The organism is Comamonas granuli NBRC 101663 (assembly GCF_000739995.1).
Classification (GTDB): Bacteria; Pseudomonadota; Gammaproteobacteria; order Burkholderiales; family Burkholderiaceae_C; genus Simplicispira; species Simplicispira granuli.
This window is the reverse complement of sequence record NZ_BBJX01000008.1, coordinates 112,177-195,781: the sequence shown is the minus strand read 5'-3', so window position 1 is coordinate 195,781 and position 83,605 is coordinate 112,177. Positions and strand designations below refer to the sequence as shown.

Annotated in this window: 69 protein-coding genes (1 of these 69 cut by a window edge); 22 read left to right on the top strand and 47 right to left on the bottom strand. The window is 70.3% G+C overall.

The window, feature by feature from the left end:
• Nucleotides 1-348: 348 nt before the first annotated feature.
• Nucleotides 349-909 carry a YceD family protein gene (locus tag CGR01S_RS10405; RefSeq protein ID WP_042426293.1) on the bottom strand — a complete coding sequence of 187 codons (561 nt, stop codon included), beginning with the start codon at nucleotides 907-909 and terminating at the stop codon, nucleotides 349-351.
• Nucleotides 910-934: 25 nt separating this feature from the next.
• Here CGR01S_RS10405 and CGR01S_RS10400 point away from each other — a divergent pair, with 25 nt between their 5' ends.
• Both CGR01S_RS10400 and CGR01S_RS10395 read left to right on the top strand, forming a co-directional pair.
• Nucleotides 935-1,534: a Maf family nucleotide pyrophosphatase gene (locus CGR01S_RS10400; protein WP_042426290.1), complete on the top strand. Its 600-nt coding sequence runs from the start codon at nucleotides 935-937 to the stop codon at nucleotides 1,532-1,534.
• Complete coding sequence (locus CGR01S_RS10395) at nucleotides 1,531-2,313, top strand: SAM-dependent methyltransferase (RefSeq protein ID WP_042426287.1); 783 nt, start codon at nucleotides 1,531-1,533, stop codon at nucleotides 2,311-2,313. The genes CGR01S_RS10400 and CGR01S_RS10395 overlap by 4 nt, the downstream gene beginning before the upstream one ends.
• A gap of 28 nt (nucleotides 2,314-2,341) precedes the next feature.
• Here CGR01S_RS10395 and CGR01S_RS10390 read toward each other — a convergent pair whose 3' ends face one another.
• The 3 genes from CGR01S_RS10390 to polA form a co-directional block, all read right to left on the bottom strand.
• Nucleotides 2,342-3,190, bottom strand: coding sequence for a ZIP family metal transporter (locus CGR01S_RS10390; RefSeq protein WP_042426284.1), 849 nt, complete (start codon nucleotides 3,188-3,190; stop codon nucleotides 2,342-2,344).
• A gap of 195 nt (nucleotides 3,191-3,385) precedes the next feature.
• Nucleotides 3,386-4,285: a dienelactone hydrolase family protein gene (locus CGR01S_RS10385; RefSeq protein ID WP_042426282.1), complete on the bottom strand. Its 900-nt coding sequence runs from the start codon at nucleotides 4,283-4,285 to the stop codon at nucleotides 3,386-3,388.
• Nucleotides 4,286-4,402: 117 nt separating this feature from the next.
• Nucleotides 4,403-7,192: a DNA polymerase I gene (gene polA / locus CGR01S_RS10380; protein ID WP_042426279.1), complete on the bottom strand. Its 2,790-nt coding sequence runs from the start codon at nucleotides 7,190-7,192 to the stop codon at nucleotides 4,403-4,405.
• A 104-nt stretch (nucleotides 7,193-7,296) separates the two neighbouring features.
• Here polA and CGR01S_RS10375 point away from each other — a divergent pair, with 104 nt between their 5' ends.
• Together CGR01S_RS10375 and CGR01S_RS10370 are read left to right on the top strand one after the other, a co-directional pair.
• A complete protein-coding gene (locus CGR01S_RS10375) occupies nucleotides 7,297-7,716 on the top strand; it encodes a hypothetical protein (RefSeq protein WP_042426351.1) in 420 nt (139 codons plus the stop codon).
• A gap of 12 nt (nucleotides 7,717-7,728) precedes the next feature.
• Nucleotides 7,729-8,925 carry a serine hydrolase domain-containing protein gene (locus CGR01S_RS10370; RefSeq protein ID WP_084690632.1) on the top strand — a complete coding sequence of 399 codons (1,197 nt, stop codon included), beginning with the start codon at nucleotides 7,729-7,731 and terminating at the stop codon, nucleotides 8,923-8,925.
• 111 nt (nucleotides 8,926-9,036) lie between these two features.
• Here the strand turns inward: CGR01S_RS10370 and CGR01S_RS10365 are convergent, their stop codons facing one another.
• The 3 genes from CGR01S_RS10365 to CGR01S_RS10355 form a co-directional block, all read right to left on the bottom strand.
• Complete coding sequence (locus CGR01S_RS10365; RefSeq protein ID WP_042426276.1) at nucleotides 9,037-11,970, bottom strand: aconitate hydratase; 2,934 nt, start codon at nucleotides 11,968-11,970, stop codon at nucleotides 9,037-9,039.
• A 181-nt stretch (nucleotides 11,971-12,151) separates the two neighbouring features.
• The gene (locus tag CGR01S_RS10360; protein WP_042426273.1) at nucleotides 12,152-12,439 is read right to left on the bottom strand and encodes an H-NS histone family protein; all 288 of its coding nucleotides are present in this window, start codon (nucleotides 12,437-12,439) and stop codon (nucleotides 12,152-12,154) included.
• 118 nt (nucleotides 12,440-12,557) lie between these two features.
• Nucleotides 12,558-13,847, bottom strand: a complete 1,290-nt coding sequence (locus tag CGR01S_RS10355) for a hemolysin family protein (RefSeq protein WP_042426270.1) — start codon at nucleotides 13,845-13,847, stop codon at nucleotides 12,558-12,560.
• 24 nt (nucleotides 13,848-13,871) lie between these two features.
• On the opposite strand from CGR01S_RS10355, the gene CGR01S_RS10350 reads away from it, so the two are divergent.
• Nucleotides 13,872-14,714 carry a symmetrical bis(5'-nucleosyl)-tetraphosphatase gene (locus CGR01S_RS10350; protein ID WP_042426267.1) on the top strand — a complete coding sequence of 281 codons (843 nt, stop codon included), beginning with the start codon at nucleotides 13,872-13,874 and terminating at the stop codon, nucleotides 14,712-14,714.
• Between the two features lie 86 nt (nucleotides 14,715-14,800).
• Here CGR01S_RS10350 and CGR01S_RS10345 read toward each other — a convergent pair whose 3' ends face one another.
• A complete protein-coding gene (locus CGR01S_RS10345) occupies nucleotides 14,801-16,231 on the bottom strand; it encodes a DEAD/DEAH box helicase (protein ID WP_042426264.1) in 1,431 nt (476 codons plus the stop codon).
• Between the two features lie 264 nt (nucleotides 16,232-16,495).
• Here CGR01S_RS10345 and CGR01S_RS10340 point away from each other — a divergent pair, with 264 nt between their 5' ends.
• Both CGR01S_RS10340 and CGR01S_RS10335 read left to right on the top strand, forming a co-directional pair.
• Nucleotides 16,496-17,191, top strand: a complete 696-nt coding sequence (locus tag CGR01S_RS10340; protein ID WP_052382541.1) for a hypothetical protein — start codon at nucleotides 16,496-16,498, stop codon at nucleotides 17,189-17,191.
• A complete protein-coding gene (locus CGR01S_RS10335; RefSeq protein WP_042426261.1) occupies nucleotides 17,188-17,730 on the top strand; it encodes a hypothetical protein in 543 nt (180 codons plus the stop codon). Before CGR01S_RS10340 ends, CGR01S_RS10335 begins: the two co-directional genes overlap by 4 nt.
• Nucleotides 17,731-17,742: 12 nt before the next feature.
• Here the strand turns inward: CGR01S_RS10335 and CGR01S_RS10330 are convergent, their stop codons facing one another.
• Together CGR01S_RS10330 and ypfJ are read right to left on the bottom strand one after the other, a co-directional pair.
• On the bottom strand, nucleotides 17,743-19,893 hold the full coding sequence (locus tag CGR01S_RS10330) for an SLC26A/SulP transporter family protein (RefSeq protein WP_245616787.1): 2,151 nt from the start codon (nucleotides 19,891-19,893) through the stop codon (nucleotides 17,743-17,745).
• Nucleotides 19,894-19,901: 8 nt separating this feature from the next.
• Complete coding sequence (gene ypfJ, locus CGR01S_RS10325) at nucleotides 19,902-20,771, bottom strand: KPN_02809 family neutral zinc metallopeptidase (protein WP_042426258.1); 870 nt, start codon at nucleotides 20,769-20,771, stop codon at nucleotides 19,902-19,904.
• Between the two features lie 87 nt (nucleotides 20,772-20,858).
• Between ypfJ and pcp the strand changes: the two genes are divergently transcribed.
• Complete coding sequence (pcp, locus tag CGR01S_RS10320; protein WP_042426341.1) at nucleotides 20,859-21,518, top strand: pyroglutamyl-peptidase I; 660 nt, start codon at nucleotides 20,859-20,861, stop codon at nucleotides 21,516-21,518.
• Nucleotides 21,519-21,527: 9 nt separating this feature from the next.
• Here the strand turns inward: pcp and dcd are convergent, their stop codons facing one another.
• The 6 genes from dcd to CGR01S_RS10290 form a co-directional block, all read right to left on the bottom strand.
• Nucleotides 21,528-22,100, bottom strand: coding sequence for a dCTP deaminase (gene dcd / locus CGR01S_RS10315; RefSeq protein WP_042426255.1), 573 nt, complete (start codon nucleotides 22,098-22,100; stop codon nucleotides 21,528-21,530).
• Between the two features lie 54 nt (nucleotides 22,101-22,154).
• Nucleotides 22,155-23,453, bottom strand: a complete 1,299-nt coding sequence (gene guaD / locus CGR01S_RS10310; RefSeq protein WP_042426253.1) for a guanine deaminase — start codon at nucleotides 23,451-23,453, stop codon at nucleotides 22,155-22,157.
• 156 nt (nucleotides 23,454-23,609) lie between these two features.
• Entirely contained in the window at nucleotides 23,610-25,004 is a 1,395-nt protein-coding gene (gene lpdA / locus CGR01S_RS10305; protein ID WP_042426250.1) for a dihydrolipoyl dehydrogenase, read from the bottom strand.
• 16 nt (nucleotides 25,005-25,020) lie between these two features.
• Entirely contained in the window at nucleotides 25,021-26,322 is a 1,302-nt protein-coding gene (locus CGR01S_RS10300) for a dihydrolipoamide acetyltransferase family protein (RefSeq protein ID WP_042426247.1), read from the bottom strand.
• A 1-nt stretch (nucleotide 26,323) separates the two neighbouring features.
• Nucleotides 26,324-27,328 carry an alpha-ketoacid dehydrogenase subunit beta gene (locus CGR01S_RS10295; protein WP_042426243.1) on the bottom strand — a complete coding sequence of 335 codons (1,005 nt, stop codon included), beginning with the start codon at nucleotides 27,326-27,328 and terminating at the stop codon, nucleotides 26,324-26,326.
• A 39-nt stretch (nucleotides 27,329-27,367) separates the two neighbouring features.
• Nucleotides 27,368-28,603 (bottom strand): 3-methyl-2-oxobutanoate dehydrogenase (2-methylpropanoyl-transferring) subunit alpha, encoded by a 1,236-nt coding sequence (locus CGR01S_RS10290; RefSeq protein WP_042426240.1) that lies wholly within the window; start codon nucleotides 28,601-28,603, stop codon nucleotides 27,368-27,370.
• A gap of 317 nt (nucleotides 28,604-28,920) precedes the next feature.
• On the opposite strand from CGR01S_RS10290, the gene CGR01S_RS10285 reads away from it, so the two are divergent.
• Nucleotides 28,921-29,370, top strand: coding sequence for an HIT family protein (locus tag CGR01S_RS10285; RefSeq protein WP_042426237.1), 450 nt, complete (start codon nucleotides 28,921-28,923; stop codon nucleotides 29,368-29,370).
• A gap of 44 nt (nucleotides 29,371-29,414) precedes the next feature.
• Here CGR01S_RS10285 and CGR01S_RS10280 read toward each other — a convergent pair whose 3' ends face one another.
• The 6 genes from CGR01S_RS10280 to CGR01S_RS10255 form a co-directional block, all read right to left on the bottom strand.
• Entirely contained in the window at nucleotides 29,415-30,464 is a 1,050-nt protein-coding gene (locus CGR01S_RS10280; RefSeq protein WP_042426234.1) for an adenosine deaminase, read from the bottom strand.
• Nucleotides 30,465-30,541: 77 nt separating this feature from the next.
• Nucleotides 30,542-31,711, bottom strand: coding sequence for a BMP family ABC transporter substrate-binding protein (locus CGR01S_RS10275; RefSeq protein WP_042426231.1), 1,170 nt, complete (start codon nucleotides 31,709-31,711; stop codon nucleotides 30,542-30,544).
• Between the two features lie 47 nt (nucleotides 31,712-31,758).
• Nucleotides 31,759-32,679, bottom strand: coding sequence for an ABC transporter permease (locus CGR01S_RS10270; RefSeq protein ID WP_042426228.1), 921 nt, complete (start codon nucleotides 32,677-32,679; stop codon nucleotides 31,759-31,761).
• A 1-nt stretch (nucleotide 32,680) separates the two neighbouring features.
• Nucleotides 32,681-33,760: an ABC transporter permease gene (locus CGR01S_RS10265; RefSeq protein ID WP_042426225.1), complete on the bottom strand. Its 1,080-nt coding sequence runs from the start codon at nucleotides 33,758-33,760 to the stop codon at nucleotides 32,681-32,683.
• A complete protein-coding gene (locus CGR01S_RS10260; protein WP_042426222.1) occupies nucleotides 33,747-35,342 on the bottom strand; it encodes an ABC transporter ATP-binding protein in 1,596 nt (531 codons plus the stop codon). Before CGR01S_RS10260 ends, CGR01S_RS10265 begins: the two co-directional genes overlap by 14 nt.
• A gap of 76 nt (nucleotides 35,343-35,418) precedes the next feature.
• Nucleotides 35,419-36,351: a LysR family transcriptional regulator gene (locus CGR01S_RS10255; protein ID WP_084690631.1), complete on the bottom strand. Its 933-nt coding sequence runs from the start codon at nucleotides 36,349-36,351 to the stop codon at nucleotides 35,419-35,421.
• Between the two features lie 142 nt (nucleotides 36,352-36,493).
• Here CGR01S_RS10255 and xdhA point away from each other — a divergent pair, with 142 nt between their 5' ends.
• Both xdhA and xdhB read left to right on the top strand, forming a co-directional pair.
• On the top strand, nucleotides 36,494-37,978 hold the full coding sequence (xdhA, locus tag CGR01S_RS10250; RefSeq protein WP_042426219.1) for a xanthine dehydrogenase small subunit: 1,485 nt from the start codon (nucleotides 36,494-36,496) through the stop codon (nucleotides 37,976-37,978).
• Nucleotides 37,975-40,284 (top strand): xanthine dehydrogenase molybdopterin binding subunit, encoded by a 2,310-nt coding sequence (gene xdhB / locus CGR01S_RS10245; protein WP_042426215.1) that lies wholly within the window; start codon nucleotides 37,975-37,977, stop codon nucleotides 40,282-40,284. The genes xdhA and xdhB overlap by 4 nt, the downstream gene beginning before the upstream one ends.
• A 1-nt stretch (nucleotide 40,285) precedes the next feature.
• Here xdhB and CGR01S_RS10240 read toward each other — a convergent pair whose 3' ends face one another.
• Complete coding sequence (locus tag CGR01S_RS10240; protein ID WP_245616786.1) at nucleotides 40,286-42,406, bottom strand: sensor domain-containing diguanylate cyclase; 2,121 nt, start codon at nucleotides 42,404-42,406, stop codon at nucleotides 40,286-40,288.
• 168 nt (nucleotides 42,407-42,574) lie between these two features.
• Nucleotides 42,575-43,198, bottom strand: coding sequence for a Crp/Fnr family transcriptional regulator (locus tag CGR01S_RS10235; RefSeq protein WP_042426207.1), 624 nt, complete (start codon nucleotides 43,196-43,198; stop codon nucleotides 42,575-42,577).
• Nucleotides 43,199-43,466: 268 nt separating this feature from the next.
• On the opposite strand from CGR01S_RS10235, the gene CGR01S_RS10230 reads away from it, so the two are divergent.
• Nucleotides 43,467-45,335, top strand: a complete 1,869-nt coding sequence (locus tag CGR01S_RS10230; RefSeq protein ID WP_042426204.1) for a GGDEF domain-containing protein — start codon at nucleotides 43,467-43,469, stop codon at nucleotides 45,333-45,335.
• Nucleotides 45,336-45,342: 7 nt separating this feature from the next.
• On the opposite strand, the gene CGR01S_RS10225 is transcribed toward CGR01S_RS10230, so the two are convergent.
• From CGR01S_RS10225 to CGR01S_RS10215, 3 genes are read right to left on the bottom strand one after another with little or no spacing between them, the layout of a single operon-like run.
• Nucleotides 45,343-46,767, bottom strand: coding sequence for an efflux transporter outer membrane subunit (locus tag CGR01S_RS10225; RefSeq protein WP_042426201.1), 1,425 nt, complete (start codon nucleotides 46,765-46,767; stop codon nucleotides 45,343-45,345).
• Complete coding sequence (locus tag CGR01S_RS10220; RefSeq protein WP_042426198.1) at nucleotides 46,760-49,918, bottom strand: efflux RND transporter permease subunit; 3,159 nt, start codon at nucleotides 49,916-49,918, stop codon at nucleotides 46,760-46,762. Before CGR01S_RS10220 ends, CGR01S_RS10225 begins: the two co-directional genes overlap by 8 nt.
• Before the next feature lie 12 nt (nucleotides 49,919-49,930).
• Nucleotides 49,931-51,241: an efflux RND transporter periplasmic adaptor subunit gene (locus tag CGR01S_RS10215; protein ID WP_042426195.1), complete on the bottom strand. Its 1,311-nt coding sequence runs from the start codon at nucleotides 51,239-51,241 to the stop codon at nucleotides 49,931-49,933.
• 162 nt (nucleotides 51,242-51,403) lie between these two features.
• Here CGR01S_RS10215 and CGR01S_RS10210 point away from each other — a divergent pair, with 162 nt between their 5' ends.
• Nucleotides 51,404-52,036, top strand: a complete 633-nt coding sequence (locus tag CGR01S_RS10210) for a TetR family transcriptional regulator (RefSeq protein WP_042426192.1) — start codon at nucleotides 51,404-51,406, stop codon at nucleotides 52,034-52,036.
• A gap of 19 nt (nucleotides 52,037-52,055) precedes the next feature.
• Here CGR01S_RS10210 and CGR01S_RS10205 read toward each other — a convergent pair whose 3' ends face one another.
• Together CGR01S_RS10205 and xdhC are read right to left on the bottom strand one after the other, a co-directional pair.
• Complete coding sequence (locus tag CGR01S_RS10205; protein ID WP_042426189.1) at nucleotides 52,056-53,291, bottom strand: urate hydroxylase PuuD; 1,236 nt, start codon at nucleotides 53,289-53,291, stop codon at nucleotides 52,056-52,058.
• 180 nt (nucleotides 53,292-53,471) lie between these two features.
• The gene (gene xdhC, locus CGR01S_RS10200) at nucleotides 53,472-54,287 is read right to left on the bottom strand and encodes a xanthine dehydrogenase accessory protein XdhC (protein WP_042426185.1); all 816 of its coding nucleotides are present in this window, start codon (nucleotides 54,285-54,287) and stop codon (nucleotides 53,472-53,474) included.
• Nucleotides 54,288-54,331: 44 nt separating this feature from the next.
• On the opposite strand from xdhC, the gene CGR01S_RS10195 reads away from it, so the two are divergent.
• On the top strand, nucleotides 54,332-54,862 hold the full coding sequence (locus CGR01S_RS10195) for a hypothetical protein (protein ID WP_042426182.1): 531 nt from the start codon (nucleotides 54,332-54,334) through the stop codon (nucleotides 54,860-54,862).
• Nucleotides 54,863-54,894: 32 nt separating this feature from the next.
• Here CGR01S_RS10195 and uraH read toward each other — a convergent pair whose 3' ends face one another.
• On the bottom strand, nucleotides 54,895-55,245 hold the full coding sequence (gene uraH, locus CGR01S_RS10190) for a hydroxyisourate hydrolase (RefSeq protein ID WP_042426179.1): 351 nt from the start codon (nucleotides 55,243-55,245) through the stop codon (nucleotides 54,895-54,897).
• 95 nt (nucleotides 55,246-55,340) lie between these two features.
• Here uraH and CGR01S_RS10185 point away from each other — a divergent pair, with 95 nt between their 5' ends.
• The 6 genes from CGR01S_RS10185 (at nucleotide 55,341) to CGR01S_RS10160 (ending at nucleotide 64,390) form a co-directional block, all read left to right on the top strand.
• A complete protein-coding gene (locus tag CGR01S_RS10185) occupies nucleotides 55,341-56,024 on the top strand; it encodes a GntR family transcriptional regulator (RefSeq protein ID WP_042426177.1) in 684 nt (227 codons plus the stop codon).
• A gap of 10 nt (nucleotides 56,025-56,034) precedes the next feature.
• Nucleotides 56,035-57,018 (top strand): allantoinase PuuE, encoded by a 984-nt coding sequence (gene puuE / locus CGR01S_RS10180; RefSeq protein WP_042426174.1) that lies wholly within the window; start codon nucleotides 56,035-56,037, stop codon nucleotides 57,016-57,018.
• Between the two features lie 66 nt (nucleotides 57,019-57,084).
• Nucleotides 57,085-58,857: a 2-oxo-4-hydroxy-4-carboxy-5-ureidoimidazoline decarboxylase gene (gene uraD / locus CGR01S_RS10175; RefSeq protein ID WP_042426171.1), complete on the top strand. Its 1,773-nt coding sequence runs from the start codon at nucleotides 57,085-57,087 to the stop codon at nucleotides 58,855-58,857.
• A gap of 6 nt (nucleotides 58,858-58,863) precedes the next feature.
• A complete protein-coding gene (locus tag CGR01S_RS10170; RefSeq protein ID WP_042426168.1) occupies nucleotides 58,864-60,117 on the top strand; it encodes a M20 family metallopeptidase in 1,254 nt (417 codons plus the stop codon).
• A gap of 306 nt (nucleotides 60,118-60,423) precedes the next feature.
• Nucleotides 60,424-61,911: a nucleobase:cation symporter-2 family protein gene (locus CGR01S_RS10165; RefSeq protein ID WP_042426166.1), complete on the top strand. Its 1,488-nt coding sequence runs from the start codon at nucleotides 60,424-60,426 to the stop codon at nucleotides 61,909-61,911.
• A gap of 172 nt (nucleotides 61,912-62,083) precedes the next feature.
• Entirely contained in the window at nucleotides 62,084-64,390 is a 2,307-nt protein-coding gene (locus CGR01S_RS10160; RefSeq protein ID WP_042426163.1) for an NADP-dependent malic enzyme, read from the top strand.
• A 122-nt stretch (nucleotides 64,391-64,512) separates the two neighbouring features.
• On the opposite strand, the gene CGR01S_RS10155 is transcribed toward CGR01S_RS10160, so the two are convergent.
• Nucleotides 64,513-65,577: an adenylate/guanylate cyclase domain-containing protein gene (locus tag CGR01S_RS10155; protein ID WP_042426160.1), complete on the bottom strand. Its 1,065-nt coding sequence runs from the start codon at nucleotides 65,575-65,577 to the stop codon at nucleotides 64,513-64,515.
• A 323-nt stretch (nucleotides 65,578-65,900) separates the two neighbouring features.
• Between CGR01S_RS10155 and rpmB the strand changes: the two genes are divergently transcribed.
• A complete protein-coding gene (rpmB, locus tag CGR01S_RS10150; protein ID WP_012207163.1) occupies nucleotides 65,901-66,134 on the top strand; it encodes a 50S ribosomal protein L28 in 234 nt (77 codons plus the stop codon).
• 11 nt (nucleotides 66,135-66,145) lie between these two features.
• On the top strand, nucleotides 66,146-66,316 hold the full coding sequence (gene rpmG / locus CGR01S_RS10145) for a 50S ribosomal protein L33 (RefSeq protein ID WP_019373340.1): 171 nt from the start codon (nucleotides 66,146-66,148) through the stop codon (nucleotides 66,314-66,316).
• 97 nt (nucleotides 66,317-66,413) lie between these two features.
• On the opposite strand, the gene CGR01S_RS16435 is transcribed toward rpmG, so the two are convergent.
• The 16 genes from CGR01S_RS16435 to CGR01S_RS10070 all read right to left on the bottom strand — a co-directional run.
• On the bottom strand, nucleotides 66,414-67,085 hold the full coding sequence (locus tag CGR01S_RS16435) for a prepilin-type N-terminal cleavage/methylation domain-containing protein (protein WP_245616785.1): 672 nt from the start codon (nucleotides 67,083-67,085) through the stop codon (nucleotides 66,414-66,416).
• A gap of 86 nt (nucleotides 67,086-67,171) precedes the next feature.
• Nucleotides 67,172-68,266 (bottom strand): histidine kinase, encoded by a 1,095-nt coding sequence (locus tag CGR01S_RS10140; RefSeq protein WP_156967543.1) that lies wholly within the window; start codon nucleotides 68,264-68,266, stop codon nucleotides 67,172-67,174.
• The gene (locus tag CGR01S_RS10135) at nucleotides 68,263-68,949 is read right to left on the bottom strand and encodes a response regulator (RefSeq protein WP_084690629.1); all 687 of its coding nucleotides are present in this window, start codon (nucleotides 68,947-68,949) and stop codon (nucleotides 68,263-68,265) included. Before CGR01S_RS10135 ends, CGR01S_RS10140 begins: the two co-directional genes overlap by 4 nt.
• Entirely contained in the window at nucleotides 68,942-69,202 is a 261-nt protein-coding gene (locus CGR01S_RS16850) for a hypothetical protein (protein ID WP_042426146.1), read from the bottom strand. Before CGR01S_RS16850 ends, CGR01S_RS10135 begins: the two co-directional genes overlap by 8 nt.
• A 22-nt stretch (nucleotides 69,203-69,224) precedes the next feature.
• Nucleotides 69,225-70,583 carry a hypothetical protein gene (locus CGR01S_RS16690; protein ID WP_156967541.1) on the bottom strand — a complete coding sequence of 453 codons (1,359 nt, stop codon included), beginning with the start codon at nucleotides 70,581-70,583 and terminating at the stop codon, nucleotides 69,225-69,227.
• A gap of 89 nt (nucleotides 70,584-70,672) precedes the next feature.
• Nucleotides 70,673-71,476, bottom strand: a complete 804-nt coding sequence (locus tag CGR01S_RS16180) for a hypothetical protein (RefSeq protein ID WP_052382539.1) — start codon at nucleotides 71,474-71,476, stop codon at nucleotides 70,673-70,675.
• Nucleotides 71,477-71,594: 118 nt separating this feature from the next.
• Nucleotides 71,595-72,077, bottom strand: a complete 483-nt coding sequence (locus CGR01S_RS10115; protein ID WP_042426139.1) for a hypothetical protein — start codon at nucleotides 72,075-72,077, stop codon at nucleotides 71,595-71,597.
• A 21-nt stretch (nucleotides 72,078-72,098) separates the two neighbouring features.
• Entirely contained in the window at nucleotides 72,099-72,704 is a 606-nt protein-coding gene (locus tag CGR01S_RS10110) for a hypothetical protein (protein WP_042426134.1), read from the bottom strand.
• A complete protein-coding gene (locus tag CGR01S_RS10105; RefSeq protein WP_042426130.1) occupies nucleotides 72,701-74,155 on the bottom strand; it encodes a hypothetical protein in 1,455 nt (484 codons plus the stop codon). Before CGR01S_RS10105 ends, CGR01S_RS10110 begins: the two co-directional genes overlap by 4 nt.
• Nucleotides 74,152-75,351, bottom strand: coding sequence for a type II secretion system F family protein (locus tag CGR01S_RS10100; protein ID WP_042426126.1), 1,200 nt, complete (start codon nucleotides 75,349-75,351; stop codon nucleotides 74,152-74,154). Before CGR01S_RS10100 ends, CGR01S_RS10105 begins: the two co-directional genes overlap by 4 nt.
• A 15-nt stretch (nucleotides 75,352-75,366) precedes the next feature.
• A complete protein-coding gene (locus CGR01S_RS10095; protein ID WP_042426123.1) occupies nucleotides 75,367-77,112 on the bottom strand; it encodes a GspE/PulE family protein in 1,746 nt (581 codons plus the stop codon).
• Nucleotides 77,109-78,641 (bottom strand): tetratricopeptide repeat protein, encoded by a 1,533-nt coding sequence (locus CGR01S_RS17230; RefSeq protein WP_084690628.1) that lies wholly within the window; start codon nucleotides 78,639-78,641, stop codon nucleotides 77,109-77,111. Before CGR01S_RS17230 ends, CGR01S_RS10095 begins: the two co-directional genes overlap by 4 nt.
• Complete coding sequence (locus tag CGR01S_RS10085) at nucleotides 78,638-80,476, bottom strand: type II secretion system protein GspD (RefSeq protein WP_042426115.1); 1,839 nt, start codon at nucleotides 80,474-80,476, stop codon at nucleotides 78,638-78,640. The genes CGR01S_RS17230 and CGR01S_RS10085 overlap by 4 nt, the downstream gene beginning before the upstream one ends.
• Nucleotides 80,473-81,993, bottom strand: coding sequence for an AAA family ATPase (locus CGR01S_RS16175; protein WP_052382538.1), 1,521 nt, complete (start codon nucleotides 81,991-81,993; stop codon nucleotides 80,473-80,475). The genes CGR01S_RS10085 and CGR01S_RS16175 overlap by 4 nt, the downstream gene beginning before the upstream one ends.
• A 125-nt stretch (nucleotides 81,994-82,118) precedes the next feature.
• Nucleotides 82,119-83,438 (bottom strand): RsmB/NOP family class I SAM-dependent RNA methyltransferase, encoded by a 1,320-nt coding sequence (locus tag CGR01S_RS10075; RefSeq protein WP_042426112.1) that lies wholly within the window; start codon nucleotides 83,436-83,438, stop codon nucleotides 82,119-82,121.
• 26 nt (nucleotides 83,439-83,464) lie between these two features.
• Nucleotides 83,465-83,605, bottom strand: partial view of a M48 family metallopeptidase gene (locus CGR01S_RS10070; RefSeq protein ID WP_042426110.1) — the 3' portion only. Its footprint extends 1,713 nt past the window's final position; the window shows 141 of its 1,854 coding nt (coding positions 1,714-1,854); the start codon falls outside the window, past its right edge — the gene reads right to left on this strand; the stop codon is at nucleotides 83,465-83,467.

The following is an 83,605-nucleotide window of genomic DNA, read 5'->3' as shown; positions in this document are numbered from 1 at the left end:
CGGGATGTTTGTTGCCGGAGGCACCGGCGGCGAGTGTAGCTATCCGGGGTGAGAGAGGGAGCTACAACACGAAGGTTGCTGCCTGCCTTCTATGCCGCGAGTGTAGCTATCCGGGGTGAGAGAGGGAGCTACAACAGGCTGGCAACGGTGTCTTTGCCAGCGCCGGAGTGTAGCTATCCGGGGTGAGAGAGGGAGCTACAACGGCGAAGCGTGCCACGTAGCCCACCTGGTGGAGTGTAGCTATCCGGGGTGAGAGAGGGAGCTATGGCCTTGGCTTGGTAGGACCTTGCCCCACCAAGCCAAGGCCAGCGCTTCGCGCATGTTTAACAAGCTTATGGCATGCAGATTTCACCCCTTGGGTTCATTCTTGCCCACGCGCAGGCTGGCCAGCGCAGCAAAGGGGTTGGAGCGCGCAGCGCTGGCGGCCTCGAAGTCCTCGTCGCCGGAGGCCATGCGCACGGCGGTGGGGCACTCGTCGTGGCGCGGCACCAGGGGCAGGGCCATGAGGAGTTCGTCCTCGATGAGCTCGTGCAGGTCGAACTCGCGGCTCAGCACGAGCAAGTCCTCCTCGGTCTGCTCGTCCAGCGCCTCGGCCGTGGCCTCGTCGGCGACGAAGCGGAACCACCGGTCCACCTCCAGGGGCACGTCCACGGGGCCCAGGCAGCGCTGGCAGATCATGGGAAAGCTCGCCTGCACCTGCAGGTGCAACCAGAGCTGGCCGGTCTCGTTGCCCGTTTCGCGGCGCCACTCGCCGTGCACCTGCCAATCGACGCGCAGGTCGGGGTGCAGGCCCTTGGCTTCCTGGGCCAGGCGCTCGAACTTCAGCAGGGATTCGTGGCCCTGCAGGCTGGCGCCCGCCAAGACGAATGCCTTGACGTCGAGCCGGTCGGGACGGAATTCCTTGGTCATGTGTGCAGTGTAAGAGAATCGACGCATGCTTCAATCCCCCCCCCTGCCCCGCACTCTGGTTTTGGGCTCGACCTCGCGCTACCGGCGCGAGCTGCTCGCGCGCCTGGGGCTGCCGTTCACGGTGGCCGCCCCCGATGTCGATGAAACCCCCCTGCCCGCCGAGGCCCCGCGCGCGCTGGCCCTGCGCCTGGCGCTGGCCAAGGCGCGGGCCGTGGCCGCGCAGCACCCCGAGGCCGTGGTCATAGGCTCCGACCAGGTGGCCGACCTGCACGGCCAGAGCCTGGGCAAGCCCGGCACGCACGAACGCGCCACCGCGCAATTGCAGCAGATGAGCGGGCAGACCGTGGTCTTCCAGACGGCCGTGGCCGTGGTCTGCGCGGCCACGGGCTTCGAGCAGGTGGACCTGGCCGCCGTGGAGGTGCGCTTTCGCACCCTGGGCGGCGCCGAGATCGAGCGCTACCTGCGCGCCGAGCAGCCCTACGACTGCGCGGGCAGCGCCAAGAGCGAGGGCCTGGGCATCAGCCTGCTCGACGCCATCCTGAGCGACGACCCCACGGCCCTGGTGGGCCTGCCGCTGATCCGCACCTGCAGCATGCTGCGCGCCGCGGGGCTGAGCCTGCCATGAGCGCCCCCGCCCCCGGCCGCCTGTACCTGGTGCCCGCGCCGCTGGACTTCGGCTGCGCCGCGCAGATGCCGCTGACCGATGTGCTGCCCGCGGCCACGCTGGCCACGGCGGCGCGGCTCACGCACTGGATCGGCGAGAACGCCAAGAGCACGCGCGCCTACCTCAAGCGCATTGACGCCCTGTACCCGCTGGCGGCGCCGCTGCAGCAGCAGCACATCGCCGAGCTGCCGCACGTAGTGCACAAGAAGGGCGACCACGGCGGCAGCCCGGGCGCTGCGGATTTTGACGCGCGCGCCCTGCTGCACAGCGCCCTGCAGGGGCACGACATGGGCCTGGTGAGCGAGGCGGGCATGCCCGCCGTGGCCGACCCGGGCAGCTCGGTGGTGCGCGCAGCGCACGCGCTGGGCATCACGGTCGTGCCGCTGGTGGGCCCGGTTTCGCTGCTGCTGGCGCTGGCGGCCAGCGGGCTCAACGGGCAGAACTTCGCCTTCGTGGGCTACCTGCCGCAGGACGCGGCCGAGCGCGCCGCGCGCATCCGCACGCTGGAGGCGCTGGCGCTGCAGGGCGGGCAGACGCAGCTCTTCATCGAGACGCCGTACCGCAATGCCGCGCTGCTGCAGGCGCTCCTGCAGCACCTGCGGCCGGACACGCGCCTGGCCGTCAGCAGCGGCCTGACGCTGGCGACCGCGCACACGCGCAGCCAGACGGTGCGCCAATGGCGCGCACAGCCCGAGGCCCCGGACAAGCACACGCCCGCGGTCTTTGCCCTCGGCCGGTGAACGCCGGCGGCGGCTTCAGTGGGCGTGGTCAGTGGGCGTGGCTGTGCGCCACGCTGCTCACCAGCATGACCATGCCCATGCCCAGCAGCAGCCAGACGATTTGCTGCACCGTCTCGCGCGCCGAGAGGTGGCGCTGCAGTTGCGGGATCAGGTCGGCCAGGGCCACGTAGATGAAGCTGCTGGCCGCCACGGTGAGGAAAAAGGGCAGGCCGTCGTGCAACTGACTCACCAGAAAATAACCGGCGATGCCGCCCAGCGCCGTGACCGCCCCGGCCAGCGAGACCTTGAGCAGGGCGATGCGGCGGCTGGCGCTGCTCTGGCGCAGCACCACCAGGTCGCCCATGTGGTGCGGTACCTCGTGCGCCAGCACCGACAGCGCCGCCACCAGGCCCAGGCGCAGGTCCGCCAGAAAGGCCGAGGCGATCATGATGCCGTCGCCAAAGCAGTGCAGGCTGTCGCCCGTGAGCACCGTCCAGCCGCCGCCGGCTGGCGGGTGCGCGTGGCCGTGGTGGTGCCCGTCACCGGCGTGTTCATGCGCGGCGTGGGCGTGGCCGGCGTGTGCTGCGGCCACGCTGGCGGCCTGGCTGTGCTCGTGCCCGTGGTGCCAGAGCTCGGCCTTGTCGAGCAGGAAGAAAAACACCAGCCCCACGAGCAGCGTGGCGAACAGGCTTTCGGCGCCCACATGGCCCTCGAAGGCCTCGGGCAGCAATTGCATGAATGCCGTGGCCAGCAGCGCCCCGGCGGCCATGCTGAGCAGGTGGCGGGCACTGGCGCCGCCGGGCCGGGCACCCAGGCGGGTGTGCATGAGCCAGGCGGCCAGCCACACGCTGCCGATACCGGCAGCCAGCGTGGCCGCGATGATTGCTATTAAAACCATAGCTGTAAGCGCTTTCCCTTGAAGCCCTGGAGGGCGTTTTGATTGCCGCGCAAGACGCACGACAACATGGCCGCTGCGGCAGGCCGCCCGCATTGCGCGGAGGCTCGTTCGATCTTAGCAAGCCTGTCAAGGGGTGCGCGGCCCGGGCCCGGGCGCACCCTGGTTCACACCCCAGGTGCCGGCGCGAACAGCGCCCTAGCTCACGCCATGCTGGCGCAACCAGTCGAGCGCGCGGCGCCAGCCGTCCTCGGCGGCGGCCTGGCGGTAGCTGGGGCGGTAGTCCGCATGAAAGGCGTGCGGTGCATCGGGGTAGACCACGATGCGCGAGGCCTGGGCCGCGGCCGAGCCCTGCGCCAGCGCGGCCTGCATGCGCTCGACGGTGGCCAGCGGGATGCCTTCGTCCTTGCCGCCATACAGCCCCAGCACCGGCGCCTTGAGCGCGTCCACCACGTCCACGGGGTGGCGCGGCGTGAGCGCGCTGCTCTGGCCCACGAGGCGCCCGTACCAGGCCACGGCCGCCTGCACGGGGCCGTGCGCCGCGTAGAGCCAGGTGATGCGCCCGCCCCAGCAGAAACCGGTGATGGCGACGCGGGCCGCGTCGCCGCCGTGGGCGGTCGCCCATTGCACGGCGCCGTCCAGGTCGGCCAGCACCTGCGCGTCCGGCACCTTGCCCACGACCTCGCGCATCAGGCTGGCGATGTCGCCATGGGCCCTGGGGTCGCCCTGGCGCTGGAACAGGTCGGGCGCCAGCGCCAGGTAACCGGCGTGCGCCAGACGGCGGCAGATGTCGGCGATATGGGCGTGCACGCCGAAGATTTCCGACACCACCAGCACCACGGGCAGCTTGCTGCGCCCGCGCGGCGCGGCGCGGTAGGCGCGCACCGCGCTGCCGCCGGCGGTGTAGGCCACCTCGCCGGCGTACAGGCCGTCGGCGGGCGTGGCGATGGCCGTCTGCGCCGCCACCGGCCCGGCAGCGGCGGCGTAGCCCGCACCCAGCATCCAGTGCAGCGCCGTGCGCCGGCTGGCGCCCGCCGCCCCGTCCAGGGGGGCGTCCAGCAGCGCCACGCCGTCCTGCAGATTGTCTTCACGCACCATGGTGTTTCTCCGATGCCGGCCCGCGCCCGCAGCCCTGGCACCTTACCAAAATCGTGCCCCGCATGCAGGCGCGCAGCGCCAAGCCTGACCGAGCGGCGGCCATGCGCGGCGCCGGGCTCAGTGCGCTTCTTCCCAGTTGCGCCCCACGCCCACCTCGGCCAGCAGCGGGACCTGCAGCTCGGCCACGCCAGCCATGATGGCGGGCACTTCGCGGCGCAGCCAGTCCACCTCGCCCTCGGGCAGCTCGAACACCAGTTCGTCGTGCACCTGCAGCACCATGAGGATGCCGGGCCTGTCCTGGTCCAGGCGCTTTTGCACGGCCACCATGGCCATTTTGATGAGGTCGGCCGCCGTGCCCTGCATGGGGGCGTTGATGGCGGCGCGCTCGGCCGCCGCGCGGCGCGGGCCGTTGGGCGAGTTGATCTCGGGCAGGTACAGGCGGCGGCCGAACACGGTCTCCACATAGCCCAGGGACTTGGCGCGCGCCTTGGTGCCGTCCATGTACTGGCGCACGCCGGGGTAGCGCTCGAAATAGCGCTCGATGTAGTTCTTGGCCGCCTGGTTGTCCAGGCCCAGGTTCTTGGCCAGGCCGTAGCTGCTCATGCCGTAGATGAGGCCGAAGTTGATCACCTTGGCATAGCGGCGCTGCTCGCTGGTGACCTGCTCCACGGGCACGCCGAACACCTCGGCCGCCGTGGCGCGGTGCACGTCCAGGCCCTGCTGGAAGGCGTGCAGCAGGGCCTGGTCGCCGCTCAGGTGGGCCATGATGCGCAGCTCGATCTGCGAGTAGTCGCAGCTGGCGATCAGGCGCCCCGGCGGGGCGACGAAGGCCTCGCGGATGCGCCGCCCTTCGGGCGTGCGCACGGGGATGTTCTGCAGATTGGGCTCGTTGCTCGACAGCCGCCCCGTGACGGCCACGGCCTGCGCGTAGTGCGTGTGCACGCGGCCCGTGCGCGGCAGGGCCAGTTGCCCGAGCTTGTCGGTATAGGTGCCCTTGAGCTTGGAGAGGCTGCGGTGCTCCAGGATCTTGGCCGGCAGGGGGTAGTCCTCGGCGAGTTTCTCCAGCACTTCCTCGTCGGTGCTGCGCGCGCCGGTGGCGGTCTTCTTGACCACGGGCAGGCCCAGCTTGTCGAAGAAGATCTCGCCCAGTTGCTTGGGGCTGGAGAGGTTGAAAGGCTGGCCGGCGATGGCGTAGGCCTCCTGCTCCAGTTGCACGATGCGCTGGCCCAGTTGGTGGCTTTGCTGCGCGAGCTGCTCGGCGTCGATGAGCACGCCATTGCGCTCCATGCGGTAGAGCACCTCGCTGCTCTCGATCTCCAGCGCGTAGATGGCGCGCAGCGGGTCGTGCGCCTGCAGGAGCGGCCACAGCGCGCGGTGCACGTCCAGGGTCTGGTCGGCGTCCTCGCAGGCGTAGGCCGCGGCCTTGTCCACCGGCACCTGCGTGAACGGAATCTGGTGCGCGCCCTTGCCGCACAGGTCCTCGTAGCTCAGGCCGGTGCGGCCGGTGTGGCGCTCGGCCAGGCTGGCGAGGTTGTGCGGCTTGTGCACCTCGAGCACGTAGCTCTGCAGCATGGTGTCGTGCACGTAGCCGCGCACCTCGATGCCGTGGTTGGCCAGCACGTGGCGGTCGTACTTGATGTGCTGGCCCAGCTTGGGCCGCCGCGGGTCTTCCAGCCAGGGCTTGAGGCGTGCCAGCACCTCGGCGCGCGGCAGTTGCGCGGGCGCGTCCGGCCCGTTGTGCGCCAGCGGGATGTAGGCCGCCTCGCCCGGCTGCACGCTGAAGGACAGGCCCACGATCTCGGCGCGCATGTCGTCCAGCGAGGTGGTCTCGGTGTCCAGCGCCACCAGCTCGGCCTGCTGCAGGCGCTGCAGCCAGCGGTCGAAGTCGGGCCAGTTCAGGATGGTGTCGTAGACCACCGTGCGGTGCTGCGCGGCCGCGGCCAGCACGCTGGCCGAGTGGTCGGCGAACAGGTCACCGCTCTCGCCGGGCCGGGCGGCCGCAGGCGCAGGCGCCGCGCTGGCCGGGGCCTGCAGCGCGCGCGCCAGGCCCTTGAAGCCGTATTTCTCATAAAAATCGCGCAAAGCGTCCGTCTGCGGTACGCCGATAGCTATCGAATCGAGAGCAGGCAGGCCGGCCACATGCTCCCCAAGATCGCAGTCGGTCTTGATGGTGAGCAGTTGCCGGCCCGTGGGCAGCCAATCCAGCGCCTTGCGCAGGTTCTCGCCCGCCACGCCCTTGATCTGGCCGGCATGCTGCACCACGCCGTCGAGCGAGCCGTATTCCTGCAGCCACTTGGCCGCCGTCTTGGGGCCGACCTTGTCCACCCCGGGCACGTTGTCGATGGCGTCGCCCACCAGGGTCTGGAAGTCCACCATCAGTTGCGCGGGCACGCCGAACTCGGCCTGCACGCCCGCCAGGTCGCGGCGCTTGCCGCTCATGGTGTCGATGATGGTGATGTGCTCGTTCACGAGCTGCGCCAGGTCCTTGTCGCCGCTGCTGACGATCACCTCCACGCCCTGGCGCGCGGCGGTCACGGCCAGGGTGCCGATCACGTCGTCGGCCTCCACGCCGGGCACGTCCAGCACCGTCCAGCCCAGCAGGCGCACGACCTCGTGGATGGGCGCGATCTGCGCGCGCAGGTCCTCGGGCATGGGCGCGCGGTGCGCCTTGTATTCGGGGTAGAGGGCGTCGCGGAAGGTGGGGCCGGAGGCATCGAACACGCAGGCGGCGTAGTCGGCCTGCACCTCCTTCCTCAGCGCCTGCATCATGTTGACCATGCCGCGGATGGCGCCCGTGGCCGGGCTGGCGGGGTCGCCCGGCACGGCGCGCAGGTCCGGCATGGCATGGAAGGCGCGGTACAGGTAGCTGGAGCCATCGACCAGCAGCAGGGTTTTTTTGTCGCTCATGCGCGCGATTGTGCACACGCGCGCCCCCGGGCAGTCCCGGGCACCGCAGCGGCGCGGAACTCGGCACAATGTCCGGCTTGCACTCGCAACCAAGGATGCCTGCCATGAAGACCCTCTCCGCCCTGCTGCTGGCGGCCGCCCCGGCCCTGGCGCTCGCGCAGCCGCAATTCACCAACGTGCCCGAGGGGCTGCACAAGCCGCTGCAGGGCAATGGCCTGAAGTCGGCCCAGATGCACCAGGGCGTGCTGCGCCTGCAGGTGGACAAGCCGCAGCTCAGCGAGCTGGTGTATTCGAGCTTCATCTTCCACAGCATTTGCGCCGGGCAGTGGCGCAACCCGCAGCAGTTCGCCAGCTACGGCCTGGCGCGCGTGGAGATGCTCAATGCCAGCGGCGCCGAAGGCTACGCCTTCGACGCGCGCGGCGAAGTCTGCGCGCAAATGGGGCGCATGGGCCAGAACTACCGCCAGCTCATCGCCCAGCACACCACCACCTGCCAGGCGGGCACCTGCGCCGCCGCCAAGTAAAGGGAGCATGCCGTGAAGACACTGCGCAAGATCGCCCTGGGCACGCTGCTCGCCCTGGGCCTGGCCGGCACCGCGGGCTGGTTCAGCCTGGACAAGGAAACCCGCGGCCTGCTCAAGACCGTGCCGACCAACCGCGACCTGCTGTTCTGGAGCGTGCCGCAGCGCGACGCCGCCTTCCGCGCGCTCGACCGCATCCCGCTGCTGGCCCAGTGGCGCGTGGTGCAGGCGGGCAACACGCCGCGCGCCCTGCCTGCCGGCGCGCCCCTGGCCCTGCCGGTGGACGTGGACGCCTACATGGCCGGGCAGCGCAGCAGCGCCCTGCTCATCGTGCAGGGCGGCCGCCTGCGCCTGGAGCGCTACGGGCTGGACTTCGACGCCGGCGGGCGCTGGACCAGCTTTTCCGTGGCCAAGTCCTTCACCTCCACGCTGGTCGGCGCGGCGCTCAAGGACGGCTACATCAAGAGCATGGACGACAAGGTCAGCGACTACATCACGCAGATGAAGGGCTCGGCCTATGACGACGTGAGCATCCGCCAACTGCTCACCATGACCTCGGGCGTGCGCTGGAACGAGGACTACGGCGACCCGAACTCCGACGTGGCGAAGTTCAACAACCACCAGCCCGAGCCCGGCGTGGCCGCCATCGTGAGCTACCTGCGCCAGTTGCCGCGTGCCGCGCCCGCAGGCGAGCGCTGGCTCTACAGCACGGGCGAGACCAACCTGGTGGGCATCCTCGTGAGCGAGGCGACGGGCAAGCCCCTGGCGCAGTACCTGGAAGAAAAGATCTGGAAGCCCGCCGGCATGGAGCAGCAGGCCACCTGGATCCTGAGCAAGACGGGCCAGGAGATCAGCGGCTGCTGCATCCAGGCCGCCGCGCGCGACTATGCGCGCATGGGGCAGTTCATCCTCGAAGGCGCGCGCGTGCAGGGCCAGTCCATCCTGCCCGACGGCTGGCTGCAGGAGGCCACGGCCAAGCGCGCCGACATCGGCAAGCCCGGGCGCGGCTACGGCTACCAATGGTGGACCTACGACGACGGCAGCTTCGCCGCACGCGGCATCTTTGGCCAGGGCATCTTCATCGACCCCAAGCGCCAGCTCGTGATCGCCTCCAACGCCAACTGGGCCGGGGGTGCCAGCTCGCCCCAGGAGAGCGAGGCGCGCGAAGCCTTCTACAAGGCCGTGCAGCAGGCCGTGGACGCCGAGCGCTGAAGGCCAACGCCAGCCCCCCATCCGCTTGACCGACCCGCGGCCCACGAACCTGGCGCGCCCAAGGCCAGCGCTCCGGCGCAAGGGCCGCCCCGCCGCGCCGGGAGCGCGCCCCTACCCTTCCAGCAACTGCCGCAGCACGTAGGGCAGGATGCCGCCGGCGCGGTAGTAGTCGGCCTCGATGGGGGTGTCGATGCGCAGCAACACGGTCACCTCCTGGCGCGTGCCGTCGGGCCGGTACACCACCAGGCGTGCCGGGCTGCGCGGCGTGAGGGCGGCGTCGGGCAGCAGGTCGATGCGCTCGGCCCCGGTCAGGCCCAGCGACTCCCAGGAATCGCCCGGCTGGAACTGCAGCGGCAGCACGCCCATGCCCACGAGGTTGCTGCGGTGGATGCGCTCGAAGCTCCTGGCCACCACGGCCTTGATGCCCAGGAGCTGCGTTCCCTTGGCCGCCCAGTCGCGGCTCGATCCCGTGCCGTACTCCTCGCCCGCGAACACCACCGTGGGCACGCCCTGCGCCAGGTAGCGCGTGGCGGCGTCGAAGATGGACACCTTCTCGCCGTGCAGCGGGCCGTCGCCCTGGAACAGCGTGACCCCGCCCTCCTCGCGCCCGCCGTCGGCACGCGGCGGGATCATGAGGTTCTTGATGCGCACGTTGGCAAAGGTGCCGCGTACCATGACTTCGTGGTTGCCGCGGCGCGAGCCGTAGCTGTTGAAGTCCTGCGGCAGCACGCCGTGCGCGCGCAGCCACTGGCCCGCGGGGGAGTTCTCCTTGATGGAGCCTGCGGGCGAGATGTGGTCGGTGGTGATGGAGTCGCCGAACAGCGCCATGATGCGCGCGCCCTGCACGGCCACGGATACAGCATCATTTGGGCCTGCAGCGCTTGAACCACCTGCGCCAGCAGCTACTTTTTCAATAGCAAACTGATCGAAGAACGGCGGCTGGGCGATGTAGGTGCTCTCGGGCCAGTGGTAGGTCGTGCCGCCCATGCCGTGGATGCGCTCCCACAGCTTGCCCGGCTCTTGGGCCACGCGGGCGTAGTTCTCGCGGAAGGCCTTGCCCTTCATGGCGTGCTTGAGCAGGGCGTGGATTTCATCGCTGCTCGGCCAGATCTCGCCCAGGTACACCGGGCGGCCGCGCCGGCCCAGGCCCACGGGCTCGGTCATCAAGTCCTTGAGCACGGTGCCCGCGATGGCGTAGGCCACCACCAGCGGCGGGCTGGCGAGGAAGTTGGCCTTGAGGTTGGGGTGGATGCGCGCCTCGAAATTGCGGTTGCCCGAGAGCACGGCCGCGCAGACCAGGTCGTTGGCGGTGATGGCCTCGTTGAGCTCGGGCGTGAGGTCGCCCGCGTTGCCGATGCAGGTCGTGCAGCCATAGCCCGCCACGGCAAAGCCCAGCTTTTCGAGGTAGGGCAGCAGACCGGTCTCGCTGAGGTACTCGGTCACGATGCGCGAGCCCGGCGCCAGCGAGGTCTTGATGTGCGGCTGCACCTTGAGCCCGGCCTGCACCGCCTTCTGGGCCAGCAGGCCCGCGGCGAGCAGCACGCTGGGGTTGGAGGTGTTGGTGCAGCTCGTGATGGCGGCGATCAGCACGTCGCCATGGCCCACGGTGAGCGCCTGTGCAGCATCTTCGGGCACGGCGCACACCTGCGGGGCCGGGTGCGGCGCCTGCGCGGCGGCGCGCGCGGGACGGTTGCCCACCATCTCGACCACATTGCGCGCCGCGCCGGGCTGGGGTTGCTGCGCCTCGGCGGCCGCATCGCCCACGCCGCAGCCCACGCGGTAGCGCTGGCCCAGGCGCTCGGCCGGCTGGTTGAAGCCGTTGGCGGCCACGGGCTGGCTGAACAGGGTGGTGAACTGCTGCTTGACCTGCCCCAGCTCGATGCGGTCCTGCGGGCGCTTGGGGCCGGCCAGGCTGGGCGTGACGGTGGACAGGTCCAGCGTGACAACCTCGGAGTAATCGATCTCGCCCGCCCGGGGCACGCCGAACATGTCCTGCGCCTTGAAGTAGGCCTCGAAGGCCTCGATCTCGGCCGCCGTGCGGCCCGTGCCGCGCAGGTAATCGACGGTCTTCTCGTCGACCGGGAAAAAGCCCATGGTCGCGCCGTACTCGGGCGCCATATTGCCGATGGTGGCGCGGTCGGGCACGGAGAGCGTGCGCGTGCCCTCGCCGAAGAACTCCACGAACTTGCCCACCACCTTGTGGCGGCGCAGCAGCTCGGTCACGGTGAGCACCAGGTCGGTGGCCGTGACGCCCTCGCGCAGCCGCCCGGTGAGCTCCATGCCCACCACGTCGGGCGTGAGGAAGTACAGCGGCTGGCCCAGCATGGCGGCTTCGGCCTCGATGCCGCCCACGCCCCAGCCCACGACGCCGATGCCGTTGATCATGGTGGTGTGGCTGTCGGTGCCGACCAGGGTGTCGGGGTAGTACACGCCGTCGGCCGTGCGGTGCACGCCGCGCGCCAGGTATTCCAGGTTGACCTGGTGCACGATGCCGAAGCCCGGCGGCACGACGCGGAAGGTGTCGAAGGCCTGCATGCCCCATTTCATGAACTCGTAGCGCTCGCGGTTGCGCTGGAATTCGAGCTTCATGTTCAGGTCCAGCGCCTTCTTGCTGCCGTAGTGGTCGACCATGATGGAGTGGTCCACCACCAGGTCCACGGGCACCAGCGGCTCGATGCGGCGCGGGTCGCGCCCCAGGCGCGCCGCCGTGCTGCGCATGGCGGCCAGGTCGGCCAGCAGGGGCACGCCGGTGAAGTCCTGCAGCACCACACGCGCCAGCACGAAGGGGATTTCGTCCTGGCGCTCGGCGCGCGGCTGCCACTGGGCCAACTGGACCACATGCTCCGGGGTGATCTTGCGGCCGTCGCAATGGCGCAGCACGGCCTCAAGCACCACGCGCAGGGACAGGGGCAGGCGCCGCACGCCCGGGTATTGCCGGGCCAATGCAGGCAGGGAAAAGAACCGGCCTTTTTTGCCGGATGCCAGGGCCAGCGGCTTGACCACAGGGGCAAACGGGTGGCGCGGGGTTGCAGTGCGTGTCGCCATGGATCGACCTCCAAGAATGGGTAGAGGCATTTTGGCACTGCTGGCAAAAGCCGCAATGGCCTGGTGGCCGGCGCGGGCATGGGACACCCCTGCCCGGCCAATGGGAAATGGGGAATATCCACCCGCATAAAACAAAAGTCCGCCAGAGGCGGACTTTGCACACGCGGGGCCGGCGGCAGATTCAAATGGCGAATTGCGCGCGGTCCTGGCCGCGAATCCAGTCGGGCGGCTTGCCCCGGCCGGTCCAGGTTTTACCCGTGGCGGGGTCGCGGTATTTGGGCGCCACCTTGGTGCCGGCGGCGGCACTGCGGCCGCGGGCGGGCGGAAAAACGTCCTGCGGCGTCAAATCAAACTCGGCAACAAGGGCCCGCACCTGCTCGATGGCGCCCGCGATGGCGGCTTGGCGCGCAGCCTGGATGCGCTGCTCCAGCGTTTCGCGCTGCTTGAGGAGTTCTTTGTAATCGTCCATGGTGGTATTGGGGTGGTGGGTGGGTGGTCGCTGAACGGAAAAATTATATACCTGTTTTTAATTATTCTGTCATCTTCTGCGCGGAATGCTGGGCGCCACCCATTATCCGGCCCGGGAATCAAGTCTCGGGATATGCCAGCACCTTGTCAATGCGCTTGCCATCCAAATCGACCACCTCGAATATCCAGCCCGCACAGGCTATGCGCTCACTCACCGCCGGCAAATGCCCCATTTCCGAAAGCAATAAACCCGCCAGAGTGTTATAGCGGCCTTTATCCTCCGAGGGCAGGTCACGAATATCGAGGCGCGCCTTGAGCTCGGCAATGGGCACCAGGCCGTCGAGCAGCCAGGTTCCGTCCTCGCGCAGCACGGCCCAGGCGTCCTGGGGGGCGGCGCTCTGCAATTCACCGGTGATGGCTTCGAGCAGGTCGCGCGGCGTCATGATGCCCTGGACCACGCCGTATTCATCGACCACGAACACCATGCGCCCGGCACGCTCGCGAAACTGCTCCAGCAGTTCCATGCCGCTCAGGGTCTCGGGGACGAAGGTGGCGGCCTGCACATGCGCGCCGATGGGCTGCGGGTGCGCGGCGCCGAGTTCGAGCAAATGTGCCACGCTGATGATGCCGACCACCTCGTCGAGCGAACCCCGGCACACGGGGTACCACGAATGCGCGCCCATGGTGCTGCCCGCGCTGGCCTGCTGCAGCGCCTCAGCCGGGGTGCAGGCGGCGTCGAGCCAGTGCACGTCGCTGCGCGGCACCATGAGCGAGGTGAGCGGCCGGTCGTCGAGGCGAAAGACGTTCTGCACCATCTGGTGCTCGTGCTGCTCGATGACGCCAGCCTCGCGCCCTTCCTCCAGGCTGGCGGCGATCTCCTCCTCGGTCACGGTGCGCGCGGCGGTGTTGTCCACGCGCAGCACGGCGAGCACGCCCTGGGTGGAGAGCGAGAGCAGGCGCACGAAGGGCTTGGCCACGCGCGCCACCCAGGCCATGGGGCGCGCCATCAGGCGCGAGACGGCCTCGGGGTAGAGCTGCCCGATGCGCTTGGGCACGAGCTCGCCGAAGACAATGGTGATGAAGGTGATGAGCGTGACCACGATGGCCGTGGCCACGATGCTGGCGCCCCCCTTGGGCATGCCCAGAGACAGCAGCAGGGCGGAGAGATCGTCGCTGAACGCCGCCTCGCCGATGATGCCGTTGAGCATGCCGATGGAAGTGATCCCCACCTGCACCGAGGAAAGGAACTGCGTGGGGTTGTCGAGCAGGCCCAGGGCCGCCTGCGCGCCTTTGTCGCCGGCCTGGGCCATGGCCGACAGGCGTGCCTTGCGGCTGGAGGCGAGCGCCAGCTCGGACATGGCGAAGAGGCCATTGAGCAGCGTCAGCAAGGCAATCAGCAGAAAATCCATACCGCAAAAGTTACAAAAATCACCATGGCACTTTACTGTATCGGCGATGTGCAGGGCTGCGACGCCGCGCTGGCGCGCCTGCTCGAACGCATCGACTTTTCTCCCAGCCGCGACACGGTCTACCTGCTGGGCGACCTGGTCAACCGCGGTCCCGACTCCGCCGCCGTGCTGCGCCGCTGCATGGCGCACGAGGGCGCGCTGTGCTGCCTGCTGGGCAACCACGACCTGCACCTGCTGGCCGCGGCGCACGGTGCGCGCGCGCCCTCGCGCCGCGACACGCTGGACTCGGTGCTGCAGGCACCCGACCGCGCGGCCCTGCTCGAATGGCTGCGCCGCCAGCCCCTGGCCATGGCGCACCCGCACGGTGGCGCCACGCTGACCCTGCTGCACGCCGGCGCCCTGCCCGCCTGGAGCGCGGACGATGTGCTGCGCCTGGCCGCCGAGGTGCACGCCGTGCTGCGCAGCAGCGATCTGCCCGGTTTTCTGCAGCAGATGTACGGCAACCAGCCCGACCGCTGGAGCGAGCAGCTCGGCGGCATCGAGCGCCTGCGCGTGATCGTCAACGCGCTCACGCGGCTGCGCTTTTGCTCGCCCGCGGGGGTCATGGATTTCGAGAGCACCGAAAGCGCCCAGCAGGCACCCGCCGGCTTGCTGCCCTGGTTCGACGTGCCGGGCCGGCGCACGGCCGGCAGCCTGCTGGCCTTCGGGCATTGGTCCACCCTGGGCCATCTGAACCGGCCCGACCTGCTGGCGCTGGACACCGGCTGCGTGTGGGGCGGGCAGCTCAGCGCGGTGCGCTTTGGCGCCACGCTGGCCGAGCGCGAACTGCTGCAGGTGCCCTGCCCGCAGGCGCAGCGCCCGGGCTGATTCCATTCTGCTATTTTATTGATAGCTTCCAGCGCTCTCTGGCAGGGCGCTGGAGGGACTTTTCACGGCAAAAACCCGGACTGGACTCAGGCGGTCACGTCCGGGGCCTTGAACAGCGCGGCGAGCTTGCGCCGGGAGGCCTTGATGTTGGGCGACAGGCGGCCCTTGGAGGCGCGGTCGGCCGCCTCCCAGGCGGGCTGCTGGGGCAGGTCGGCGGGGGCCTCGTAGGGCCGGTCGAAGAAGGGGTCGCGCGGCGCCACCGGGGCTGCGCGCGCGGGGCTGCGGGGTGCGCGGGCCGCGCGCGGCTCGGCGGCGGCTTCGTCGCTGCCCTGCCAGTGGCGCCGGCCGTCGTTGATGCGCCCGCGCGGGCGGTCCTCGTCGAATTCCAGCGCCTCGACCTCGATCTTCTTCTTCAGCAGCTTCTCGATGTCGGCGACCAGGCGCGCATCGCTGCCCGAGACCAGCGTCACCGCCAGGCCCGAGGCCCCGGCGCGGCCCGTGCGGCCGATGCGGTGCACATAGTCCTCGGCGTTGAAGGGCACGTCGAAGTTGAACACCGCGGGCACGTCCTTGATGTCCAGGCCGCGCGCGGCCACGTCGGTGCACACGAGCAGATCGACCGCCCCCTGCTTGAAGGCGTCCAGCGCCTTGAGGCGCTCGTCCTGGCTCTTGTCGCCGTGCAGCGCGGTCGTCTTGAGGCCCTCGCGCTCCAGGCTGCGGGCCAGGCGCGCGCAGCCGAGCTTGCTGTTGACGAAGATGAAGGCCTGCTTGAGCCCGCGCGTGCGCAGCACCTGGTGCACGGCGCGGCGCTTGTCCTCGTCGCCCACGCTGTAGAAATGCTGCTCCACGGTGGAAGCCGTCTCGTTGGGCCGCGCGACCTCGATGGTCACCGGGTCCTGCAGGTAGCTGCCCGCCAGGCGCTTGATCTCGGGCGAGAAGGTGGCCGAGAACAGCAGCGTGGTGCGCTGCTTGGGCAGGTAGGACAGGATGCGCTGCAGGTCGGGCAGGAAGCCGATGTCGAGCATGCGGTCGGCCTCGTCGAGCACCACGTACTCAACCTGGTTGAGCACGGCGTTCTTGGCCTCGATGTGGTCCAGCAGGCGGCCGGGCGTGGCCACCAGCACCTCGACGCCCTTCTTGAGCTCCAGCGTCTGGGGCTTCATGTCCATGCCGCCAAACACCACGGTGCTGCGCAGCTTGGTGTATTTGGCGTACAGCGCGATCTGCTGGGCCACCTGGTCGGCCAGTTCGCGCGTGGGCAGCAGCACCAGTGCGCGCACCGGATGGCGCGCGGGCGAGGCCGAGCTGTTTTCATGCTTGAGCAGGCGCTGCAGCAGCGGCAGCGAGAACGCCGCCGTCTTGCCCGTGCCCGTCTGCGCCGCGCCCATCACGTCCTTGCCCGTGAGCACCACGGGAATGGCCTGGGCCTGGATGGGCGTCATGGTCTCGTAGCCCATGTCGGCCACGGCACGCTTGAGCGGTTCCGCCAGCGATAGATTGGAATAGGAAGTGGTCATGTAACCCGGTATTGTCGCACTGCGAGGCGCAAACGCCCAGGCGCGGCGTCCGGGGGGCCGGGCACAGGCCGCGTGCGCTATGGTCTCCATAGCTGTCGAGGCAGAACCAGCGCGCCCTGCAGCGGTGTCTTGCCCTGCGGGGGCGCAGCGCTGCACACGGCGCGCGTCCATGCTAAAGTTTTTGCACCCCGGCGCCGCAAGCCGCTGGCCCCGGCGGCCGGCAGGCCCGGCTGCCCTGCTGCAACCCCTTTACCCACCATGCCGATGGCCCTGCCCCCTCCCCTGCTGTCCAGCCTGCGCCGTGCCCTGCTCCTGGCGGGCTGCGCCGGCCTTGCCGCGTGTTCCTCCCTGCATGCGCCCGGCCCGGGCTGCGCCGCCGTGGCGCCCAGCGTGGCCGCCACGCTGCCGGCCATCGACGGCTTCATGATCGACAAGGACGACCCCAGCCAGTACGCCTCCTGGCTGGGGCGCAAGCTGGCCGACGGGCGGCTGATGCGCGAGCCCATCAACATGATCGTCATCGACGCCGCGGCCGGCAACGACGAGGACGCTGCGCGCCGCCTGGTCGACGCCTTCAGTCGCGCGGGCTACGCCCCGCGCCCGGGCCACAGCAGCGGCTACTCCGGCAGGATGGACGGCAAGCTGTATGCCCAGCAGCCGGCCCTCAAGGACCACGCCTTCTCCGACTATATGTGGGCCTTCTCCAACAACCACGCGCGCTTCTTCGGCCCCTACCCGGGGGCGGCGGGGCGCGTGTGGATAGGCGCCTCCAGCCGCGAAAAGGGCGTGGCGCACGACTACGTGTCCTTCCGCCAGTCGCGCAACAGCATGCAGGCCGCGCTGGTGCAGCACGCGGGCGTGCGCTACCTCGGCTGCCTCGGCCTGGACAACCGGCTCGACCTGGCCAGCGAGCAGACCGGCGACCACGACGGCTACGCAAGTGTGTTGAGGATGGAATGAAAAAAACCCTGACCGCCTCCCTGGCCGCCGCCTGCGCGGGCGTGCTGCTGACCCTGGGCCCGGGCCTGCCCGCGCACGCCGAACCGGCGGCGCCCAGCTTTCGCCTGCGCCTGTCGGGCGCGCTGAACGGCCAGTTCCACATCCCCCAGGTGCAGTGGGCGCGCGTGCAGAGCGACCCGGCGCGGACCCAGGCAAGCCTCGGCCTGTTCACCGACCCGCCTTCGGACCACCTGCCCTTTGACCTGGCCGTGGTCCTGGGCGACTTTCACGCGGCCGCGCTGCAGCCCGGCCGCTACGCCGTGCTGCCGCTGCACCGGGACATGCCGGCCGCCGTGCCGGACGGCAAGCGCGGCTTCATGGTCCTCGTCCCCACGGGGCAGCAGTTGCCGCGGGCCGAGTACGTCACCCGGTCGGGCGAGTTCATCGTGGACACGGTCGACAACCGCCACATCGCCGGACGCTTCGTGCTGCAGCTCGCCACCGCGGACGGCAGCCGCACCCTCCAGGCCGAGGGTGATTTCCAGCAGACGCTGGACTGACCCCGGCCCGGCTCATTCGAGCACGGCGCGCAACTGCTGCGTCGTGGCCGCCAGACGGCGCGTGCCGATCTGCGCCAGGCCGGCCATGACGATGAGCGCCTGCTCGGGGTACTGCTGCACCCAGGCGTCGAAATCCGCGCGCGCCAGCCGCACCACGCGCGCCTTGCCGTGCTCGGTGCCCGCGCAGGCCGAGCGCGGTGCGCCGCTGAGGAAGGCCATCTCGCCAAACGCCATGCCCGGCCCCACCGTGGCCAGGCGCAGCCCCTGCGCGGCCGGCCACTGCGTGACCAGGGTGACGTGGCCCGACAGCACCACGAGCAGGTCGCGGTCCGTATCCCCCGTGGCGAACACCAGGCTGTGCGGCGCCACGGACTGCGTGCGCAGGCACGCCTCCAGCGCCTGGCGCGCGGCGGGCGCCAGGCCCTCGCCCAGTTCGCCCAGCGGCCCGGCGCTGCCGTGGCGCACGCGCAAATGCGCCGGGCGCAGCGCCAGGATCTGCACCTCGGCCCACTCCAGGGCGCGGTCCAGGTCGGCAAAGCTGCGCACCGTGCTGCCGGCCTGCGCCTGGGCCACGGCGTCCAGCGAGGCCACGGCCAGCGCGATGCCCTGCTGCTGCAGGTCGCGCACCAGCGCCCGCAATTGCGCCAGGGCCGTGCTGTCCCACGAGGGCACGCGCGTGGCATTGAGCACCACCCAGCGGTGGCGCGGCTGCAGCAGCGCGCGCACCTGCTCGGACAGGTGCGCCGCCACGCCGAAGGACATGACGCCCTGCACCTCGAACACCGCCACCTGGTTCATGTGCTGCGCCACCCAGCCCTCGGTGGCCGCGCGGCGCAGGCGGCGCGAGCGCAGCTCGCCGTCCAGCCGCACATGGCGCAGCACCGTGCTGGCCGAGTCGCGCAGCAGCGCAAGCGTGGCCACCACCAGCCCGGCCACCAGCGCGACCGCGCCGCTGAACACCGCGAACACCAGCGCCACCAGCCAGCTCTGCACCCAGGTGACGCGCGCCTGGCGCGCATGGCGCGCCGACCACAGCGGTCGCGGCACCTGCCACAACCCGGCCAGGATCAGACCCCCGGCCAGGCTGGCCATGGGCAGCCAGTGCAGCCACCACGCCCCGGTGCAGGCCACCCCCAGCATGATGCCTGCGTGCCAGCGCGGCGCCGCGCGCGAGGCCCCCACCTCGGCCAGCACGATGCGCGAGCGCGAGGCGCTGGTGGAGGCCGGGATCAGGCCCGCGAGCGCGCACAGCGCACCGAGCAGGCTCTCGCGCCGCAAAATGGCGTTGGCATCGCTGCGCAGGCCGTGTTCCAGCTCCAACTCCTGCTGGAACACCAGCACCTCCAGGCTGTTGACCATGGCCATGAGCAGGGCCAGCGTGACCAGGGCCTGGCCCTGCGTCTGCGCCAGCGCCACCCAGGGGATGCCGCCCCAGCCGGGCCACAGCGGCCCGGCAAACGGGCCGGGCGGAGCGGCGGCCACGAACACCTCGCCCAGACCCCACTGACCCGCCCCGGCCACCGCCAGGGACACCAGCACCACCGCGGCCAGCAAGCCCGGCACCTGCGGCCAGCGCCGGCGCAGCCCCCAGGCCAGCAGCACCACGGCCAGCGCCGCCAGGGCGTTCCAGGGCATGCGCGCATCGCCCAGCGCGCCGCTGCCAAAGCCCGTGCGCACCTGCCCGAACACCATGGACAGGCCCACGCCCGCGGCAAAGCCGTGCGTCACCGAAATGGGCAGAAAGCGCGCCGCCGAAGCCAGGCGCAGCACTCCCAGCATGCCCTGGAACACAAAGGCCAGCGCCACCGTCGCGCCCGTCACGGCCAGCACCTGCGGCCCCTGCAGGCCCAGGCTGGGCGCCGCGCCCTGCACCGTGGCCAGCACGGCGGCGAACAGCAGCGCCACCACCGTCGAGGGGGCATAGACCACGCCAGCGCGCGGCAGCACCAGCGTGAGCAGCAGGCCCGGCAGCGCCGCCGACCACAGCGCCTGCGCGGCCAGCGAGTGCACCCCCACCAGCGGGGCAAAGGCCAGCAGCCCCAGGCCCACGGCGTGCGGCACGGTCACGGCGGCGGCCGACCATGCCGCAGCCCGGGCTGCCGCCCGGCTCTCCCGCTGGGGCAGCGGTGCAGACGGTGCGCGCCCCGACGATGCCATCGCCATGGGCGGCGTCAGAGCGTGCGTGCGCCGAAGGTGTCGCAGGCCCGCACGCTGCCCTGCTGCAGGCCCGTGGAGAACCAGCGCTGGCGCTGCGCGCTGGTGCCGTGGGTGAAGGATTCGGGCACCACGGCGCCACCGTGGGCGCGCTGCAGCGCGTCGTCGCCGATTTTCGCGGCGGCGTTCATGGCTTCCTCCACGTCGCCCTGCTCCAGGATCTGGCGCGCATTCTGCGCATGGTGCGCCCACACGCCGGCGAAGCAGTCGGCCTGCAGTTCCAGGCGCACGGACAGGCGGTTGTATTCGGCCTGGCCCACACGGCCGCGCATCTGCTCGACCTGGGCGCTGATGCCCAGCAGGTTCTGCACATGGTGGCCCACCTCGTGGGCGATCACGTAGGCCTGGGCGAAGTCGCCCGGCGCGCCGAGGCGGCTCTTGAGGGTTTCGTAGAAGCCCAGGTCGATGTAGACCTTCTGGTCGGCCGGGCAGTAGAACGGCCCCATGGCCGCCTGCCCCGTGCCGCAGGCCGTGGGCGTGGCGCCGCGAAACAGCACCAGCCGCGGTTCCTGGTAGCTGCCGCCCGCCTGGCGGAATACGGCGGCCCAGACGTCTTCGGTGTCGGCCAGCACGGTGGAGACGAAGCGCGCCGGCGTGTCATCGGCCGGCGGACGCTGCGCCGGGGCCTGCTGCACTTGGGCCGGCGGCCCCCCGCCGCTGAGCAGCCCCAGGAGGGTGAGCGGGTTGATGCCCAGCACCCAGCCGCCCAGCAGGGCGATGACGATGGTGCCGATACCGATGCCGCGCCCGCCCGGGAGGGGAAATCCGCCGCCGCTGCCGCGGCGGTCTTCCACGTTGTCCGATTCCCGGTTGCCTTCCCATTTCATGGCCTGCTCCTGTGCCGTCTGCGCAATGCTGTCCCGGCATATTACGCGCCACCGACGCGGCCTGCGCGGGCCGCTACCATGGGCACCATGGCCCCGACCCGCCCCCTCCCGCATGCGCCCCTGCTGCTCACGGGCTTCGACCCGTTCGGCGGCGACGCCCTCAACCCGAGCTGGCTGGTGGCCCGCGCGCTGCACGGCCAGCGCATCGCCGGCCACCCTGTGGTGGCGGCGCAACTGCCCACCGTCTTCGGGGCGGCGCAGGAGCAGTTGCAGGCCTTGCTGGCGCTGCACCGCCCGGCGCTGGTCCTGTGCCTGGGGCAGGCGGGCGGGCGCGCGGCACTGTCGGTCGAGCGCATCGCCATCAATCTGATCGACGCCCGCATCCCCGACAACCAGGGCGCGCAGCCCGTGGACGAGCCCGTGGCGCCGGACGGCCCGGCGGCCTACTTCGCCAGCCTGCCCGTCAAGGCGCTGCGGCGCGCCGTGCAGCAGGCCGGGCTGCGCTGCGAGGTGTCGCAGACGGCGGGCACCTTCGTGTGCAATGCGGTGTTCTATGGATTGATGCGCCAGTTGGCCACCGGTGCGGCGCCGCTCGCGCGCGGCGGCTTCGTGCACGTGCCCTGGCTGCCGGAGCAGGGAACGCCCGGCATGCAACTGCGCGACATGGTGCGCGGCGTGCACGCCATGCTGTGGGCCGCCGTGCTGCACCCGCAGGACATCGCCCTCGGCGCGGGCACCCTGCACTGACGGCCGGGGTCAGGCGCGGGGGAGCGTGACCCCGTGCTGGCCCTGGTACTTGCCGCCGCGGTCCTTGTACGAGACCTCGCAGACATCGTCCTTGTCGCTCTCGAAGAACAGCACCTGGGCGCAACCCTCGCCGGCGTAGATGCGCGCGGGCAGCGGCGTGGTGTTGGAGAACTCCAGCGTCACATAGCCTTCCCACTCGGGCTCGAAGGGCGTGACGTTGACGATGATGCCGCAGCGCGCGTAGGTGCTCTTGCCCAGGCAGACGGTGAGCACGTTGCGCGGAATGCGGAAGTATTCGACGGTGCGCGCCAGCGCGAAGCTGTTGGGCGGGATGATGCAGCTGTCGCCCTCGAAATCGACGAAGCTTTTCTCGTCGAAGTTCTTCGGGTCCACCACGGTGCTGTGGATGTTGGTGAACACCTTGAATTCGGGTGCGCAGCGGATGTCGTAACCGTAGCTGCTGGTGCCGTAGCTGATGATCTTGCGGCCATCGGCCTCGCGCACCTGGCCGGGCTCGAAGGGCTCGATCATGCCGTGCTCGGCCGCCATGCGGCGGATCCATTTGTCGCTCTTGATGCTCATGCTGCGGGCTCCTCGCCAGGTACTATGGTTTTGATAGCTGGTAGCGCTCGGCCATCAAGCGCCAGGGGCATATTTTGCCTGTGAAATCACGGTTTGCTCCACGAGCCGGTCGTCGCCCAGCACGATCATGGCGAACAGCAGTTCGTCCAGGCTGGCCGCCTGCGCCGTGCGCCGCGCCAGCAGCGGCGTGGCCTGCGGGTTGAGCACGACGAAATCGCCCTCGCAGCCGGGCTGCAGATTGCCGATCACGCCCTCCAGGCCCAGGGCGCGCGCCGCGCCTGCCGTGTGCTGCCACCACAGGTGCCGGGGCGACAGGCTCAGGCCCGGCTTGGTCTGGCCCTCGCGCCCCACGGTGTAGGCCGCGAGCATGGTGCGAAACGGCGAGAAGCTCGTGCCCCCGCCCACATCGCTGGCCAGGCCGTAGGCAAAGCCCGCGCGGTCGGCCGCCTGGTAGTCGAAAAAGCCGCTGCCCAGGAACAGGTTGCTCGTGGGGCTGACAGCGGCGGCCGTGCGGCGCGCGCGCATCAGCGCGCGGTCCTCCGCGTCGAAGTGGATGCAGTGCGCGTACACGGCGCGCTCGCGCATCAGGCCGAAGCCGTCGTACACCGCGAGGTAGCTGCGCGCGCGCGGGTAGAGTTCGCGCACCCAGCGCACCTCGTCGAGGTTCTCGGCCACGTGCGACTGGATCCACACGTCCGGGTACTGCGCCGCGAGCTTGCCCGCGCCGCGCAACTGCGCCGGGCTGCTGGTGGGCGCAAAGCGCGGCGTGATGGCGTAGCCCAGCCGGTCCACGCCGTGCCAGCGCGCGATCAGGTCTTCGGTGTCGATCAGGCTTTGCTCCGTCTCGTCGCGCACGCCATCGGGCGAATGCCGGTCCTGCAGCACCTTGCCCGTCATCAGGCGCAGGTGCCGGCGCCGCGCCTCGGCGAACAGCGCATCGACCGACTGCGGGTGCGAGGTGGCGAAGGCCAGCGCCGTCGTCACGCCGTTGCGCAGCAGCTCGTCGAGGAAGAAGTCCGCCACCTGCTCGGCATAGCCCTGGGTGACGAAGCGCTTTTCGTGCGGAAAGGTGTAGTTCTCCAGCCAGGGCAGCAGGCCCTCGGCAGGCGAGCCGATCACGTCGGTCTGCGGGTAGTGGACATGCATGTCCACGAAGCCCGGCGCGATCAGGCGCCCCGGCCAGTGCGTGACATGCTGCCCCGCGAACTGCGATGCCAAGGCGTGCCAGGCCCCCGCCGCCTGCACGCGCTGGCGGCCTGACGCATCGGGGCCGATGGCGAGCAGGCCATCCTCGTCGTACAAGGCCTGGCCATCCTCGGAAAAGCGCAACAGGGCGGAACGGTAGATGTGCATGGCTGCAAGCTTACCGGAGCCGCACGCCACTGGCGCGGCCCAGACCAGGGCCCCCGCGCAAGGGCCGCCCCGCCGCGCCGGGGGCGTCCTCCTGCCCGCATCGCGCAGCGATGCGAGAGCGGGGGGAAGGCGCCGAAGGCGACTCAGGGGGGTGCGTCAAATGTGCACCGCGTGCCCCAGCGCGCGCAGCGCCGCCTCCTGCACCGCCTCGCCCAGCGTGGGGTGGGCGTGGATGGTGCCCGCCACGTCCTCCAGCCGCGCGCCCATTTCGATGGACTGGGTGAAGGCCGCGGCCAGCTCGGCCACGCCCTGGCCCACGGCCTGCCAGCCAAGGATCAGGTGGTTGTCGCGCCGCGCCACCACGCGCACGAAGCCGCCGGTGGCTTCCAGCGTCATCGCGCGGCCGTTGGCGGAGAAGGGGAAGGCCGCGTCGATGCAGTCCAGCCCCGCGGCGCGCGCCTCGCCCGGCGTCTTGCCCACGACCACGACCTCGGGGTCGGTGAAGCACACGGCCGGGATGGCCATGGGCTCGAAGCGCCGGCTCTGGCCCGCGATCTGCTCGGCCACGCATTCGCCCTGCGCCATGGCGCGGTGCGCGAGCATGGGCTCGCCGGTGACGTCGCCGATGGCCCAGACATTGCGCATGGAGGTGCGGCAGTGCGCATCCACGGCCAGGTAGCGGCCGGCCATGTCGAGCTGCAGGGATTCGAGCCCGAAGCCCGCCGTGCGCGGCCTGCGCCCCACAGCGACGAGCACGCGCTCGGCCGGCAGGGCGAACTCGTCGGCGCGCGCATTGCGCACATGCACGCCGTGCTTGGCGTCGTAGCCCTGCACGCTGCAGCCCAGGTGCAGCACCACGCCGCTCTTTTGCAGGGCATCGAGCACGGGCTGGGTCAGCTCCTCGTCGTAGCTGGGCAGCACGCGCTGCGCGGCCTCGACCACCGTGACCTCCACGCCCAGCTTGCGGTAGGCCATGCCCAGCTCCAGCCCGATGTAGCCCGCGCCCACCACCACCAGGCGCTTCGGGACAACGTCGGGCGAGAGCGCATCCGTGGACGACCAGATGGCGCCGCCAAACGGCATGCTGGGCAGCTCCACGGGCTCGGAGCCCGTGGCCAGCAGCAGGTGTTCGCAGCGCACGCGCACGCTCTCGCCGCCCTCGGCCTGCACGGTCACGGTCTTGCCGTCCTCGATGCGCGCCCAGCCCTTGAGCACCTGCACGCCCGCCTTGCGCAGCAGGCCGGCGACGCCGCCGGAGAGGCGCTTGACGATGCCGTCCTTCCAGCGCACGGTCTGCGCAATGTCGATGCTCGGTTCCTGCACGCGGATGCCCAGCGGCGAGCCCTGGGCCTGGTGGCGCGCGCGCTCGAACTCGTGCGCTGCATGGATCAGCGCCTTGGACGGGATGCAGCCGATGTTCAGGCAGGTGCCGCCCAGGTGCGCGCCTTCCGCCAGCACGGTGGGAATGCCCAGTTGCCCGGCACGGATGGCCGCCACGTAGCCGCCCGGGCCACCGCCGATGACCAGCAGGCGGGTAGTGATTTCTTTCATGTGTATTCCTCCCGCTTCACTCGACAAACAGCAGGGCCGGGGTTTCGAGCAGCGCGCGCATGGCCTGGATGAAGCGCGCCGCGTCCATGCCGTCGACCACGCGGTGGTCGAACGAGGACGAGAGGTTCATGAGCTGGCGCGCCACCACCTGGCCGTTGCGGAACATGGGGCGCTCGACCATGCGGTTGACCCCGACGATGGCCACCTCGGGGTGGTTGATGACCGGCGTGCTGGCGATGCCGCCCAGCGCCCCCAGGCTGGTGAGGGTGATGGTGGAGCCCGAGAGCTCCTCGCGCGGGGCCTTACCGCTGCGCGCGCCCTCGGCCACGCGCGCGATGCCCGCGGCGCAGGCCCACAGGTCCAGCGCCTCGGCATGGCGCAGCACGGGCACCATGAGGCCGCCGTCGGTCTGCGTGGCCACGCCCAGGTGCACGGCCGCGTGGCGCGTGACCACGCCGGTCTCGTCGTCGTAGCGCGCATTGATCTGCGGGAAGTCGCGCAAGGCCAGCACCATGGCGCGCACCAGGAAGGGCAGCAGCGTGAGCTTGCCGCGTGTGCTGCCATGGAGCCTGTTGAGCTGCTGGCGCAAGGCTTCGAGCTCGGTCACGTCCACCTCTTCCACGTAGCTGAAATGCGGGATGCGGCGCTTGGCCTCCTGCATCTTCTGCGCGATCTTGCGGCGCAGGCCGATGACGGGGATCTGCTCCTCGCCATGGCGTTCCACATAGGGCGAGGCGCCCTGCCCGGCCGGCTGGCCCTGGCCGGCGGCGTAGGTGTCCAGGTCCTGGTGCCCGATGCGGCCGGCGGGGCCACTGCCGTGCACGTAGCGCAGGTCCACCCCCATATCCTGGGCGCGCCGGCGCACGGCGGGCGAGGCGAGCGGGCGCTCGCCTTCCTTGCGCACCACGGCGGGCGTACCGCGCGGCGCCGCAGCCGGGCGCAGGGGCGCGGGCGCCGGGGCGGGAGCTGCGGCCACGGGGGCTGCAGCGGCAGGCGCCACAGCCGCTACAGAAACAGGAGCTGCTGGCGCTTGCTGGACGGGCGCTGGAGCCGCATTTTCCTTCAAATTCCCCTCACCCTCGACCTCCAGGCGCACCAGCTCGGCGCCCACGGCCATCACCTGGCCGGGGCTGCCGCCCAGCGCCAGCACCTTGCCATGCGTGGGCGATGGCACCTCGACGGTGGCCTTGTCGGTCATCACGTCGGCCAGGTGCTGGTCTTCGCTCACACGGTCGCCCGGCTGCACATGCCAGGACACCAGCTCCACTTCGGCAATGCCCTCGCCAATGTCGGGCACGCGGATCACGTAAATACCCATGTCATGCCTCCACTGCGCGCTTGAGGGCCGCGCCGACGCGCGCCGGCCCGGGGAAATACGCCCACTCCTGGGCGTGCGGGTAGGGGGTGTCCCAGCCCGTCACGCGCTCGATGGGCGCCTCCAGGTGGTAGAAGCAATGCTCCTGCACCAGCGCGGCGAGTTCGGCGCCAAAGCCGCTGGTGCGCGTGGCCTCGTGCACCACCACGCAGCGGCCGGTCTTCTGCACCGAGGCGACGATGGTCTCCAGATCCAGCGGCCAGAGGCTGCGCAGGTCAATGATCTCGGCGTCGATGCCCGCCTCGCGCGCGGCGCATTCGCTGACCCAGACCATGGTGCCGTAGGTGAGCACCGTCACGGCCTTGCCCGGGCGGAACACGGCCGCCTTGGTCAAAGGCACCTGGTAGTAGCCCTCGGGCACGCGGCCCCGCTCGTGCTTGGACCAGGGCACGACCGGCTTGTCGTGGTGGCCGTCGAACGGGCCGTTGTACAACCGCTTGGGCTCCAGGAAGATCACCGGGTCCTCGCACTCGATGGCGGCGATGAGCAGGCCCTTGGCGTCGTACGGGTTGCTGGGCATGACCGTGCGCAGGCCGCAGACATGGGTGAAGAAGGCCTCGGGGCTCTGGCTGTGCGTCTGCCCACCGTAGATGCCGCCGCCGCAGGGCATGCGGATCACCATGGGGGCGGAAAAATCCCCGGCCGAGCGGTGGCGCAGGCGCGCCGCCTCGGAGACGATCTGGTCCGTGGCCGGGTAGAAGTAGTCGGCGAACTGGATCTCCACCACGGGCCTGAGGCCATAGGCCGCCATGCCGATGGCCGTGCCGACGATGCCCGATTCGGAGATCGGCGCGTCGAAACAGCGCGTCTTGCCGTACTTGGCCTGCAGGCCCTCGGTGACGCGGAACACGCCGCCGAAGTAGCCCACGTCCTCGCCGTAGACGATGACGTTGTCGTCGCGCCCCATCATCACGTCCAGGCCCGAACGCAGGGCCTGGATCATGGTCATGGGGACGCCTGCCGGGTCTTGCTTGTGCTCTGCCATGGCTCAGACCCCCATCTGCTGGCGTTGCCGGCGCAGGTGCTCCGGCATCTGGTGGTACACGTCGTCGAAGATCGCGGCCGCGCTGGGCACGCGGCCGTCGAGCAGGGTGCCGTGGCTTTCGGCCTCCTTCTGCGCGGCGACCACTTCGGCCTCCAGCGTCTTCTGGGCCTGCTCGTGCTGCGCCTCGCTCCACTCGCCGATGGCGATCAGGTGCTTTTTCAGGCGCTCGATGGGGTCGCCCAGCGGGAAGCGCTGCCAGTCGTCGGCGGGGCGGTACTTGGAGGGGTCGTCCGAGGTGGAGTGCGGCCCGGCGCGGTAGGTCTCCCACTCGATGAGCGTGGGCCCGTGGTTGGCGCGCGCGCGCTCGGCCGCCCACTGCGAGGCGGCATACACGGCCAGGAAGTCGTTGCCGTCGACGCGCAGCGAGGCGATGCCCACCCCCACGCCGCGCTGGGCGAAGGTCGTGCCCTCCCCGCCCGCGATGGACTGGAAGGTGGAGATGGCCCACTGGTTGTTGACCACGTTGATGATCACCGGCGCGCGGTACACATGGGCAAAGGTGAGCGCGGTGTGGAAGTCGCTCTCGGCCGTGGAGCCGTCGCCGATCCAGGCGGAGGCGATCTTGGTGTCGCCCTTGATGGCCGAGGCCATGGCCCAGCCCACGGCCTGGGGCACCTGGGTGGCCAGGTTGCCCGAGATGGAGAAGAAGCCCGCGCGCTTGTACGAATACATCACGGGCAACTGGCGGCCCTTGATCGGGTCGCGCTCATTGCTCATGAGCTGGCAGATCAGCTCCACCAGGGAGATGTCGTCGCGCGCGAGCAGCAGCCCCTGCTGGCGGTAGGTGGGAAAGCACATGTCGCCGTCCTGCAGCGCCATGGAATGGGCCACGGCGATGGCCTCCTCGCCCAGGCACTGCATGTAGAAGGAGAGCTTTTTCTGGCGCTGGGCGAGCAGCATGCGCGCGTCGAAGATGCGCGTCTTCATCATGGCGCGCAGGCCGCGGCGCAGGCGCTCGGGATGGATGGCGGGGGCCCAGGGACCGACGGCCTGGCCGTCGTCGTCCAGCACACGCACCAGGCTGGTCGCCAGGTCGGCGGTGTCGGCCGGGGAGGTGTCAGTGGGGGGTCTGCGTACGGCGCCGGCGGGCGAGACGCTGAGATAGGAGAAGTCTGTCTTGCAACCCGGCCGCCCAGTCGGCTCGGGCACATGCAGCTTGAGGGCTGTGTGCGGTGTCATCCACGGTCTCCAGGCGCGCGATTGTGTCGCGCGGCTTGTTGTCGGACTGAAGCGGCGGGCCGGGTTGCGGCACGCCGTTCACGGTTGCGCGGGTAGCGCAGCCGTGGATTCTATGCCGGCAAACACCCTGCCGCCAACCAGGGCATCGGCAGGACGGCCCTGCCAGGCCCCTTCCCGCCAAGAAGCATGCTGCACCCGGGGCGGTGCCGGGCGGGAGGGCACAAACCCTGGGGGCAAAGAGACCGCCTGAGGGTGGGCAGCCCTACACTCGCAGTCCGGGCGCATCTGGTCGCGCCCCTGCCCCCGGAGCCTGCGCCATGCCCCTGTTCGTCGATACCTCGCCCCCCGGCCAATGCCTGTTCTGCCGCCTCGTGGCGGGAGAGATCCCTTCGGCGCGCGTGCACGAAGACGCGCTGACCCTCGCCTTCATGGACATCGGCCAGGTCAACCCCGGCCATGTGCTCGTAGCTACCCGGCGCCACGCGGCGACACTGCTGGACATCACGCCGCAAGAGGCTGCCGCCGTGCTGCAGACGGCCCAGCGCGTGGCCCGCGCCGTCCAGCAGGTGTTCGACCCTCCGGGCATCACCCTGCTGCAGGCCAATGGCCGCGAGGGCGACCAGACGGTGTTCCACTTCCACATGCATGTGGTGCCGCGCCACGCGGGCGACGGCATTGCCCTGTCCTGGCCGCGCAAGAACCCCGACCCGGCCATGCTGCAGGACTACGCCCGCCGCCTGGCCGCGGCCATGGCCCCGGCGCCCTGAGCGCCCGCTGAACCCCTGCGCTGCCGCAGGGCGTGCCGCAGCGCTCAGTCGTACTCGACGAAGCGCTCGAAACTCTCCTTGAGCTTGTGCTGCCAGGCGCGCTTGTCGGCCGCGCTGGCAAAACTGGCCTCGAAGCTGTTGCTGGCCAGCTCGTAGGCGTGGCGTGCGCCCATGCCGGTGGCGGCGAAGACCTGCGTGAAGTTGTCGTTGATGTAGCCGCCGAAGTAGGCCGGGTCGTCCGAGTTGACCGTGGCGCACAGGCCGGCATCGAGCAACTGGCGCAGCTTGTGGTCCCGGAGGTCCGGGAACACGCGCAGCTTCTGGTTGGACAGCGGGCACACTGTGAGCGGCACGCGGCTGCTGGCCAGGCGCTGCAGGAGCGCGGCGTCCTGGAAGGCCTGCACGCCGTGGTCTATGCGCTCGACCTGGAGCACGTCGAGCGCGCTCCAGATGTAGGCGGGCGGCCCCTCCTCGCCCGCATGGGCCACCCGGCGCAGGCCCAGCTCGCGGCAGCGCGCAAACACGCGCGCGAACTTCTCGGGCGGATGGCCCAGCTCGCTGCTGTCCAGGCCCACGCCGATGAACTTGTCCTGCAGTGGCAGCGCCTGCTCCAGCGTGGCAAAGGCCTCCTCCTCGCTCAGGTGGCGCAGAAAGCACAGGATCAGGCTGGCGCTGATGCCCAGCAGGGTGCGCGCGTCCTCGCAGGCGCGGTGCAGGCCCATGATGACGGTCTCTATGGGCACGCCGCGCGCCGTGTGCGTCTGCGGGTCGAAGAAGATCTCGGCGTGCACCACGTTGTCGGCCACGGCGCGCGCCAGGTAGGCGCGCGCCATGTCGTAGAAGTCCTGCTCGTGCAGCAGCACGCTGGCGCCGGCGTAGTAGATGTCGAGGAAGCTCTGCAGATCGGTGAAGGCGTAGGCGCTGCGCAGCTCCTGCACGCTGGCGTAGGGCAGGCGCACGCTGTTGCGTTCGGCCAGCGCGAAGATCAGCTCGGGTTCGAGCGAGCCTTCGATGTGGATGTGCAGCTCGGCCTTGGGCATGGCGCGCAGCAGTGCGGGCAGGCGTTCGGCGGCGACGGGCGGGACCTTGAACATGGGGCAGCCTCCGGGGACAGGGGAAACGAAAAGGGCCGCACTGCGGCGGCCCTGGCAAGCATACAGCGGTGCTGTGCTTATTTCTTGTCGCCGCCCGGCACCTTGCCTTCCACGCCCTTGACGTAGAAGTTGATGCCCGTGAGGAACTTGTCGTCGGCCACGGCGTCCTTGTCGAGCACGGTCTTGCCCGCGTTGTCCACGATGGGGCCCTTCCAGATCTGGAAGCTGCCGTCCTTCAGGCCGTTCTTGACTTCCTCGGCCTTGGCCTTGAGCTCGGCGGGCACGTCCTCGGCGATGGAGACGAGGTCGATCGCACCCTCCTTGACGCCCCACCAGGCCTGCTCGTCACCCTTCCAGGTGCCTTCCAGCGCGTCCTTGGTGGCCTTGATGTAGTACGGGCCCCAGTTGATGATGGCCGATGCCAGGTGGGCCTTGGGGCCGTAGGCGGTCATGTCCGAATCCCAGCCGAAGGCGCGCTTGCCCTTTTCCTGCGCGGTCTTGAGCACGGCGGGCGAGTCGGTGTTCTGGAACAGCACGTCCGCGCCGCCGTTGATCAGGCTGGTGGCGGCCTCGGTTTCCTTCGGGGGGCTGAACCATTCGTTCACCCACACGACCTTGGTCTTGATCTTGGGGTTGACCGACTGCGCGCCCAGCGTGAAGCTGTTGATGTTGCGCAGCACCTCGGGGATGGGCACCGAACCGACCACGCCCAGCACATTGGTCTTGGTCATGCCGCCCGCGATCACACCGGCCATGTACGCGCCCTCATAGGTGCGGCTGTCGTAGGTGCGCACGTTGGCGGCGGTCTTGTAGCCCGTGGCGTGCTCGAACTTCACGTCGGGGAAGTCCGGGGCGATCTTCTGGATGGACTCCATGTAGCCGAAGGTGGTGCCGAAGATCAGCTTGTTGCCCTGGCCGGCCATGTCGCGCAGCACGCGCTCGGCGTCGGCCGACTCGGGCACGCTCTCGACGAAGCTGGTGACGACCTTGTCGCCGAACTCCTTCTCGACGGCCTTGCGCCCGTTGTCGTGGGCGAAGGACCAGCCGCCGTCGCCCACGGGGCCGACATAGGCAAACGCGATCTTCAGCGGCTCGGGCTTGGGTGCGGGCGCCTCGGTGACGGGGGCCGGTGCCGGTGCGGGGGCCGGTGCCGGTTCTTCCTTCTTGCCGCAGCCCATCAGGGCTGCCGCCGCCACGGCGGAGAGCGCTGCCGTCTTGATGAGCGCGCGTTTGTGCAGATCGGTCATGTCGGTTCCTTCTGGGGAAGTTGGGGAGGGGACGAAAAAAACGGCCATTATGTGCCGGGATAAAAGGGTTTGCCCAGCGAGGCCGGCATGTTCACCCGGATCCACTGCGGATTGCGCGAGATCAGGGCCAGCACCACGATGGTCGAGAGGTAGGGCAGCATGCTGAGCCACTGGCTGGCCACCTGCACGCCCGTGGCCTGCAGGTGGAACTGCAGCATGGTCACGCCGCCGAACAGATAGGCGCCGAGCAGCACGCGCGCCGGGCGCCAGGTGGCGAAGGTGGTGAGCGCCAGCGCGATCCAGCCGCGCCCGGCGACCATGCCCTCGACCCACAGCGGCGTGTACACGGTGGAGATGTAGGCGCCAGCCAGGCCGCACAGCGCCCCCCCGGCCACCACGGCCGCCAGGCGGATGCGGCGCACCGGGTAGCCCAGCGCGTGCGCCGACTGTGGCGACTCGCCCACCGAGCGCAGCACCAGGCCGGCGCGCGTGCGGTAGAGGAACCACACCAGCGCCGCCGTGAACGCCATGGTCAGGTAGACCACGGGGTGCTGGCGAAACAGCGCCGGCCCGAGGACGGGCACATCGGCGAGCAGTGGAATGCCGTACTTGGGCAGCTCGGGCAGCTTGGCCTGCACGTAGTGGATGCCGGCGAACGCCGAGAAGCCCACGCCGAACAGCGACAGCGCCAGCCCCGTGGCGTACTGGTTGGTGTTGAGCCAGATGACCAGCCAGCCAAACACCGCGGCGAGCAGCGCGCCGGCCGCCATGCCCGCGGCAAAACCCAGCCAGGGGCTGCCCGTGTGCACCACGGTGGCAAAGCCGGCGATGGCGGCGCACAGCATCATGCCCTCGGCGCCCAGGTTGACGATGCCCGCCTTCTCGTTGATGAGCAGGCCCAGCGCCGCAATCGCCAGCACCGTGCCCGCGCTGAGCGTGGCGCCGATCAGGAGTGCGTAGGATTCCATCTCAGACCTCCCGCCGTGCAGGTTGCGCGCGCACCCAGCGCACGCGGTAGGCGATGAGCGTGTCGCAGGCCAGCAGCGAGAACAGCAGCAGGCCCTGGAACACACCCGTGAGCGACTTGGGCAGCCCCAGGCGCGACTGCGCCAGCTCGCCGCCGATGTAGAACATGCTCATGAGCATGGCCGAGAACACCATGCCCACCGGGTGCAGGCGCCCGACGAAGGCCACGATGATGGCGGCAAAACCATAGCCCGCGGGCACGTAGGGCGTGAGCTGGCCGATGGGGCCCGCCACCTCCAGCGCCCCGGCCAGGCCCGCCGCGCCGCCCGAGATGAGCAGTGCCGTCCACAGCGCGCGGCGCGACGAAAAGCCCGCGTAGCGCGCCGCCGCGGGCGCCAGCCCGCCCACCTGCTGGGCAAAACCCGCACGCGCGCGGAACAGGAACACCCACAGCAGCGCCGCACCGAGCAGGGCCAGGGGCAGGCCGATGTGCACGCGCGAACCCGCCATGAGCCGCGGGATCTGCGTGACGCGCTCGAACATGCGCGTCTGCGGAAAGTTGTAGCCCATGGGGTCCTTCCAGGGGCCGAACACCAGATAGCTCAGGAACAGGCTGGCCACATAGACCAGCATCAGGCTGACCAGGATCTCGTTGGCGTTGAAGCGGTCGCGCAGCAGCGCCGTCAGGCCCGCCCAGGCCATGCCGCCCAGCACGCCGGCCGCGAGCAGCGCGGGCACGATCCAGGCGCCCGTGTCCTTGCTCGCCATCAGCGCCACGCCGCCGGCGGCAATGGCGCCCATGACGAACTGCCCCTCGGCGCCGATGTTCCAGACGTTGGAGCGGAAGCACACGGCCAGCCCCAGCGCGATGAGCAGCAGCGGCGTGGCCTTGACCATGAGCTCGCCCAGGGCGTAGCGCGTGCGCAGCGGCTCCCAGAAGAACACCTGCAGACCGCGCACCGGGTCCTTGCCGAGCACGGCGAACAGCGCCACGCCGATGAGCACGGTGATGCACAGCGCCAGCAGCGGCGAGCCGTAGGACCACCAGCGCGAAGCCTGCGGACGCGGTTCAAGCTTGAGCATGGGCCACCTCGCCTTCCCGCGCCGCACCCTGCGCCAGGTGCGCCTGCACCTGGGCATGCCACAGGCCGCTCATCCACTCGCCGATGCGCTCGACCGTGGCGTCCTGCCGCGCTACCGAGGGCGAAAGCTGGCCCTTGGCCATCACGTAGAGCCGGTCGCTCATGTCAAACAACTCCTCCAGTTCCTCGCTCAGCACGAGCACGGCGCAGCCGGCGTCGCGCAGCTGCAGGATCTCGCTGCGGATCTGCTGCGCCGCGCCCACGTCCACGCCCCAGGTGGGCTGGGCGACGATGAGCAGGCGCGGCCGGGCCGAGATCTCGCGCCCGACGATGAACTTCTGCAGGTTGCCGCCCGAGAGCGACTGCGCCGGCGCATCGGGCCCGCCGGCCTTGACGCCGAAGCGCTCGATGATGCCGCGCGCCTGCGCCTGCAGCACGCGCATGCGGATCCAGCCCAGCGCCCCCACCGCGTCGCTGCGCGTGAGCAGCAGGTTGTGCGCCAGCCCCATGCTGGGCACGGCGCCGCGGCCCAGGCGCTCCTCGGGCACGAAATGCAGGCCCAGGGCGCGCCGCTGGCGCGGGCCGCGGTGGCCCACGTTCTGCCCCGCCACCTGCACCATGGCGGGCTGGGCGCGCGGGTCTTCGCCCGAGAGCGCGCACAGCAACTCCTTCTGCCCGTTGCCCGAGACGCCGGCGATGCCCACGACCTCGCCCGCGCGCACCTCGAACTGCACATCGACCAGATCGACGCCGAACTGGTCGGCGCGCGCCAGGCTCAGGCCCTGCACGCGCAGCACGGCCTCGCCCGGGGGCACGGCGCGGTGCTCCAGCGCCGCCGGTTCGGCACCGATCATGAGGCGCGAGAGCGAGGCGTTGGATTCGGCGCGCGGGTCGCACACGCCCGTCACCTGGCCCGCACGCATCACGGTGCAGGCGCTGCACAGCGCACGGATCTCGTGCAGCTTGTGGCTGATGTAGAGGATGCTGCAGCCCTCGGCGGCGAGCTGGCGCAGCACGACAAAGAGCTTTTCCACCGCCTGCGGCGTGAGCACCGAGGTCGGCTCGTCGAGGATGAGCAGGCGCGGGTTGGCCAGCAGGGCGCGGATGATCTCCACGCGCTGCATCTCGCCCACGCTGAGCGTGTGCACGGGGCGCAGCGGGTCGATGTCCAGGCCGTACTCGGCCGCCTTGGCCGTGATGCGGCGCGTGACCTCGGCCAGGGAGATGCTCTTGTCCAGGCCCAGCCAGACGTTCTCGGCCACGGTGAGGGTGTCGAACAGGCTGAAATGCTGGAACACCATGGCGATGCCCAGCTGCCGCGCCTCCTGGGGGTTGCGGATGCTCACGGCCTGCCCGTCGAACTGCACGCTGCCCTCGTCGGGCCGCGTGGCGCCGTAGATGATCTTCATCAGCGTGGACTTGCCCGCGCCGTTCTCGCCCAGCACGGCGTGGATCTCGCCCGGCTGCACCGTGAGCGAGACGCCGTTGTTCGCCACCACGGCAGGGTAGCGCTTGGTGATGCCCGCCAGCCGCAGGCGCGGCGGGGCCTGGCCGGGGGCAGCGGGGTGTGCGGTGGAATTCATGCGCGCATTGTCTCCCAAAGATGTTTCTATTTATGCACAAATATCGCTGCAGGGCAGGTAAGACCTGCGCCACCAGCTATGGTTTTCGTAGCGCTTGCGCCACACTGCGCACGCAATCGCGCAGCCATGCACCGGCTTCGGACGGGTGCGTGCGCTCGTGCCAGAGCTGGTAGTACACCAGCGGCGGAAACGCCACCGGGCACGGCAGTATGGCCACGGGCAGGCGCGCGGCAAAGCGCTCGCAGTACTGGCGCCCGGTGGTGAGCACCAGCAGGCTTTGCGCCACGATGTCGGGGATGAGCCCGAAATGCGCGCAGCGCGCCGTGATGTTGCGCACCAGGCCCAGGCTGTCGAGGTGGGCGTCGATCACGCCGCGCGCCCCCGGATGCGTGGGCGTGGGCGCGATGTGCTCGGCCGCCAGCCAGTCCTCGGTGCTCCAGCCGCGGCGCACGGCCGGGTGGTCCTGGCGCACCAGGCACACCACCTCGTCGCTGAACAGCCGTCCCTGGTGCAGGTCGCCGGGCGGCTCGGGCCAGTTGCCGATGACCACGTCCGCCTCGCCCTCGGCCAGCAGCGCGTGGTACGGGCTGTCGGGCGAGAGCGGCAGGATGTCGATGGGGCAGCGCGGCGCCTCCTGCTTGATGCGCGCGGCCAGGCGCGGCAGGAACAGCGGGTCGAGGTAGGCGCTGGCGGCCACGCGAAAGCTGCGCGTGGCGCTGCGCGGGTCGAAGCCGCGCGCGTCGGAAAACAGGGACTCGGCCGCCCGCAGGATGGCCGCGGCCGGCGCGACCATGCGCAGTGCCGCGTCGGTGGGCGCCATGCCCGCGCCCGAGCGCACGAGCAGCGGGTCGTCCGCCAGTTGCCGCAGCCGCTTGAGCGCGTGCGAGACCGCCGGCTGGTGCATGCCCAGCCGGATGGCCGCCTTGGAAACGCTGCGCTCGGTCAACACGGTATGCAAGACCCTGATGAGATGGAGGTCTATCTTGTCGAAAAGCGCTGGGTCCCTCATAGCGGTGCGTGCATTCCCGTCATAAGCCAAAACGTATGCCGCGCCCTGCCGCCGCACCCTACCCTTACAGCAGCCTGCCGGGACGACGGCACACCCCGCCGCACACACGGCACACCCTGGGCTTTCGCTGTAACCTCACGCCATGGGCACCCTGCAATTCATCCGACGCGGCCAGACCGTAGCGCTGGCCAATGTACCACCCGACCGCACCCTGCTGCAGGTGCTGCGCGAGGACCTGGGCCACACCGGCACCAAGGAGGGCTGCGGCGAAGGCGACTGCGGCGCCTGCACCGTGGCCGTGGGCGAGGCCGTGGACGGCCGCCTGCAGATCCGCGCCATCAACGCCTGCATCTGCCTGGCGCACTCCATCGCCGGCAAGGCGCTGTGGACCGCCGAGGACCTGGCGCAGGACCCGCTGCTGCGCCCGCAGGACGCCCCCGCCGGCAGCCTGCACCCGGTGCAGCAGGCGCTGGTGCAGCACCACGGCTCGCAGTGCGGCTTTTGCACGCCGGGCTTCGTGATGAGCCTGTTCGCCCTGTACCAGAACGAGGTCTGCCAGGGCCGCGGCGTGGAGCGCGAGCGCGCCGTGCAGGACCTCTCGGGCAACCTGTGCCGCTGCACGGGCTACCGCCCCATCCTGGACGCCGCGCAGCACATGGGCGCGCTGCCGCGCTGGCAGGTGGACGAAGCCGCAGTGCTACAAAAAATGGAGCTGCTGGCGCAATCCAGTCAAGCGCCGGAGCCCGATTTGGCTTATATGGCCCCGGGCACGCTGGCCGAACTGCTGGCGGCGCGCAGTGCGCACCCCCAGGCCCAGCTCGTGGCCGGCTGCACCGACGCGGGCCTGTGGGTGACCAAGCAGCACCGCCAGTTCGCCCAGGTGCTGGACGTGACGCGCGTGGCCGAGCTGTGCCGTATCGAAGAGACCGCGGAGCACACCGCCATCGGCGCCGCCGTGCGCCTGCACGACGCCTTTGCCGCGCTGGTGCGGCGCCGCCCGCAGTTGCAGACCTTCGCCGCGCGCTTTGCCGGCCTGCCCGTGCGCAACGCCGGCACGCTGGGCGGCAACGTGGCCAATGGCTCGCCGATCGGCGACTCCATGCCACTGCTCATCGCGCTGCGCGCCCGCGTGGTGCTGGCGAGCCCGCGCGGCACGCGCGAGCTGCCGCTCGAAGAGCTCTACACCGGCTACCGCCAGAACGTGCTGGCGCCCGACGAGGTGCTGGCGCACATCCTCGTGCCGCACCCGGCGCCCGGGGAGTTCCTGCGCGCCTACAAGGTCTCCAAGCGCCAGGACGACGACATCTCCGCCGTCTGCCTGGTGCTGAACCTGCACCTGGAAGGCGGCCGGGTGCAGGCCGCCTCCATCGGCGCGGGCGGCGTGGCCGCCGTGCCCGCGCGCGCGCGCCAGGCCGAGGCTGCCCTGCAGGGCCAGCCCTGGAGCGCGGCCGCCGCCCGGCGCGCCGCCGAGGCGCTGCAGGCGCAGTTCACCCCGCTGTCGGACATGCGCGCCAGCAGCCAGTACCGCAGCGCCCTGCTCGCCAGCCTGCTGCAGCGCTTCTGGCTGGAGAGCCAGGGCACGGCCAATGCGTCGCTCGCCACCCTGGACCTGGAGGCCCTGGCATGAACCGCGCCCCCAGCACCCTCTCCGGCCTGCGCGCCATGGGTCAGCCGCACGCCCACGAAAGCGCCCAGGCGCAGGTGGCGGGCAGCGCGCACTACGTGGACGACCTGCCCGAGCTCAAGGGCACGCTGCACGCCGCGCCCATCCTCTCGCCCGTGGCGCACGGGCGCCTGGACAGCGTGGACTGCAGCGCCGCCCTGCGCATGCCCGGCGTGCGCGCCGTGGTGCTGGCCGCCGACGTTCCCGGCGACCCGGTGCTGGCCGCATTCGGGCGCGACGAGCCCATCTTCGCCCAGGACGCGGTGCACTACGTGGGCCAGGTCATCGGCCTGGTGGTGGCCGAGACCGCCCTGCAGGCGCGCCGCGCCGCGCGCGCCGTGCAGCCCGGCATCACGCCGCTGCCCGCCATCCTCACCATTGCCCAGGCCCTGGCCGCGCAGAGCCGCGTGCTGCCGCCCGTGACGGTGCGCCGCGGCGCGCCCGAGGCGGCGCTGGCGCGCGCCCCGCACCGCCTGCAGGGCACGCTGGAGGTGGGCGGGCAGGAGCATTTCTACCTGGAGGGCCAGATCGCCTATGCCCTGCCGCTGGAGCAGGGGCAGTGGCACATCCACTCCAGCACCCAGCATCCGGGCGAGGTGCAGCACTGGGTGGCGCACGCCTTGGGGCTGGCCAGCCACGCCGTGCGCGTGGAGTGCCGGCGCATGGGCGGCGGCTTTGGCGGCAAGGAGACGCAGGCCGGCCACCTGGCCGTGTGGGCCGCGCTGGCCGCGCACAAGACCGGCCACCCGGTCAAGCTGCGCCTGGACCGCGACGACGACTTCGTGATCACCGGCAAGCGCCACCCCTTCGCCTACCGCTGGGACGTGGGCTTTGACGACAGCGGCCGCATCCTGGGCCTCAAGCTGCACATGGCGGCCAACTGCGGCTTCTCGGCCGACCTCTCGGGCCCGGTATGCGACCGCGCCGTGTTCCACGCCGACAACGCCTATTACCTGGAGCACGTGGAGATCGAATCGCACCGCTGCCGCACCAACCTGCAGAGCCACACGGCCTTCCGCGGCTTCGGCGGGCCGCAGGGGGTGATCGCCATCGAGACCATCGTCGGCGACATCGCGCGCGCCCTGGGGCGCGACGCGCTGGACGTGCGCCTGGCCAACCTCTACGGCAGCACGGAGCGCAACGTCACGCACTACCAGATGCCGGTGGAGGACAACATCCTGCACGATCTGCTCCCGAAACTGGAGCAGTCAGCGCAGTACCGGCGGCGCCAGCAGGCCATTTCGGCCTGGAATGCGCGCAGCCCCGTGCTCAAGCGCGGTATCGCCATCACGCCGGTGAAGTTCGGCATCAGCTTCACGGCCACGCTGTTCAACCAGGCCGGCGCGCTGGTGCATGTCTACACCGACGGCAGCGTGCAGGTGAACCACGGCGGCACCGAGATGGGCCAGGGCCTGCACACCAAGGTGGCGCAGATCGTGGCCGACGAGCTGGGCGTGCCCTTGGCCCAGGTGCGCGTGACGGCCAGCGACACCAGTAAGGTGCCCAACGCCAGCGCCACGGCGGCCAGCAGCGGCACCGACCTCAACGGCCGCGCCGCGCAGTACGCCGCGCGCCACGTGCGCGACAACCTGGCCGCCTTCGTCTGCGGGCTGGACGGCTGCGGCGCGGGCGCGATCCGCTTCGCGGGCGGGCAGGTGATCTCGCCCAAGACCACGCGCCGCTTCGAGGACGTGGTCGCCGAGGCCTATGCCAACCGCATACAGCTCTGGAGCGACGGCTTCTACCGCACGCCCAAGATCCACTACGACAAGACCACGCTCACGGGCCGGCCGTTCTACTACTTCGCCTATGGCGCGGCCTGCACCGAGGTGGTCATCGACACGCTCACGGGCGAGAACCGCGTGCTGGCCGTGGACATCCTGCACGACGTGGGCCACAGCATCAACCCGGCGATCGACATCGGCCAGATCGAGGGCGGCTTCGTGCAGGGCATGGGCTGGCTCACCACCGAGGAGCTCGTCTGGAATGCGCAGGGCCAGCTCGCCACGCACGCGCCCAGCACCTACAAGATCCCGGCCACGGGCGACATTCCGGCGCATTTCACGGTGCAGCTCTGGCCCGAGGCCAACCGCGAGGACAACGTGGGCGGCAGCAAGGCCGTGGGCGAGCCGCCGTTCATGCTGGCCATCAGCGTCTACGAGGCCCTGCGCAACGCCATCGCCGCAGGCCTGCCGGCAGACCACCCGGGCGTGGAGCTCACGGCCCCGGCCACGGCGGAAAACGTGCTGCGCGCCCTGCGTCCGCTGTGAGTCAGGGCGCCGGGGCGCCCGCGCGCTGCACCGGCCGGCGCCGGACGCAGTTGCGCCCGGCACGCTTGGCGTCATAGCAGGCCATGTCGGCCGCGTGCAGGATGGCGCCGACATCGGCGCCCGCGCTGCCGTCCTCCAGCACCACCAGGCCCAGGCTGGCGCCCAGGGCGAAGCTGCGCCCCTGCACCGTGGGTTCCAGCGCCTGCACGGCGCTGCGCAGGCGCTCGGCCACGGCGGCCGCGTAGGCCTCGGAGCAGTCGGGCAGCAGCACGGCAAACTCGTCGCCGCCCAGGCGCGCCACCCAGCCCGCGCCCTGCATCTGGCGTGCCAGCAGGCGCGCCACGTGGCACAGGATCTGGTCGCCCGCCTCGTGGCCCACGGCGTCGTTGATGACGGTGAAATGGTCCAGGTCCAGGAACAGCAGCGCGGCCGCAGGCGGCGGTGCACCCGGTGCGCGGGCCTGCGGCGGCTGCAGCGCCGCCGGCCAGGTGGCCAGGCGCTGCTCCAGGCCCTGGCGGTTCTCCAGGCCGGTCAGGGCATCGTGCGTGGCGCCCCAGGCAGGGCTGCGCCGCTCCAGGCGCTGGAGCGTCATGTCCTGCAGCAGCCAGAGCATGCCCGCCTCGGGTTCGCCCTCCAGCACCGGCCAGCCCTGGGCCTGCAGCCAGACCGCGCTGCCGTCCTTACGGCGCAGGCTGAGCGCTTCATCGATGCGCACCGGCCCCCTGCAGGGCAGCGGCTCGAGCGCCGCGATGCCGTCCCGCACCTGGGCGGTGTAGAGCAGTTCCACCGGCCGCCCTTCGAGGTCGTGCGGTGCGTAGCCCAGGGTCTGGCACAGGTGCTGGCCCGCGCTGTCGATTTCGCCGCCGCGCGTGACCGCCAGGCCCAGGGGCGCATGCTCCAGGGCCGCACGCCACTGCGCGCGCAGCGTGCGCACCTGGCCCTCCTGCCGCGCATGGCGCGCGAGCAGGCCCTCGAAGGCACCCGCCAGCACGCCCACCTCGCCGCTGCTGCGCTGCCCGGGCACGGGTGGCGCAGCAGCATCCGGCCCGGCCTCGAGCAGGCGCTGCGCCTGCAGGCGCAGACGCGCCAGGGGCTGGGCCAGCCACAACAGCACGGCGGCCAGGCCCAGCGCCAGCCCCGCCAGCGCCACGGCCACCTGCCCCCAGGCGCTGCGCAGGCCGCCCTCCAGGGGCGAGAGCAGGGCGCGGGTGTCGCTCACACGCGCCACCGTCCACTGCACCAGGGGCATGCCGGCCAGGCTGACCATGGCGTCGGGCAGCACCTGCGTCGTGCCGGCACCGGCCGCCAGGCCGTCGCTGGAGGCCGTGGGCCAGCGGGCCAGGGCATCGGCCAGGCCGGGCTCGTCCTGCACCCGGCCGAGCACGCGCTGCGGGTTGGAGTGCGCCAGGATGGTGCCGTCGCGCGCGAACACGAGCAACCGCGTGTCGGGCCGCTGCGGCAGCGCCAGCGAGGCCGACAGCAGCCCGGGCGACTGCAGGCGCAGCATGCCCGCGACCACGCCCAGCAGCGCGCCGTTGTCGCGGTGCAGGGGCATGGTGAGCAGCAGGCGCGCATCGTCCACGCTGCCCCCGGGCAGCACGTCCACCTGCGGCCGGCCACCGGTGAGCGTGCGCTCCAGCGCCACGCGCACCGGCAGCTCGGGCGGCACCGCGCGCTGGAAGCGCCCCTGGCGCTGGTGCACGCGCAGGGCGCCGTCGCTGCGCACCACGAACAGGGCGTCGAAGAACTGCGCCGCCGGCAGGCCCTGCTGCAGTTGCCACTCCAGCGTGGCGGGCAGGTCCAGCATGTCGGGGGTGATGCCGTCAGCCACCGAGCGCAGCATTTTCTGGTTCTGCTCGATCTTGCCCGAGAGCAGCCGGGCAAACATCTCGACTTCGTCGTTCTGCTGGACTTCCAGGCGCTGCAGCGCCTCCTGCACCGCCGCGCGCGCCAGCCACCAGCCCGCCAGTGCCCCCGCCAGGCCCAGGGCGAGCACCGCCGCGAGCACCATGCGCCAGACCAGCGGTCCGGGCAGGGCGCGCTCGGGCCAGGCGTCCGCGGGCCGGGCGCTCGCGTGCGCCAGGTCCGGCGGGCCGGCAGCGGGGAAGGGTGCAATGGGCACGGCGGGCATCGTGGTGGGGCCTGGTATCGGGAAAAATATACGCAGCCCCCACGGTCCGGGCCATGGGTGGAACCCTCACCGCAGGACAGGGACAAACCCTGAGCCCGCGCGGCCCGCCGAGGGGACGCGCGTGTGCAGGTGTATCTGCGGTATCTGCCGGTATCCGGCTCAGCCTGCGGCGAGCAGTTGCAGGGCGCTGGGCTGCGGCAGCTTGAGCACGTTGCCCGAGCCGAGGATCAGGCCGTGCTCGCGCAGGCTGCGCAGCACGCGCGAGAAAGTCTCGGGCGCAATGCCCAGTTGCGCGGCGATGAGCCGCTTGCGCTGGTTGAGGATCACGCTGAGCGTGCCGCTGTCGTCGTGCTGCGCGTGCTGCAGCAGCCACTGGGCACAGCGCGCCTCGGCGTCCTGCACCAGGCGGCTGATGGCCAGCTCGGTCTGCTGGCGGTAGCCCGCGGCCAGGTCATGCAGCAAGGTCTGCACGGGCCGCGGCAGGGACTCGATGCCGCGCAGAAAGGCTTCGAGCGGCTGGCGGCGCAGTTGCACCCGGGTTTCGGCCACCATGTCGACGGCGCTGGGCAGGCCCAGCATGGCGGCCGAGGCGTCGAGCCAGAAGGGACCCTCGGCCACGCCGAGCTGGTGGCGCATCTGGCCTTCCTCGAAGATGCCCAGTTGCACGCGCCCGCTCACCAGGTACAGCGCCGAGCTGAGCTGCTCCTGGCGCACGCGCAGCACCTGGCCCGCGGAGGCGGTTTCGCATTCCGTGCTCAGATCGGGGGCAAGGCTGGGCAACATAGAGCACCGACTTTGCAGCGCAGGCCCGTCCGAGGCATTGACACATATCAAACGGCGCGCGCGCCAGCCTTTCCTGCGCGCGCCGTTTGCGCTGCATCAACACGCCCAGGCCCGCACACGGCACCGGCATCCGGGTATCCCCGGACTGCGCGCCTGTCACGCACCTGTCATGGCCCGGCCTTATGGTTACCCTTGGTTACCCAGCCTTCCAGCGGCGATGCCGCCCCGACCGCCCGACCACGGCCCCCGAAAGCGCCACGCCGAACCCATGAACGATTTGCGCCACCACGTTCTCTCCCTGCTCTCGCCGTCCCTGCACCAGGGCGACGGCCCGCTGGCACAGATCGTCCGCAATGACCAGTGGTACTGTGTCTTCCAGCCGCTGGGCGACCTGCGCTCGGGCGGCATCTTTGCCCACGAGGCCCTGATCCGGGGCCCCACGGGCACGGCGCTGCACCGCCCCGATGCCCTGCTGGACCTGGCGCGCCGCGAGCACGTGCTTACCGACTTCGAGCTCCTGTGCGCCTTCACGGCCCTGCACCAATGGACGCGGACGGACAGCCCGGGGCGCCTGTTCGTGAACATCAGCGCCGACGCGCTGGTGCAGGACGTGAGCCGCGGCGCCAACCTGCTGCTGCAGACGCTGCACGCGCTGAGCCTGCTGCCGCGCATGGTGGTGTTCGAGATCACCGAGCACGAGCGCGTCAGCGACATGGCCGCGCTGCGCAACGCGGGCGACGAGCTGCGTCGCGCCGGTATACGGCTGGCACTGGACGACTTCGGCGATGGCCGCTCCAGCCTGCGGCTCTGGGCCGAGGTGAAACCCGCCTACGTGAAGATCGACAAGTACTTCATCGCCGGCATCGCGGCACAGCCGGAAAACCTGCAGATGCTGCGCGCCATCAAGGAAATCGCCGAGGTGTTCAGTTGCCAATTGGTGGCCGAGGGCATCGAGTCGGCCGAAGACCTGCACGCCGTGCGCGACATGGACATCACCTACGGCCAGGGCTGGCTGCTCGGGCGTCCCGCCGAGCAGCCGCGCGCCAACCTGGAGCCCGCCGCGCTGGAGGTCTTGCACAGCCGGCGCGTGGCCGTGCTGCCGCAGTTGCAGCAGTCCATCCGGCCCGGCATTCTGCGCGGCCTGCAGATGACACGCGCGCCCACCGCAGCGCCCTCGGCCACCAACGACGAGGTGGCCGAGATCTTCATGCAGCACAGCGAGCTGCATGCGCTGTGCCTGGCCCAGGACAGCCGCCCGGTGGCGCTGATCAACCGCCACGACTTCCTCAACCGCTATGCCACGCTGTACTTCCGCGAGGTGTATGGGCGCAAGCCCTGCACCATGCTGGCCAACCACGCGCCGCGCATCGTGGAAATGGACTGCGACATCAACCAGCTCATCGGCATCCTGACTTCGCAGGACCAGCGCTACCTGAGCGACGGCTTCATCGTCACCGACAACGGGCGCTATGTGGGCCTGGGCACCGGCGACCAGTTGGTGCGCGCCGTCACCGAATCGCGCATCGAGGCCGCACGGCACGCCAATCCGCTCACCTTCCTGCCGGGCAATATCCCCATCAGCCTGCACATTGCCCGCCTGCTCGAAAGCGGCTGCCGCTTCGTCGCCTGCTACGCGGACCTGAACCATTTCAAGCCCTTCAACGACCACTACGGCTACTGGCGCGGCGACGAGATGATCCGCCTGGCCGCGCGCCTGATCACCGCGCACTGCGATGCGCAGCGCGACTTCGTGGGCCATGTGGGCGGGGATGATTTCCTCGTGCTGTTCCAGAGCGACGACTGGCAGCGGCGCGCGCGCAATATCGTGGAGGCCTTTGCCGGCGAGGCACGCGCCCTGTATGACGCCACGGCGCGCCAGGCCGGCGGCATCCATGCCGAGGACCGCCATGGCGTGCAGCGCTTTTTCCCGCTGGTCACCCTCTCCTTGGGCCTGGCACCGATCCCGCCGGGCGTGTTCCGCCATGCCGAGGAGGTCGCGAACCTGGCCGCCCGTGCCAAGCACGAGGCCAAACGCACGCCGGGCGGCATTGCGGTGCTTTACGGCGCCGCAGCCGCCGAACCCGCCTGCGCGGGCCCGGCCGCGGCCCCGCCGCAGGCGGCGGCCCTCGCCTGCTAAGCGCGCGCTACTCCCCGGGCGGCAGCGCCCAGCCCCCGCCCAGGGCCTTGTAGAGCAGCACCTGGTTCTGGCGCTGGGCCATGCGCACCTGGGCCAGGGCCTGCTGCGCGGCAAAGAGCGAGCGCTGCGCATCGAGCACGTCGAGGTAGCTGGCCACCCCGGTGCTGTAGCGCAGGTCGGCCAGGCGCAGGCGCTCGGCCTCGGCCACGGCCTGGGCCTGCTGGGCGCGCAGCTGCTCGCCCAGCGTGGCGCGGCCGGCCAGGGCGTCGGCCACCTCGCGGAACGCCGTCTGTATGGCCTTTTCGTACTGCGCCACGGCGATGGCGCGCCCGGCCTGGGCCGACTCCAGGTTGGCCTGGTTGCGCCCGGCGTCAAAAATGGGCAGCAGCGCCTGCGGCGCGAGCGACCAACCCCAGGAGCCGCCCGCGAACAGGCCGGACAGTGCCTTGCTGGCCGTGCCCGCGCTGGCCGTGAGGCTGATGCGCGGGAAGAACGCGGCACGCGCCGCACCGATGTTGGCATTCGCCGCCAGCAGGTTCTGCTCGGCCTGGCGGATGTCGGCGCGGTGGGTGAGCAGGTCCGAGGGCAGGCCCACGGGCAGCTCGGCAAACACGGCGTCCGGCGCACCGCCGGCCGGCAGCAGCCCCGGGGCCGGTGTCTGGCCCAGCAGCAGGGTCAGGGCATTGAGGTCCAGGGCCCGCTGGCGCTCCTGCTGGGCCAGCGCAGCCTGCGCCGCCGCCACCAGCGACTCGGCCTGGCGCACGTCGAGCGCCGAGGCCACGCCATGGGCGTTGCGCATCTGCACCAGCTTGAGCGAAGCCTCGCGCGACTGCAGGGTGCTGCGCGTGAGGGCGAGCATCTCCTCGTCGCTCTGCAGGCCCAGCCAGGCGTTGGCCACCGCGGCGACCAGGCTGGTCTGCACGGCGCGGCGCGCCTCGGCAGTGGCCAGGTACTGGGCCAGCGCCGCCTCCTGCAGCCTGGCGAGGCGGCCGAAGAAGTCGATCTCCCAGGACGCCACCATCAGGCCCGCGGTATAGGCGCTGCCGATGCTGTCGCCCGAGGTGGTCTGGCGGCTGCCCGTGGCGCCCAGGTTCACCGTGGGGGCGCGGTCGGCGCCGCGGATCTGGTACTGCGCGCGCGCCTGCTCTATGGCCAGGGCCGCCACGCGCAGGTCGCGGTTGTGCTCCAGCGCCTGGGCCACCAGCGCGCGCAGGCGCTCGTCCTGCACGAAATCCTGCCAGGGCAGCGCAGCGCCGGGCGGCTGGCCGGCCTCGGGCGCCGCCGCGGCCTGGGCAGGCCATTGCGCCGGCACGGGGGCGGCCGGGCGCTCGTAGGCGGGAATGAAGGAGCAGCCCGCCAGCGTCAGCAGCGCCAGGGCCAGGGCCGTGTGCCGCGCCATGCAGGAGGCGCGCAGGGAGAATGAATCACGCATGAGAGTCCTCCACGCCGATCTGGTGGGCGTGCTGCAGGTCGAAGTCGTGCTGGCGCCGGCTGCCCTTGAAGAAGGAACGCACGAGCACGAAGAACACGGGCACGAAGAACACCGCCAGCATGGTGCCGGTGAGCATGCCGCCGATCACGCCCGTGCCGATGGCGCGCTGGCTGGCCGCGCCTGCCCCCGTGGCCAGGGCCAGCGGCAGCACGCCCAGCATGAAGGCCAGCGAGGTCATGAGGATGGGCCGAAAGCGCAGGTGCGCCGCCGCGAGCGCCGACTCGATCACGCTCTTACCCTGCGCCTGCAGGTCCTTGGCGAACTCGATGATCAGGATGGCGTTCTTGGCCGACAGGCCGATGATGGTCACCAGGCCCACCTGGAAATACACGTCGTTGGCGTAGCCGCGCAAGAGCGTGGCCAGCAGCACGCCCAGCACGCCCAGGGGCACCACCAGGATCACGGCGAAGGGGATGGACCAGCTCTCATAGAGCGCCGCCAGGCACAGGAACACCGCGAGGATGGAGAAGGCGTAGACGATCATGGCCTGCGAGCCCGCGAGCTTTTCCTCGCGCGACTGGCCCGTCCATTCGAAGCCGAAGCCCGGCGGGAGCTGGGCCGCGAGCCGCTCCATCTCGGCCATGGCCGCGCCCGTGCTCTGCCCCGGCGCGGCCGCGCCGCTGATGCGCATGGACGGGTAGCCGTTGTAGCGCACCGTCTGCATCGCCCCCATGACCCAGCGCGTGCTGGCGAAGGCCGACAGCGGGACCAGCCGGCCCTGGCTGTTGGGCACCGTCAGGCGCAGCAGGTCCTCGGGCTGCATGCGCGCGGGCGCGTCGGCCTGGACCACCACGCGCTGCAGGCGCCCGGCGTTGGGGAAGTCGTTGATGTAGCTCGAGCCCAGCGCCGTGGCGATGGTGGCGTTGATGGCGTCGAAGCCCACGCCCAGGGCGCTGGCCTTGTCGCGGTCGATGTCGAGCTGCAGTTGCGGTGCGTCCTCCAGGCCGTCGGGGCGCACCTGCGTCAGCACCTTGCTCTGCATGGCCATGCCGAGCAACTGGTTGCGCGCGGCGAGCAGGGCCTCGTGCCCCAGGCCTGCACGGTCCTGCAGGCGAAAGGCAAAGCCCGAGGCCGCACCCAGCTCGGGGATGGGCGGCGGGTTCAGCGGGAAGATGAAGGCATCGCGGATGCCCGAGAGCGCGCCGAAGGCCCGCCCGGCCACCGCATCGGCGCTGCTGCCGGGGGCCGAGCGCTGGGCCCAGTCGGTGAGCGTGACGAAGGCCAGCGCGGCATTCTGCCCCTGGCCCGAGAAGGAAAAGCCCAGCACGCTGACCAGGCTCTGCACCTCGGGCTGCTTGAGCATGTAGGCCTCGACCTGCTCCATCACGGCGCGCGTGCGCTCCTGCGTGGCGCCCGGGGGCAGTTGCACGTTCACCAGCATGGTGCCCTGGTCCTCGTTGGGCAGGAAGGACGAAGGCAGACGCAGGTAGACCACGGCCGCGGCGGCGATGATGGCCGCGTACAGCACCAGGGTGCGCGGCGCGCGGCGCAGGATGCGCGCCACCAGCCCCTCGTAGCCCTTGGCGGTGCGTGCAAAGCCCCGGTTGAAGGCGCCGAAGAAGCCGCGCTTGGCGTGGTGGTGCCCCGCCTGCACGGGCTTGAGCAGTGTGGCGCACAGCGCGGGCGTGAGCGACAGCGCCAGGAAGGCCGAGAAGGCGATCGAGGCCACCATCACCGCCGCGAACTGGCGGTAGATATTGCCCACCGAACCGGCGAAGAAGGCCAGCGGCACGAACACCGAGATCAGCACCACCGTCACGCCGACGATGGCGCCCGAGATCTGGCCCATGGCCTTGCGCGTGGCCTGCAGCGGCGGCAGGCCTTCCTCGCTCATGATGCGCTCGACGTTCTCCACCACGACGATGGCGTCGTCCACCACGATGCCGATCACCAGCACCATGCCGAACATGGTCAGCACGTTGATGGAAAAGCCCAGCGCCATCAGCGTGGCAAAGGTGCCCAGCAACGCGACCGGCACGACGATGGTGGGGATGATGGTGTAGCGCAGGTTCTGCAGGAACAGGAACATCACCAGGAACACCAGCACCACGGCCTCGACCAGGGTCTCGGCGACCTGGGAGATGGAGATGTCCACGAAGCGCGAGCTGTCGTAGGGGATGGCCCACTTCATGCCCTGCGGGAAGTAGCGTTCGAGCTCCGTCATCTTGGCGCGCACGGCCTTGGCCGCGGCCAGCGCGTTGCCCGTGGGCGAGAGCTGCACGCCCATGCCCACCGAGGGCTTGCCGTTGAGCCGCGCCGAAGTGGCGTAGGCCTGGCCGCCGAGCTCGATGCGCGCCACGTCCTTGAGGCGCACGGTCGAGCCGTCGGGGTTGGCGCGCAGGACGATGCGGCCGAACTGCTCCTCGTCCATGAGCTGGCCGTCGACGACCACGGTCGCCGCGATGCCCTGCCCTGCGACGTTCGGCAGGCTGCCGATCTCGCCGGCCGAGACCTGGGCGTTCTGCGCGCGGATGGCCGCGTTCACATCGGCCGCGCTCAGGTTCAGGCCCTGCAGCCGGGCCGGGTCGATCCAGATGCGCATGGCGCGCTCGGTGCCAAACAATTGCGCCTGGCCGATGCCCGGCAGGCGCTGCAGCTCGGGCACGATGTTGCGCGAGGCGTAGTCGCCCAGGGCCACCGGGTCCCAGGCCGGGTCGTCCGACGAGAGGATGGAGAACAGCAGGAAGTTGCTGCGCGACTTGTCCACGCGCACACCCTGCTGCGTGACCACGGCGGGCAGGCGCGGCGTGGCGCGCGAGAGACGGTTCTGCACGTCCACCTGCGCCAGGTCGGCATTGGTGCCGGGCTGGAAGCTCAGCGTGATGTTGCCCGTGCCGTTGGCCTGGGCCACCGACTCCATGTAGATGAGGCCGGGCGAGCCGTTCATCTCGCGCTCGATGACGGACAGCACGCTGTCCTCCAGCGTCTGCGCCGAGGCGCCGGGGTACACGGCCGACACGATGATGGCCGGTGGCGCCACCGGCGGGTACTGGGCGATGGGCAACTGGGTGATGGACACCGCCCCCAGCACCATGATGAACAAGGCAATCACCCACGCAAAAATGGGCCGGTCGATGAAGAACTTCGCCATGCTGTGCGCTCCTTAGCGGGCGGCGCTGGCCGCGGCTGCGGCCGCCGGGGCGGAGGACGCGGAAGACGCTGGGGCGCCGGCTGCCGGCGCCCGGCCTGCGGCCGGCTGGGCCGGTGCCTGCCAGGGCACGGGCTTGACCACGGGGTTGCCGCGCAGCTTCTGGAAGCCGTCGACGACGACCTGCTCGCCCGCCTGCAGGCCGTCCAGCACGACCCACTGGCCGCCCTGCTGCCCGCCGATCTTCACCGAGCGCGGCGCGGGTTTGCCGTCCGTGCCGATGACCAGCACGGTGTCGCCCTGCGCCGAGCGCGTGACCGCCTGCTGCGGCAGCAGCACGGCGTTGTCCGCCTGGGCCTGCTCCAGGCGCACGCGCACGTACAGGCCAGGCAGCAGGCGACCGTCGGGGTTGGGCACCTGGGCGCGCAGCGTGATCTGGCCCGTGCCCGCGTCCACCGTGAGGTCGGAGAACAGCAGCTTGCCCGCCAGCGGGTATTCGCTGCCGTCCTCGAGCAGCACGCGCACGCTGGCCGCATCGCTGCCGGCGGCGCGCTTGAAACGGCCGGCGTCCATGGCGCGGCGCAGTTGCAGCACCTCGGCTGCGGACTGCGTGAAGTTCACGTACAGCGGATGGATCTGCTGCACCACGGCCAGCGGCGTGGCCTCGCCCTGGCCCACCAGTGCGCCCTCGGTGACCAGCGCGCGGCCGATGCGCCCAGCGATCGGCGCGGTGACGCTGGCGTAGCCCAGGTTGATGCGCGCCGTGGCCACGGCCGCCTTGCCCGCGGCGACCTCGGCCTCGGCCAGCTTCTGGGCGGCCACGGCGTTGGCGTAGTCCTGCTGGCTGACGGCCTGGGCTGCCGCCAGGGGCTGGTAGCGCTCGGCCAGCGCGCTGGCCTGGGCCAGATTCGCCTGGCCCTTGGCCAGCGCCGCCTCGGCGCTTTGCAGGGCCGCCTGGTAGGGCGCGGCGTCGATGCGGAACAGCACCTGCCCGGCCTTGACGTCGCTGCCCTCCTGGAACAGGCGCTGCTGCAGAATGCCCGCGGCACGCGCGCGCACCTGGGCCACGCGCGAGGCCTCCAGGCGGCCGGGCAGCTCGGTCAACAGGCCCACCGCGCCCGGCTGCACCGTGACCACGCCCACCTCGGGCGGGGGCATGCCGCCGCCGGGGGGGCCGGCGGGCGCCTCGGTCTTGCCGCAGGCGGCCAGCAGCAAGGCAGCGCCCAGAGGGACGAGCCAGGCCCGCGCCTGGCGCTGGCGTACAGGGGCATGGGGCGCGCGCACGGGCGCAGAAACGGCCTGGAGAGGGGCAATGCACTGGGGCATGGGAGTCCTTCGGAGGGGCGCCCGGCAGCAAGCGGGCACGAAAGCACACGAGTCTAGTTTTATTCGGCCAAGCGCGTGTGAAGCTGGAAAAAGGAAAACGCGAGTGTACATACATTCGCGAATGTATGTATAGTAAGGGAAATCCCAGGGGAGAATCCGACCATGGCCCGCCGCACCAAAACCGACGCTCAGGCAACCCGCAACGCGCTGCTCGATGCGGCCGAGCGCCTGTTCGACGAAAAAGGGGTGTCGCGCACCTCGCTGCAGGACATCGCCCAGACCGCAGGCGCCACGCGCGGGGCCGTGTACTGGCACTTCAAGGACAAGGCCGACCTGTTCAACGCCATGATGGAGCGCACCACGGCCTCGCTCGATGCGCTGGCGCGCACCCCGGAGGCGCTGGCGCAGCCGGGCATGGGCCCCTATGTGGAGAGCATGGTGCAGGTGCTGCAGCGCATCGCCACGGACGCGGCGCTGTGCCGCGTGCTGCGCATTGCCACCTACCGCATCGAATATGTGGAGGAGCTGGGCGCCGTGCAGGCCCGCCACCTGCAGGTGCACCGCCAGTGGCTGGCGCACAACCGCGCGGCGCTGGAGCGTGCGTTCGCCGCCAGCGCCTGCCCGGCGCAGGTGCCGCCCGAGGTGGCGGCGCTGGGCCTGCAGGTGCTCATCGAGGGCCTGCTGCACAGCTGGCTGCTCGACCCCGGCGCCTTCGACCTGGTGCAGGCCGGGCGCAGCACCATTGCCACCTATCTGCGCGGGCTGGGCATTGCGGCGCCACCACCGCCGGGCTGAGCGGCGGCGCGAAGCGCCGTCACTGCACGGGCGCGCCCGCCTGGTACCAGCGCGCGATGAGGGCGCGCTCGTCCTCGGTCATCTGCGTGGCGTTGTTCATGGGCATGAGCTTTTGCTGCACCACCTGCTGGTAGATGAGCTGCGCGCGCGGGCCGACCTGCGCAGCGCTGTCCAGGCGCACGTTCTTCATCTGCACCTCGGCGCCATGGCATTGCACGCAGCGCTGCTGCAGCACGGCCGCCACGGTTTGATAGTCAAAACCGGCTCCAGCGCCCGCCGATGCTGCGCCAGCAGCTCCTGAAACAGGAGCGGTAGAAGCCTGCACCGGCGCGGGCCGCAGCCAGGCGATGGTGCCCACGAGCACCAGCACGCCGGCCAGCGCGTAGGGCCAGGGGTGGGCATTGCGGCCCAGCTTGTAGCCATGGCGCATGACGAAGAACTGCCGGATGGCCGCGCCGGCGAACATCATGAGAATGAGCACCAGCCAGTTCTGCGGGTGGCTCCAGGTGAAGCTGTAGTGCCCGCTGAGCATGGCGAACAGCACCGGCAGCGTGAAGTAGGTGTTGTGCACGCTGCGCTGCTTGCCGCGCTTGCCGTGGATGGGGTCCACGGGCTGGCCGGCCTTGATCTGCGCGACCACGGTGCGCTGGCCCGGGATGATCCAGAAGAACACATTGGCGCTCATGGCCGTGGCCATCATGGCGCCCACGAGCAGAAAGGCCGCGCGCCCGGCAAACCAGTGGCAGGCCAGCCACGAGGCCAGGCACACCAGCACGAAGACCAGCGCGCCGACGATGGCGTCACCGTTCTTGCGCTGGCCGAAGACGCGGCAGACGGCGTCGTACAGCAGCCAGAACACCACCAGGAAGCCCAGCGCCGCCGCAATGGCGATGGCCGGGGCCCAGTCCATCTTGGACTTGTCGATCAGGTAGGTGCTGGCGCTCCAGAGGTAGGACACGGTGAACAGCGAAAAGCCGCTGAGCCAGGTGCTGTAGCTCTCCCAGTAGAACCAGTGCAGGTGTCCCGGCAGCTTGGGCGGCGAGACGTTGAACTTGACCGGGTGGTAGAAGCCCCCGCCGTGCACGGCCCAGAGCTCGCCGTTCACACCCTGGCGTTTCAGGTCCTCGTCCTCGGGCGGGGTGAGGCTGCTGTCGAGGAAGACGAAGTAAAAGGAGGATCCGATCCAGGCGATCGCCGTGATGACGTGCAGCCAGCGCAGCAGCAGGTTGGACCAGTCGAGAAGGTAGCTTTCCATGATTTTTCAACCCTGGGGACACAGCAGGACATTGGCTGCTCACCACTGCGGGCGCTCTGAGCAGGACAAGGGCCGCGCTTGTGGGGCATTGCATGCCTGTGCGCCGCTGCGACCGGAGGGTAAAGTGTATACAGTTTTTGTGCGCCAATCCAGCAGGCAATGCCACCGCGCCCTGCGGGATTACCCCGGGTGCGGCAGCGCGCGCGTCTGCAGCAGCTGGGCCGCCACGCCCACGGCGATGACCTCGGGCTCCTTGCCCGCGATGCCGGGCACGCCGATGGGGCAGGTCACCTGCTCCAGTTCGTGCGGCGCAAAGCCGCGCTCCTGCAGGCGGCGGCGGAAGGTGGCCCACTTGGTGCGGCTGCCTATCATGCCGATGTAGGGCAGGTCGCCCTGCGCGCGCTGGCGCAGCAGGCAGGCGGCGAGCACGTCCAGGTCCTCGGCGTGGCTGAAGCTCATGATGAGCACGCGCGACTGCGCTGCCAGGCCGGGCACGGCGCCCTGCACGGGGTCGGAATGCTCGCAGGTGACCTGGGGCGCCACGTCGGCGGGAAAGACCCCGTCGCGGCTGTCGATCCAGGTGAGCGCGCAGGGCAGCGGCGCGAGCACGCGCGCCAGCGCCTGCCCCACATGGCCGCCGCCGAACAGGGCCACGGGCATGCGCGGCGGCGCCAGCTCCTGGGCAAGGCGCGGCGCATCCTGCGCGCCCACCAGCTCGAAGCGCAGCCACATCACCCCGCCGCAGCACTGGCCCAGGCTGGGGCCCAGCGCCTGGCGCAGCACCGGCGCACCGTCCGCGCCGGCGAGCCGGCGCCGCGCCTCGGCCAGGGCCTGCCACTCCACATGGCCGCCGCCCAGGGTACCCAGGGCGCCGTCGGCAAACACCGCCATCCAGGCGCCGGCGTCGCGCGGCGCCGAGCCCTGGGTGCGCTCCACGCGCACCAGGCAGGCAGGCGCCGCCTGCAGCGCGGCGCACAATTGGTGCAACAATGTCATGTCCACCTCCCGGAGCATTGTGTCCTTCCACCTGCCCACGCGCCATGGAACCTTTGCCGCCCTCCCGCCCAACCCGCAGCCGCTGGGGCCTTGCAGGCCTGATGGCCACGGCCGTGGCCGCCCTGGTCGCCGCCTGCAGGACCGCCCCCGTGGGCAGCCCCGCCCCGCCCGACAGCCAGGACCCGGCCGGCGCGCCCAGCAGCCAGAGCCCGGGCCGCAGCGCCGCGCCCGGCGCGTCGGCCGCGCGCTCGCCGCTGGACTACCGCAAGGACGCCGCGCGCCATGTGTACGCGCACAATGCCACGCGCATCTTCCTGGGCAAGCTGCCGCCCATGCTGTACGCCATCGGCGTGCTGGAGGTGGACATCGACCGGCGCGGCCAGGTCACGCGCCTGCGCTGGCTGCGTGCGCCGCGCCACGCCCCCGAGGTCACGGCCGAGATCGAGCGCACGGTGCGCGCTGCCGCGCCCTACCCCGCCCCGGCGCGCATGGGCCGCGTCACCTGGACGGACACCTGGCTGTGGGACCGCAGCGGGCGCTTCCAGCTCGACACGCTGACCGAAGGCCAGTTGTAGGCCCGTTCCCGGCAGCGGCGCCGCCGCGCGCATCACGAGCCCCGGTAGGTGGAATAGCTCCAGGGGCTGACCAGCAGGGGCACGTGGTAGTGCTGGTCGGCGTGCGCAATGCCGAAGTCCAGATTCACCTGGTCCAGGAAGTTGGGCTCGGGCAGCACCACGCCGCGCGCGCGGAAGTACCCGGCCACGTCGAAACGCAGCCGGTACGTGCCCGGGCGCAGGCTGGCGTTGTCGAACAGCGGCGCATCGGTGCGGCCGTCGTGGTTCAGCACCAGGCGCTTGATCAGGGTCGCGCTCTCCCCCGCGGTGGCGTAGAGCGCCACTTCCATGCCCGCGGCGGGGCAGCCGTGCATCGTGTCCAGAACGTGGGTACTCAGGCCCATGGGTGCATCTCCGCAAAAAAGGCGGGCGGCCGCCGCGGCCAGCCCTGTGGACCGAAAGTGTATACACTTTTCCCGATTCGATCTATCATGCGCGCATGGAAACCTCCTCCACCAGCAGCATCGTTGCGGCGCTCACGCGCGCCATCGTCGAGCACCGGCTGCAGCCCGGCACCAAGCTGGCCGAGCAAAAGCTGGCCGACCATTTCGGCGTCTCGCGCACCCTGGTGCGCCAGGCGCTGTTCCAGCTCGCGCAGAACCGCCTGATCCGGCTTGAGCCCGCGCGCGGTGCCTTCGTGGCCGCGCCCTCGGAGGACGAGGCGCGCCAGGTGTTCGCCGTGCGCCGCATGCTCGAGGCCGAGATGACGCGCGCCTTCGTGCGCATGGTCACGCCGGCGCGCATCCGCGCCCTGCGCGAGCATGTCGCCCTGGAAAAGGCCGCCGTGAGCCAGGCCGCCACGGACCAGGGCGCCGTGCCCGGGCGCACCTCGCTGCTGGGGGACTTTCACGTGCGCATGGCCGAGCTCATGGGCAACCAGGTGCTGGCCGACATGCTGGGCGAGCTGATCTCGCGCTCGGCCCTCATCACGCTCATGTACCAGAGCGCGCGCTCGGCCGCGCACTCGCACGACGAGCACGCCGCCATCGTCAAGGCGCTGGCCGCGCGCGACGAGGCTCAGGCCGTGCAGCTCATGCACGAGCACCTGCTGCACGTGGAGGAAAACCTCATGTTCGACCGTCAGCGCCCGGTCAACGACCTGTCGCTGGCCCTGATGTCCTGAAAGCCCTGCCATGCCCTCCACACCCTGCTACGACGCCACCGCTGCTTACCCCCGCGACCTCATCGGCTACGGCCGCACGCCCCCGCACGCCCGCTGGCCGGGCGGCGCGCGCGTGGCCGTGCAGTTCGTGCTCAATTACGAAGAGGGCGGCGAAAACTGCGTGCTGCACGGCAATGCCGCGAGCGAGCAGTTCCTGTCGGAAATGTTCAACCCCGCCGCCTACCCCGAGCGCCACATGAGCATGGAGGGCATTTACGAATACGGCTCGCGCGCCGGCGTCTGGCGCCTGCTGCGCGAGTTTGAAAAGCGCGGCCTGCCGCTGACCGTGTTCGGCGTGGCCACGGCCCTGCAACGCCACCGCGAGGTGGCCCAGGCCTTCGCCGCGCTGGGCCACGAGGTGGCCTGCCACGGCCTGCAATGGATCCACTACCAGGGCGTGCCCGAGGAGGTGGAGCGCGCCCACATGGCGCAGTGCATGGAGATCTTCGGCGAGCTCTACGGCCACGGCGGCGACCACGGCCTGGGCTGGTACACCGGGCGCGACAGCCCCAACACCCACCGCCTGGTGGCCGACGATGGCCGCTTCGTCTACGACAGCGACTACTACGGCGACGACCTGCCCTTCTGGATGAAGGTGGCCAGGAGCGACGGCAGCGCGCACCACCAGCTCATCGTGCCCTACACCCTGGACGTGAACGACATGCGCTTTGCCCTGCCCCAGGGCTACTCGCACGCCGACCCGTTCTTCCAGTACATGAAGGACACGTTCGACACCCTCTACGCCGAGGGCGACCCCGCGGGCGACAACGCGCCCAAGATGATGAGCATCGGCATGCACTGCCGCCTGCTGGGGCGGCCCGGGCGCATCACGGCGCTGCAGCGCTTTCTGGACCACATCCAGGCGCACCACAAGGTCTGGATCTGCCGCCGCATCGACATCGCGCGCCACTGGGCGCAGCAGTACCCGGCGCCGCAGCCGAACGGCCAGAACTAAAGGCAAAAAACGCCTCCAGCCCTTTCTGGACAAGCGCCAGCTGCTCACCTTTTAAGAGTGAAACTCATGCCCATCACCTTGCAGGAACTCAACGCCGCCACGCCCGAGGCGGCCGCGCAGATGCTCGACGGCCTGTACGAGCACACGCCCTGGATCGCGCAGCAGGCGCTGCAGCAGCGGCCCTTTGCCTCGCTGGCGGCGCTCAAGTACGCCCTGGTGCAGGTGCTGGCCGCCGCCAGCCGCGACCAGCAACTGGCCCTGGTACGCGCCCACCCCGAGCTGGCGGGCAAGGCCATGGTGGCGCAGACGCTCACGGCCGAATCGACGAACGAGCAGGGCAAGGCCGGGCTCACGCAGTGCACGCCCGAGGAGTTCGCGCGCATCCAGCAGCTCAACGCCGACTACAACGCGCGCTTTGGCTTCCCGTTCATCCTCGCCGTGCGCGGGCCGCGCGGCACGGGCCTGGCCAAGCAGGAGATCATCGACACCTTTGCGCGCCGCCTGGACAACCCGCCCGACTTCGAGCTCGCCGAGGCGCTGCGCAACATCCACCGCATCGCCGAGATCCGCCTGAACGACAAGTTCGGCGCCGAGCCCGCGCTGGGCAATGACGTGTGGGACTGGCACGAGCGCCTGGCCCAGCACAGCGACCCGGGCTACGCGGAGCGCGGCCAGCTCACCGTCACCTACCTCACCGACGCGCACCGCGCCTGCGCTCAAGCGCTCAGCCGCTGGATGCGCGACTGCGGCTTTGACGAGGTGGAGATCGACGCCGTGGGCAACGTGGTGGGCCGCTACCACCCCGCCGCCCCCGGACAGAAATACCTGCTGACCGGCAGCCACTACGACACCGTGCGCAACGGCGGCAAGTACGACGGGCGCCTGGGCATCTTCGTGCCCATGGCCAGCGTGCGCGAGTTGCACCGCGCAGGCCGGCGCCTGCCGTTCGGCATCGAGGTCGTGGCCTTTGCCGAGGAAGAAGGCCAGCGCTACAAGGCCACCTTCCTGGGTTCGGGCGCGCTGATCGGCGACTTCAACCCCGCCTGGCTGGAGCAGCAGGACGCCGACGGCATCACCCTGCGCCAGGCCATGCAGCACGCCGGCCTGTGCGTGGACGACATCCCCGCGCTGCGCCGCGACCCGGCGCGCTACCTGGGCTTCGTCGAAGTGCACATCGAACAGGGGCCGGTGCTCTGCGAACTGGACATGCCCCTGGGCGTGGTCACCTCCATCAACGGCAGCGTGCGCTACGTGGGCGAGGTCATCGGCATGGCCAGCCACGCGGGCACCACGCCCATGGACCGGCGCCGCGACGCCGCCGCCGCCGTGGCCGAGCTGCTGCTCTACGTGGAGCGCCGCGCCGCGCAGGACGGCGACTCGGTGGGCACCGTGGGCCTGCTGGAAGTGCCCGGCGGCTCCATCAACGTGGTGCCGGGACGCTGCCGCTTCAGCCTGGACCTGCGCGCGCCCGGCAACGCCCAGCGCGACCGCCTGGCCGAGGACGTGCTGGCCGAGCTGCAGTCCATTTGCGCGCGGCGCCACGTGCACTACCGGCTCGAAGAAACCATGCGCGCCGCCGCCGCCCCCAGCGCCCCGGCCTGGCAGCAGCGCTGGGAGCGCGCCGTCGCCGCCCTGGGCCTGCCCGTGCACCGCATGCCCAGCGGCGCCGGCCACGACGCCATGAAGCTGCACGAAGTCATGCCCCAGGCCATGCTGTTCGTGCGCGGGCAGAACAGCGGCATCAGCCACAACCCGCTCGAATCGACCACCGCCGACGACATGCAGCTCGCCGTCGACGCCTTCACCCATGTCCTGAACCAACTCGCCCACGAAGCCTGAACCGCCATGAACACCTACGAACAACTCGACGCCTGGATCGACCAGCATTTCGACGAACAGGTCGCCTTCCTCCAGGCCCTGGTGCGCGTGCCCACCGACACCCCGCCGGGCAACAACGCCCCGCACGCCGAACGCACGGCCGAGCTGATCCGCGCCTGGGGCCTGGAAGCCGAAAAACACCCCGTGTCCGCAGCCGAGGTCGCGGCCTACGGCATGCAGTCCATCACCAACCTCATCGTGCGCCGCCCCTATGGCAGCGGCGGACGCACCGTGGCGCTCAACGCCCACGGTGACGTGGTGCCCCCAGGCGAGGGCTGGACGCACGACCCCTACGGCGCCGAGATCGCAGACGGCAAGATGTACGGCCGCGCCACGGCCGTGAGCAAGAGCGACTTCTCCACCTTCACCTTCGCCGTGCGCGCACTCGAGGCCGTGGCCCGCCCCGCGCGTGGCGCGGTGGAGCTGCACTTCACCTACGACGAGGAATTCGGCGGCCTGCTGGGCCCCGGCTGGCTGTTGGAGAAGGGCCTGACGCGGCCCGACCTGCTGATCGCCGCCGGCTTCAGCTACGAGGTGGTGACCGCGCACAACGGCTGCCTGCAGATGGAGGTGACCGTGCACGGCAAGATGGCCCACGCCGCCGTGCCGCACACGGGCGTGGATGCGCTGCAGGCCGCCGTGGCCCTGATGAACGCGCTCTACGCCGAGAACACGGCCTACCAGCAGGTCACCTCCCAGGTGCCGGGCATCAAGCACCCGTACCTGAACATCGGGCGCATCGAGGGCGGCACGAACACCAACGTCATCCCCGGCAAGGTGGTCCTCAAGCTCGACCGCCGCATGATCCCCGAGGAGAACCCAGCCGAGGTCGAAGCGCGCATCCGCGCCGTGATCGCCGACGCCGTGCAGGCCTTCAACCAGCAGCGCGGCTACGCGGGCGAGGACGCCGTGCGCGTGGACATCAAGCGCCTGCTGCTGGCCAACGCCATGACGCCGCTGGCGGGCAATGCGCCGCTGGTCGAGGCCATCCAGAAGCACGGCGCAGCGGTGTTCGGCGCGCCCCCGCCGGCCGTGGGCACGCCGCTGTACACCGACGTGCGCCTGTACGTGGAGCGCGGCATTCCCGGCGTGATCTACGGCGCCGGCCCGCGCACCGTGCTCGAGAGCCACGCCAAGCGCGCCGACGAGCGCATCGACCTGCAAGACCTGCGCCGCGCCACCAAGGTGATCGCCCGCACCCTGCACGACCTGCTGGCCTGAGCCCCAGACGCTCCCAAAACCATAGCTGCTCGCGCTTGTCAGAAGCTGTTTTCATGAATAAATCACCATGAAAACGCCATCTGACAAGCGCAAGCAGCTATCTTTTTTATAGGGGTCCATTGACGCCGTGCGCCGGCGCCGCCCGCCACCAGCGGGCCAGGTCCGGACGCACCCCACCCCGCCCCACCCGGGTTTCCACTATGGCAGCACCCGCTACTTTGTATACACTTTTTCCATACGCCCCAAGACCGCCGTGCGCGCGCGCAGGCTGCGGGCGCATCTGATGAATTGCGGAGACCTTCCCCCATGCATTCCTCCACCCACCCCGTTGACGAGCGGCTCCCCCTGGGCAGGCTCACCGCCCTGGGCCTGCAGCATGTGCTGGTGATGTACGCCGGCGCCGTGGCCGTGCCCCTGATCGTGGGGCGGGCGCTCAACCTGCCGCCCCACCAGGTCGCGCACCTGATCTCCGCGGACCTGTTCGTCTGCGGCCTGGTCACGCTGATCCAGGCCTGGGGCGCCACGCAGTGGTTCGGCATCAAGCTGCCCGTGATGATGGGCGTGACCTTTGCCGCCGTCGCGCCCATGGTGTCCATGGCGCAGACCACGGGGGGCGAGGCCGGCGCGGGGCTGATCTTCGGCGCGGTGATCGGCGCGGGCGTGATCTCCATCCTCATCGCGCCCGCGGTCAGCCGCATGCTGCGCTTTTTCCCGCCCGTGGTCACGGGCACCATCATCGCGGTCATCGGCATCAGCCTGATGCGCGTGGGCATCAACTGGATCTTCGGCAACCCCGTGGGGCCCACGGCGCCCGCCGTGGTCAACCCCGAGCACCTCAAGTGGCTGGCCGAAGCGCAGGCCGCCGCCGGCGCGCCCGGCTCGGCCCTGCCGCCCGTGCCCAAGGGCCTGGCCCTGGTGCCCACGGTGCCCAACCCCAAGTACGCCGACCTCACGGGCGTGGGCATCTCGGCGCTGGTGCTGGTCTCCATCCTGCTGATCGCCAAGTTCGGCAAGGGCTTCATCGCCAACATCTCGGTGCTGCTGGGCATAGGCATCGGCGCGGCCGTGACTGCGGGCATGGGGCTGATGCAGTTCGACAAGGTGGCCAAGGCCGCGTGGTTCGACGTGGTGCTGCCCTTCCAGATCGCCACGCCGGTGTTCGACCCCATCCTCATCCTGACCATGACGCTGGTGATGATCGTCGTGATGATCGAGTCCACCGGCATGTTCCTCGCCCTGGGCGAGATGACGGGGCGCGAGATCGGCCAGCAGGACCTCGCGCGCGGCCTGCGCACCGACGGCCTGGGCACGCTGATCGGCGGCATCTTCAACACCTTCCCGTACACCAGCTTCTCGCAGAACGTGGGCCTGGTCGCCGTCACCGGCGTCAAGAGCCGCTTCGTCTGCGTGGCCGGCGGCATCATCCTGGTGGTGCTGGGCGTGCTGCCCAAGATGGCCGCGCTGGTCGAGTCCCTGCCCACCGTGGTGCTGGGCGGCGCGGGGCTGGTGATGTTCGGCATGGTGGCCGCCACGGGCGTGCGCATCCTGGGCGGGGTGGACTTCAAGACCAACCGCTTCAACGCCATGATCGTGGCCGTCTCCGTCGGCGTGGGCATGATCCCGCTGGTGGCGCCCAACTTCCGCCAGTGGATGCCGCACGCCATCCACCCGCTGATCGAATCCGGTATCCTCTTGGCCTCGATCACTGCCGTGGCCCTGAACCTGTTCTTCAATGGCGCCAGCCGCGACACCTCTGCGGCCGTCAACGCCGCCCGGCAGGCCGACGCCCACTGAGCGCCGCCATCCGCAGCCCGGCACCCCCCAGGCTGGCGCCCCGCAGACCCCTCCGGTCTGTGGGGCGTTTTTGATCCCGTGTGCGCAAGCACCCCTGCTGGCGGCAGGGCCCCACGCCCGGCCCGTCAGCATGCAGTAAGCTTGCATTGCCTTTGACCTCTGCACCATCGCCATGACACAGCCCCTGTCCGCCGCGGAACAAGCCCTGCGCGAAGCCGCCCTCGAATACCACCGCACCCCCACGCAAGGCAAGGTGTCGGTCACGCCCACCAAGCCCCTGTCCAACCAGCGCGACCTCTCCCTGGCCTATTCGCCCGGCGTGGCCTACCCCTGCCTGGACATCCAGGCCGACCCGAGCAAGGCCTTCGACTACACCTCGCGCGGCAACCTGGTCGGCGTGATCACCAACGGCACGGCCGTGCTGGGCCTGGGCGACATCGGCCCGCTGGCGGGCAAGCCGGTGATGGAGGGCAAGGGCTGCCTGTTCAAGAAATTCGCCGGCGTCGATGTGTTCGACATCGAACTGGCCGAGCGCGACCCGGACAAGCTCATCGAGATCATCGCCAGCCTGGAGCCCACGCTGGGCGGCATCAACCTCGAGGACATCAAGGCGCCCGAGTGCTTCTACATCGAGCGCGAGCTGTCCAAGCGCATGAACATTCCGGTGTTCCATGACGACCAGCACGGCACGGCCATCATCTCCAGCGCCGCGCTGCTCAACGGCCTGGAGCTGGTGGGCAAGGACATCGCCGCCGTGAAGGTGGCCGTCTCGGGCGCCGGCGCCGCCGCCATTGCCTGCCTGAACGTGATGGTGGGCCTGGGCGTGCGGCGCGAGAACGTTTTTGTCTGCGACTCCAAGGGCGTGATCTACGAAGGCCGCCCCGGTGGCTACGACGAATCCAAGGCCCAGTACGCGCAGAAGACCGAGGCGCGCACCCTGGCCGATGCGGTGAACGGCGCCGACGTGTTCCTGGGCTGCTCGGCCCCCGGCGTGCTCACGGCCGAAATGGTCAAGACCATGGCGGCCAAGCCCATCATCCTGGCGCTGGCCAACCCCGAGCCCGAGATCCGCCCCGAGCTGGCCAAGGCCGTGCGGCCGGACTGCATCATCGCCACGGGCCGCTCGGACTACCCCAACCAGGTCAACAACGTCCTGTGCTTCCCGTACATCTTCCGCGGCGCGCTCGACTGCGGCGCCACCAAGATCACCGAGGCCATGAAGCTGGCCTGCGTGCGCCAGATCGCGCAGCTCGCCAAGGAGAACATCAGCGAGGAAGTGGCCAACGCCTACGCCGGCAAGGAGCTGGGCTTCGGGCCGGACTACCTCATCCCTACGCCCTTCGATACGCGCCTGATCCTCAAGATCGCGCCCGCCGTGGCCCAGGCCGCGGCGGACTCCGGCGTGGCCACGCGCCCCATCGAGGACATGGAGGCCTACAAGGAAAGCCTGTCGCGCTTCGTCTACCAGACCGGCATCCTCATGCGCCCGGTCATCAACGCCGCCAAGGCCCTGCCCGACGCGCAAAAGCGCGTGGCCTACGCCGACGGCGAGGATGAGCGCGCCCTGCGCGCGGCGCAGATCGCCATCGACGACCACATCGCACGCCCCATCCTCATCGGCCGCCCCGCGGTGATCCAGGCGCGCATCGCCAAGGCCGGGCTGCGCATGCAGCCGGGCGTGGACGTGGAGGTCTGCGACCCCTCCGACGATCCGCGCTTTCGCCAGTACTGGGAGGCCTACCACCAGCTCATGAAGCGCGACGGCGCCACGCCCGAAGTGGCCAAGGCCGCCGTGCGCCGCTCCAACACCATCATCGCCGCGCTGATGGTCAAGCTCGGTGACGCCGACGCCATGATCTGCGGCCTGGTGGGCACCTACGAGACGCACCTGGAGCGCATCCACAGCATCCTGGGCCACGCCCCGGGGGTGGCGCAGTACGCCGCGCTCAACGCCCTCATGACCAACCAGGGGCCGCTGTTCATCGCCGACACCTACGTGAACGAAAACCCCACGGCCGAGCAGCTCGCCGAGATCGCCTGGCACGCGGTGCAGGAGGTGCAGCGCTTCGGCCTGCCCGCCAAGGTGGCGTTCTTGTCGCATTCGAGCTTTGGCTCGTCCAAGCGCGCCTCGGCGCGCAAGATGCGCGACGCGCGCGACCTGTTCGTCGCGCGCCACCCCGAGATCGAATGCGACGGCGAGCTGCACGGCGACGCCGCGCTCGAGCCCAGGATACGCGCCACCTACCTGCAGGACTCCACGCTCACGGGCTCGGCCAACCTGCTGATCTGCCCGAACATCGACGCGGCCAACATCCTCTACAACGTGCTCAAGACGACCACCAGCGGCGGCGTGACGGTGGGCCCCATCCTCATGGGTGCGGCGGCCACGGCCTGCATCCTCACGCCCGCCGCCACCGTGCGCCGCGTGCTCAACATGACGGCCCTGGCCGTGGCCAGCAGCGCCTCGCGGGCGAAGTAGCACCCTGCGCCTCCACCACCCGCCCCGGTGCGCGGATGCGCTGCACAGCGCTAGTTTGCTATATTTTCAATAGCTGCCAGCGCTTACCTGCTAAGCGCTTAAGCCATTTTCCCTCCAAATGGCTAGCGCGCCGCCACCAACATTTGCACGAACATCTGCACCTTGGGTCGGCATTCCTCGCTGATGTCGGTGAACTCCAGCCCCGCCACCCAGTGGCCGCGCTCGGCCTTGGCCTTGACGACGCGCGCATAGACGCCGGCGGCGCGGTAGTCCACCAGCGCGAGGTCAAATTCGAGCTGCAGCACGCGCTGCAGTTCGACCGGCTCGGGCAGCTCCAGCTGCAGGCCGTGGTAGCTCATGTCCAGGATGGTGGCGTGGATGATGCGCGGCTGCACGTCGTCACCCTCGACGAGCTGGCACAGGCAGGGAATGCGCGTCTGCGCGCGGTGGCTGCGGCGGAACTCCTGGCGCGGCACCTTCAGGCGCAGCGACGGGATGGCCACGAGTTCGCGCATCTCCACGGGCTCGGTGCGCCCCTTGACCCAGACCTGCGCGGGCGCCGTGGCCGACACGAAGCTCCAGCAGCGCCGGTAGGTGGCCGCGCTCATCAGGATCTGGCCGCGCAGGCTGAACGCCTCGATGCGCGAGGCCAGGTTCACCTCCTCGCCGATGACGGCGTACTGCGAGAACAGGTCGGAGCCGAAATGCCCGGCCACCACGGTGCCGGTGTTGACGCCGATGCCCAGGTAGACCTGCGGCAGGCGCTCGCGCAAATGCTCCAGGTTCAGGTCGCGCATGGCCAGTTGCATCTCCACCGCGCAGACCAGGGCGCGCTCGACATGGTCGGCCAGGCCCGGGGTTTCGCTGAAGACCACGCGGATGGAATCTCCCCGGAACTGCTCGATGGTGCCCTGGTGGCGCAGCACCACCGTGCTCAGGCGCGCCAGGCAGCGGTTGAGCACGGGCACGATCTCCTGCGCCGGTCGCGTGGCGGCCAGCACCTCCAGGCCGCGCAGGTCGGCCAGCAGCAGGGTGACCTCGCGCGCACCGGCCTGGAGATCGGCGCGCACGCCCTGCAGCAGCGCCTGCATCTCGACCAGCGCCTGCGCCGACAGGGTCACGCCCGTATCGCGGGCCACCAACGCCTGCAGGCGCTCCAGAAGTTCACTCACAGCGGTGTTTGACATCGAACCAGGGCTCCACAGCAGTCCGCCCAGCGGACCATGGGCCAGAATAGTGGCCCGGGCGCGCAGCGGTCAAGCCACCGGGAGAGAAAACAACAACCGCCGCCGTGCGCTCCCGCCGCGCGTGCTGCGCATGCCGTCCTGGCCCCGGTCTGCGAAAAAGGCTATAATTGCGGGCTTTTCTGCCAATGCTGCCCGTGAGGGCTGCGCGGCAGGCCGGGGCTACCGCCACCCTTTTTCATGGCGAGGTGAGGCCAGAGCGAGACCCGCAGCGCCAGTGCGCGGCAGGTCGCCAGTGATGGCTGTCTTGATCGGAGTGTCCAAGCATGGCACGCGTATGTGAAGTCACGGGCAAAAAGCCCATGGTCGGGAACAATGTTTCCCACGCCAACAACAAAACCAAGCGCCGGTTCCTGCCGAACCTGCAATACCGCCGTTTCTGGGTCGAGAGCGAGAACCGCTGGGTGCGCCTGCGCGTCTCCAGCGCTGCGCTGCGCCTGATCGACAAGAATGGCATCGACTCTGTGCTCGCCGACCTGCGCGCACGTGGCCAGGCTTAAGGAGTAGCACCATGGCAAGCAAAGGCGGACGCGAAAAGATCAAGCTGGTGTCGACTGCTGACACCGGCCACTTCTACACCACCACCAAGAACAAGAAGACGATGCCCGAGAAGATGGCCATCATCAAGTTCGACCCCAAGGCGCGCAAGCACGTCGAATACAAGGAAGCCAAGCTGAAGTGATTCAGCCCGGCTCCTGAAGCAAAAAAACCCGCCGGGTCTGCCCAGGCGGGTTTTTTTTTATTTCCCCCGGGGAATGCACCGGGGGGCAGTGCGGTCATCAGGTGATGTCGCGGCAGACGGTGTAGGTCTGAGATTCGTTGTAGGCACCGGCGGCACCTGCCGGAACAGCGTTGTTGGCGCCCTGAGTGGCTCGGAACGACCCGTTGTTTGGTCGCCCATCGTCCAATTGGACATCCAAAGCCGCTGCAGCCTTGCCAGGCACATTACCCAAACAAACCATCACCCGTGCGGCAGGTCGTCCTTGAACTGCAACATTGGTGATCCCAAGGCGGCCACCCCAAGCATTCACCGGAAAGGCATTCGGACCCACATCCGCCGGATTGCCCGTGATAAAACCAGACGCACGCAAGTGCCGAAAAAGCATTTCAGCCTCGCCCCCGGTGAAAGTTTGCGCAGCAGTTGCATTGATAACACCATCGTTATTTCCAGCAACCATACCCGCCCAACTCGGCCCACGTGCCGTCAGCGTCGCCACAGGGCCATCATCCCCCGGCAGCTTGCGGTAACGGTCGAGGTAGCTGTTGTACGCCGCCACAATGCCATTCATGTCATTGGCCGCGTTCTTGACGCGCCCGTTCTCGATCAGCTCCTGGCCCTTGAGCACGCCGCCCAGCAGCAGGCCGATGATGACCAGAACAATGGCGATTTCCACCAGCGTGAAGCCGGACTGGGCAGTACGGCCCGCACGGCGCATGGGAAGTGATTGCATCAATGGATCTCCTGTGTGTAAAAGGCTGGCAACACCGACGGCCGCCTTTGTAAGCCATTGTGCAGAGCCGTGCGCAGGGGCAACAGTCAAATTTCTTGACGCCCGGGCGGCGCCAGCGGAACGCGCAACACAAAGACCACGCCTTGAGACTCTTCGCTGGCCTGCAGGTCGCCCCCCGCATCGCGCAGCGAGCGCCGCGCCTGGTACAGGCCCATGCCCGAGCCCGTGGGCGACTTGAGCGGCTCGAAGGCCCTGCGTGGCCAGGGTGTGGACAGGCGCGGGGTGTGCAGGCGCGCCTGCAGGGCGCCCTCGTGCACGGTGCACTCGCAGCGCAGGGGCGCGGCCCCATGGCGGGCCCCGCTGTCGCGGGCGAGGTTGGAAAAAATGTTGTCCAGCGCCCGCTCCAAGGCCTGTGCCGGGCCGGGCTCCAGCAGCGCCGGGGGCGCTGCTGCCACTGCGTCGTCGGCGCAGACCTCGATGGCCAGGCCCGCGAGTTCGGCTGCGTTTTGCAGCAGATCCAGGGCCCGCACGGGCGGCTCCCCCTGGGCCGGCACCGCCACCGGCGCCTCGGTGGCAGCCAGCAGCCGATGGGCGCGGGCCTGCAGCAAGGGCGCCTGGCGCTGCAGGCGCTGCGCCAGGCGCGGGAGCTGCTCGGGCGTGGCGGCGCCAAACTCCTCGGCCAGCAGGCCCACCCATTGGGCGAGGTTGCGCATGTCGTGCTGCCAGTACAACTGCACCTGGGCACGCTGCGCCAGGGCCACGGCCACGGCCTGGGTGCGCTCACGCATGCGCGACAGCCAGGTTTGCGCAAACACGTCGAGCACGGCCAGCGCCAGCACCCGCGCTTCGTCGGTGCGGGCCACATCGGCCCAGCGCAGTTCGATCTGGCAGTCCGGGCCGGCGCTGAGCGTCTGGCGCGGCCAATGGGCGGCCAGCGGCAGCCCCCACTGACCGCGCACCGCATCGCCAAACCACACCCCCTCCCAGGCCATGCCCGCGATGCCCGAGCGCTCCAGGATGGGCCAGGCACGCTCGGGCCAGCGCAGCGGGTGCATGTCGGCGGGCAGGGCCAGCAGTTCGGCCAGGCAGCGGCGCATGCGCTGCCCACGGTGCCACACCGCCCAGGCCGCCAGCAGCAGCACCAGCCCCAGGGCCACCAGCATCCAGGGCAGCGAATTCATGCCGCCTGCCCTGGGCCGGGATCTGGCGGCGTTTGCCGCTGGATGCCGAATTTCTTCATGTGGTAGTAGAGCTGTTCCCGCTCCAGCCCCAGGGCACGGGCGGCTGCGGCCACATTGAAGCCGTTGCAGCCCAGCACATGGCGGATGAGCTGCTCGGCCACCTGGTCGCTGGCCTCGCGTACGCCCTCGGACAACTGCGCGGGCACCGACAGGTTCAGCCGCCCCTGGGCCCAGAGCTCCTGCTGGCGCAGGGAAAACCACGCCGCCCGCTCCAGCGCCTGGCGCAGCACCGAGGCGGCCACGGGCTTGACCAGAAAGTCGAACGCCCCCGCATGCACCGCCTGCTGGCCCACGGCTTTTTCATGCTGCCCGGTGAGCACGATGGCGTGCAGCACCGGCCACTGCGCCACCAGTTGCGACAGCAGCAACAACCCTTCGTCGGGGCGGCTGGGGCGCGGCGGCAGCCCCATGTCCAGCAGGGCCACACAGGCCTGGCCCTTGGGCACCTCGCGCTCCAGCAGTTGCAGCGCCTGGCAGCGGTCGTGCGCCACCAGCATCGGCCAGCCATCCTCTTGCAGCGACTCGGCCACCCAGCCCGAGAGCACCGGGTCGTCCTCGACCCAGAGCACGGGGCAGCGGCCGGACGCCGAAGCCTGCGCAGCGATGGCCCCGGGCTCAGTCATGGTCCCCCAGCAAGGCTGCCACCGTGGGTCCGATGGCCACGGCAAAACCCACGAACAACAGCACAAATCCGCCCACCACGCGCAGCAGCAGCCATTCGCTGGCGGTGTCGGCCGATACCGCCAGGCTGGCATAGCCCGCCAGCAGCAGCAGGATGCCTGCCACCTGCTGCCAGCGCCTGCGCTGCCTGCGCGTACGCAAGGCCCGGTGCATGCTGGCCCGGGCGTAGGCGGAGTCTTCGAAGTCCTGGGACATGGTGTGCAATGGCGGCCACGCCTTACGAGGGGCAGGCCGCCGCCTGACAGAAATACACGTTTGCCACGAAGAAGCGTGAAGTGCCGACCGGCTGCACCACCACCTCGTCAAACTGCGTTCCCGGTGGCGCCAGGGAAAGGTTTGTCAGCTGCGGAGAAAGGGGCATCGAGGTGTTCACGGCCACCGACTGGATCAGGTTGCCCAGCGTGACCCCATTTTTCTTGAAGGTCACGGACACAGCGACCGTGGTGTTGGATATACCCAGCAGGCCCAAGGCAAAGCCCTGCGCCGTCTTGCCCGTGCCCAAACGGAAGCTCAGGGATTCCGACGAATCCAGCGCCCGGGCGTTGCTGTTTCCTGCACCACACCCGGAACTGCACACCCCAAGGGCTTGGTACGCGCCATCGGTGCTGATCTCTCCCCCCGCGGAGCTGATGCGCACCGTGCCCAGGTCGGTGGTGACCAAATCTATCGCCGTCAGACCCGAACCATTGCCTTTGGTGTTGATGGCATTCGGGTCTTGCAGCAGTTTTTTGATCAAGTCGCCCGTCAAGGGAGGCGGTGGTGGTGGCGGCGATGCTTCGGGCCAATCCCTTGCCTCCCTGCCTGCCGCCTGGACAAGCTGGGAAATGGTCTCGAACAGCAGCAGGTCGTCAAAGTGCGCAGCAGCGGTGGCCGGGTCAAGATCGACGATGTTTTCGTCCCGCTGGACAAAGGGGATGGAGGGGGCGGGTGAAACCACCGGTGCCTGCGCATTCGCAAGCTCATCCACACTGGCCGGAACCGGGATACGCGCTCCGGCAGACATCCATGCACCTTGGCCGCTGGCCCCGTGGCTGATCAACACCCAGGCCATCTGCGTCTGGGGGACGCTGCCTACACGCACGGTGAGACCCGGTCGGATCGCAGGATCGAGATAGGTGCCCGCGCCAGGTCCAGGCATCACATCGTGGGCTGCTGTGCACTGAAAATGGGGCGCTGCCGGAGAAGTCGGTGCGCTTTCTACCGTGTCACAGTCGGTCATGTCGGCCCCTTTGTCCCGCGTCATGCCCGTTAAGCCGTCGTACACGCGATACGAGATCTTTCTCCCCCAGGCATCCAGTGCATCATCGGCGCGCAGCCCCAGACTGACCCAGGGCACCGTTCCATCACGGTTGGTGCACAGATCCACCGCATTGGGCGGCACAGCCAGTCCGGCATCTAAGGCCCCGGCGGCGGGGCACGGCAAGCGCCCCTGGCTGGCGGCAAAGGCATGCAGCGCAGCACGAATGCGTTCCAAACGCACCTGGGTCTGTGTGACCCGTTCCTTGCGATCTTCCACCTGCCTTGCCATGCGAATGGCCAGCGTGGTTGCCGCCACCACCAAGAGCGTCGCAATCATCGCCAGCACAATCCCGCCCGCCTGCCTGGGCCGCCGGGACAATGTGCGGGGTGCGTGTGCTCGCATGGCCGGGTGGATAAAACGGGGCATCAGGGCGCCTTGCGGGGCCCCAGGCCTGCAGCCATGGCTACCGAGATGACCGTCGGACGCAGCACGATGTCGTCAAAGTATGCGGCTGGGCTCTCTGCGTAGTCTGCATCGATGTAGAAGTCACCGGGGAAACCTGTGCGCGGCGCCGCAGCATTGAAGTTGATGTTTTCCAACGGCCCCGGACCTGGCCCGCTGGGCGCATTCAGGTAAACCCCTTCGCTGGTATAGCCCCCGACCCTGTTGGCGCCATGGCTGATCAGCACATAGGCAGCGCCCGTCATCCCGGTTCGTGACGCCAGTTCGGGCGCCGCCCCGGCGTTGCATGGATTGGCGTTGCATACCCGAAAGCCACTGGCCTGCAGAAAAGCCTGAATCTGCGGAGTCATGGTGGCCGGATCCAGGTTGTGCATATCCATCCCTGCCGGGCGTGTCAATGCAGAGGCGGCCACCGTTGCACCTGCCCAAACCCGATAGCTGACCATGGTATTCCAGGCATCCATCGCATCGCCCTGCGCCAAGCCCAGAGTGCGCCAGGGCACCACACCGTTGTCCAGGCCAGCGGCAGTGCAGGCGGCGGTCCCTGGATGGGGTTGCTCCAAACCCTGTTCGGGGCTGCCCGCCGCCAATGCGCCGTTTGCCGGACACGGCAATCGACCATTCACCACCACAAACCGCACCATCGCCTGCTCCAGCGCCTCCAGCTTGGCGCGGGTTTCCTTGCGGCGGTTGTTGTCCAGCAGGGTGTTGGTGGCGGGCAGGAATACGGCCGCGAGCAGGCCCACGATGAGCAGGACCAGCGCCATCTCCACCAGCGAGAAGCCATGCCCCCGAGCACCCAGCGGGCTCGCAGTGGCAGGGGCAGATGCATGAGATGCTATTGTTTTCATAGCTTTTCGCGCTTATGAACAGGGCGTTACGGCCCTATTTCTTCCGCACGACTCCGGGGGCCACCACATCGCCGAGCACCGCACCGGTGTCGCTGACCTGCTGGCCGGGGCGCAGCACGATGTCGCTCTCGCCGCTCTGGCGCAGGCGCACTGCGCTCTGGTCGATGTGCACCGTCCGGCCCGCGTAGGTCTCGCCGTGCTGCAGCATCTGGCCATTGATCCAGGCGGTGGCGTTCTTGCGGCCCAGGGCCAGGCCGTCCAGTTGGAAGGTGGGGGCCGCCTGGGTGACAAGGGCAGCAGTGGGCTGGTCCGTGCCGCCGGGGGGTAGCCTGCGTGCGGCTTCTATGCTGGCGCGCTGCTGCGGGGTATAGAACACGCGCGGCCACAGATGGGCGGCCTCGGGATCGCCCGGGCTGGGCAGTGGCGCTGCGCTGGCAGCGTCCGCCGGGCCCGCCAGCAGGCCGCACAGCGCAGCCAGCATGGCGGCAAGACGCAGGAGCGCGGGGGCGTGGGGCATGGCGGCGTACCTCGGTAGGGCCTACGGCTTGGCATTGTGGTCAGCGCCAGGGGCCGGGTCAATGTGCAGAAAGCTGACACGGCAGCGCGCCGAAAGCCCTTCGGGCGTGGCTTGCTCGAATGCACAGCCTGCCACGCGCGACACGCGGGCATGGTGCGCGCGCAGTTGCTCCAGCACGCGCAGCACCTCGATCTCGTGCATCCGGGCAAATTGCAGCTCCAGCACATGGCGTTGTACCCGCGCCTGGGCCGCTTCGGCCAGAGGCAGCTCCACGGTCTCGGGCGCGGCCAGCGTGAAGCTGGTGTGGCTTTGCAGGTCCTGCGCCTGGAGGATGCGCAGCAGGTCTTCGACCCACTGGGCGCGGGGCTCACCGCCCACCAGCCCGGCGGCCACCAGTTGCTGGTACTGCGGCAGGTGGCTTTGCACGTCGGCTTGTTCGGCGCGTGCCTCTTCGAGCAGGGCCTGCGCCGCCTGCTGCGCGGCCTCGGCCTGCTGCCAGCCAGGGACCAGAAAATGGCGCACGCCCCACAGGGCCAGCATCGCAAGCAGCAGGGCCGCCAGCACCCCGGCCAGTGCCCACACGGCGGGCCGCACCAGCGGAAAGACCACAGGCCACAGGCGCTTCATGAGGACTCTCCCGCAGTATCGGCCGTGCGCGGCCCCAGGCACCAGCGCCAGGCGTTGGCGGCGGCATCGGCCCCGGCGTTCCCGCCACCGGCCAGGGCCATCGCCCCCTCGGCGCGCACCGGGTCGGTGCGCACCTGCCACTGCGGCCAGGCCGCCACCGACTGGCCCAGCGCCTCCAGCAGCGCCTGGCGCTGGCGCGGCAGCAGGCCGGCGTCCGGGCGGATCTCGAACTGCCACTCGGCCTGCAGGGCGGTCGTGCCCGGTGCCGCGGGATCGGCCTCTCCCGCCAAAGGCTGCGTACCTGCGCAGGCCTGGGTGCGCAGGGCCTGTTCGGTGCGCACCAGCTGGGCCTGGGGGTGGGCCTGCAGCAACTGCCCCAGCATCCACAAAGGCTGCACGGGGTCGATGCCGTGCTGCAGTTCCTGGCGCTGCACTTCCATGGCCAGGCGCAGCAAGGGCACGTCGATCTGGCGCTGGGCCAGGTCTTCCCGGATGGCCTGGGCCTGGGCCTGCATGTCTGCGCTCTGCTCTATCCAGGCGCGACTTTGCTCCGCCGCTCCCAGCAAGGCCCTGGTCTGCAGCGCCAGGCCTGCCAGTCCGGCAAGCAGCACGACGGCCGTGGCCGCCATGAGGCCCCGGCGCGCACGCCGGGCCAGGTGGTGGCGGCGCAACTCCGGCGGTGCCAGTTGCCCCGGTGCACCACGGCCCGCCCAGGCGAGCACCTCGGCCAGCATGGCGCCGGCTTGGCGCGGCGCTGCGGCGGCAAGGAGCGCAAGGCCCTGGTTTTGCAGGCTTTGGAGCAGCTCGGGCGCTGGGTCCATGGGCAGGACCTGCGGCGCAATGTCACGCTCGATGATGCGGTTGTCGGCCAGGTATTTGAGCGTGAGCGCCACCTCGCGGGCCTGCAGGTCGGGCTCGGTTTCCAGCAGCAGGCGCGAGAATACGGGCACGCGGTCGTGCAGCAGCACCATGCGCATGCCATACGGCAGGCCCAGGCACAGCAGCAGCCAGCCATGGCGCGGCAGGTGGGCCTGGCGCGCCGCCCAGTGGGCCATGAGGTAGCTCAGCGTCCAGACGCCCTCGACGGGGTGCTGCGCCTGCACCAGCGCATCGAGCTGCGCCATCAACACCGGGGACGACACACCCACGGCATGCAGCCCGAAGGGCTTGGGCAGCAGCGGCTGGGCCGAAGCGGCCTCCCAACTGGCGTGCAGCGGCACATCGGGCAGCAGGGCCTGGTATTGCACCTGGATGAAGCTTTGCCGGTCCCCGCCCATGAGGCCGGGCACCTCGATGCGCACATGGGTTTCCTCCACCAGGTCGGCCACCACGCGCACTCCGGCGGGCGCGCCAGGCGGCGCGGGCAGGGCCAGGCCCCGGGCGTCGAGCCACTGCGCCTGTGCGGGGTTGACGAGCAGCAGGTGGGTGCGGGAGGATGAGCGCTGCGTCATGCCCGGATCTTGGAAATGGTGTCGTAGATGGGGCCCAGCACGGCCAGCATGATCCAGCCCAGGATCATGCCCAGCACCACGGTGAGCACCGGCTCGATGAGCGCCTGCACGCGGCCTATGGACTCGTCGATGTCGCGCGTGAAGAAATAGCTCACGTTGGCCAGGGCCTCATCCAGCGCGCCCGTGGCCTCGCCCACGCGCAGCATGCGCACCACGAGCGAGGGAAAGAGGTTTTCCATGGCGAAGGCGTCGCTGATGGAGGTGCCGTTGGCAATGCGCTCGCGCGCGCGCACCAGGGCGCGCTGCACGGGCAGGTTGCCGGTGATCTTTTCACAGTAGCCCAGGGCCTCGATCACCGGGATGCCGGTGCGGTACATGAGCGCAAAGCTGTCCATCAGCCGCGCCAGGATGATCTTCTTGATGACCGGCCCCACGGCCGGAATGGCCAGCAGGGCCTGGTGCAGCTTGAAGCGCAGCTGCTCGTTGGCACGCGCCGCCAGTGCGACACCGATCACCAGCGCCACCGGCGTGGGCAGGATGAGCCACCAGTAGCCGACGAAGGCCTCGGACAGCCAGATCAGCAGCCGCGTCTGCAGCGGGATCTCCTGCCCCATGTTGCGGATGAAGCTGACCAGTTGCGGCACCAGGTACACCATGAGGAACACCACGACGCCGGAGATGGTGATGGTGACAAACGCCGGGTACATGAGCAGCTTCTTGGTCTGCGCCGCCAGTTCGGCCTGCCACTTGAGCGAACGCACCAGCTCCCCCAGCACCTCGGCCAACTGGCCGGTGACCTCGCCCGAGCGCACCAGGTGCACCATCACGTCGGAGAAGATGCCAGGGTCTGCGGCCATGGCGTCGGCCAGGGTGCTGCCGTTCTGGATGCGGTCCATCAGGCTGGCGGCCACCTGGCGCAACTCCAGGCTGTCGGCGCCGTCGCGCAGGTCCTGCAGGGCGCCAATCAGCGGCACGCCCGCGCGCAGCAGCATCTGCATGTGAAACAGCAGGTTGATGAGCTCGCGCGTGGGCAGGCTGGCCAGGCGCAGCGCACGGCTGCGCACCGTGGAGAAGCGGATCAGCGACAGGCCCGAGGCACGCAGTTGCGCCTGCAGGTCGGCCTCGTGCAGGGCGGTGATCTCGCCCTTGACGATTTCCTTGCCCTCGTTGATGGCGCGGTAACGGTAGCGTGGCATGCGCGCTGGGCTCCGTTACAGCCTGGTGGTCAGGTCGACCACCCGGCCCACCTCTTCCACGGTGGTGATGCCCTCGAGCACGCGGCGCAGCCCGTCCTCGGCCATGGGCACGAAGCCGTGGGCCATGGCGTGCGCGGTCAACTCGCCCAAAGTGGCGTTGCGCGTGATGAGCTCGTCCAGCATGCTGTCCATGCGCAGCAGCTCCATGATGGCCAGGCGCCCACGGTAGCCCTGGAAGCCGCAGGCCTCGCAGCCGCCGGGGTGGGCGCGGTACACCGTGCGCCCGATGGCGTGCGCGCCGATGAGGCGGGCTTCGATGCTGCCCTCGGTGACCTGCACCTCCTCGCGGCAGTGCGTGCACACGCGCCGCACCAGGCGCTGGGCCACGATGCCGATGATGTTGCCCGCCATCACCTCGGGCGAGACACCCAGATCCTTGATGCGCTGGAAACTGCGCAGCGCCGAGTTGGTGTGCAGCGTGGAGAACACCTGGTGGCCCGTCATGGCGGCGCGGAAGGCCATTTCGGCGGTGTCCTTGTCGCGCACCTCGCCCACCAGGATGATGTCCGGGTCCTGGCGCATGAGCGAGCGCACGCCGTCGGAAAAGTCGATCTTGCTGCCGTCCGAGATGGAGGTCTGCCGGATGCGCGTGATGGGGTACTCGACCGGGTCCTCCAGCGTCATGATGTTGACGCTTTCCTCGTTCATGTGGCTGAGCACGGAGTACAGCGTGGTCGTCTTGCCCGAACCCGTGGGGCCGGTCACGAGGATGATGCCCTCGGGCCGCGCCAGCATCAGGTCGAGCAGGTAGTACTGCTCCTCGGTCAACCCCAGCTTGCTGTATTCGACGATGCCGCGCTTGGCGTCGAGCACGCGCAGCACGAAGTTCTCGCCATGGATGGTGGGCTGCACGGCGGCGCGGAAGTCCACGCTGCGCCCGCCGATGGACAGCGACACCCGCCCGTCCTGCGGCGCACGGCTCTCGGCGATGTTCATGCCCGCCACCAGCTTGAGGCGCACCAGCATGGCGTTCCAGTAGCGGCCGTGCAGCACGCGCACCTGGCGCAGCACACCGTCGATGCGGTAGCGGATGCGCAGGAACTGGCCCTCGGGCTCGAAGTGGATGTCCGACGCCAGCTTGTGCACGCCGTCGGACAGCAGCGCGTCCACCAGGCGCACCACCGGGTGGCTGTAGCCGCCCTGCCCCTGCGAGAGCGAGGCCATGTCGATCTGCCCGGTCTCGATCTCCTGGATGATGCCGTCGATGGACAGTTCGTAGCCGTAGAACTGGTCGATGGCGGCGAGCACATCGGCCGCACTGGCCAGGCGCCAGGAGATCGACACCCCCAGCCCCACGTGCGCGCGGATCTGGTCGCCCGCGATGATGTCGTTGGGCTTGGGGCTGGCGAGCACGAGCTTTTGCGTCTCGGCCTGGAACGACACCGGGAACACCTGGAAGCGCAGCGCCATGGCCTTGGGCAGGCGCGCGAGCGCCTCCGGGTCGGCCAGCACCGTCTGCAACTGGATGGTCTGCTGGCCCAGCGTCTGGCCCAGGGCCTCGCGCATGGCCTCTTCGGTCACGAAACCCAGAGCGATCAGCGCGTCGCCGAGCTGCTTGCCGGTCTTGCGCTGCTCCAGCAGGGCGATCTGGATCTGGTCGGCCGATACCAGCCCCATGTGCTGGAGCCGGTCGCCCAGACGCATGGGCGCCTGGCCTGCGGGCGGGGCGGATGGTGCAGCGGCGGTCGGGGTGTCGCTCATTGCGTCCACAGCTCCTGCAATTCGTCGATGCGCCGCTCCACAGAGCGCACCGGCACGCCCGCCGCACCCCATTGCAGCGCCAGGCGGTACATGCGCAGGGCCTCTTCGTAACGCCGCGCCTGGTCCAGCGCCACGGCCAGGTTGTAGGCGTAGGCGACGTGGCCGGGGGCGAGCGACTGCGCCAGCGTCAGCGGCCCCAGCGCTTCGGGCCAGCGTCCCTGGCGGCCCAGCAGATTGCCCAGCGCCGCCTGCGCAGCCGCATCGCGCGGGCGGGCCTGCACCCATTCCTGCAGTCGGCTTTCCGCCGTGGCCGGATCGGATTCGGAGAGGATGGCCAGCATGCCGGTGCGCGCGGTGTCGTTGTCGGGCCAGAGCTGCAGGCTGCGCTGGTAAGCCGCCCAGGCAGGTTCGAGTTGGCGCTGGCGGTGCAGGGCCACGGCCAGGCCCAGGGCCGCATCGGGGTCGTCCGGCCGCTCGGCCAGCACCTGCTGGTACAGCGCCTGGGCACGTGCGGCCTCCCCCTGGCGCAGCGCCGCCCAGGCGGCCTGCAACTGCGCCTGGGCCTGCGAGCGCACCAGTGTGGCCGCTGCCGCGCTGGCGGCGGGGCTTGCCGGGGCCGCCGCCGCCGCAGCAGCCATCAAGGCAGGGCGGCGCCGGGGTTCCGGCGTGGGTGCTGGGCCCGACTGCGGGCCGGGCGCCTCCTGGGGGGGCGATGGACTGGCGGCCGGTGGCTGGGGCACAGCGTCCGGGCGATCCGCCCGTGGCGCAACGCCCTGCCTCGCGGGGGCGGCGGGGACAGCGGGCTGCCTGGCCGGCATGGCCAGCGGGGCCGGCGGCGGAAGGGATGCTGCGGCAACGGCCGCCACCGCCGGCACCGAGGCCGCGAGTTCGGCGGTGCCCGGTGTCACGGCGGCTCCGTCCGTGGCCTGCGAGGCCGCCTCCAGTGGCGGCTCCACCTCCCCCTGCGCAGCAGCAGACCCGGCCACGGGTGGCGGCGCCATGCCCACCGGGGCAAGGCCAGGGCGTTGCTGCGCCAGCCAGTATTGCCAACCCAGCCAGGACAGCACCGCCAGCGCCATGCCGACGAGCAGGCCCCACACCATGCGGCGCACCCGCGCTCCGTCGCGCTGCGGCGGCTGCGCAGCAGTGCCCACCATGGCCTGGGCGGCCGCGCGCGCCGCCATGGGGGCCATGCCCGGGGCCGCTGGCGCGCCAGTGCCGGAGGCAGGGGCGGCGGGCTGGCGGACAGGCGCCGGGGGGGGTGTAGGGGCAGCGGGCGCCTGCGGTGCCTCGGGCGTGGACGCCGCGGGTGGCGGCGCGGGCGGCGACATGGGCGCTGCCTCTGGCGCAGCAGGCTGCGGCACCGGGGCCAGCGTCAGCTCCGGCCCGCCGGCTGCGGCCGGCTCCGGGGCGAGCGCTGCGGGCGCCGCTGCGGGCGCCGCTGCGGGCGCCGCTGCGGGCGACGCAGCGGGCTCCAGCGCCAGCGGCTTGTTCTGGCTGCGCTGCAGGGCTTCAAGCAGCAGGCTCATGGGCGGCCTCCGGCGGCGGATTCTGGCGCAGGCGCGGGCTTCATGCGCTCGGGCATGGGGCGCAGGGCTTCACTCAGGTGGGGCTCAAAGGCCTGGTAGTCCCCGGTGAGGCTGGCGCTGGAAACCACCGTGGGCCGCAAAAAGATGACCAGCTCGCTCTTGCTGCTGGCTTTTTTCTTGTACTTGAACAGTTCACCCAGCACCGGCACGCTGCCGATACCGGGCGTCTGGTCGGTGCTGCCCGCCACATCGTCGCGCATCAGGCCGCCCAGCACGGCCGTGTCCCCCGAGCGCACCTTGATGACCGACTCCATCTCACGCGTCTGGATCTGCGGGATGCGGCTGCTGATTTCCGAGATGTTGATGCCGTCGTTGCGCGCCTGGGCCAGGTAGATGGGCACGGCCGGATCATCGACGTAGCTGACCACCCGCGAAAGCGTGGGCCGCAGGATCAGGGTGACCTCATCGCCCTCGCCCACCTGCGGCATGACACTCATGACCAGCCCCACCGACACCGTGTTGGGCGTGGACGTGAGCGTGAACGTGGGCGCCGAACCGGCCGAGCCCGGCGTGTAGTTGGCCGACAGCGTGAAATACACCAGGTCCTCGGTGACCTTGAGCAGCGCCGCCTGGTTGTTGAGCGCGCTGATCTTGGGGCTGGACAGCACCTTGGTATTGCCAAAGGACTCCAGCAGGCGCAGCGCCACGAACAACTGCATGGTGTTGTTGCCGCCCATGCGGGTGTACGAAGGCGTGAAGTTCGCCATGCTGGGAATGACACCGCTGACCGGCACGCCCGAGGGCAGGACCGTGCCCGCGGGCCCCACCTGCAGCAAGGGCAGGCCGTTGCGCACCAGGGACCAGTTGATGCCCTGCTGGTACTCGTCGGACAGGTTGACCTCGACGATGGTGGCCTCGATCATCACCTGGCGGCCGGCGCTTTTCATCACGCGGTCGATGAACTCGCGCACGCGCATGTGCTGGCGGTAGGTGGCGCGCACGGAAATCACGCCCGTTTCCGGGTTGGCGATGACCGAGGCGGACTCGCGAAACCGCGCTGGCGCCGCTGCAGGCAGGGCCGGCGCGGCTGCCGCGCCAGCCACCGGCGCCGAAGCCGCCGCCGCAGGGCCCGCGGCCGGTGGCGCCACCGCGGCCGGCGCGGCAGCCGCGCCCTCGGGGATGATCTTGTCCGTCTCGCGCAGCAGGTCGCGGATGTTCTGGGTCAGCGTCTCCCAGAAACGGTTGTTGGAATTGTTGGTGAGCGCGCTGCTCGAACTGTTGCCTGCCCCCGAGCCGCCTGCGCTGGCGCCGCGTGCGATGCTGGTGCTGGCACCGATTTCGCTGCGCGCCTCGCGCGCCACGTTGAGGTAATCGACCCGGTAGTGCCGCAGCACGGGCGCATCGGGCATGACGAACAGATTGCGCCCCTCCATCTCATAGCGCATGTTCACCTGCAGCGCCGCACGGTCCAGGATCTCGGTCAGCGTCTGGTCGATGGCATTCATGCTCACCGTGCCGGCCAGATCCGGATGCACGTCCAGATTCAACCGAGCATCCCGTGCGATGGCGAACAGCAGGCTGCGGATGTCCACGTTGTGCACGCTCACGGAAAACACATCGGCCTTGGCCCGCGAGGCGCTGGGCGGAGGCGGCAGCAAGGGCGCATCGACCAGCGCCGGGGGCTGGCCGGGTGCTGCCGCTGCGGGCCGCAGGTGACCGCCCCCCGGCGCAGGCGCGTTGCTGGCACAGGCCGTCAGGCCCAGGGCCAGCAGCAGCGCCAGCGGCCGCAGGCCGCAGGCAGATTTCAGGGAGCAAGGCGGGGTTCCAGACTTCATGACGGCGCCCGTTCGGGATAGGTTTCTGCGCGCAGGCGACCCAGGGAGCGCGGCAGGGGTTTATGGGTCTTCCGGCTGGCGGGCCATTCTTGCAGGTTCTGCACGGCCTGCGCCCGGCTGGCATGGCGCCCCACGTACACGGCCCACACCGGCGCCGCCGGAGCCCTGGAGCCGGGGTAGATGCGGTCCTGGACCCACACCTCGGTACCGGGCTGGCGCGCCTGCTCCAGCAGGCGCAAGGCCCCGGCGGCGCTGTCGGCCAGGCCGATCTGCAGCACCCAGAACTCCTGCGCCGGATCGTCAAAGACCGCGCGGGTGCGCAGGACGGCCTCGCGCAGCGCCGCCGGCAATGCAGCGTAGCGCTGCCCCGTGGCGTCCTGCGGGGGCATGGGGGGGGCGGCGGCCACCGGGCGTTCGGCCTCAGTCTCCTCGGGGGGCGGCGCCGGGGCCGCGGCCGGCAGGGCCGCCTCGGCAGCGCCATGGGGGGCAGAGGCCGCAGGCTCCGCGCCCGGTCCGGGCACCGGCGCCGGCGCGCCATCGAGCGCCTGCGGCGCCGCAGCCATGGCCGCCGGGGCGCTGCGCTGGCCCAGGCCGTAACCCACGGCCACCCCGGCACCCAGGCCCGCCACCGCGGCCAAGGCCAGCCACTGCACGGGGCGGCGCCAGCGTGCGGCGGGCGCAGGCGCCTTGCGCAGGGCTGCGCCGCCGCCCTGGACCTCGGCCACCGCCATGCGCACATGCGCACGCCCCACCTGGCGCGCCCCCTGGGCGAATGCCGCCAGCAGGGCCTTGTCGGCCAGCAGGTGGATGGCGCGGATGCGCCCGCCCGAAGCCTCGGTGAGCGCGTGCAGGGCGCGCGGCTCGAACAGGGCTCCGCCCTGCCAGCCCGCGCGGCGCAGGCGGTGCTCGATATAGGCCGCCGCTTCGGGACCGTTGAGGGGCTGCAGTTCAAAGCGGTGCACCACCCGGTCGCGCACCTGGCGCAGCTTGGGCAGGGCCAGCAGCGCGTCCAGCTCGGGCTGGCCAAACAGCACGATCTGCAGCAGCTTGTGCTGGGCCGTCTCCAGGTTGGACAGGAGCTTGATCTCCTCCAGCGATTCGGGCGGCATGGCCTGGGCCTCGTCGATGAGCACCACGGCGCGCCGCCCCTGGGCGTGGCGCTGCAGCAGCGCCTGCTGGATGGTCAGCACCAGGGGCTGGCCTTCGGCCGGGGGCTGCAGGCCCCAGTCGGCGATCAGCGACAGCAGGATCTCGCGCGGGCCGAACGAGGGGTTGGCCAGATAGACCAGATCGACCTGAGCGCGCGGCAGGCGCTCGGCCAGCATGCGGCACAGCATGGTCTTGCCGCTGCCCACCTCGCCCACGACCACGACGATGCCATCCTCGTCGAGCACGGCATGGTGCAGCGCATCCAGGATGGCGCCGCGCGCCTGCCCCTCGAAAAAGAATTTGCCGTTCGGCGTGATGCCGAACGGAGCCTCACCCAGCCGGAAGTGTTCAAGGTAGAGGGAAGACAAGGCAAATTCTTTTCAGATCAATCATTTACAAGATGTTGTTGAAAATGATAGTGCATTCTCCCCAGGGACGGGGAGAGATGTAACCTGATGTTGACCCGCCGTGTGGCGGGAACGCAAAACCCGCGTCACCGGCGCTGCCAGACGGCGGCGAAGAAGCCGTCGGTCTGATGGCGGTGCGGCCACAGGCGCAGGTAGCGCTGGCCGTCCTCGCCGCCGGCGCACAGGCTGGCGGCCTGCGGCACCTTGAGCTGGGTGAGCAGCGCGCCCGCCTCCAGCAGTTCGTAGTCGCCGTGCGCCTGGGTGAAGGCCTCGGCAATCGCCTCGTTCTCCTGCGGCAACAGGCTGCAGGTGGCGTACACCAGGCGCCCGCCCGGTTTGGGCAGGCGCGCCGCGCTCTCCAGGATGGCCGTCTGCTTGGCCACCAGCTCCGCGAGCGCCTGGGGCGACTGGCGCCACTTGAGGTCGGGGTTGCGGCGCAGCGTGCCCAGGCCGGAGCAGGGGGCATCGACCAGCACGCGGTCGATCTTGCCCGCCAGGCGCTTGACGCGCTCGTCGCGCTCGTGCGCAATGGCCGCAGGGTGCACATTGGACAGCCCGCTGCGCGCCAGCCGCGGCTTGAGGGCGTCGAGCCGGTGGGCGGACACGTCGAAGGCGTACAGCCGCCCGGTGCTGCGCATGGTCGCGCCGATGGCTAGGGTCTTGCCGCCGGCACCCGCGCAGAAGTCCACCACCATTTCGCCGCGCTTGGCGTCCAGCAGCAGGGCCAGCAACTGGGAGCCTTCGTCCTGCACCTCGATGGCGCCGCGCACGAAGGCGGGCAGCTTGGCGAGCGCGGGCTTGCCCTGCACGCGCAGGCCCCAGGGCGAGTACGGTGTTGCTTCTGTTTTGATAGCTGCTTGCGCAAGCTCCTTCTGCACCAGCTCGCGTTTTTCCTTCAGGATATTGACCCGCAGGTCCAGCGGCGCGCTGGTGGACAAGGCCTGCACCAGGGGCCAGAACTCCGTGCCCAGTTGCGCCTTGAGCGGCTCGGCCAGCCACTCGGGCAGGTTGTGGCGGTGGCGCTCGAGCAGGTCGTCCTCGGCAATGGCGTCGCACTGGTCGAGCCACTGCTTTTCACGCTCGTTCAGCGCCGCCTTGAGGAAGTCGCGCGGGCCGTGCGCCGCCTGCGGGTGGCTGCGGCGCGCCTCTTCGTCCTGCCACTGGGCAAAGCCCAGGATGGCCAGGCGCCGCTCACGCGGGCCGCTGCCCGAGGGGGCCAGGTGGTCGAACAGCAGCTTCTTGCGCAGCACGGCGTAGGCCGTCTCGGCCAGGGCGGCACGCTCGCGCGGGCCAAGGTGGCGGTGGTCGCGGAAAAAGCGCGAGACCACGGCGTCGGCCGGGTGCTCCAGGGTGAGGGTGAGGCGCACCAGTTCGGCGCAGGCTTGCAGGAGGGCGGTGGGATGCATGGGCGGGATTGTCCCACCCCTGCCGCTCAGCGCACGAACACGGGGTCCGCGGCGTGGCGCTGCAGCTCCTCGGGCGTGCTGGCCTGGGCGGCATCGAGCACCAGCAGGGGCCCGGGCAGCGCGAGGCCGTATTCGAGCCGGTGGCACAGCGCCAGGCTGTCGGCGGC

Coding starts and splice junctions, on each gene's coding strand:
- CGR01S_RS10100 (WP_042426126.1), bottom strand. CDS start 75,351: ATGCCACGCTACCGTTACCGCGCCATCAACGAGGGCAAGGAAATCGTC.
- xdhA (WP_042426219.1), top strand. CDS start 36,494: ATGGGCACCCTGCAATTCATCCGACGCGGCCAGACCGTAGCGCTGGCC.
- CGR01S_RS10285 (WP_042426237.1), top strand. CDS start 28,921: ATGCCCCTGTTCGTCGATACCTCGCCCCCCGGCCAATGCCTGTTCTGC.
- dcd (WP_042426255.1), bottom strand. CDS start 22,100: ATGAGCATCAAGAGCGACAAATGGATCCGCCGCATGGCGGCCGAGCAC.
- CGR01S_RS10195 (WP_042426182.1), top strand. CDS start 54,332: ATGGAACCTTTGCCGCCCTCCCGCCCAACCCGCAGCCGCTGGGGCCTT.
- rpmB (WP_012207163.1), top strand. CDS start 65,901: ATGGCACGCGTATGTGAAGTCACGGGCAAAAAGCCCATGGTCGGGAAC.
- CGR01S_RS10205 (WP_042426189.1), bottom strand. CDS start 53,291: ATGGAAAGCTACCTTCTCGACTGGTCCAACCTGCTGCTGCGCTGGCTG.
- polA (WP_042426279.1), bottom strand. CDS start 7,192: ATGAGCGACAAAAAAACCCTGCTGCTGGTCGATGGCTCCAGCTACCTG.
- CGR01S_RS16850 (WP_042426146.1), bottom strand. CDS start 69,202: ATGTCCCAGGACTTCGAAGACTCCGCCTACGCCCGGGCCAGCATGCAC.
- CGR01S_RS10260 (WP_042426222.1), bottom strand. CDS start 35,342: ATGAATTCCACCGCACACCCCGCTGCCCCCGGCCAGGCCCCGCCGCGC.
- pcp (WP_042426341.1), top strand. CDS start 20,859: ATGGCCCCGACCCGCCCCCTCCCGCATGCGCCCCTGCTGCTCACGGGC.
- CGR01S_RS10255 (WP_084690631.1), bottom strand. CDS start 36,351: ATGAGGGACCCAGCGCTTTTCGACAAGATAGACCTCCATCTCATCAGG.
- CGR01S_RS10170 (WP_042426168.1), top strand. CDS start 58,864: ATGAACACCTACGAACAACTCGACGCCTGGATCGACCAGCATTTCGAC.
- CGR01S_RS10115 (WP_042426139.1), bottom strand. CDS start 72,077: ATGCCCCACGCCCCCGCGCTCCTGCGTCTTGCCGCCATGCTGGCTGCG.
- CGR01S_RS10165 (WP_042426166.1), top strand. CDS start 60,424: ATGCATTCCTCCACCCACCCCGTTGACGAGCGGCTCCCCCTGGGCAGG.
- CGR01S_RS10280 (WP_042426234.1), bottom strand. CDS start 30,464: ATGTTCAAGGTCCCGCCCGTCGCCGCCGAACGCCTGCCCGCACTGCTG.
- CGR01S_RS10405 (WP_042426293.1), bottom strand. CDS start 909: ATGACCAAGGAATTCCGTCCCGACCGGCTCGACGTCAAGGCATTCGTC.
- lpdA (WP_042426250.1), bottom strand. CDS start 25,004: ATGAAAGAAATCACTACCCGCCTGCTGGTCATCGGCGGTGGCCCGGGC.
- CGR01S_RS10215 (WP_042426195.1), bottom strand. CDS start 51,241: ATGCCCCAGTGCATTGCCCCTCTCCAGGCCGTTTCTGCGCCCGTGCGC.
- CGR01S_RS10390 (WP_042426284.1), bottom strand. CDS start 3,190: ATGGTTTTAATAGCAATCATCGCGGCCACGCTGGCTGCCGGTATCGGC.
- CGR01S_RS16435 (WP_245616785.1), bottom strand. CDS start 67,085: ATGCAATCACTTCCCATGCGCCGTGCGGGCCGTACTGCCCAGTCCGGC.
- CGR01S_RS10095 (WP_042426123.1), bottom strand. CDS start 77,112: ATGAGCGACACCCCGACCGCCGCTGCACCATCCGCCCCGCCCGCAGGC.
- CGR01S_RS10385 (WP_042426282.1), bottom strand. CDS start 4,285: ATGGTGCGTGAAGACAATCTGCAGGACGGCGTGGCGCTGCTGGACGCC.
- CGR01S_RS10360 (WP_042426273.1), bottom strand. CDS start 12,439: ATGGACGATTACAAAGAACTCCTCAAGCAGCGCGAAACGCTGGAGCAG.
- CGR01S_RS10210 (WP_042426192.1), top strand. CDS start 51,404: ATGGCCCGCCGCACCAAAACCGACGCTCAGGCAACCCGCAACGCGCTG.
- CGR01S_RS10220 (WP_042426198.1), bottom strand. CDS start 49,918: ATGGCGAAGTTCTTCATCGACCGGCCCATTTTTGCGTGGGTGATTGCC.
- CGR01S_RS10295 (WP_042426243.1), bottom strand. CDS start 27,328: ATGACCATGATCCAGGCCCTGCGTTCGGGCCTGGACGTGATGATGGGG.
- CGR01S_RS10350 (WP_042426267.1), top strand. CDS start 13,872: ATGGCACTTTACTGTATCGGCGATGTGCAGGGCTGCGACGCCGCGCTG.
- CGR01S_RS10185 (WP_042426177.1), top strand. CDS start 55,341: ATGGAAACCTCCTCCACCAGCAGCATCGTTGCGGCGCTCACGCGCGCC.
- CGR01S_RS10265 (WP_042426225.1), bottom strand. CDS start 33,760: ATGCTCAAGCTTGAACCGCGTCCGCAGGCTTCGCGCTGGTGGTCCTAC.
- CGR01S_RS10135 (WP_084690629.1), bottom strand. CDS start 68,949: ATGACTGAGCCCGGGGCCATCGCTGCGCAGGCTTCGGCGTCCGGCCGC.
- xdhC (WP_042426185.1), bottom strand. CDS start 54,287: ATGACATTGTTGCACCAATTGTGCGCCGCGCTGCAGGCGGCGCCTGCC.
- CGR01S_RS10270 (WP_042426228.1), bottom strand. CDS start 32,679: ATGGAATCCTACGCACTCCTGATCGGCGCCACGCTCAGCGCGGGCACG.
- CGR01S_RS10330 (WP_245616787.1), bottom strand. CDS start 19,893: ATGGCGATGGCATCGTCGGGGCGCGCACCGTCTGCACCGCTGCCCCAG.
- CGR01S_RS10290 (WP_042426240.1), bottom strand. CDS start 28,603: ATGACACCGCACACAGCCCTCAAGCTGCATGTGCCCGAGCCGACTGGG.
- rpmG (WP_019373340.1), top strand. CDS start 66,146: ATGGCAAGCAAAGGCGGACGCGAAAAGATCAAGCTGGTGTCGACTGCT.
- CGR01S_RS10235 (WP_042426207.1), bottom strand. CDS start 43,198: ATGTTGCCCAGCCTTGCCCCCGATCTGAGCACGGAATGCGAAACCGCC.
- CGR01S_RS10140 (WP_156967543.1), bottom strand. CDS start 68,266: ATGAATTCGCTGCCCTGGATGCTGGTGGCCCTGGGGCTGGTGCTGCTG.
- uraH (WP_042426179.1), bottom strand. CDS start 55,245: ATGGGCCTGAGTACCCACGTTCTGGACACGATGCACGGCTGCCCCGCC.
- CGR01S_RS10275 (WP_042426231.1), bottom strand. CDS start 31,711: ATGACCGATCTGCACAAACGCGCGCTCATCAAGACGGCAGCGCTCTCC.
- CGR01S_RS10365 (WP_042426276.1), bottom strand. CDS start 11,970: ATGGCGACACGCACTGCAACCCCGCGCCACCCGTTTGCCCCTGTGGTC.
- CGR01S_RS10345 (WP_042426264.1), bottom strand. CDS start 16,231: ATGACCACTTCCTATTCCAATCTATCGCTGGCGGAACCGCTCAAGCGT.
- CGR01S_RS10160 (WP_042426163.1), top strand. CDS start 62,084: ATGACACAGCCCCTGTCCGCCGCGGAACAAGCCCTGCGCGAAGCCGCC.
- CGR01S_RS10300 (WP_042426247.1), bottom strand. CDS start 26,322: ATGGGTATTTACGTGATCCGCGTGCCCGACATTGGCGAGGGCATTGCC.
- CGR01S_RS10395 (WP_042426287.1), top strand. CDS start 1,531: ATGAGCGCCCCCGCCCCCGGCCGCCTGTACCTGGTGCCCGCGCCGCTG.
- CGR01S_RS10105 (WP_042426130.1), bottom strand. CDS start 74,155: ATGACGCAGCGCTCATCCTCCCGCACCCACCTGCTGCTCGTCAACCCC.
- CGR01S_RS16690 (WP_156967541.1), bottom strand. CDS start 70,583: ATGATTGCGACGCTCTTGGTGGTGGCGGCAACCACGCTGGCCATTCGC.
- CGR01S_RS10225 (WP_042426201.1), bottom strand. CDS start 46,767: ATGCGTGATTCATTCTCCCTGCGCGCCTCCTGCATGGCGCGGCACACG.
- guaD (WP_042426253.1), bottom strand. CDS start 23,453: ATGCACATCTACCGTTCCGCCCTGTTGCGCTTTTCCGAGGATGGCCAG.
- uraD (WP_042426171.1), top strand. CDS start 57,085: ATGCCCATCACCTTGCAGGAACTCAACGCCGCCACGCCCGAGGCGGCC.
- CGR01S_RS10335 (WP_042426261.1), top strand. CDS start 17,188: ATGAAAAAAACCCTGACCGCCTCCCTGGCCGCCGCCTGCGCGGGCGTG.
- CGR01S_RS10355 (WP_042426270.1), bottom strand. CDS start 13,847: ATGGATTTTCTGCTGATTGCCTTGCTGACGCTGCTCAATGGCCTCTTC.
- CGR01S_RS17230 (WP_084690628.1), bottom strand. CDS start 78,641: ATGAGCCTGCTGCTTGAAGCCCTGCAGCGCAGCCAGAACAAGCCGCTG.
- xdhB (WP_042426215.1), top strand. CDS start 37,975: ATGAACCGCGCCCCCAGCACCCTCTCCGGCCTGCGCGCCATGGGTCAG.
- puuE (WP_042426174.1), top strand. CDS start 56,035: ATGCCCTCCACACCCTGCTACGACGCCACCGCTGCTTACCCCCGCGAC.
- CGR01S_RS10110 (WP_042426134.1), bottom strand. CDS start 72,704: ATGAAGCGCCTGTGGCCTGTGGTCTTTCCGCTGGTGCGGCCCGCCGTG.
- CGR01S_RS10155 (WP_042426160.1), bottom strand. CDS start 65,577: ATGTCAAACACCGCTGTGAGTGAACTTCTGGAGCGCCTGCAGGCGTTG.
- CGR01S_RS10340 (WP_052382541.1), top strand. CDS start 16,496: ATGGCCCTGCCCCCTCCCCTGCTGTCCAGCCTGCGCCGTGCCCTGCTC.
- ypfJ (WP_042426258.1), bottom strand. CDS start 20,771: ATGAAATGGGAAGGCAACCGGGAATCGGACAACGTGGAAGACCGCCGC.
- CGR01S_RS16180 (WP_052382539.1), bottom strand. CDS start 71,476: ATGGCGCTGGTCCTGCTCATCGTGGGCCTGCTCGCGGCCGTATTCCTG.
- CGR01S_RS10230 (WP_042426204.1), top strand. CDS start 43,467: ATGAACGATTTGCGCCACCACGTTCTCTCCCTGCTCTCGCCGTCCCTG.
- CGR01S_RS10375 (WP_042426351.1), top strand. CDS start 7,297: ATGAAGACCCTCTCCGCCCTGCTGCTGGCGGCCGCCCCGGCCCTGGCG.
- CGR01S_RS10085 (WP_042426115.1), bottom strand. CDS start 80,476: ATGAAGTCTGGAACCCCGCCTTGCTCCCTGAAATCTGCCTGCGGCCTG.
- CGR01S_RS10400 (WP_042426290.1), top strand. CDS start 935: ATGCTTCAATCCCCCCCCCTGCCCCGCACTCTGGTTTTGGGCTCGACC.
- CGR01S_RS10075 (WP_042426112.1), bottom strand. CDS start 83,438: ATGCATCCCACCGCCCTCCTGCAAGCCTGCGCCGAACTGGTGCGCCTC.